The 113,588-nt window shown below is 51.0% G+C and carries 119 protein-coding genes, 2 tRNA genes and 3 pseudogenes (2 of these 124 running past the window's edge); 53 read left to right on the top strand and 71 right to left on the bottom strand.

Annotated features, from left to right (window positions below):
• Positions 1-604 carry the 5' portion of an IS1595 family transposase gene (locus ACX9GT_RS10040; protein ID WP_473190930.1) on the bottom strand. It extends 350 nt beyond the left edge of the window, so the window shows 604 of its 954 coding nt (coding positions 1-604); the start codon lies at positions 602-604; its stop codon lies beyond the left edge, outside the window.
• A 124-nt stretch (positions 605-728) separates the two neighbouring features.
• Between ACX9GT_RS10040 and ACX9GT_RS10035 the strand changes: the two genes are divergently transcribed.
• Positions 729-980 (top strand): hypothetical protein, encoded by a 252-nt coding sequence (locus tag ACX9GT_RS10035; RefSeq protein WP_473190929.1) that lies wholly within the window; start codon positions 729-731, stop codon positions 978-980.
• A 67-nt stretch (positions 981-1,047) separates the two neighbouring features.
• Positions 1,048-1,371 (top strand): hypothetical protein, encoded by a 324-nt coding sequence (locus tag ACX9GT_RS10030; RefSeq protein WP_473190928.1) that lies wholly within the window; start codon positions 1,048-1,050, stop codon positions 1,369-1,371.
• Here the strand turns inward: ACX9GT_RS10030 and ACX9GT_RS10025 are convergent.
• The 5 genes from ACX9GT_RS10025 to ACX9GT_RS10005 form a co-directional block, all read right to left on the bottom strand.
• The gene (locus ACX9GT_RS10025; RefSeq protein ID WP_473190927.1) at positions 1,340-1,657 is read right to left on the bottom strand and encodes a hypothetical protein; all 318 of its coding nucleotides are present in this window, start codon (positions 1,655-1,657) and stop codon (positions 1,340-1,342) included. The two genes, ACX9GT_RS10030 and ACX9GT_RS10025, sit on opposite strands and share 32 nt — an antisense overlap.
• Positions 1,658-1,679: 22 nt before the next feature.
• The gene (locus ACX9GT_RS10020) at positions 1,680-1,916 is read right to left on the bottom strand and encodes a lysozyme inhibitor LprI family protein (RefSeq protein ID WP_473191554.1); all 237 of its coding nucleotides are present in this window, start codon (positions 1,914-1,916) and stop codon (positions 1,680-1,682) included.
• Positions 1,917-1,954: 38 nt separating this feature from the next.
• Positions 1,955-2,986: an IS630 family transposase gene (locus ACX9GT_RS10015; RefSeq protein WP_473187389.1), complete on the bottom strand. Its 1,032-nt coding sequence runs from the start codon at positions 2,984-2,986 to the stop codon at positions 1,955-1,957.
• Between the two features lie 33 nt (positions 2,987-3,019).
• Positions 3,020-3,208 (bottom strand): hypothetical protein, encoded by a 189-nt coding sequence (locus tag ACX9GT_RS10010; protein ID WP_473190926.1) that lies wholly within the window; start codon positions 3,206-3,208, stop codon positions 3,020-3,022.
• 225 nt (positions 3,209-3,433) lie between these two features.
• The gene (locus tag ACX9GT_RS10005; RefSeq protein WP_473191553.1) at positions 3,434-3,709 is read right to left on the bottom strand and encodes a hypothetical protein; all 276 of its coding nucleotides are present in this window, start codon (positions 3,707-3,709) and stop codon (positions 3,434-3,436) included.
• A gap of 249 nt (positions 3,710-3,958) precedes the next feature.
• Between ACX9GT_RS10005 and ACX9GT_RS10000 the strand changes: the two genes are divergently transcribed.
• On the top strand, positions 3,959-4,195 hold the full coding sequence (locus tag ACX9GT_RS10000) for a hypothetical protein (protein WP_473190925.1): 237 nt from the start codon (positions 3,959-3,961) through the stop codon (positions 4,193-4,195).
• Positions 4,196-4,469: 274 nt separating this feature from the next.
• On the top strand, positions 4,470-5,462 hold the full coding sequence (locus ACX9GT_RS09995) for a DUF4760 domain-containing protein (RefSeq protein ID WP_473190924.1): 993 nt from the start codon (positions 4,470-4,472) through the stop codon (positions 5,460-5,462).
• 15 nt (positions 5,463-5,477) lie between these two features.
• On the opposite strand, the gene ACX9GT_RS09990 is transcribed toward ACX9GT_RS09995, so the two are convergent.
• The 4 genes from ACX9GT_RS09990 to ACX9GT_RS09975 form a co-directional block, all read right to left on the bottom strand.
• Positions 5,478-6,023, bottom strand: coding sequence for a hypothetical protein (locus ACX9GT_RS09990; protein WP_473190923.1), 546 nt, complete (start codon positions 6,021-6,023; stop codon positions 5,478-5,480).
• Positions 6,024-6,977: 954 nt separating this feature from the next.
• The gene (locus ACX9GT_RS09985) at positions 6,978-8,639 is read right to left on the bottom strand and encodes a DUF927 domain-containing protein (RefSeq protein WP_473190922.1); all 1,662 of its coding nucleotides are present in this window, start codon (positions 8,637-8,639) and stop codon (positions 6,978-6,980) included.
• Positions 8,640-8,913: 274 nt separating this feature from the next.
• Positions 8,914-9,705 carry a hypothetical protein gene (locus ACX9GT_RS09980; RefSeq protein WP_473190921.1) on the bottom strand — a complete coding sequence of 264 codons (792 nt, stop codon included), beginning with the start codon at positions 9,703-9,705 and terminating at the stop codon, positions 8,914-8,916.
• A 1-nt stretch (position 9,706) separates the two neighbouring features.
• Positions 9,707-9,907 (bottom strand): helix-turn-helix transcriptional regulator, encoded by a 201-nt coding sequence (locus tag ACX9GT_RS09975; protein ID WP_473190920.1) that lies wholly within the window; start codon positions 9,905-9,907, stop codon positions 9,707-9,709.
• A 207-nt stretch (positions 9,908-10,114) separates the two neighbouring features.
• Here ACX9GT_RS09975 and ACX9GT_RS09970 point away from each other — a divergent pair, with 207 nt between their 5' ends.
• From ACX9GT_RS09970 to ACX9GT_RS09960, 3 genes are all read left to right on the top strand, one after another.
• Positions 10,115-10,630, top strand: a complete 516-nt coding sequence (locus ACX9GT_RS09970) for a hypothetical protein (protein ID WP_473190919.1) — start codon at positions 10,115-10,117, stop codon at positions 10,628-10,630.
• A 370-nt stretch (positions 10,631-11,000) separates the two neighbouring features.
• Positions 11,001-11,270 (top strand): hypothetical protein, encoded by a 270-nt coding sequence (locus tag ACX9GT_RS09965; protein ID WP_473190918.1) that lies wholly within the window; start codon positions 11,001-11,003, stop codon positions 11,268-11,270.
• Positions 11,230-12,036, top strand: coding sequence for a hypothetical protein (locus ACX9GT_RS09960; RefSeq protein WP_473190917.1), 807 nt, complete (start codon positions 11,230-11,232; stop codon positions 12,034-12,036). The genes ACX9GT_RS09965 and ACX9GT_RS09960 overlap by 41 nt, the downstream gene beginning before the upstream one ends.
• Before the next feature lie 102 nt (positions 12,037-12,138).
• On the opposite strand, the gene radC is transcribed toward ACX9GT_RS09960, so the two are convergent.
• The 4 genes from radC to ACX9GT_RS09940 form a co-directional block, all read right to left on the bottom strand.
• A complete protein-coding gene (gene radC / locus ACX9GT_RS09955; RefSeq protein WP_473190916.1) occupies positions 12,139-12,594 on the bottom strand; it encodes a RadC family protein in 456 nt (151 codons plus the stop codon).
• 1 nt (position 12,595) lies between these two features.
• Positions 12,596-13,132: a hypothetical protein gene (locus ACX9GT_RS09950; RefSeq protein ID WP_473190915.1), complete on the bottom strand. Its 537-nt coding sequence runs from the start codon at positions 13,130-13,132 to the stop codon at positions 12,596-12,598.
• Positions 13,133-13,149: 17 nt separating this feature from the next.
• Positions 13,150-13,578 (bottom strand): DUF2787 family protein, encoded by a 429-nt coding sequence (locus ACX9GT_RS09945; protein WP_473190914.1) that lies wholly within the window; start codon positions 13,576-13,578, stop codon positions 13,150-13,152.
• A 225-nt stretch (positions 13,579-13,803) separates the two neighbouring features.
• Positions 13,804-14,292: a hypothetical protein gene (locus tag ACX9GT_RS09940; RefSeq protein WP_473190913.1), complete on the bottom strand. Its 489-nt coding sequence runs from the start codon at positions 14,290-14,292 to the stop codon at positions 13,804-13,806.
• 121 nt (positions 14,293-14,413) lie between these two features.
• Between ACX9GT_RS09940 and ACX9GT_RS09935 the strand changes: the two genes are divergently transcribed.
• The 7 genes from ACX9GT_RS09935 to ACX9GT_RS09905 all read left to right on the top strand — a co-directional run bounded on the left by ACX9GT_RS09935 (position 14,414) and on the right by ACX9GT_RS09905 (position 17,144).
• Entirely contained in the window at positions 14,414-14,692 is a 279-nt protein-coding gene (locus ACX9GT_RS09935; protein ID WP_473190912.1) for a helix-turn-helix domain-containing protein, read from the top strand.
• Positions 14,693-14,694: 2 nt separating this feature from the next.
• The gene (locus ACX9GT_RS09930; RefSeq protein WP_473190911.1) at positions 14,695-15,222 is read left to right on the top strand and encodes a hypothetical protein; all 528 of its coding nucleotides are present in this window, start codon (positions 14,695-14,697) and stop codon (positions 15,220-15,222) included.
• Positions 15,223-15,234: 12 nt separating this feature from the next.
• Positions 15,235-15,606, top strand: coding sequence for a hypothetical protein (locus ACX9GT_RS09925; RefSeq protein ID WP_473190910.1), 372 nt, complete (start codon positions 15,235-15,237; stop codon positions 15,604-15,606).
• A gap of 62 nt (positions 15,607-15,668) precedes the next feature.
• Positions 15,669-15,848, top strand: a complete 180-nt coding sequence (locus ACX9GT_RS09920) for a DNA translocase FtsK (RefSeq protein WP_473190909.1) — start codon at positions 15,669-15,671, stop codon at positions 15,846-15,848.
• A complete protein-coding gene (locus ACX9GT_RS09915) occupies positions 15,848-16,222 on the top strand; it encodes a hypothetical protein (protein WP_473190908.1) in 375 nt (124 codons plus the stop codon). Before ACX9GT_RS09920 ends, ACX9GT_RS09915 begins: the two co-directional genes overlap by 1 nt.
• Positions 16,219-16,572, top strand: a complete 354-nt coding sequence (locus ACX9GT_RS09910; RefSeq protein WP_473190907.1) for a hypothetical protein — start codon at positions 16,219-16,221, stop codon at positions 16,570-16,572. Before ACX9GT_RS09915 ends, ACX9GT_RS09910 begins: the two co-directional genes overlap by 4 nt.
• A 107-nt stretch (positions 16,573-16,679) precedes the next feature.
• Positions 16,680-17,144 carry a hypothetical protein gene (locus ACX9GT_RS09905; RefSeq protein WP_473190906.1) on the top strand — a complete coding sequence of 155 codons (465 nt, stop codon included), beginning with the start codon at positions 16,680-16,682 and terminating at the stop codon, positions 17,142-17,144.
• A 269-nt stretch (positions 17,145-17,413) separates the two neighbouring features.
• Here ACX9GT_RS09905 and ACX9GT_RS09900 read toward each other — a convergent pair whose 3' ends face one another.
• From ACX9GT_RS09900 to ygeW, 8 genes are all read right to left on the bottom strand, one after another.
• Positions 17,414-18,013 (bottom strand): hypothetical protein, encoded by a 600-nt coding sequence (locus ACX9GT_RS09900; protein ID WP_473190905.1) that lies wholly within the window; start codon positions 18,011-18,013, stop codon positions 17,414-17,416.
• Between the two features lie 410 nt (positions 18,014-18,423).
• A complete protein-coding gene (locus ACX9GT_RS09895) occupies positions 18,424-18,906 on the bottom strand; it encodes a RidA family protein (protein WP_473190904.1) in 483 nt (160 codons plus the stop codon).
• Between the two features lie 136 nt (positions 18,907-19,042).
• Positions 19,043-19,627, bottom strand: a complete 585-nt coding sequence (locus ACX9GT_RS09890) for a DUF2913 family protein (protein WP_473190903.1) — start codon at positions 19,625-19,627, stop codon at positions 19,043-19,045.
• A 570-nt stretch (positions 19,628-20,197) separates the two neighbouring features.
• Complete coding sequence (arcC, locus tag ACX9GT_RS09885) at positions 20,198-21,130, bottom strand: carbamate kinase (protein ID WP_473190902.1); 933 nt, start codon at positions 21,128-21,130, stop codon at positions 20,198-20,200.
• 74 nt (positions 21,131-21,204) lie between these two features.
• Complete coding sequence (hydA, locus tag ACX9GT_RS09880; protein ID WP_473190901.1) at positions 21,205-22,608, bottom strand: dihydropyrimidinase; 1,404 nt, start codon at positions 22,606-22,608, stop codon at positions 21,205-21,207.
• Between the two features lie 434 nt (positions 22,609-23,042).
• Complete coding sequence (locus ACX9GT_RS09875) at positions 23,043-24,260, bottom strand: YgeY family selenium metabolism-linked hydrolase (RefSeq protein ID WP_473190900.1); 1,218 nt, start codon at positions 24,258-24,260, stop codon at positions 23,043-23,045.
• 167 nt (positions 24,261-24,427) lie between these two features.
• Entirely contained in the window at positions 24,428-25,621 is a 1,194-nt protein-coding gene (dpaL, locus tag ACX9GT_RS09870) for a diaminopropionate ammonia-lyase (RefSeq protein WP_473190899.1), read from the bottom strand.
• A gap of 75 nt (positions 25,622-25,696) precedes the next feature.
• Positions 25,697-26,884, bottom strand: coding sequence for a knotted carbamoyltransferase YgeW (gene ygeW / locus ACX9GT_RS09865; protein ID WP_473190898.1), 1,188 nt, complete (start codon positions 26,882-26,884; stop codon positions 25,697-25,699).
• Between the two features lie 427 nt (positions 26,885-27,311).
• Between ygeW and ACX9GT_RS09860 the strand changes: the two genes are divergently transcribed.
• Positions 27,312-29,090 (top strand): sigma 54-interacting transcriptional regulator, encoded by a 1,779-nt coding sequence (locus ACX9GT_RS09860; protein ID WP_473191552.1) that lies wholly within the window; start codon positions 27,312-27,314, stop codon positions 29,088-29,090.
• Positions 29,091-29,158: 68 nt separating this feature from the next.
• Here ACX9GT_RS09860 and lpxA read toward each other — a convergent pair whose 3' ends face one another.
• The 14 genes from lpxA to flhD all read right to left on the bottom strand — a co-directional run bounded on the left by lpxA (position 29,159) and on the right by flhD (position 42,559).
• Positions 29,159-29,950, bottom strand: coding sequence for an acyl-ACP--UDP-N-acetylglucosamine O-acyltransferase (gene lpxA / locus ACX9GT_RS09855; RefSeq protein WP_473190897.1), 792 nt, complete (start codon positions 29,948-29,950; stop codon positions 29,159-29,161).
• Positions 29,951-30,250: 300 nt separating this feature from the next.
• Positions 30,251-30,655, bottom strand: a complete 405-nt coding sequence (locus tag ACX9GT_RS09850; RefSeq protein WP_473190896.1) for a flagellar protein FlhE — start codon at positions 30,653-30,655, stop codon at positions 30,251-30,253.
• The gene (gene flhA / locus ACX9GT_RS09845; RefSeq protein WP_473191551.1) at positions 30,652-32,733 is read right to left on the bottom strand and encodes a flagellar biosynthesis protein FlhA; all 2,082 of its coding nucleotides are present in this window, start codon (positions 32,731-32,733) and stop codon (positions 30,652-30,654) included. Before flhA ends, ACX9GT_RS09850 begins: the two co-directional genes overlap by 4 nt.
• Positions 32,733-33,869 (bottom strand): flagellar biosynthesis protein FlhB, encoded by a 1,137-nt coding sequence (gene flhB, locus ACX9GT_RS09840; RefSeq protein WP_473190895.1) that lies wholly within the window; start codon positions 33,867-33,869, stop codon positions 32,733-32,735. The genes flhA and flhB overlap by 1 nt, the downstream gene beginning before the upstream one ends.
• 168 nt (positions 33,870-34,037) lie before the next feature.
• Positions 34,038-34,682 carry a protein phosphatase CheZ gene (gene cheZ, locus ACX9GT_RS09835; protein ID WP_473190894.1) on the bottom strand — a complete coding sequence of 215 codons (645 nt, stop codon included), beginning with the start codon at positions 34,680-34,682 and terminating at the stop codon, positions 34,038-34,040.
• Between the two features lie 12 nt (positions 34,683-34,694).
• Positions 34,695-35,084 (bottom strand): chemotaxis response regulator CheY, encoded by a 390-nt coding sequence (gene cheY / locus ACX9GT_RS09830; RefSeq protein WP_473190893.1) that lies wholly within the window; start codon positions 35,082-35,084, stop codon positions 34,695-34,697.
• 32 nt (positions 35,085-35,116) lie between these two features.
• The gene (locus ACX9GT_RS09825; protein WP_473190892.1) at positions 35,117-36,166 is read right to left on the bottom strand and encodes a protein-glutamate methylesterase/protein-glutamine glutaminase; all 1,050 of its coding nucleotides are present in this window, start codon (positions 36,164-36,166) and stop codon (positions 35,117-35,119) included.
• A complete protein-coding gene (gene cheR, locus ACX9GT_RS09820; RefSeq protein ID WP_473190891.1) occupies positions 36,166-37,038 on the bottom strand; it encodes a protein-glutamate O-methyltransferase CheR in 873 nt (290 codons plus the stop codon). The genes ACX9GT_RS09825 and cheR overlap by 1 nt, the downstream gene beginning before the upstream one ends.
• Positions 37,039-37,100: 62 nt before the next feature.
• Positions 37,101-37,601, bottom strand: a complete 501-nt coding sequence (cheW, locus tag ACX9GT_RS09815) for a chemotaxis protein CheW (protein ID WP_473190890.1) — start codon at positions 37,599-37,601, stop codon at positions 37,101-37,103.
• Between the two features lie 30 nt (positions 37,602-37,631).
• Positions 37,632-39,593: a chemotaxis protein CheA gene (gene cheA / locus ACX9GT_RS09810; RefSeq protein ID WP_473190889.1), complete on the bottom strand. Its 1,962-nt coding sequence runs from the start codon at positions 39,591-39,593 to the stop codon at positions 37,632-37,634.
• A gap of 4 nt (positions 39,594-39,597) precedes the next feature.
• Positions 39,598-40,599, bottom strand: coding sequence for a flagellar motor protein MotB (gene motB, locus ACX9GT_RS09805; protein ID WP_473190888.1), 1,002 nt, complete (start codon positions 40,597-40,599; stop codon positions 39,598-39,600).
• Positions 40,596-41,486 (bottom strand): flagellar motor stator protein MotA, encoded by an 891-nt coding sequence (motA, locus tag ACX9GT_RS09800; RefSeq protein ID WP_473190887.1) that lies wholly within the window; start codon positions 41,484-41,486, stop codon positions 40,596-40,598. The genes motB and motA overlap by 4 nt, the downstream gene beginning before the upstream one ends.
• 138 nt (positions 41,487-41,624) lie before the next feature.
• Positions 41,625-42,206: a flagellar transcriptional regulator FlhC gene (gene flhC, locus ACX9GT_RS09795; protein ID WP_473190886.1), complete on the bottom strand. Its 582-nt coding sequence runs from the start codon at positions 42,204-42,206 to the stop codon at positions 41,625-41,627.
• Positions 42,207-42,208: 2 nt separating this feature from the next.
• Positions 42,209-42,559, bottom strand: coding sequence for a flagellar transcriptional regulator FlhD (gene flhD, locus ACX9GT_RS09790; RefSeq protein ID WP_473190885.1), 351 nt, complete (start codon positions 42,557-42,559; stop codon positions 42,209-42,211).
• A gap of 1,571 nt (positions 42,560-44,130) precedes the next feature.
• Between flhD and ydgT the strand changes: the two genes are divergently transcribed.
• From ydgT to ACX9GT_RS09775, 3 genes are all read left to right on the top strand, one after another.
• Positions 44,131-44,346 (top strand): transcription modulator YdgT, encoded by a 216-nt coding sequence (ydgT, locus tag ACX9GT_RS09785; protein ID WP_473191550.1) that lies wholly within the window; start codon positions 44,131-44,133, stop codon positions 44,344-44,346.
• Between the two features lie 151 nt (positions 44,347-44,497).
• Positions 44,498-44,917: a universal stress protein UspC gene (uspC, locus tag ACX9GT_RS09780; RefSeq protein WP_473190884.1), complete on the top strand. Its 420-nt coding sequence runs from the start codon at positions 44,498-44,500 to the stop codon at positions 44,915-44,917.
• A gap of 374 nt (positions 44,918-45,291) precedes the next feature.
• A complete protein-coding gene (locus tag ACX9GT_RS09775; RefSeq protein ID WP_473190883.1) occupies positions 45,292-46,326 on the top strand; it encodes an NADP-dependent oxidoreductase in 1,035 nt (344 codons plus the stop codon).
• Between the two features lie 56 nt (positions 46,327-46,382).
• Here ACX9GT_RS09775 and sbmC read toward each other — a convergent pair whose 3' ends face one another.
• Together sbmC and kynA are read right to left on the bottom strand one after the other, a co-directional pair.
• Positions 46,383-46,850: a DNA gyrase inhibitor SbmC gene (sbmC, locus tag ACX9GT_RS09770; protein WP_473190882.1), complete on the bottom strand. Its 468-nt coding sequence runs from the start codon at positions 46,848-46,850 to the stop codon at positions 46,383-46,385.
• A 25-nt stretch (positions 46,851-46,875) separates the two neighbouring features.
• Entirely contained in the window at positions 46,876-47,718 is an 843-nt protein-coding gene (gene kynA / locus ACX9GT_RS09765) for a tryptophan 2,3-dioxygenase (protein ID WP_473190881.1), read from the bottom strand.
• A 402-nt stretch (positions 47,719-48,120) separates the two neighbouring features.
• On the opposite strand from kynA, the gene ACX9GT_RS09760 reads away from it, so the two are divergent.
• Both ACX9GT_RS09760 and ACX9GT_RS09755 read left to right on the top strand, forming a co-directional pair.
• A complete protein-coding gene (locus tag ACX9GT_RS09760; protein WP_473190880.1) occupies positions 48,121-48,717 on the top strand; it encodes a hypothetical protein in 597 nt (198 codons plus the stop codon).
• A 2-nt stretch (positions 48,718-48,719) separates the two neighbouring features.
• Positions 48,720-49,493, top strand: coding sequence for a DUF3307 domain-containing protein (locus ACX9GT_RS09755; RefSeq protein WP_473191549.1), 774 nt, complete (start codon positions 48,720-48,722; stop codon positions 49,491-49,493).
• Here the strand turns inward: ACX9GT_RS09755 and mgtA are convergent.
• The 3 genes from mgtA to ACX9GT_RS09740 form a co-directional block, all read right to left on the bottom strand.
• Positions 49,488-52,187: a magnesium-translocating P-type ATPase gene (gene mgtA, locus ACX9GT_RS09750; RefSeq protein ID WP_473190879.1), complete on the bottom strand. Its 2,700-nt coding sequence runs from the start codon at positions 52,185-52,187 to the stop codon at positions 49,488-49,490. The two genes, ACX9GT_RS09755 and mgtA, sit on opposite strands and share 6 nt — an antisense overlap.
• Positions 52,188-52,383: 196 nt before the next feature.
• Positions 52,384-53,082, bottom strand: coding sequence for an MgtC family protein (locus ACX9GT_RS09745; protein WP_459399010.1), 699 nt, complete (start codon positions 53,080-53,082; stop codon positions 52,384-52,386).
• A gap of 455 nt (positions 53,083-53,537) precedes the next feature.
• On the bottom strand, positions 53,538-54,410 hold the full coding sequence (locus ACX9GT_RS09740) for a LysR substrate-binding domain-containing protein (protein WP_473190878.1): 873 nt from the start codon (positions 54,408-54,410) through the stop codon (positions 53,538-53,540).
• A gap of 106 nt (positions 54,411-54,516) precedes the next feature.
• Here ACX9GT_RS09740 and ACX9GT_RS09735 point away from each other — a divergent pair, with 106 nt between their 5' ends.
• A complete protein-coding gene (locus tag ACX9GT_RS09735; protein ID WP_473190877.1) occupies positions 54,517-55,932 on the top strand; it encodes a pyridoxal phosphate-dependent decarboxylase family protein in 1,416 nt (471 codons plus the stop codon).
• Between the two features lie 754 nt (positions 55,933-56,686).
• Positions 56,687-57,316 carry a transcriptional regulator RcsA gene (gene rcsA, locus ACX9GT_RS09730; protein ID WP_473190876.1) on the top strand — a complete coding sequence of 210 codons (630 nt, stop codon included), beginning with the start codon at positions 56,687-56,689 and terminating at the stop codon, positions 57,314-57,316.
• Positions 57,317-57,499: 183 nt separating this feature from the next.
• Here rcsA and dsrB read toward each other — a convergent pair whose 3' ends face one another.
• The 3 genes from dsrB to ACX9GT_RS09715 all read right to left on the bottom strand — a co-directional run bounded on the left by dsrB (position 57,500) and on the right by ACX9GT_RS09715 (position 58,514).
• Positions 57,500-57,700 carry a protein DsrB gene (dsrB, locus tag ACX9GT_RS09725; RefSeq protein ID WP_473190875.1) on the bottom strand — a complete coding sequence of 67 codons (201 nt, stop codon included), beginning with the start codon at positions 57,698-57,700 and terminating at the stop codon, positions 57,500-57,502.
• A 194-nt stretch (positions 57,701-57,894) separates the two neighbouring features.
• Positions 57,895-58,107, bottom strand: a complete 213-nt coding sequence (gene cspE / locus ACX9GT_RS09720) for a transcription antiterminator/RNA stability regulator CspE (RefSeq protein ID WP_004946278.1) — start codon at positions 58,105-58,107, stop codon at positions 57,895-57,897.
• Positions 58,108-58,241: 134 nt separating this feature from the next.
• Entirely contained in the window at positions 58,242-58,514 is a 273-nt protein-coding gene (locus tag ACX9GT_RS09715) for a hypothetical protein (protein WP_473190874.1), read from the bottom strand.
• Between the two features lie 100 nt (positions 58,515-58,614).
• On the opposite strand from ACX9GT_RS09715, the gene ACX9GT_RS09710 reads away from it, so the two are divergent.
• Positions 58,615-58,824, top strand: coding sequence for a hypothetical protein (locus ACX9GT_RS09710; protein WP_473190873.1), 210 nt, complete (start codon positions 58,615-58,617; stop codon positions 58,822-58,824).
• A gap of 146 nt (positions 58,825-58,970) precedes the next feature.
• The gene (locus tag ACX9GT_RS09705) at positions 58,971-59,978 is read left to right on the top strand and encodes an NAD(P)H-quinone oxidoreductase (protein ID WP_473190872.1); all 1,008 of its coding nucleotides are present in this window, start codon (positions 58,971-58,973) and stop codon (positions 59,976-59,978) included.
• Between the two features lie 64 nt (positions 59,979-60,042).
• Here the strand turns inward: ACX9GT_RS09705 and ACX9GT_RS09700 are convergent, their stop codons facing one another.
• Positions 60,043-60,291: a GlsB/YeaQ/YmgE family stress response membrane protein gene (locus tag ACX9GT_RS09700; protein WP_473190871.1), complete on the bottom strand. Its 249-nt coding sequence runs from the start codon at positions 60,289-60,291 to the stop codon at positions 60,043-60,045.
• 539 nt (positions 60,292-60,830) lie between these two features.
• A complete protein-coding gene (gene paaZ / locus ACX9GT_RS09695) occupies positions 60,831-62,897 on the bottom strand; it encodes a phenylacetic acid degradation bifunctional protein PaaZ (RefSeq protein WP_473190870.1) in 2,067 nt (688 codons plus the stop codon).
• Between the two features lie 319 nt (positions 62,898-63,216).
• Between paaZ and paaA the strand changes: the two genes are divergently transcribed.
• From paaA to paaY, 13 genes and pseudogenes are all read left to right on the top strand, one after another.
• Positions 63,217-64,155, top strand: coding sequence for a 1,2-phenylacetyl-CoA epoxidase subunit PaaA (gene paaA / locus ACX9GT_RS09690; RefSeq protein ID WP_473190869.1), 939 nt, complete (start codon positions 63,217-63,219; stop codon positions 64,153-64,155).
• A gap of 14 nt (positions 64,156-64,169) precedes the next feature.
• Positions 64,170-64,457, top strand: a complete 288-nt coding sequence (paaB, locus tag ACX9GT_RS09685; protein ID WP_473190868.1) for a 1,2-phenylacetyl-CoA epoxidase subunit PaaB — start codon at positions 64,170-64,172, stop codon at positions 64,455-64,457.
• A gap of 9 nt (positions 64,458-64,466) precedes the next feature.
• The gene (gene paaC / locus ACX9GT_RS09680) at positions 64,467-65,228 is read left to right on the top strand and encodes a 1,2-phenylacetyl-CoA epoxidase subunit PaaC (RefSeq protein WP_473190867.1); all 762 of its coding nucleotides are present in this window, start codon (positions 64,467-64,469) and stop codon (positions 65,226-65,228) included.
• An 8-nt stretch (positions 65,229-65,236) separates the two neighbouring features.
• Positions 65,237-65,734: a 1,2-phenylacetyl-CoA epoxidase subunit PaaD gene (gene paaD / locus ACX9GT_RS09675; protein ID WP_473190866.1), complete on the top strand. Its 498-nt coding sequence runs from the start codon at positions 65,237-65,239 to the stop codon at positions 65,732-65,734.
• Between the two features lie 8 nt (positions 65,735-65,742).
• Positions 65,743-66,801: a 1,2-phenylacetyl-CoA epoxidase subunit PaaE gene (paaE, locus tag ACX9GT_RS09670; protein ID WP_473190865.1), complete on the top strand. Its 1,059-nt coding sequence runs from the start codon at positions 65,743-65,745 to the stop codon at positions 66,799-66,801.
• An 8-nt stretch (positions 66,802-66,809) separates the two neighbouring features.
• Complete coding sequence (gene paaF / locus ACX9GT_RS09665; RefSeq protein ID WP_473190864.1) at positions 66,810-67,583, top strand: 2,3-dehydroadipyl-CoA hydratase PaaF; 774 nt, start codon at positions 66,810-66,812, stop codon at positions 67,581-67,583.
• A 3-nt stretch (positions 67,584-67,586) separates the two neighbouring features.
• Positions 67,587-68,378, top strand: a complete 792-nt coding sequence (paaG, locus tag ACX9GT_RS09660; RefSeq protein WP_473190863.1) for a 2-(1,2-epoxy-1,2-dihydrophenyl)acetyl-CoA isomerase PaaG — start codon at positions 67,587-67,589, stop codon at positions 68,376-68,378.
• Positions 68,379-68,380: 2 nt separating this feature from the next.
• The gene (locus tag ACX9GT_RS09655; RefSeq protein ID WP_473190862.1) at positions 68,381-69,898 is read left to right on the top strand and encodes a 3-hydroxyacyl-CoA dehydrogenase; all 1,518 of its coding nucleotides are present in this window, start codon (positions 68,381-68,383) and stop codon (positions 69,896-69,898) included.
• Positions 69,898-70,338 carry a hydroxyphenylacetyl-CoA thioesterase PaaI gene (paaI, locus tag ACX9GT_RS09650; protein ID WP_473190861.1) on the top strand — a complete coding sequence of 147 codons (441 nt, stop codon included), beginning with the start codon at positions 69,898-69,900 and terminating at the stop codon, positions 70,336-70,338. The genes ACX9GT_RS09655 and paaI overlap by 1 nt, the downstream gene beginning before the upstream one ends.
• An 18-nt stretch (positions 70,339-70,356) precedes the next feature.
• Positions 70,357-70,467: pseudogene (locus tag ACX9GT_RS09645) on the top strand (hypothetical protein); the annotation flags it as partial.
• A gap of 17 nt (positions 70,468-70,484) precedes the next feature.
• Positions 70,485-71,792: a phenylacetate--CoA ligase PaaK gene (gene paaK / locus ACX9GT_RS09640; RefSeq protein WP_473190860.1), complete on the top strand. Its 1,308-nt coding sequence runs from the start codon at positions 70,485-70,487 to the stop codon at positions 71,790-71,792.
• A gap of 102 nt (positions 71,793-71,894) precedes the next feature.
• Entirely contained in the window at positions 71,895-72,836 is a 942-nt protein-coding gene (gene paaX, locus ACX9GT_RS09635; RefSeq protein WP_473190859.1) for a phenylacetic acid degradation operon negative regulatory protein PaaX, read from the top strand.
• Between the two features lie 12 nt (positions 72,837-72,848).
• Positions 72,849-73,445 carry a phenylacetic acid degradation protein PaaY gene (gene paaY / locus ACX9GT_RS09630; protein ID WP_473190858.1) on the top strand — a complete coding sequence of 199 codons (597 nt, stop codon included), beginning with the start codon at positions 72,849-72,851 and terminating at the stop codon, positions 73,443-73,445.
• Positions 73,446-73,487: 42 nt separating this feature from the next.
• Here paaY and ACX9GT_RS09625 read toward each other — a convergent pair whose 3' ends face one another.
• The 5 genes from ACX9GT_RS09625 to ACX9GT_RS09605 form a co-directional block, all read right to left on the bottom strand.
• Complete coding sequence (locus ACX9GT_RS09625) at positions 73,488-74,891, bottom strand: amino acid permease (protein WP_473190857.1); 1,404 nt, start codon at positions 74,889-74,891, stop codon at positions 73,488-73,490.
• Between the two features lie 15 nt (positions 74,892-74,906).
• Entirely contained in the window at positions 74,907-76,103 is a 1,197-nt protein-coding gene (locus ACX9GT_RS09620; protein WP_473190856.1) for an amino acid aminotransferase, read from the bottom strand.
• 108 nt (positions 76,104-76,211) lie between these two features.
• Positions 76,212-76,583 carry a RidA family protein gene (locus ACX9GT_RS09615; protein WP_473190855.1) on the bottom strand — a complete coding sequence of 124 codons (372 nt, stop codon included), beginning with the start codon at positions 76,581-76,583 and terminating at the stop codon, positions 76,212-76,214.
• A complete protein-coding gene (locus ACX9GT_RS09610) occupies positions 76,567-77,382 on the bottom strand; it encodes an alpha/beta hydrolase (RefSeq protein WP_473190854.1) in 816 nt (271 codons plus the stop codon). Before ACX9GT_RS09610 ends, ACX9GT_RS09615 begins: the two co-directional genes overlap by 17 nt.
• A 190-nt stretch (positions 77,383-77,572) precedes the next feature.
• On the bottom strand, positions 77,573-78,478 hold the full coding sequence (locus ACX9GT_RS09605) for a LysR family transcriptional regulator (protein WP_473190853.1): 906 nt from the start codon (positions 78,476-78,478) through the stop codon (positions 77,573-77,575).
• 99 nt (positions 78,479-78,577) lie between these two features.
• Between ACX9GT_RS09605 and ACX9GT_RS09600 the strand changes: the two genes are divergently transcribed.
• The 5 genes from ACX9GT_RS09600 (at position 78,578) to ACX9GT_RS09580 (ending at position 81,932) form a co-directional block, all read left to right on the top strand.
• Positions 78,578-79,210: a glutathione S-transferase family protein gene (locus ACX9GT_RS09600; RefSeq protein WP_473190852.1), complete on the top strand. Its 633-nt coding sequence runs from the start codon at positions 78,578-78,580 to the stop codon at positions 79,208-79,210.
• Positions 79,207-80,136, top strand: a complete 930-nt coding sequence (locus ACX9GT_RS09595) for a pyridoxamine 5'-phosphate oxidase family protein (protein WP_473190851.1) — start codon at positions 79,207-79,209, stop codon at positions 80,134-80,136. Before ACX9GT_RS09600 ends, ACX9GT_RS09595 begins: the two co-directional genes overlap by 4 nt.
• Positions 80,137-80,463: 327 nt before the next feature.
• Entirely contained in the window at positions 80,464-80,685 is a 222-nt protein-coding gene (locus ACX9GT_RS09590; RefSeq protein WP_076941391.1) for an HP1242/YdcH family protein, read from the top strand.
• A 289-nt stretch (positions 80,686-80,974) separates the two neighbouring features.
• Positions 80,975-81,763 carry a DgsA anti-repressor MtfA gene (gene mtfA / locus ACX9GT_RS09585; protein ID WP_473190850.1) on the top strand — a complete coding sequence of 263 codons (789 nt, stop codon included), beginning with the start codon at positions 80,975-80,977 and terminating at the stop codon, positions 81,761-81,763.
• A 93-nt stretch (positions 81,764-81,856) separates the two neighbouring features.
• Positions 81,857-81,932: transfer RNA gene (locus ACX9GT_RS09580), tRNA-Asn, on the top strand.
• Between the two features lie 161 nt (positions 81,933-82,093).
• On the opposite strand, the gene alkB is transcribed toward ACX9GT_RS09580, so the two are convergent.
• From alkB to agp, 3 genes are all read right to left on the bottom strand, one after another.
• On the bottom strand, positions 82,094-82,741 hold the full coding sequence (gene alkB / locus ACX9GT_RS09575) for a DNA oxidative demethylase AlkB (RefSeq protein WP_473190849.1): 648 nt from the start codon (positions 82,739-82,741) through the stop codon (positions 82,094-82,096).
• Between the two features lie 89 nt (positions 82,742-82,830).
• Positions 82,831-83,526, bottom strand: coding sequence for a 4'-phosphopantetheinyl transferase family protein (locus ACX9GT_RS09570; RefSeq protein ID WP_473190848.1), 696 nt, complete (start codon positions 83,524-83,526; stop codon positions 82,831-82,833).
• 99 nt (positions 83,527-83,625) lie between these two features.
• Positions 83,626-84,855 carry a bifunctional glucose-1-phosphatase/inositol phosphatase gene (gene agp / locus ACX9GT_RS09565; RefSeq protein WP_473190847.1) on the bottom strand — a complete coding sequence of 410 codons (1,230 nt, stop codon included), beginning with the start codon at positions 84,853-84,855 and terminating at the stop codon, positions 83,626-83,628.
• A 240-nt stretch (positions 84,856-85,095) separates the two neighbouring features.
• Here agp and ACX9GT_RS09560 point away from each other — a divergent pair.
• Together ACX9GT_RS09560 and ACX9GT_RS09555 are read left to right on the top strand one after the other, a co-directional pair.
• Positions 85,096-85,185: pseudogene (locus tag ACX9GT_RS09560) on the top strand (response regulator); the annotation flags it as partial.
• Between the two features lie 187 nt (positions 85,186-85,372).
• Positions 85,373-85,448 (top strand) — tRNA-Asn (locus ACX9GT_RS09555).
• A gap of 153 nt (positions 85,449-85,601) precedes the next feature.
• Here the strand turns inward: ACX9GT_RS09555 and ACX9GT_RS09550 are convergent.
• The 3 genes from ACX9GT_RS09550 to ACX9GT_RS09540 all read right to left on the bottom strand — a co-directional run bounded on the left by ACX9GT_RS09550 (position 85,602) and on the right by ACX9GT_RS09540 (position 88,024).
• Positions 85,602-86,276, bottom strand: coding sequence for a DUF4405 domain-containing protein (locus ACX9GT_RS09550; protein WP_473190846.1), 675 nt, complete (start codon positions 86,274-86,276; stop codon positions 85,602-85,604).
• A 14-nt stretch (positions 86,277-86,290) separates the two neighbouring features.
• On the bottom strand, positions 86,291-86,956 hold the full coding sequence (locus ACX9GT_RS09545; RefSeq protein ID WP_473190845.1) for a flavodoxin: 666 nt from the start codon (positions 86,954-86,956) through the stop codon (positions 86,291-86,293).
• Between the two features lie 78 nt (positions 86,957-87,034).
• Complete coding sequence (locus ACX9GT_RS09540; RefSeq protein WP_473190844.1) at positions 87,035-88,024, bottom strand: alpha/beta hydrolase; 990 nt, start codon at positions 88,022-88,024, stop codon at positions 87,035-87,037.
• Between the two features lie 273 nt (positions 88,025-88,297).
• Here ACX9GT_RS09540 and ACX9GT_RS09535 point away from each other — a divergent pair, with 273 nt between their 5' ends.
• The 6 genes from ACX9GT_RS09535 to ACX9GT_RS09510 all read left to right on the top strand — a co-directional run bounded on the left by ACX9GT_RS09535 (position 88,298) and on the right by ACX9GT_RS09510 (position 93,986).
• Positions 88,298-88,990, top strand: coding sequence for a heavy metal response regulator transcription factor (locus tag ACX9GT_RS09535; RefSeq protein ID WP_473190843.1), 693 nt, complete (start codon positions 88,298-88,300; stop codon positions 88,988-88,990).
• A gap of 11 nt (positions 88,991-89,001) precedes the next feature.
• A complete protein-coding gene (locus ACX9GT_RS09530) occupies positions 89,002-90,396 on the top strand; it encodes a heavy metal sensor histidine kinase (RefSeq protein ID WP_473190842.1) in 1,395 nt (464 codons plus the stop codon).
• Positions 90,397-90,578: 182 nt separating this feature from the next.
• On the top strand, positions 90,579-91,721 hold the full coding sequence (locus ACX9GT_RS09525; RefSeq protein WP_473187570.1) for an IS4 family transposase: 1,143 nt from the start codon (positions 90,579-90,581) through the stop codon (positions 91,719-91,721).
• 114 nt (positions 91,722-91,835) lie between these two features.
• Entirely contained in the window at positions 91,836-92,249 is a 414-nt protein-coding gene (locus ACX9GT_RS09520) for a carboxymuconolactone decarboxylase family protein (RefSeq protein ID WP_473191548.1), read from the top strand.
• 54 nt (positions 92,250-92,303) lie between these two features.
• Positions 92,304-92,774, top strand: coding sequence for a (R)-mandelonitrile lyase (locus ACX9GT_RS09515; protein ID WP_473190841.1), 471 nt, complete (start codon positions 92,304-92,306; stop codon positions 92,772-92,774).
• Between the two features lie 138 nt (positions 92,775-92,912).
• On the top strand, positions 92,913-93,986 hold the full coding sequence (locus tag ACX9GT_RS09510; RefSeq protein WP_473190840.1) for an alpha/beta hydrolase: 1,074 nt from the start codon (positions 92,913-92,915) through the stop codon (positions 93,984-93,986).
• Positions 93,987-94,018: 32 nt separating this feature from the next.
• On the opposite strand, the gene ACX9GT_RS09505 is transcribed toward ACX9GT_RS09510, so the two are convergent.
• Positions 94,019-94,906 carry a LysR family transcriptional regulator gene (locus tag ACX9GT_RS09505; protein WP_473190839.1) on the bottom strand — a complete coding sequence of 296 codons (888 nt, stop codon included), beginning with the start codon at positions 94,904-94,906 and terminating at the stop codon, positions 94,019-94,021.
• Positions 94,907-95,014: 108 nt separating this feature from the next.
• Between ACX9GT_RS09505 and ACX9GT_RS09500 the strand changes: the two genes are divergently transcribed.
• Both ACX9GT_RS09500 and ACX9GT_RS09495 read left to right on the top strand, forming a co-directional pair.
• Positions 95,015-95,866: an aldo/keto reductase gene (locus tag ACX9GT_RS09500; protein WP_473190838.1), complete on the top strand. Its 852-nt coding sequence runs from the start codon at positions 95,015-95,017 to the stop codon at positions 95,864-95,866.
• 106 nt (positions 95,867-95,972) lie between these two features.
• Positions 95,973-96,152, top strand: a pseudogene (locus tag ACX9GT_RS09495) (aldo/keto reductase); the annotation flags it as partial.
• Positions 96,153-96,222: 70 nt separating this feature from the next.
• Here ACX9GT_RS09495 and ACX9GT_RS09490 read toward each other — a convergent pair.
• From ACX9GT_RS09490 to tssB, 12 genes are all read right to left on the bottom strand, one after another.
• On the bottom strand, positions 96,223-97,137 hold the full coding sequence (locus tag ACX9GT_RS09490; RefSeq protein WP_473190837.1) for a hypothetical protein: 915 nt from the start codon (positions 97,135-97,137) through the stop codon (positions 96,223-96,225).
• A 243-nt stretch (positions 97,138-97,380) separates the two neighbouring features.
• Entirely contained in the window at positions 97,381-98,790 is a 1,410-nt protein-coding gene (locus tag ACX9GT_RS09485) for a VasL domain-containing protein (protein WP_473190836.1), read from the bottom strand.
• A 9-nt stretch (positions 98,791-98,799) separates the two neighbouring features.
• Positions 98,800-99,234: a type VI secretion system baseplate subunit TssE gene (gene tssE, locus ACX9GT_RS09480; RefSeq protein ID WP_473190835.1), complete on the bottom strand. Its 435-nt coding sequence runs from the start codon at positions 99,232-99,234 to the stop codon at positions 98,800-98,802.
• 3 nt (positions 99,235-99,237) lie between these two features.
• Positions 99,238-99,771, bottom strand: a complete 534-nt coding sequence (gene tssJ / locus ACX9GT_RS09475; RefSeq protein ID WP_473190834.1) for a type VI secretion system lipoprotein TssJ — start codon at positions 99,769-99,771, stop codon at positions 99,238-99,240.
• Between the two features lie 83 nt (positions 99,772-99,854).
• Complete coding sequence (gene tssA, locus ACX9GT_RS09470) at positions 99,855-101,447, bottom strand: type VI secretion system protein TssA (protein ID WP_473191547.1); 1,593 nt, start codon at positions 101,445-101,447, stop codon at positions 99,855-99,857.
• A 141-nt stretch (positions 101,448-101,588) separates the two neighbouring features.
• Positions 101,589-104,255: a type VI secretion system ATPase TssH gene (gene tssH, locus ACX9GT_RS09465; RefSeq protein WP_473190833.1), complete on the bottom strand. Its 2,667-nt coding sequence runs from the start codon at positions 104,253-104,255 to the stop codon at positions 101,589-101,591.
• A gap of 172 nt (positions 104,256-104,427) precedes the next feature.
• On the bottom strand, positions 104,428-104,919 hold the full coding sequence (locus ACX9GT_RS09460; protein ID WP_037396711.1) for an Hcp family type VI secretion system effector: 492 nt from the start codon (positions 104,917-104,919) through the stop codon (positions 104,428-104,430).
• A 2-nt stretch (positions 104,920-104,921) separates the two neighbouring features.
• Entirely contained in the window at positions 104,922-106,682 is a 1,761-nt protein-coding gene (locus tag ACX9GT_RS09455; RefSeq protein ID WP_473190832.1) for an OmpA family protein, read from the bottom strand.
• A complete protein-coding gene (gene tssL, locus ACX9GT_RS09450) occupies positions 106,679-107,347 on the bottom strand; it encodes a type VI secretion system protein TssL, short form (RefSeq protein WP_473190831.1) in 669 nt (222 codons plus the stop codon). The genes ACX9GT_RS09455 and tssL overlap by 4 nt, the downstream gene beginning before the upstream one ends.
• Positions 107,344-108,693 (bottom strand): type VI secretion system baseplate subunit TssK, encoded by a 1,350-nt coding sequence (gene tssK, locus ACX9GT_RS09445; RefSeq protein ID WP_473190830.1) that lies wholly within the window; start codon positions 108,691-108,693, stop codon positions 107,344-107,346. Before tssK ends, tssL begins: the two co-directional genes overlap by 4 nt.
• 24 nt (positions 108,694-108,717) lie before the next feature.
• Entirely contained in the window at positions 108,718-110,265 is a 1,548-nt protein-coding gene (tssC, locus tag ACX9GT_RS09440) for a type VI secretion system contractile sheath large subunit (protein ID WP_459399049.1), read from the bottom strand.
• Positions 110,266-110,291: 26 nt separating this feature from the next.
• Positions 110,292-110,792 carry a type VI secretion system contractile sheath small subunit gene (gene tssB, locus ACX9GT_RS09435; protein ID WP_459399050.1) on the bottom strand — a complete coding sequence of 167 codons (501 nt, stop codon included), beginning with the start codon at positions 110,790-110,792 and terminating at the stop codon, positions 110,292-110,294.
• 798 nt (positions 110,793-111,590) lie between these two features.
• On the opposite strand from tssB, the gene ACX9GT_RS09430 reads away from it, so the two are divergent.
• Positions 111,591-113,048: an AMP nucleosidase gene (locus ACX9GT_RS09430; RefSeq protein ID WP_473190829.1), complete on the top strand. Its 1,458-nt coding sequence runs from the start codon at positions 111,591-111,593 to the stop codon at positions 113,046-113,048.
• 152 nt (positions 113,049-113,200) lie between these two features.
• On the opposite strand, the gene ACX9GT_RS09425 is transcribed toward ACX9GT_RS09430, so the two are convergent.
• Positions 113,201-113,588, bottom strand: partial view of an FKBP-type peptidyl-prolyl cis-trans isomerase N-terminal domain-containing protein gene (locus ACX9GT_RS09425; RefSeq protein ID WP_473190828.1) — the 3' end only. Its footprint extends 3,233 nt past the window's final position; the window shows 388 of its 3,621 coding nt (coding positions 3,234-3,621); its start codon lies off the right edge, out of view — the gene reads right to left on this strand; it ends in the stop codon at positions 113,201-113,203.

Raw genomic sequence — 113,588 nt, 5'->3', positions numbered from 1 at the left:
TTTCTTTTTCTTCTTCTGATTTAATAACAAAAGTACGAGTTTGTTGAGTTTTTTGTCTAATAACGAGGACACAGCATTTATCTTTGGGTTGATTTTCTTTTAAGCGTCTATCAACACGCTCTTCTTTTTTGTTTTTAGGACGTAAAGTAGTATGCATATATGCACCGTCGATATGTACCTCACCTTTCAGTAGTGAGTTATCTTTTTTATTATTAATGGATTCTCTAAGTTTGTGAGCAAGTACAAAAGCGGTTTTGTAGTGAACGCCTAAATCTCTGGAGAGTTGTAATGCAGAGATACCTTTAACGGCATTGACGAAGAGTACAATAGCGACGAGGTATACTTTGAGTGGTAGTTTGTGGTTTGAGAAGATAGTACCGGAGGTTACGGAGAAGGTGTAGTCACAGTGTTTGCATCTCCATTGTTTACGGGAAGAGATATTAAAAGGTTTATGGATTACGCCACAGCGAGGGCATGTAATTTCTTGGGTATCGCCCCAGCGTAGTGATTTGAAGAGGTTAAAAGCGTCGGTATCGCTCAGAGCCATAACTTGCATCAGTGACAATGTTTTAGCTTTCGAGGATAACAAGAAGTGCTGAGACATATGATCTTCCTTATGATGTATGGTTGAACAACCTTCACTACAGAGTTAAGATAACACACAAATTAGTGTGCATCAACAGCATTGCACACTAAAAAATGTGTTTTTAACACTTATTGGTGAAGCTATGGATTATGAAGAGTTTAAACGCCAACTTGGTAAAGCCGGGTTATCAGGAAGAGAGTTTGCAGATCTGTTGCAACTGAATCGCAATAGTATTTCGAACTTAGCAGGGAAAGAAAAAGTACCGGATCATTTAGCAATAATTGCATCATTGATGGGGGAGATGGCGGAACATAAGATTGATTTTAGATCTGTGATCGAACGTATAGATCTAAAGAAAAATGAACCAAGAGGGAAAAACTTTAACAGTAACTAATACTGTTACTTTGACTAAGTATATGTTATCAATACGCTTACTATTAATTTAATTAAAGGTAAGCGTTATGACTTTAACAGATGAACAAATGGCAATGTTATATATATTACATATAGCACAAGATAGAAATCCTAGTGGTCAAAGAACAGTATCTGCACCAGAATGTGATTTTTTATTAACTAATGTATATAAAAATAGTCAAGATGCTTTTGAAAATGATATTTTTGCATTAGAAAAGATAGGTTACATAGTTATTATTGGCAAGCCTATACCTATTTTAAATGACATTCAATATTCATGTACAGATATAGTTATTAGTTCATATGGGATGGAATATAGCATTGCTAATAAAAAAATTGTCACCACGGCCTATCGGCTGTTTGTGAATTAAATAATATCGTAAAATTATTATAGATTAGCTCTTCAGGTATATTATCTCTAGTTGGGATTATTTCGGATATAACATTAATATACATTCGATATGTAATCCCATTCTTTAGCTTGTAACAACCACCTAAAGAACCAACAGGATATAATGGAACTATTTTTGCATATCCGTTTTTTTCACCTAAGAATAAGTAAAATATTTCCTCAGTATTTGTTTCAAACTGAATTAAAAGGTCTTTATTTACCACCATTGAAAAAATCTTAATACTATTATCTGGAATCCTTTCCATATAATACTCCTTGTTGTTTATGTTAATCTTCAGCCGGAGCTGAAGGATCACTACTAATTCGTAGTTTATGTAACTCTATAGCCTTGTTTTTTGTTATAAGCATCTTGTTTTCAGTACTAACAATTTGCCAGTATGAACCACGTTCATTATCGTAAAATTTAGTAATAGCATCCAAAGATAAATCTTTATACTTGATCCAAGCAAGCTGAGATCTTTTTAGACTATCTTTGAATTCTTTACTTAATTCAGTATCAGATATTAGTAACTTGTATTCAGCATTAAGTAGTTTATACCCGATTAACTTGAAGACGCTTGCTTTAGCACCTGAAAATTGTCATTCAGCCGGGACGATAATGAACCCGCCATCTCAGGGAGCGTTGTCGTAAAAAAGTTAAATATAGCCGTTCGGAAATCAGGCTTACTGGCAAAGTAACGGTTGTTCCTTGCACATTCGTGCATCAGCTTCCATAACCGTTCTATGGGATTCAAGTTGGGGCTGTAAGGTGGCAGGGAATGCAATTTTATATTGCAGACAAATGCCCAATCTTTGACCAGGTTTGTTTTGTTATACCCCGCGCCATCCAGAATAATATGAATTGGCTGCTTATAGTCGGGATAACATGTTCTTATCTCATTGAAAAATTGACAGATAGTGTATTCATTAATCGTTTCGTAATCATGAATGACTGGATGGGCAGCATCATTCAGATCCAGCGCGCCCAGAATGTTCATCCGAGTACGGCTTCCTGTTGTTTCAACAGTCTTTTTTTCCCCTTTTTTTATCCAGCCGAAGCTCAGTTTTGTCGCCTGAGTCGGATGCACTGCATCCAGAAAAAGGATCGGTTCACCTCTCGTGGCAACTTTTAATTCTTCATAATATTCAATGAACTGTTGCTGTTTCTCTTCACTGAATTTATGGGGTACGCCTGAGGGTTTCTTATAGCTGAAGCCATGCCGGTGCAGCCATTTGTTCATTCCTGGGACGCTGTATATGACACCCCATTTTTGTGCCACGTAGGCCACAATCTGGACAGTATGATGGAATAAATGTTGAGTTAAGTGGCTGATAAGCTGTTCGGTTTTTTCTGTGCTGAGCATGCCATCAGAGCCACCATTTTCGGGTTTCAACTTCCCTTTATTCAGATATTCGCTGATATGGTGGTCAACAGTGGTCTGATGCAGGCGCAGAGCCTGAGCAATCATGACCGAACTCCAACCTTCGGAGGCGAGAAGTACGGCTTTAATACGATCGCAAACGTGTTTGTCCCGGCTGGAATCATGCCGGCGTTCGAGTTCGATTTTTTGCTCAGCGGTGATAAATATCTTCATGGGATGAAAGCATGATCCTCTTCATCAACAAAATCAAGCATCTTCAATGATCACGGGTATATCCCATGATTTAGTAGCAACTTCATAACAATCAGCTATTGCCATATCAGATACATTCACAGGGTTACTTCTACATTGTGCTAATTCTTTATCTATTACTGATTCTTTCGATAATGTACTACTACTGAATAATATTAGTAGTATAGGTAATAACTTTTTCATAGCTATACCTTATTTATGGTCTGAAATTTTAATAAAATAAATGTTATACAGATCTTTTAACGTGATACCTAATGTATCTATTGAGGATTTATAACAATCTACTATTGCTATATCAGAATTGGTTACGCATTCAATAGTAGATTGACTAACAAAAAATATACTACTAAAAAGTACTATTAATGCAACAAATGCGATATTCATAGTTATATCCTTATTTGAGGTAGATCAGGAGTAGTTTTCTTTGTTCCTAAATATGTAATGAAGTAACCAAACGAATACCCATAAACCACCAGTAATTATTGTCATAATTAAATGTGCGATATGAGGAAACCGTTTACTACCTGATGAACCTTGATTGTTGTTATTATTGTTGTTGTTACTCACTACTATGTTGGATTTGTCCCTATTCGCGTTCTCACGCTTTAAAGACTCTATCTCTCGTAGTTGTGGATCTAAGATCTCTCCACAGTGCTTACACTTCTTAGCCTTGGATGAAATCATCTCATCACAGTAACTGCATCTTGTTTCTAACTGATTAATAACCATTTTTTAGTGCTCCTTGCAAGTTTTCATCTAATGATGATAACCCGATTGAGTACTAAATTTCAAGAAATTGATCGCTAACAACGATCGATAAACTTATTATGATAGCCTATGACTATCAATTAATGCCAATCGATCTGTGAAAGCAATGATAGAAAATGATATCAAATACAGTTGGTTACATCTAAAACCATGAGGAAACCATTTATGAATGAAGAAGATAACTATCTTGAACGAAGAAAATACATGTCAGAATCTGACCGCCGAGCTGAACAGTTGTCTCGGTTTATACAAAATAAAACACGAGCCATAAGAGGGGAAAAACAAATACCATACCCTGATGTTCCTTTCTTCACGCCTGAATATATTGCTAAAGAAATGAGTGATGATAGTCCTTGGTGGATATTCTGTAAGGAAAGAGGGTATTTGGATAATGATGAATAGTAAGAAATTTATAAATATTGATATGATATTAAAAAATATTTTAAGAAGTTGTATAGAGATATTGTATAGCTAACCATTTATCTCGTTTGAGTTATTTTTTCAATCGTATAACTTGACTAAACACTAAAAGTGTTGTATATATAAAGAGGCTTTAATGTAACAGGAGGCAAAAAAATGACTATCAAATACGAATCAGGTTGCAACGAATGATGTGACTTGATACTTATTTAAACAGAGCTTCTTCAAGCTCTGTTTTTTTATCTTAGGTGATTACATGGCTGAAAAAAAGATTTCATCAGAAGACTCCATATTACTTTCAATATTATCAATCGGTTTAGCAAGTGGTGTATTGTTGATTCTTCTTATTGTTTCCATGATTATAAATATAGAAATTATAAAAACTAAAACCTTTGAATTTTTCTCTGACAAGTCCACACTCATAAACTTTGGTATTTTTCTAACATTAGCATTTCTCATCACGGACATAACACGTCTTGTACTTTCAAAAAAATACCCGGAAATCAAGAAAACACTTAGGATAATATCTAGCATATTTTTTGTATTATTAGTTACTGTTTTTATGGTCTTAACTTCTGATAGTGGTAAAAATTATCAAACTTCATTAACTGTACTGATAAGTTCTATTGTCTTAGGAACAGGATGGTGGATTCAAGCAACTATTAATGCAGCTTCTTCACGAAAATCACATACTATTAATACTATAATGAACCAACGACATAGTGTGCATTATTTCAAAAAATTAGATAATGTTTACCAATCTTTTGGCCTTTCGCAAACAATCTCACCTGAGATAGCAGAACAATATTATTGTGGACTTAAAGATGGTAAAGAGATAAAAAAAGAACTTATAGATGCATGTCGTGATGCTAGCTATATATTGAACTACTACGAATTTATTTCTGCTGGTGTAATTCGTGGGGATTTCGATGAGAACTTAGTAAAAGAATGCTTTTATGAACCTATTAGGATATTTGAGAAAAGAGCTTTTTATCTCATTGCGATTTTCAGAAGAGAATCAGAAGGTAATATATCTATTTTTTCCAACATGATTACTTTGCTTGACAGGTGGTTGCCAGAAAAGTCACTCACTACTCGTAAGAAAAATAACGAAAGCACCCCTCTTTATAAAGTATCTCATACAATAGAAAACATGTATATTGATGAAGATGATATTATAAGTAATGACGATTCTAATAAGTCTAATGTAGAAAATCTAAACTCAATGCAAAATAATAAACACTTATGATTCATACAAAATCAGTTAGTCGTAGTTGCTGCAACTAACTGATTTTAAATGAATTGTGCGACAAGTGCATAATGCCGGTTTATTGAAGATGTTGGTCAAGTGAGTCAGGCGGTCAGTCCGGCGGAGATACTTGGCACGATCTCGGGTGAATAAGCTGTGCAGGAACCTCTTAGATACCGCGAATTCCCTGCATTTACTCTCGGGAATATAGTCGATGATCTTGATTAACCCGGCTTTCTCAATCAATTCCAGAGCGCGAATATGCGGCAAGTCTTTTGATTGTTTAAACACGCGAGGAAGCTTAGGTTTACCGAGACTCTCTGCTGGCAAAGGCACAGAATACGTCCATTTCTTATTACCTTTGAAGCGAGCCCTTTTACGGGTATTCCGGCTGACTGTGCCACAACAAATAAGATGCTCAAGGAATCTGGCGATATCAAGGTAAAAGGGTCGCCGTAAATTTTTTGGCCCATCAAAAGGAATACTGAATACTGCCATCATAAATACCATGAGTGTGTATTCTGTCACCAGAATATTATTGTGTGTAAGATATGCTTTCATATATTTTCTTGTCTGCCTGTCTGCCTGTCTGCCTGTTTTTTGTGATTAAGCGATCCGCAGTTAAGCGGTTAACATGTGGGTATGACCTAGCCCCACTTATTTACAGTTGTAATTACGCAGGCAGGCAAAAAAATATATAGGATGATGGTTGGTAGTTAATGGTAATAACGAAGATGATGATGATAGCAGGTAGTTAACAATAATGATGATAGTTGTTGGTAGTTAATAATAATAATAATAATAATAATAATAATAATAATAATAATGGTGATGATGAGGTAAGTAACATGCAGGAAGCTAGCCTCCTGCACCAGGTAAGACAGAGATAGAGCTATGTTGGAACACTGGCTATAGTATGGGGAAGCCATATATCCCATATATAGATTTACATACATATAACTACTATATAACCTGCTATATAGAGCATAGACATACAGATAAACCTCATATAAAGACATATACCAGATTAATAACAGCTAGCCAATAGTGGGACTAGGTACTACCTCCTTATAATGTCTGTTAATAGGCACATCTACAGCAGAGACAGATAGTATAAGCCGTTAATAATAGCCACGAACATACTTAATTATCTGACGTTTCACTGAGAGTTATTCTCTATTTATCTCAAAACAGAGAATTAACGTGTTTACAGAGGGTGTTCTGATTATGGGGTGGAAAAATGTTGATCTCCGGTTTCCCCCCTACCAATGTACGAGAGTCAGATTTGCCTTCAAAATACAGGCGATTTAAGCGGTCTAACAGGCGAGTTAATGCTGTTAACCCGGCGATTTAACCTGCTAAATTGAGGTTTATTTTTCAGGTACAGCTTTGTATTGATTTCTGAGTGGGTATGCATGCGAGTTCGACTTGTAATCATGTCGCCTGTTCAGCGGCCTAACAGGCGATTTATAGCGATTACAGCGGCCCCCCAACAGTGCAAGAGCCACAGAGTTTTTAGCCCGCTAACCACGCATCAAATTTGTCTTTAATCAGACAGTGACGTCGTGTTAATGATGCTCTGTTGTAAGGGATTGCCCGAGTATTTTTACCTTTACTGTCAGTCAGTAACATTCCTTCTCCGTATAAATACTCAAGAACATCTTTCGATTTCACTTTACCGGTAATATTTTTCTCAAAGTATTCGGTCTTTACTGCGTACACCTCTATTTTATTCATTTTTGTTAATAGGATCGGCTTTCTATCTAGTTTTTCTGTGGTATAGGTTTTCTTCTTTTGTAAATCTGGTAATTTTGACTCAAGAGCTGCTTTAAACTTGCTGGAGAAATTAAACCCCTTCACTGGATCACCAATGGCTGCACTATAACAGCTCGAAATCCCCTCCATGATTTCTTCTTCGGTGAGTGGCAAAATACCGTATTCACTGGCAAGAACACCACCGGCATAAGCCAGGGCAAACCGCTTACTTATACGTACCGCGATGCCATTATCTTCATCAATGTCATGATGCTTGAGGAAGTGGTTAATATACGTGTCTATCTTCTTCTTGACTGATTTACGGCCTTCTTTCAGCATTTTTGTAATGAAGTCAGGGCCAGCAGTACCGTGATATGAGCTACAGCGGAGCTGGATACGTTCGGCAAAGCGGCGAGATGTGAGTTCCTCGGGCACTATATCGAAGATGCCAAAATCAGCGCTGGCATCAGCAGGCACATCAACTACGCGCACCTTTTCGCCATCCATTCGGCTTAGGCTACCATCACTAGCATGTTGCCCCAGACTAAACTCACCGGTACTCAACATTACCAGTCGCCAGCGGGCTACCGTTTTTTGGTAGCCCGTGTGCCGCTGTTTTCCTTCGCCTGATCCCAGTACATAGATACGGCTTTGCGCCAGAGAGGCTGTTTCACCTTTTTTAGATCCTAACAGTTTCAGTTCATCCAGCAAAAGGATGCCATCATTACGCGCTTCCGCCGCCTGTTCGAACGCGGCATCTGTCATATTCCACTTTTTGACAAATCGGTTGTTGCCAAAGACAGAAGCCGCCATCAGCATCAGGGTACTCTTGCCTTGGGAACTCGGCGCGTAGAAGTGAAATCCCCCACTTTCAATATCCGTCAGGTGGATACAAGGGCCAGAAAATGCGCTGGATAAAGCCAGTATCAAGCGGGAGTTCCCTTGCGCCAACGACGCCACTCTCTTTTGCCAACCGCTCAGCTCACCTTTAGCCTGTTCATCATGGAAGAAGGTTTGGGCTTCAGGATAAGGCAGCGGCCCAAAACCCTCTTTATCGCCAAGGATCACACCACTGGCAGTTAAGTAATTGTCACTCTCGGTGAATCCGGGCCGGAGGCACAACTGGACACGCTCATCAACTGATTGACGAAGATCATTATAAATGGAGTCTTTCGTAAGATCGTCTAAATTCAGATCTATCCCTTCAGCAAAGAGTCTGTTAAGGATGAGTCGTTGATCTGCGATATCTGTAGCGGCAAACAGGCGGCGTACCCTTTTCTTGCTATTTTGATTGTAGAACTCCACATAGCGGTACGCTTTTTCGTTATCACCGTCCATCGTCGATAGCGCCAGTAATGTGACATCCGGTTTTTCTTTTTTCTTGTTTAATGCGATACGCGGTTTTACTTTTTTCTCGGTCATGATCTTCCCTTGTTAAAAATCACCTAATCACCCAAATCACCGCCAGCATGGCAACTTTTTCAACCCCAGAATCGAAATTGCCATCGAGCGAAAATCACCTAATCACCTAAATCACCTCACCCAATACCTCTCAATATAGCCTCCAGAAAGATAACCCAGAATGCTGATCAGTGTTACCGTCAACGTTTGCTCAAACTTCACTTTTGAACCATCTAATCGCACTTTTGATGCATCGGCGAGGCCATCCTTGGCATCTAGCCGTAATTTTCCGATCTTACTTGTGGACATTCATCGTGAGAGTAAGCTGAGAATCGGTTAGGCGATCCAGCTTCACCAGTGATTTCGCAAACACCGGATCTTTGAGGCGACACTTGCTGCGTTTCTTCAGTTTACCCTCCGCATTCACGAACCGGGGGAGTTCCTGCCACATAGTTTTGAAGCAGTAAGTTAGGGCATGTACTACATCCACCACCGGATCCTCACGCATAGGTCGATTAACCTTCCCCTTACGGCGGTGCAAGTTCTTGGCCCGAAGCATATAGCGGCGGAGCTGCTTGAGCTTAGTCGGATCGTTGGGAAGCAGCAGATGGAAATGGGGCATCCAACGGCTTTCACCCGGTTGTTGGGTATGTCGGTGGTAATCCATCTCAAAACCGCCCAAGATAGGGCGGTCGAACCCAATTCGTTCCAACTGCTTGCGGAGTCGCTGTTTAAGGCGATTCAAGTCCCAACCGAGCAACAACTTGTTCGGGAACATCTCGTCATAGAAAATGAGTGTTACCATCACGTAATCTGGGTGCGTCTGGAAGAAATCCAACCATTTGTTGACCAAACGCAGGCGACGCTGACGGGAGCAGCGGGAACACGCCATACTGCCGCAAGGATGGCCCTTAATGCAGCCTTCCAGACGGTCAGCCAACTCAAGGCAAACCGGTTCATCCAGCTTGTTACCGACACGGCGCAAAATAGTGATACGAGTGCGGTTCTCAGCGTTTGCCTCGGCCAGTGTTTCGAACTTAGCCATCTCCTTGCGGATCACTTGGGCAATGTGGGGGAGATTCTTCACTTTATTCCCCCACCGGCATACGGCTATCAATCCAGGCGTCGATATCAGACTCCAGCCAGCCAACTGCCTTACCTTTCTTGCCTGCCCCTTTCAGGCTCCGCTGTTGGGGAAACGCCCCTTCGTCGATCCAGCGGTACATTGTGCTACGTGACATACCACAGCGTTGCAGAACTTCGGGTTGACGCAAGATACGATTTTTCATGTTTTTGTCATCTCATATGGTTAAATGAGATGCCCATTTACAACCTTGAAAAAACGTTATATTTCAATCTGATAAAAACCGTGTTTTTGCCAAAAAATACACAAATTGATGACCGTCATATGGAGCATATAGATGACTGTCATCATTTGACTTTCATGACCGTCATCGTTACAAGATTGGTTTGACGGTCATAACGGATAGCGAGACATGGCGATGGCAACGAAAAAAACAGTTAAGAAATCGGTGAAGAAACCAGCAGCAACGAAAATGGCTGAGGTGAAGGCTTGCAGCCGTAAGAACATGCAAGAAAAGTTCGGACAGCCGATGGAAATCCACATGCGGGATGTGACCAAGGCTCGACTAAAAGAAATCTGTAAGCTGCTCGGTCACGACAACATTGACTCGATGATACGTGGTACTGGACGTATATACAGCCAGACGTTGGACGAACTGATTAACATGTTCTATCTTGATAAGTTGCTGCCTGTGCTTAAGCAGCCGAAGGCTAGGCAGCTATTCGATCTCTATAATGAATTTTACAAACTCAAGCTTTGGGAGGGTAAAACGACCGAAGAGATCGTAGCCTACATGACCAAGCATAAACGAGGTAGGCCGAGTGATTTGGATGATACGGAATGGAAAGCAATAGATGTGAAACGGCTGTCGTCAGCAAGGAAGGTTGTCGATAACGTCTTGAAGCATGAAAAGGCCTCTGGAGGTTAGAGTGTGGGGCAGTCGGTCCTGATGATTGGCCTGATTAACAGTGATCCCTTGTCCCCCAAGGGCTGCCGAGGCACTTGTTGATTTTTGGCAAGTTGAACACTGTGGTTACCCCGTAGCCGCTTTTTCTGAGGTAGCCTTTGCACAGGCCGCAGCCATACTGGTGTTGCGGGATTTTGGTGGTGTAAACAGGCAAGTTTGCTAGTAACAACGCATTCATTGTTGGCTACGCTGATAGGCAGACTCAGGGCTGAAAAACTCAAGAAAAACACTTGTCAACGAGATTAATTGGTTGAAAAAGGTATAAGTGAAATGGTATAACCGTTTATATTCGAGGTAGAACATAGATAATTACAAAAAGGAAGTAAATATAATGTCAATCAACTACTCAAGCTTGATACGTGGATTCATAGAGCATTATGATCTTGCAGATGAAATTAGCACAGATGAGATTAATGAGATACTTGTAACAATTCATCGAGATGGCGTATCAAATAAAGAAGAAATTGATATAATCGTTGCCAAAGCTTTAGAAAAAAAATCAAGAAAGGCATTTGAAAGTATTGACACTGCGGGCACTGCAGCCGTAGCAGCACAACTATATGCAGCAGCCGAAGAATATGCAAAGTCTCAGGGAAAGTGAATCTATAGTAATTGTTATTAAATCGAGCTTTGATGCTAAGTCTCGAGAAATTTTGGCTGCGTTAACTGATGGTGAGTCTAAAAATAGAGTCACTGTTTTGTACAATGAATTATCTGTATTATTTTCAAATTATATAACGACATTCGAGAGTTTTGTGGCTAACGCCGCTGAAACTGGCAATTGCAAATCTAAAGTGGATATTAATGATGTTTTGACAAGTATAGAGAACATTCTTGATTCAAGTGCAGATATGGCAATAGCGATTAGGGCTATTGCAAAAGCTTTAGGGCTAAAAACACCCTATGAATCTGGAAACTTTCTCTCAACATCTCAATCTGTTTTGAAAACACATAGAAAGAAGAGAGCATGTGTAATAGAGGAAAAATATCGTTTAAACAACCTTCCAATAATAGGGTTTGAGAGTCGATATAAAATGTCTTTAAATAAAATAAAGTGGGATTTTGAGCGAACAATAACACTTCTACTAGGCCTTTTTTGCGTTATCTATTTTATTTATGAATATAAGGCCGGCAACATAACTGATGGTGTTGCTTGGTTCAACTATAGATTGTTTATCCCGACAGGACTAGGGTTTGTCATATATTCTCTTGTACCAGGGTCATTTAAGATTAGAATTGTATCAGCCGGGTTGTCAGCTGCCGGAATTATCGCTTTTATTATATTTTTCTATTCCGTAAACCCTGGGAGTGTTCCAGAGTTCAATAACCAGCCACATGTGGAGGTGAAAATTGCAGAGGGAAAATAATTTTTATACACTATAACTATTTCAAAGAGATTTTACATTATAAAAAATATTCATCTAATTTGAAATTTAATACGACTAAAAAACTTTCCGTGCATTTCTTTCTCAAACTAACCCACGCTCCGCCATTGATACAGTTTGCGTACCCGCAACAATGAAGTGGTCGATAACCCGCACATCAACCAACTCAAGTGCGGTTTTCAGTCTTTCGGTAATGGCCAAGTCAGCTTGGCTGGGTTCCGGTGAGCCGCTGGGGTGATTATGGACGAGGATCAGCGCTGCTGCGTTATGCGCGAGGCTTAACTTCACTACTTCGCGCGGGTAGACGTTAACGCCGTTGATAGTGCCCCTGAACAGTTGTTGGTATGAGAGAACGTGTTGCTGGTTGTCCAACAGTATGCAGCCGAACACTTCATGCTCTAGCGGGGCCAGCGTAAACATCAGGTAATCGCGTACCTCTTGCACTGATAGCAGACGCTGCCCCCGGATATAGCGATTTTCGATGATGGTTTGTGCCTGTTGAATTATCAGATCTTCATTGCAGCGGTCAATCTGAGTCATGTCAGAACTCCCGTTCAACAAAGTAAATGCTGTCGGGTAACAGTTGGTGTGCCGTATCAGCGTTGAGTGACCAACTTTTGCGCGTTAATTTTTGCCACCCGCTGCTATCAAAAAAGTAGAGGTATTGCTCATCAATACGCGTGATGACTGACCAATGGCGCTGGTCGCTAATCAGGATAAGGCGGGAGAAGTCAGGGCGGTCAAGGTATTCGGTCATTTCGGTGAGTATGCGCTTCGTGGTCAATCTCTTGCGCTCTCGGAAGGGATGGCTGATTTGGATGGGGAAGTGCTTCTGGTAGTAGCCTTGCCGTAGCACCCGGTCAATCAGGTAATCCATTCGGGGTTGGTCGAGGCCGTGAGCGAACCAGTCTTCGAGTGACCATTCACAATGATATTCCCGCAACAATGTGCGCACCAGTGGCACCCTCCTGACTTTGCCATCAAACAGGTAGCTCATCATATTCACCACGCTATAAACACCGCATAGGCAGTCTAATTCGCCTTGTATGGCCGGACGAACATCACGCTCTTGACTCACAATACTTCCCCTGATGGTTAGATTTCCCAAAGAAACTGAACGGTATAAACGCCCTGGTGGTAATACTGAATAAAGTTGGATTGCCACAGGGTAAATAATTCACACGCGGCCCGGTGTCCGAGGTCACTGCCTAATCCGGCATGGAATGCGTAACGTTGTGACCAGCAGAAATCAATTTCCTTTTCCAATTCAGGATAAACCCGGCCCATATAGGCAAAGTCAGTCACGTAATCAAAAAACCAGTGTTCGTCTTTTCTGACCAGTCGGATTTCTACGGGGTGATAACCGCCGGTTTCCGCATTATAACTGTTGTCTCTGAATATCAATGAGGCGGCTTTCAATGCTTGTTTCATGGGTGGCATATTACCCAGCTCTTTATATAACAGGTCAATCAATTGTTGATTAACGGGAAGCCGATAGCCTTCCTGATGGATGATATTAGTCACGATATTCCTTTTGAATTAAATACGGATAAGCCGTTGGCCGATTTTTAAATACAGTGCTTCCTCCCGTTAAGGATTAATTAAATTGCGTTTGGGTTGATTGGCTAAATATAGTCACTTTGCCACAATGACATTTTATCAAATAATATAATACATGGCAAATAGTTTCACTGAGAAACTATTAATTAAATAATGATTGGATGTGGGTCTGAAATAACTATTCAGACCCTATTGGCTGGCGTGTGAAAGGGTATCGAGAAGTTGTTGGCGTTGTGCTGCTGAAAGTGTCATCAACTGACGGGCCAACATCATCACTTCTGGCTCTACGCTGCTGGTTAACATCAGGTCATCGGCGACTTGCTCCAATGCCTGTTTTAACAACCTGTCGCGTGAACTTGGCTTCATGGTTTTGAACAGTTGCACCCAGAGGTTCAGTTGTTCATCCGACCCATAGGGCGAGGCTGGCTGCGTTTTCCGCTCCTGCTGTTCCACACGTTCACTCTTCAATTGCATCCCCGCCGCGCGGATATGGTACTCAAAGCCCTTATGTCCCGTTCTCTTCCTTTTGATGTCAGGGTGCATGGCCGCCAGCTTTTCCAGACGTAAACGGCAGCCTTTTGCCGTGCTCGGCATCCCCGGCTTACCGACAAACGCTTGTGCCGAGAGCCATTGCTCATCATCCCGCAGGCTGGTTTCTTGCGTCAAACTGTCGTTCATAAACTTTATTCCAGATATCAATGCGTTAACAAGAGGCGGCAAGATAACTCAAAAAGAGAACTTGATTAGTTCGCTTTGTTCGCATTTAATGGTGTTGTACTGATACAAAGGAGTTAACATCATGAATAACCACGTAGCATCGCAAAAAAAGCCCCCCAAGGGAAGTCTGGTCGATTGGCACCGGGCTGACATTGTGGCGGCCCTACACAAGCGGGGAGTGAGTCTGGCGCAGTTGTCTCGTGACCAGGGACTTGGCCCCCGAACCCTCAATAATGCGTTCAGTCAGCACTATCCCAAGGCAGAGCGCCTGATTGCAGAGGTGTTGGGCATGACACCGGAACAGTTGTGGCCGAGCCGTTATCTCAATAAACCCCCGTCTATTCATGACAAAAAGAGATAATCATGGCGACCACCATTACATCCGTAACAGAAAGCTTTGAATACTTCTTCCACTCACTGTACCGACCGGAGTTTGTGAAAACCCTGCGGTTGAATGAACACTGTGAAAGAGAACTCCTTCCGTTGGTGCGTTGCTACCTATTAGGGTGCTTTGCTGATGCGGTGGCACCCGAAGTCCAGGGCAAGCTGCCGGGAACCCTAACGGGGAATGGCTACATTGATTTTGTGATTGATGACGTGGCGGTCGAGTTTGCAGTACGCAAGCCCACCGCCGCGAAATCCACCGTCTCCGCGACCGTCAACAGCACGGAAATGAAGAAGCTGATGAAGTACGACGGTAAAGCCTTGCTGGTCTTGTTCGACTTCTCAACCACGCCCTATTCAGAAGCCCAGATAGAGGCTTTCCGCGACTGGCCTTCACTGGGGAAAGGCAACCATAAGAAATCGGCGTTCAATGTGGCTTACTTTTATGTGGAAAAGCGCAGGCCGCTGACGCTGGGGAAATTCGTTAAAAACATCCGTATCAACTGACAGGGAGCCACAATGAAACACATTTATATCGCATTACTGGCGGGATTGGTTTGCCATGCAGCCACAGCCGCTAAAATGGAAGGAAAGACCTTTGTTTATCAGAAATCCGAGGGGGAAATCCGGCTATCGGCAGTGCCGGGGAATGACCAGCAAGCAAAATTCGCTATCAATACCAATGTAGAGGCGCACGTTTGTGAAATGGAAGGTATTGCCAACGGCATTGCCGATACGCCGCAACACACCACCTTGCAATGGCGAGACAACGCCCACTGTGTGATGACCCTGACGTGGGGCCAGGGCCGCGTTAATGTCAGCGCCACTGAGGAATGCAATAGCTATTGTGGCATGAATGCCGGGAACTCACTGTCTGGCGTCTACAAATAAAAAATTGGATGGCTGTTTGTAATTCATTACGTACAGACTCAAATTTATTGATAAGAGCCATCATGTCAACTGAATTAAATAAAGGCCCGCTTTATGACCAAACACTTAACCTGATTATCAACCATGAATTAAATAACGACATTAAAGCCGTTCAGCATCATTTCAGGATTGGTTATAACCGGGCAGCTAATCTGGTTGTTCAAATCAGACAAGATAACATTTCATTAAATAAGGATAAATAATGTCTTTTATCAACAAGCTTAAAACAGCACACGCAAATGGCCAGAAATCACAAAAAGAAGGAATGAGTCAACTACTGAATGGCGACCTTGGATTGGCAAAAACATTCTGGCTATATTGGTTTCTTTGCAATGCAGTAATCAGCATTTTTTATTCATTCACAGAGAGAAACTTCTCACTGTTACTTTTGGATGCGGCCTCTGTTTATGTGAGTGTGACGGCTTTTATTGCGATTAAGCATGTGGTCACTGAAAGCAAGAAATGGCGGATAGCTGCGTTAACCGTTATGGTTATTTCAACGCTGTTTACTTCACTCGCCTTGCTTCTCAATCTGTTTCATAAGCCCGTTAACGCGTATCTGGAGTCAATAGCATGAAAGGGAGAGTGTTTGTCGCCTGTGTGGCAATGTGGGTGCTGTCTGGTTGTGACGCCAGTACCCCGACATGTAACAGTGATGAAGCCAAAAACCTGGTGGTGGATATTGCCGGAAAACCTTATATAGCAGCCAGTAAAAGAGAGTCTGACTATGATATGCCCGCAATCACTGTTAATAATGTGAGGACACAACAGCATAACGCCAAGCTGGATATTTACCTGTGTGAAGCGGAGGTGAGTTTTAAATACGCGAAATACACTGCGCTTAATTTATCCAAACCGATAACCTACCGTATTCAAAAGACCGATGACAATAACGGTCAGTTTTATATTAACGTTTACGGTTTATAACCTCTAGGCGGCTGTCCATTGGATGGCCGTCAGTTTATTGATGCCCGCCTGTCTGTCTGCCTGTATTTCACTTTACTTTCCATTCTATTTAACTTGAGAGCAATCATATGCAAACCTATTATGTAGAAGGTAATGTTTTCTATTTGGATTTTTCAGTGCCTCTGTCATTAAAGATGCCAGCGTTCGAGCTTGAAGTGAATATATTCACCAATAACCCGGAAATGATAGATGAAAGTCAGTTACCCGGTTTCGAACGTGATATTTTCTATAATAAGATATCTTCCGCAGAAGAGTATGAGCTTCATGGTCACTACGTGGATTTAAATATCATCATCATAGACAGCCAGGAAAGTGAACGGTTGTTTGAGATTGCCAGCGCATCGAAAACCATCAACTTTATTCTGGTGCATCCAGACTATCATTTAACGCGAGATATTCCAGACGCGCATTTCATCCCCTGTTGGGATAATCCATCGCGTGTATTGTATCATGCGGTCTGCGCTGCATTTTATACCGGTGTGCTTTGTAACCCTTCCAATACTGATTTCGGTGATACACCATGCTCCCAATAAAAACCAAACTCATTGCCGTAGTTATCATCGTCATTATTACCATTACTTCCTTATGGCTATTGCAATCAGAAGATAATGCCCCCGAAATCCCCCCTACAAGCAATAACACCTTTTACGTTCAATCGAACTCACCGGGGGAATGCCGGGCAATCATTACCCCGATATTGGATGGCACAACATCGGCATCCAGTGAAATCCCGTGCAAAGTGCAATTGAGAGCAAAGAAGTAAGCGAACCTATACTCCTGATAAAAATACAATCATAGATGCTTATCGGGAGTAAACTTTGAAAGCAATCCCTGAACCTTCATACTTTCTTATATAATACTCATTCATTTCATTCGGTAAGAGAGTAAAATTATCATGAGTGCTTATTGCTATAATTTCCTTATTTTTCTTGTAAAAAGAAATGCCGTCATCATCTCCTGTCATATAAGGGATCTTTGTGTTACTTATTTGATTATCAGGATTTATACTGAAAAGTAAAGCCATCCCACCTCGTTCGCTACGAAACTCAACTATTATTGACTTATCATCAATCTTATATGTATCAATACTGATAACACCATCTATAGGCACACAGCTATAAGCACTACGTTTAGCTTTTAATTCATTATATTGAAATTCAACAAAACAGTTTTTCGAAGTCCAATCATCACTGTCATCCGATTTTTTAACAGGCTCCGAAACTAATCTCCATTGCACATTGTTATTGTTGTGATTAGGATAAACAATAAGCAGTTCATCTGACTTTTCATCAATATTTAACCGTTGCAATTCTTTGCCAAATGATGGATGTGTCGTTGCATACCCATAAATAGGCAGAATACAAGCACCGATTAACATAAGTTGACGGTATAGATTTTTCATATAATACTCCAATAACATTAAAGATATACTGATGGTCGTAAGTTTATAAAGCTTATTATCATTATTTAATCAATGATCTGGCTAAACTTAGCGGACACTGTTCAAACGAAAAGATTAGCATTCGAGTTCATGCACGTTCAAGGCTTGTTCAAGTAAGGATGATGTGGCGCTACCAATTGCAGGATTAGGTGCATACTGTATTACTCAGACATTTCAACCAATCACTTTTTGCCCATAGCCAAACCTATCATCATACGCAGCCCACACGCAGCCGAGTAGTGTTGATCTGCATTGCGTTGCCAGTTGCATACGTTGGCAGGTTTAACGCGTCTAACTGGCTTACAAGCACTATCTCGGCCCGATCTCTGCTAAAACCTCGTTAACAAGTCATATTCCGATTCTGAGTTAGATCATAGAAGTTCTAGCTCAGCTTCAATCTCTACAGGGACATTCCATGGTAGACCCGCTACACCAATCGCAATTCGCGAATGAGAGCCTATTTCCACCCCGAAAACATCTTCAATGAGTTGAGATGCAGGGTTGATTACTTTTGGAAAATCAACAAAGCCTTGTGACGAATTCACCATACCAGAAACCCTGATCCAAGCGGCGATACGGTCCAAGTCACCTAACTCTCTTTGCAGGCTGGCAAATATGGACAGCATGGTTAAATGAGCTGCCGTTTGTGCTTCTTCGATTGAAACAGCGTCACCGACCTTACCAAATGGCCCAACAATTTGCCCCTGTTGATCAATCGGTACATGACCAGATACGAGAACTCTCCGGCGGTGCACACGTACAAACACCGCAGGGATCTTAACCCCAGGGGGTAAAGTCCAAGGCAGCGGCAGTTCAATATTGAGTTGTGACAAACGCTCTTTGATACTCATCATGTTCCCTCATAGAAAGAGTGGTAGTGCTACGCGTTATCTAATATCACATCAATCAGCAGGTTTAACACACCTAACTGGCTTACAAGCGCTATCAAAGCCCGATCTCTGCTAAAACTTCGTTGATAGATAACCAACGTTAAGGCGTGAGTGTCACCACATCCCCTGAACCGCTGGCGGTTAGACTATTGGCGGTCAATGCATCAACAACGATCTGCGTATCACCAGCCGCGACCTTAAATGCAAGTGGTGTAATCAGACGCCCTTCACTGGTGAAAGCTGATTGTAATGCAGTCTTGAGCACAAACAGCGTAGGCCCAGCAGCAGTTTCTTCCAGCGCCCCAGAATCCCATTCAGCAGGCGTTACCAACTCGTTACGCCAACCCAACGTTTTAAGGCCCTCAAGTGTGTAAGTCAGCCTAAAGAGGTCACTTTGTTGCCGTAGATCGCCGCTACATGAGCGCCAGACGTATGCAAGATGAGATTTAAGCTTAACGTCTATGCCTTGTTTACGGCCCTTATCCAAAAGCAGTTGAATATCAATCGCCACGGTTTTGGGGAAACGCTTCTGCTTTTGAGCAGTAGCCAGCCAACGGACGATAAAAAGATGCTCTGCCATTGGGGAAGTCATAGCACCGTCCTGAACAGCGGTCTGTAATGCAACGAGAGCACAAAAAGCGAGGTGAGCAAGGTCGTGAGTAGTTTGGTCTGGAGGTGTTGCCATTGATGCCACTAAGCGGGTTAAAATTGATGCTGATGGTATCTAGGCTTGGTGGCAGTGGCAACCTCAAATGAGTGAGGGTAAGCTAGGTGCATCTGCTGGTAGGTGCTAAACTTATGCTATTGCTAACTATCTGAAAATCAGACACTTAAATAAATATAGGTCATAATTCAACTTTTCATAAAACAGTCTAAAAAATACATATAAATCATAGATGTCATGCTTTTGAGCAAGACACCGTTGCCAGGGGCAACCGGCCATGGATGGCCGGTTGAGGCGATATGAACAGGGACGTGAATTGAGCCGACCCGTCCGGCAACGGGGGTGCAGCGAAGGCACCCGCGCAGCGGGCAGGCCATGTTAAGCGTTGGCGCGGGTGCAGGGCCCCGCCTTGGGCCCTGCAATTGCCGTATTCTGGTGTTTCATGAAATTGCATTCTATTTACGGCAATTCTCATTACACCAATCTTACATAGACAAAAGTGCTATGTATTAAGAAACAGTCCCGAAGAAGAAGTTGGTTAGCACTACCACCCAGCTATCAGTTCCCCTCCAATAGCCAAAGTTATAACCATTACTGGCTAATCACCGTTCCCGTCTTCCCTTCAATACCCAGTTGCGCCTTGCTCAGTACGGTGATTAACGCCTGACGCCCCGGCTTGGATGCGGCAAACGCCACCGCCGCTTCGACCTTCGGCAGCATCGAGCCTTTGGCGAAGTGCCCTTGCTCGATAAAGCGCTGAGCATCAGCCACGCTCAACTGCTCCAGCCACTGCTGCTCCGGCTTGCCAAAATTAATCGCCACCTTTTCCACGGCGGTGAGAATGATCAGCATATCGGCATCGATCATCTCCGCCAGTTTAGCGCTGGCCCAGTCTTTATCGATCACCGCACTGGCCCCTTTCAAATGGTTGCCTTCGCGTATTACCGGAATGCCACCACCGCCGACGGTGATCACCACCTGCCCGGCGGCCATCATGGCGCGTACCGTCTCTTTCTCAACGATATCCACCGGCTGGGGCGATGCCACGACGCGGCGATAGCCACGCCCGGCATCTTCTTGCATGTTGTAGCCGTTTTGCCTCAGCAGGCGGGCTTCGGCTGCGCTAAAGAAGGAGCCAATCGGCTTGGTGGGGTTCTTGAACGCCGGATCGTTGCCGTCGACAATCACCTGGGTAATCAGCGTAGCGACCGGTTTATCGATATGGCGATCGAGCAGTTCTTCACGCAGAGCGTTTTGCAGATCGTAACCGATATAGCCTTGGCTTAGCGCGACACACACCGACATCGGCAGCATCGGAGTATGGGCTTCAGTTTTTGCCGCCGCTTCAAACGCCAGATTGATCATGCCCACCTGCGGGCCGTTACCGTGGGTGACCACCACCTGATGACCGTGCTCAATTAAATCGACGATCGCCCGCGCGGTGGTTTTTACCGCCTGCATCTGTTCCGCCAGTCCTTCGCCCAAGGCGTTGCCACCCAATGCCAGTACTATTTTCTTTTTCATGCTGAGCCTCATTTTTACCACGATGTTTGATTCCCCCCTCACCCTAGCCCTCTCCCCAAGGGAGAGGGAATCGGTCAGTGGATTACATCAGTTACAGTTACTGCATCAAAAGGCCGACGGCGTAAGAACTGCCCATAGCCCTGCTGCCCGGTAAACTCACCGTTGCGGGCCACCATCTCGCCCCGGCACAGCGTCAGTACCAGCGCGCCTTGGCAGCGGAAACCTTCATAAGGGGAATAATCGACATTGTCATGCAGTTGGCGATGGCTGATCGTCGTGGATTGGCGCGGATCGATAATCACCACGTCGGCATCCGCACCGAGGCTAAGGTTGCCCTTGCGCGGCCACAGGCCAAACAGCCGGGCCGGGTTGCCGCTGGTGAGCGCCACAAAACGTGAAGGGGAAATCCGCCCGCTCATCACGCCATGAGAAAACAGCAGCAGCATGCGGTTTTCTACCCCCGGCAGGCCGTTCGGGCAGCGGGTAAAATCCCCCGCCGCCATTGCCTGACGCTGGTGATACGGGAAGGTGCAGTGATCGGTCGCCACCGTGTCAATCGAGCCATCGGCAATCCCTAACCACAGGCGATCCAACTCCTGCTGGTTGCGCAGCGGCGGGCTGAGAATGTATTTCGCGCCATCATCACGCAGGTAGCACTGCTCATTGAGCAACAGATACTGCGGGCAGGTTTCCACCCACACCGGCTGCTGCTGTTTGCGCGCCAGGCGCAAATAGTCCAGCCCCAAGCCATTGGATAAATGGACAATATACAGCGGTGCATTGCCGGCCAAGCGGGCCAGATTGATCACCCGGCCTATTGCTTCGGCCTCACACTCCAGCGGGCGGCTTAACGCATGGTGAATCGGTGCCGTTTTCCCGGCTGCCACCAGCGCGGCGCGGCGAAAGGCAATGGCTGCATCGTTTTCCGGATGCACCGTGGTCAACGCCCCCACCCGCCGCAGCTGCCATAAGGCGCGCAGCGCCTCGGCATCGCTCACTTTATAGTGATAGGTCAGGTACAGCTTGAAACTGCTGATCCCTTCGTCATGCACCATGCCCGCCATTTCTTCGAGAATACCGTCATTAATGTGCTGGATTACGCCATGGAAACCGTAATCAATCACCGCGTTACCGGCTGCGTATTGATGATAAAGATTAAGCTGATGGTGGAGATTGCAGCCCGCCGGGCCGAAACCCATATGATCGATAATAGTGGTGGTGCCACCGCAGGCAGCGGCGCGGGTGCCGGTGAAAAAGTCATCGCAGCTGCGGGCGATGCCGACATCGATATTGAAATGGGTATGCACATCGATGCCGCCGGGCATCACATAGCAGCCGGTCGCATCAATCATCTCGCAGTCACCGCCAGGTTCGATACCGACAGCACGCTGGCAAATGATCCCATTTTCGATCAGCAGATCCTGAGAATACTGCCCGTCGCTATCCACCAGAATGCCGTTCTTAATCAGCCGCTTCATGTTGGCACCCCTGAAAAAATCGCAGCAATAGGTGAGAAAATATCCCCTCTCCTCATAGGGAAAAACCAGGAGAGAGGCTTTAGCTCGGTGCTCTGGGTTCCCCCCTCACCCTAACCCTCTCCCCGAGGGAGAGGGAACTGGTTCGCCGCACGGGTTAGCTGGGCATCACCCTCCCCATAATCCTAAACCGTGCGCCCCCTCTCCCTCGGGGAGAGGGCCGGGGTGAGGGGCTTTAAATCGGTGTTTCTTATTTCCCCCTAACCCTCTCCCCGAGGGAGAGGGAACTGGTTCACCGCACGGGTTAGCTGGGCATCACCCTCCCCATAATCCTGAACAGTACGCCCCCTCTCCCTGTGGGAGAGGGCCGGGGTGAGGGGCTTTGACTCGGTGCTCTGAGTTCCCCCTACCCCTCCCCAGGGGTTAGGATTAGCTTCTTATTTTTCCAACTCTTCCAAGTAGGCCAACGGCACGGCGGCGTACATGGCGGCACAGGTCACCAAATGTTCTTTCCAGGTTTTCTCATTCGGCGCGTGGGCTTCCGGCTCTTTGCCGGGGCCAAAACCGACCACCGGAATACCATGACGGCCCATAATCGACACACCGTTGGTAGAGAACGTCCACTTGTCCACCACCGGTTTTTTCTTGAACAGCCCTTGATAGGCTTTGCTCAGAGTTTTCACCGTGATGTGATCTTCTTCCACTTTCCAGGTCGGGAAATAGCATTCGGTCGGGTAAACCAGGCCGGTGTACGACGGGCGCTCGTAGTCATACATCGACACCACCGCTTTGGCGGCCTGCACCGCAGGCAAGGCGCGGATCTCTTCCAGCGCCCCCTCCCAGGTTTCGCCCCAGGTCAGGCGGCGGTCAATCGATACCGCACAGCTATCGGCCACCGCACAGCGGCTCGGCGAGGTGAAGAAAATCTCGGAAACGGTGAGCGTGCCTTTACCCAGAAAGTCGTCGTTACCCAACTTGCCGGACAACTGTTGCAGTTCGTTGAGGATCGGCCCCATTTTGAAGATGGCGTTATCACCGCGCTCCGGTGCCGAGCCGTGGCAACTGATGCCTTGTACGTCGATGCGGATCTCCATGCGGCCCCGCTGGCCACGGTAGATCTGGCAGTCGGTAGGTTCGGTACTGATGACAAACTCTGGGCAAATCTTCGACTGTTCGATAATGTACTGCCAGCACAGGCCATCGCAGTCCTCTTCCTGCACGGTGCCGGTCACCAGCAGCGTATATTGATCCTCGAGCCCCAGATCCTTGATGATTTTGCCCGCATAGACCATTGAGGCCATACCGCCTTCCTGATCCGAAGCGCCACGGCCGCCGATAATCTCGTCATTTTCCATGCCCTGATAAGGATCAAAATTCCAGTTTTTGATATTGCCAATGCCGACGGTATCAATATGCGCGTCCATCGCAATCAGGTGTGGGCCATGGCCGATATAGCCGAGGATGTTGCCCATCGGGTCAATTTCCACCCTGTCGAAACCCACCTTTTCCATTTCCTGCTTGATACATAACACCACCAATTTTTCATCACAGCTTTCACTCGGGATCGCAATCATGTCCCGCAGGAAACGCGTCATTTCATCTTTGTATTGGTAGGCTTTCTCTAACACCAGTTCAAAAGGAATTTGCTTTGCCATTGTGTTCTGTTCTCCACTCTTGTATTACTTCTCACCTGCACGAGAGACCGGATAATCTGAGAATTTCGCGTTGCAGCTAGGCACCCAGCTCGCTCAGCCCCAGGAGCTTACTCAAGGGTGAGCGAGTGCAGGTAACAACGCTGCGGCTTGAAAGACAGCGGGTATTTTCAGACCGAATATTTCCCTTCCCATACCACTTCGCGATAATGCTTAACGTCGGTATCGCCTTCCGAACTGATCAGCAGCACCACCGACTGGCTACTCAAGCCGAGTTTTTTCATCAGTTGTGCGCGTTGCGGGTGATAATGCACGGCGGCCAGCACGCCAAGGCCGACCGCCCCGGACTCACCGGAGATAATGCGCGGATCGTTACCCAGCGGATTGCCCAGCACCCGCATGCCCAATGCCGCCACGCTGTCCTGGCAGGAGATAAACTGCGTGGCGCAGTTGCGCAGCAGCGGCCAACCCAGCGGGTTTGGTTCGCCGCAGGCCAGGCCCGCCATGATGGTGGCCATCTCACCGCCCACGTTGACGATTTCGCCTTTCTTGCCGGAGCGATAAACGCAGTCCGCCAGTTCCGGCTCCACGATCGCTGAATGCAGTTGGCTGGCACCAAACACCTCGGCCAAGTAACCCAGCACCCCGCCCGCCATCGCCCCCACTCCCGCCTGCAACAGCACATGGGTTGGGCGCGCAATCTGCATTTGTTGCATCTGCTCAACGGCTTCATCCGCCAGCGTGGCGTAGCCTTGCATAATCCAGGTCGGGATCTTGGTGTAGCCTTCCCAGGCGGTGTCCTGCACCACTTCCCAGCCGCGCTCCTGCGCCGTTTTCATCGTCAGGCGCACGGTATCGTCGTAGTTCATGTCGGTGACGATGCACTCGGCCCCCAGATTGAGGATGTGATCCACCCGCTCCTGCGCCGAGCCTTTGGGCATGTACACCACCGCATGTTGCCCCAACTGCTGCGCCGCCCAGGCGACACCCCGGCCATGGTTGCCATCGGTGGTGGTGGCAAAGGTCATTTTCCCGCTCAGCGTGGATTTAAATTTTTCGAAGGAAAACGCATTAATATCGATCTGATATTTTTCGCACAGTAACCGGGCGATGGCATAAGCGCCGCCAAGCATTTTGAAGGCATTTAAGCCAAAGCGTTTGGACTCGTCTTTGACCAGGATTTTCTTTACGCCAAACAGGTGCGCGAGATCGTCCAACGCACATAATGGCGTTGGCTGATAGCCCGTAATTTTTTGATGAAACGCCCGCGCTTTGCGCGCTTCTGCCTGAGAGAATAGCGGCGAGGTTTCACCGTTAAAATAACGGTTATCCTCAATATCCACTTTCAATGAAAAAACCGACATTGCTGTTACCTCCTCGGGTCGCATTAACCTTGCACTGCGCGGGAACAGCCAAAGGCGTTCCCGGCCAGAGAGGGTTTATTTAATGCGTCTTTCTGCTTCTTGCAGTAATTGCTCCAACGTCAGACCTGGGTTGGAGAATTTGCGCGCCATAATCATGGCGGCGATGATATAAGGCTTCCAACTGGCTTCCTTATAGGTGGCAATGCGGTATTTCTCAAACACGCTGGCGCTGACTTCGCCTTCGCTACACGACACGTCGGTGATATCCGCTGGCAGGCAGTGCATATACAGCGCTTCGCCGCCCTTGGTCAGCTTCATCATCTCTTCGGTGCAGTGCCAGTTCTTGTAATGGGCGTTCTGCGCCAGACACTGCTGCTCCAGGGTTTTCAAGCCCGCGTAATCGTTGGCGCGCAGCAGATCGGTGCGTTGCTCCATCACCTTGTACGGTGCCCAGGACTTCGGATAAACGATGTCCGCGCCCTGGAAAGCCTCGGCCATGGAGGTCACCTGCTGGAAACTGCCGCCGGAAGCCGCCGCGTTGTTTTTCGCTACCTCAATCACATCCGGGATCAGGTCGTAACCTTCCGGGTGTGCCAAAGTGACTTTCATCCCAAAGCGCGTCATCAGGCCGATAATGCCCTGCGGCACCGACAGCGGTTTGCCGTAGCTCGGGGAATAGGCCCAGGTCATGGCGATTTTTTTGCCCTTCAGCTTGTCCAGGCTACCGAAGTGCTCCTGCAACCAGGCCAGATCGGCCATCGCCTGCGTCGGGTGATCGATATCGCATTGCAGGTTAACCAGCGCTGGCCGCTGCGGCAGCACTCCTTTCTGGAAGCCTTCATCCAGCGCCGCGCCGACTTCGCGCATGTAGGCGTTACCCGCCCCCAGGAACATGTCGTCACGAATGCCGATGGCATCGGCGCAGAATGAAATCATGTTCGCCGTTTCACGCACCGTTTCCCCATGGGCGATCTGCGATTTGCCTTCGTCCAGATCCTGCTGCGCCAAGCCCAGCAGGTTCAACGCCGATGCATAAGAAAAACGGGTGCGCGTGGAATTATCGCGGAAAATAGAGATCCCTAAGCCACTGTTGAAAACCTTGGTTGCGATATTTTCTGAACGCATGGTTTTCAGCGCTTCAGCCAATTTAAGCACCAGTTCCAGCTCTTCGCGGCTCTGTTCCCAAGTCAGTAAAAAGTCCTTCTGATGTAAATTGGACTTTAACGCTTTTATGTCCTTAATTAACTGATTAACTGTTCTCATCTTTGCCCCTAAATAACCGACGTTTAACCTCAGAATGACCAATACGCATTTTCAGCGCCTGTTATCAGGCAATCAATAAGCATGCCAAGAGGCAAAAATCCTTGGATATGGGGCGCGAAACACACAGACAATATGATGTCGATCACATAATTCACGGTTTTCAGCGGGGTTAATTGGGAGGGATTCAGAAAACACGCTCATCTAAAACGATCACGCCAACATTCTATAGCAGGCTATTTATAATTATCAGCCGCTATTGCAACCCAAAATGATAGCAATTACCGCAGAGTATCATTTTGATAATAAAATGTGACGCTAACTGCACAATCTATTTCTAAAGGATTAGCTTGATGACAATCAAATTACCGCAGGCATTAATGTATTATCGTTTCTTTTTTCGATGATGAAAAAAGAGAGACTCGTAATGATAGCACTGGCAAATACCCAGTCTGCGCTGATGCAGATCCAGCCGACAATTTTGCGCTTTACCAAAATGCTCTCCAGCGTGTTGCTGTTAGAGGTAGAGATTGTTGACGCCAATCTGGTGCGAGTGGCAGGAACCGGCCCCTATGGCAAAAACTTTGGCAGAAAGCTCGGCAGTAATTCCGGGTTATTGAAACATGTGATTGATACACAAAAGGAAAAAATAGTCACCCACTCGCGTTTTGATCCGGTCTGTGACGGGTGCAGCAGCAAAGAAGAGTGCCAGGAGAAAGCATTTCTCGGTATTCCGATCCTGTTTCAACACACCTGCATCGGCGTGATCAGCCTGGTGGCCTTCAATCTGGAGCAGCAGCAACGATTACGCGACAATCTGCAAGAGTTCTCCGATTACGTACGGAATATATCTAACGTTTTCGTTTCCAACTTATTAGAGACGCAGAGCAACAGCGGTGGGTTAAATAAAGTGCTGTTCAGCCTGATTGAAAATATGGATCAGGGCGTATTAATTCTCAATGAAAGAAATCAGGTTAAATTCGCCAACGCCATGGCCTTGAAAGAATTTAATTTACCGCAAGAAGAGATTATTGGAAAAACCTTTACTATTCACGCGCTGACCTTCCATCAGAATTACACCAGCGGGCATTTACAGCATATTATCTCCTTCGATGATCGCCAGGAGATCATGATTGGTCAGTTGCACCAGATTCAGGATCATCAACTGTTTTTAATGGCTTTTCACCAGTCACACTCATCATTTAACAACCCGATGAGCCATGAAGATCCGCGTATTGAGCACTTGGCCGGGGAAAGTAAGCCAATGCGCCTGCTAAAGAAGTTGATTACCCGCATCGCCCCCAGCCCTTCCAGCGTGTTAGTAGTGGGGGAAAGCGGCACCGGCAAAGAGGTGGTAGCACGCGCCATACACCGGCTGAGCAACCGCAGCGATAAGCCTTTTATCGCCATTAACTGCGCGGCGATCCCGGATCAACTGCTGGAAAGTGAACTCTTTGGCTACCTGAAAGGCGCATTTACCGGGGCTTCGGCCAATGGCAAGGTGGGGCTTATCCAGGCCGCCAATCAGGGCACGCTATTCTTGGATGAGATTGGCGATATGCCATTAATGTTGCAGGCAAAATTACTGCGTACGGTAGAATCTCGCGAGGTGCTGCCGATTGGCTCCAGCAAACCGATTCCGGTGGATATCCGCATTATCTCCGCCACCAACCAAAATCTGGAACAATATATCGCCGAAGGGAAGTTCCGTGAGGATCTCTATTATCGCCTGAACGTGATTCCCCTCTCGTTGCCGCCGTTGCGCGAACGTGAGGGAGATATTGAACTGTTGGTCCACTATTTCCTCAGTTTACATACCAAAAGAATCGGCATTATTTACCCGGGGATTTCAGCGGAGGTGCTTAAAATATTGCGCCAGTATCGCTGGCCGGGCAACGTGCGTGAACTGAGTAATTTAATCGAGTATCTGGTCAACGTGGTGCCCAGCGGTGAAATCATTGATACCTATCTGCTGCCGCCCAATTTAACCCGTGGTCAATACCTGCATCAGCCCCAAAATACCTCGGCAAGCAAGGCCACAGAAATCTGTACCAACCAGGATACGCTGGGGTTGGAGAATATGGAAAAAATGATGATTGAAGAAGCACTCAGCCATCACGCCAACAAGAAACTGGTAGCAGAAAAATTAGGCATCGGGATCGCAACGCTGTATCGCAAAATAAAGAAGTACGAACTGTCGTCAAATTGACTGGGCCGATGACCTAGCCGTATCCCAGCTCGGCGCTCACGGCCAATAGTGGGATACCGCCTCAATGTTCAGCGAATAATGCCGCGCGTTGAGCGTGAGAAGAAGTGGTTAAAGAAAGTGGCTAAAGGATATTGAGTGGCCAAACGCTCGGCTTCTTTTTTTGCCTCGTCAATCGGTATCGCCAGATGATAGATCCTGTCATACAGAGTACGAATAACTTGTTGCTGGTGAGTATCCGCCGCAAGAAAAACGTCCGCCAATAGATTAAATCCGGTGGGTAAGGCATGGTTTCCACTGGCACAGACAAACGGCGGCACATCCTGCACTACACCAGACCGATCGGCGATCCGCGCATAGGCACCCAGAATGCAGAACTGATGAATGGCACACATAACACCGATGTGTACCGCATCGTCGAGTTCAACATGCCCAGCCAGGCCGCTGTTGCTGCCCAGAAACGTGTCATTGCCAACCACGCAGTCGTGGCCAATATGAACGCTGTCTGAAATATGATTGTCATTGCCGATCGTAGTACAACTCCGGCCTTGCAGGGTGCCACGGTGGATCGTGACTTTATCCCCGATCTGATTTCTGTCGCCGATCACCACCTCGGTAGCTTCACCGGCATATTTCAAATCCTGGTTCACTTCGCCGATCGACGAATAACGCCCGATGCGATTGTCGCGCCCGATGCGGGTCAGGCCGTTAATCACCACATGCGAGGCAACCACCGTTCCCTCACCGATCTCAACACCGGCAGCAATCACACAAAAAGGGCCGATGCATACATGCGCACCGATAATCGCACCCGGTTCAATCACGCTACCGTTGGCGATTCGGGCAGAGGAAGAAATTAACATCAAGTTATCCTGACGATGGCACGCGGTGTTTCGGTCACGTGGGCTCATCATCGGTTAATAATTAAGCCAGCGTCTGGATTAATCAGAAAATAAAGTGGCAAATGAACGGCGTAAACAGCGCCGCTCGGAGTGTCTCTAGACGAGAAAAGACGGGAACATGAGTACAACAAACACAGAGCATAAAGAATCTACGGCAAAATAACGCTATCTATATTTTTATTATTTTATGAACCTTTCGAATAAATCGCGCACTGTAGCCGTTTAGGGGGCGATGCAGGCTCCCAAACAACGCACAAACGCTCACTCATAATTTACAATGATCTGATTACCCATCACCCGCAGCGGTGGGTTTAACGCCCCGCGCGCCTGTACGTAATAGACAAAACGAAACGCACTGTCAGCCGGATCGCCGTTCAGCGCCTCACTGCGCCCATTGCCTGTATCGAGAGCGATACAGCGGGCAGCAGTGCATAGCTGCACCTTTAATCCGGCCGGTTCAGCGGATAATAGCTGATAGCGCCAACTGACGCTGGTGATCCGGGCAGAGTTACTTGGCAAGGCATTTAGCGGGCGTAGCGGTTGCGACTCAGCACGCATCTGGCCATGACCCAACGTTACACCATCATTACTCGCCACCCAGGAGCCAGACACCGCCTGTGCGGCTAAAGGTAGCAGTAAGAGAAAGGTGGCTAAACAGGTTTTCATCCGGCAGATCCAATCGTCGAGGTCATACGGATTTGGCGATCGTCATTGATTTCCAGGTTCGACAGCACCACCAACTGTGGCAAGGTGCGGAGTAGGAAGCGCGCCAGCAGCGCACGCAACGCATGGTTCACCAGCAGCACCGGCGGTGCGCTGAGTATTTCTTGCCGCTGCAAGGCCTGTTGGGCCTGATCGAGCAGCCGATCCGCCAGCCCCGGTTCAAGGCCGCCGCCCCCTTGCAACGCTTGCAACAATAAGCGCTCAAGCGGCGTATCCAGGCCGATAACCTGAATTTCACCGTTGCCAGGGAACCATTGCTGGGTGATGGCGCGCCCCAGCGCAACACGCACCACGCTGGTCAATTCATAAGGATCGCTCTGAATCGGCGCATGTTCCGCCAATGTTTCGATAATGGTGCGCATATCGCGGATAGAAACCCGCTCGGCCAGCAGGTTCTGCAACACTTTATGCAAAATGGTTAGCGAGACCACGCCCGGTATGAAATCTTCGGTCAGTTTCGGCATTTCCTGCGTAACGCGATCCAATAATTGCTGGGTTTCCTGGCGGCCAAACAGCTCGCTGGCGAACTGGCCAAGCAGATGATTGAGATGGGTGGCCACCACGGTGCTAGCTTCAACCACGGTAAAGCCCTGGATTTGTGCCTGCTCTCGCAATGCGCTATCGATCCATACCGCGGCCAAACCGAATGCCGGATCGACGGTGCTCTCCCCTGCCAGTTCCCCCAGCGCATTACCCGGATTGATCGCCAGCCAACGGCCCGGGTGCGCTTCTCCGCTGCCGATTTCTACCCCTTTCATCAGAATACGGTAGCTGGCCGGGGGCAGTTCGAGGTTGTCCCGGATGTGTACTACCGGCGGTAAATAACCCATCTCCTGAGCGAATTTCTTGCGGATCCCACGGATACGCCCCAACAGTTCACCGTTTTGCTGAAAATCCACCATTGGGATCAGGCGATAACCCACTTCCATACCCAACGGATCTTCTAACTGCACGTCGGACCAACTGGCTTCAACCGCCTGCGGGCTCTCTGGCGCGATTACTGGAACGTTGATTGACGGCGCTTGCTGTTCGCGCCCGCGTAGCCACCAGGCCAGCGCCAGCAAGCCAGCGGTAAACAGCAGAAATACCAGGTTTGGCATGCCGGGCACCAGCCCCAGCAACCCTAGCACCCCGGCGCTCAGCAGCATCACGCGCGGATTATTGAACAGTTGGCCCACCATCTGCTCGCCAACGTCCTGATCGGTGGCAACACGGGTGACGATCACGCCCGCTGCGGTAGAAATCACCAGCGCCGGGATCTGCGCCACCAGACCGTCGCCAATGGTCAGCAAGGTATAGCTTTCTGCCGCCGCCCCCAAGGGCATGCCGTGCTGGATCACGCCAACCAGCAACCCACCGACCACGTTCAGCACCATGATCATCAGCCCTGCGACCGCGTCACCGCGCACAAACTTGCTGGCACCGTCCATCGAACCGTAGAAATCTGCTTCTTGCGTCACTTCGGTACGGCGCTTTTTGGCTTCGTCTTCGCCAATCAAACCCGCGTTGAGATCGGCGTCGATCGCCATCTGTTTGCCAGGCATCCCGTCGAGCACAAAGCGCGCGCCCACTTCGGCAATGCGCCCGGCGCCTTTGGTGATCACCATAAAGTTAATCAGCACCAGAATAATGAACACCACGATGCCGATGGCAAAGTTACCGCCAACCAAAAAGTGGCCGAACGCTTCAATCACGCGCCCCGCTGCCGCCGAGCCGGTATGCCCTTCCAGCAGAATAATGCGCGTCGATGCCACGTTCAGCGACAGGCGCAATAGGGTGGAAAACAGCAGAATGGTCGGGAAAGCGGCGAACTCCAGCGTGCGCTGGGTGAACATCGCCACCAGCAACACCATGATCGACAGGGCAATATTGAAGGTAAACAGCAGGTCGAGGACAAACGCCGGTAATGGCAGCACCATCATCGACAAAATCATCAGGATCAGTATCGGGCCCGCCAGCACCTGCCACTGTGTATCTTTAACATTAGCCGGTAAACGAAGTAGGGAGGCTAAATTCGCCATCATGGTGACTCTCTCAGGCCAAAATCCAGAGCTTCCGGCACCGGTAGACGTTCAGGTTTTTTCGGGATCAGCCCACCTTCGCGCTGCCAACGGCGCAGTTGGTAAACCCAGGCCAATACCTCGGCCACGGCGGCGTACAGAGTGGCGGGGATCTGTTGCCCAATCTCGCTGTGGCGAAATAGCGCACGGGCCAATGGCGGTGCTTCCAGCAGCGGAATACGGTGTTGATTGCCCAGTTCGCGGATACGCAGGGCAATGTCCCCCGCGCCTTTCGCCAATACTTTGGGGGCACTCATTTTTTTATCGTTGTACTGCAAAGCCACCGCGTAATGAGTGGGATTGGTGACGATCACATCGGCCTGCGGCACATCGGCCATCATGCGGCGGCGCGCCATCGCCCGCTGTTGCTGACGGATGCGCCCTTTTACCTGCGGATCGCCCTCCTGCTGTTTGTGCTCGTCGCGGATCTCCTGTTTGCTCATCTTCAATTTCTTAAAATGACTCCAGATCTGATAAAACACATCGAACGCTACCATCGGCACCAGCCCGAGCACGATCAGCATGCCGCACATGATCACCATCCGCAGCGCATTGCCCAGCGCCTCCAGCGGCGGTTGTGTTACCAGATGCAGCATCGCCGCCCAGTTGTGCCACAGATAAAGACCGGCTACCCAGCCGACCAGCACGGCCTTCAGGATCGCTTTCAGCAATTCCGCCAACACCTGGGTAGAAAACAGGCGCTTAAACCCGGCCAGCGGGTTCATACGTTTCATATCAAACTTGACGCTGAAGGCTACCCCGCCCAATAACATCGGCGCGGCCAGTGCCACCAGTACCAGCCCGGCCAGGATCGGCAGCAGTGCCCACAGCGCCTGACGCAGCAACATGGTAAACTGGTGCAACATCTGTTGATCGTTGCTGACCATGTTATGGTCAAAATGCAGCCCTTCGCTCAGCATACCTGCCAGTTGTTGGGCAATATGGCTGCCTGCAACCCATAAAATGGACAGCCCGGCGATCAGCATCAGTATTGAGGTCAGTTCGCGCGAACGCGCAATCTGGCCCTCCTCACGGGCTTTCTCCAAGCGGTGAGGCGTGGGCGCCTCGCTTTTTTCCACATCGCTGTCTTCAGCCAAGGAAGCGGTTCCTGTTGAGCGGAAAGAATAGAATTGCCATCAGCATGGCAAAAAAATGCGGGTTTCATTGCGGGAATAACGGGGGAAAAGGCGGGTTATTTGCGGCATGAGGAGTGAGCCTTGGCCGTAAGGGCACCGTTGCTGCACCCTTCAGCCAAGGTTATGGCATCAGAACCCGAGGCTGTCGAGCAGATCGTCCACCTGTGCCTGATTGGCGATCACCCCAACTCCCTGCCGATCGAGCTGTGGGCCATTGAGCAGATTGCTATTCGGCCTTTGCTCTTTGGCTGGCTGCTCAGGGATATTTTCCATCAGCACCATCAATAGCTGTTTTTCGATCTCCTGCACCACGTCCATCATGCGTTTGATCACCTGGCCGGTCAGATCCTGAAAATCCTGTGCCATCATAATTTCCAGCAATTGGGCGTTGGTGAAGGCAGTATGCTCCGGCACCCGCTCCAGATACTGGCGCGTGTCGCTGACCAGTGAACGGGCATCTGCCAGTTCAATCGGATCGGCAAACCACGCATCCCAGCGGCCTTTCAGCGCTTTGGCCCCTGACTCCAGCGCTGCCTGGCGCGGCTGGGCCGCTTCTACGCAGTTGAGCGCACGCTCCGCCGCCTGCGCCGTCATGGTGACAACGTAATCAAGCCGGTCACGGGCATCCGGGATCGCTTCCGCCGCTTGGGCGATCGCCTGATCGAGCCCCAGTTCACGCATGCTGTCACGCAGCAGGCGGGTCAGTTGGGCGATACGAAAGATGATCTCACCCGCTGTCGCTGCATCGCTGGTAGGCATTGAAATGTCTCTCATCGCCCTCTCCTTTTATATGCCCAGTTTTTCGAAAATCTTGTTGAGCTTTTCTTCCAGCGTCGCCGCCGTAAAGGGCTTCACCACATAACCACTGGCACCCGCCTGAGCCGCAGCAATAATGTTCTCTTTCTTGGCTTCTGCCGTCACCATCAGTACCGGCATCGACGCCAATACGCCGTCGGCGCGAATGGTTTGCAGCAGTTCAAGGCCGTCCATGTTCGGCATGTTCCAGTCCGAGACCACGAAGTCGAAACCGCCAGCACGGAGTTTATTCAACGCATCGGCCCCGTCTTCCGCTTCTTCCACATTGTTAAAACCCAGCTCTTTCAGCAAATTTCTGACGATGCGACGCATCGTGGAAAAATCGTCCACCACCAGAAATCTGAGATTTTTGTCTGCCATGCTCACTCCTTATCATTGATTACTCAGCCGCATCAGATGCGCAGCGCCTGGCCACCGGCGATCTGCGCCAGCATGCGTTGGCTGATGCGATCCAGTTCCACCACCTCGCTGACGCCCCCGCTGGCGATCGCCTCACGCGGCATACCAAACACCACGCAGCTGGCTTCGCTTTGCGCCAAGGTATAGGCTCCGGCGCGGTGCATTGCCAGCATCCCTGCTGCTCCGTCATTGCCCATACCGGTGAGGATCACCCCCAGCGCATTACGCCCGGCAAACTGCGCCACCGAGTGGAACAGCACATCCACCGAAGGACGATGACGGTTGACCGGCGGGCCATCGTGCAATTTGATCTGATAGTTGGCCCCGCTACGCGCCAACTCCAGATGGCGATCGCCTGGTGCGATATAGGCATGGCCCGGCAACACCCGTTCACCGTTTTCGGCCTCTTTCACCGTAATCTGGCACAGCTTGTTGAGCCGCTCGGCAAACGAGCGGGTAAAGCCCGGCGGCATATGTTGGGTGATCAGCAATGCCGGGCTGTTGGCCGGTAACGGCTGCAACACCTGGCGAATGGCTTCGGTGCCGCCGGTTGAGGCACCAATCGCCATCAGTTTTTCACTGCTCAGCAAGGGGGTATGGCTGAGGATCTCCGGTACCGGAGCGTTGGAACGCAACGGCAAGCGGGCCTTGGCCGCCGTGCGGATCTTCTCGGCGATCAATTCACTGTAAGCCAGCATGCCTTCGCGGATCCCCAACTGGGGTTTGGTGACAAAATCAATCGCCCCCAGTTCTAGCGCGCGCAGGGTAATCTCCGAGCCTTTACCGGTCAGCGATGACACCATCACCACCGGCATCGGGCGCAAACGCATCAGTTTTTCGAGAAACTCCAACCCGTCCATACGCGGCATTTCGACGTCCAGCGTCAGCACCTGCGGGTTGAATTTTTTGATCAGATCGCGCGCTACCAGCGGATCCGGTGCGGTCGCTACCATCTCCATATCGGTATGGCTGTTGACAATTTCGGTCATGAGCTGCCGCATCAAGGCCGAGTCGTCTACGCTTAATACGCTGATTTTATTCATTACCTCTCCTTGGTCAGGCCATACACGGTCTGCCCGCGCAGGTAGAAATCCCGGCTAAGCTGGCTGAAGTTCTCGGAATGCCCGGCAAACAGCAGCCCTCCCGGTTTCAGCAGCGGCACAAAGCGGCGCAGAATGCGCTCCTGTGTGGCTTTATCGAAATAGATCATAACGTTGCGGCAAAAAATGGCGTCGAACGGCCCCGGTAGTTCCCATTCTACGGCCAGCAGGTTGAGCGGCTGGAAATGTACCTGCGCCACCAGTTCTGGCCGTGCTCGCACCAGCCCATGATGCGGCCCGGTGCCGCGCAGGAAATAGCGCTGCCGCTGTTCCGGCGTCAGGGTGCGCAGATCTTCCTGGCGGTAAACCCCGGCTTCAGCCTTTTCCAACACATGGGTATCAATATCGCTGGCCCACACCAGCGTGCCGGTGGTACGTCGCCCCAGCACTTCATTTAAGGTCATGGCGATCGAATAAGGTTCTTCTCCGGTCGAGGCGGCGGTACTCCACACGCTGTAACCGTTTGGCCGTGAACGCGCATGTTCTGCCAAGATCGGGAAATGGTGCGCCTCGCGGAAGAAAGCCGTCAGGTTGGTGGTCAGGGCATTGATAAAAGCCTGCCATTCGGCGCTGTTAGTGTCGCTTTCCAGCAACGCCAGGTAATCGCCAAAGCCTTGCAGATCGAGCATCCGCAGGCGGCGAACCAGGCGGTTGTAAACCATCTCGCGTTTGTGCTCCGCCAGCACGATACCCGCGCGCTGGTAGATCAACTGGCTGAGGCGCCGGAAATGCACGTCCGACAGCGGCATCCGTTGTACCATCTGCGCCAGTATCGAGGTGGGCTCCCGGTTTGGCACTGAAACTGTATTTTTCATACCCTATCACCTGGGGAATTCATGCGGTTTATGCGGATATACCCTTCATACCTCAATGGCATTTAGGCGCTTTTCGCCACGCTATCCATCAGTGACATTTCTTCGCTGCTCAACAGCTTTTCGATATCCACCAGAATCAGCATACGCTCACCCAATGAGCCCAAACCGGTGAGGTATTCGGTGGCCAGCGTCACCGCAAACTCCGGGGCCGGGCGGATCTGCTCGGTGGTCAGCGACAGCACGTCGGAAACGCCATCAACCACGATCCCCACCACGCGCTGGCCAAAATTCAGCACGATCACCACGGTGTTTTCATCATAAGACACCCCTTGCTGGGCGAACTTGACGCGCAGATCGATAATCGGCACGATCACGCCGCGCAAATTGGTGACGCCTTTGATAAACGCCGGGGTATTGGCGATGCGGGTGACCTGATCGTAACCGCGGATCTCCTGCACCTTGAGGATATCAATGCCGTACTCTTCATTACCCAAGGTAAAAATCAGGAACTCCTGACCTACCGTTTCGCCCGCCAGTTTGCTGACCACTGCCAATCCTGCCATCTGGATCCCCTTAATAAGCTCAGTTAATCGTTATGCGGCCACGTCCGTCAGACGCTGTTCACGGTTCAACGTTTGTAACGCCGAGACATCCACAATCAACGCGACGCTACCGTCCCCCAAGATAGTTGCGGCGGAGATCCCAGGGATTTTGCGGTAATTGCTTTCCAGGTTTTTCACCACCACCTGATGTTGGCCGATCAACTGATCCACCAGCAGCGCATAGCGGCGACCGGCGCTTTGCAGGATCACCACAATCCCCTGCGTGGCCTCGCTTTTTGCTCCGGCCACGTCAAATATTCGGTACAGCTCCACCAGCGGCAGATATTCACCGCGCACCTGTAGCACGCGTTCCCCTCCGGCCAGCGGATGTAAATCCTCTGCCTGTGGCTGGAGCGATTCCATCACCGCATTCAGCGGCAGAATAAAGACCTCTTCATTCACCTTGACCGACATGCCGTCGAGGATCGCCAGCGTCAACGGCAGCAGGATACGGATTGCCGTGCCCTTGCCCGCCTGCGAATGAATCTCAACGTGGCCGCCCATTTCCTGAATGTTTCTTTTCACTACGTCCATGCCGACACCGCGGCCAGAAACATCGGTCACCAACTCGGCGGTGGAGAAGCCTGGGGCGAAGATCAGCATGCCCACCTCGTCATCCGTCATGCTGTCGCTCACCGGCAGGCCTTGCGCAGCGGCTTTCGCCAGGATTTTCTGGCGATTCAGACCTGCACCATCGTCGGTAACCTCAATGCAGATATTTCCCCCTTGATGTTCAGCCGACAGGATCAGGTTGCCCACTGCGGGTTTGCCTGCCGCCACGCGTGCCGCCGGTTCTTCAATGCCGTGATCCAGACTGTTGCGCACCAGGTGCGTTAAAGGATCGATAATGCGTTCGATCAGGCTCTTATCCAGTTCAGTGGAACTGCCCCGCAGCGTCAGTTCCACCTGTTTATCCAGCTTGCTGGCCAGATCGCGTACCAGGCGCGGGAAACGGCTGAACACGTACTCCATCGGCATCATGCGGATCGACATCACCGACTCCTGCAAATCGCGGGCATTGCGTTCCAACTGGCTCATGCTGTTGAGCAGGTCACCATGGTTAACCGGATCCAGCGAGCCAGAGCGCTGCGCCAGCATTGACTGGGTGATCACCAATTCGCCCACCAGATTGATCAGTTGATCAACTTTTTCTACCGCCACGCGGATGCTGCTGGATTCGCTGGCTTTGGCGCGCGCTTTCGGCGTTTCTGCCGCCGGGGAGAGTTGGGCCACTGCGGCAGGTAGCACTTCCGGCTCTGGTTCGCTGGCGGGTATGACCGCCTGTGCTGGCTTGGTGAACGCGATCTGTTCCGGCTCCAGCACAAAACACAGCACCGCGCTGATCGCCTCTTCGCTGGCGGAAGTCAACAGCGTTACTTCCAAACTATTTTCGCTCTGCTGTGGGTTCTGTACTTCCCCCAGATTGCCCAGTTCTTCCAGCATCAGCGGAATTTCGTTCGGCTTCAGACTGCTCAAGCAGATACGCACACCCTCTTCGATCGCCGCGGGCACGAAGGTTGCGGTTTCTACGGCCAGTTCCGCTGCGGGCGCGCCCTGCTGTTGTGCTTCCAAAGCCAGTTGCCGCAGTGCCTGACAGATAGTTTCAAAACTTTTGCTATCAGGCTGTTGCGAGGTTTTATAGGCATCCAGTTGTTCCTGCATAATGTCTTTGGTTTCCAGAAACAGGTTGATAATCTCGGTGCTCAAACGCATTTCCTGACGCCGGGCACCGTCCAGCAAATTCTCCAGCAGGTGGGTGGTTTCCTGCAGGATGGAGAAACCGAACGTGGCTGCACCGCCTTTAATCGAGTGCGCGGCGCGAAAGATCGCATTCAGCGGCTCAATATCCGGGGCCGATGGATCCAACTCCAGCAGGTGCTGTTCCATATCGGCCAACAGTTCGTCTGCTTCATCGAAAAAGGTCTGATAAAAAGCGCTAATGTCCATGCTCACGGGGTCACCTCGGCGGTAAGTCACGGTTAGTCGGTAAAGTGGCGGCAGGTGCGGCCGGGATCGCCGTTGTCGGCCCAGCAGCGCTGGCAACGGGAGCCGCAGGCTCCGGCGTTGTCACGACATCTTCTGGCAGCAGTGACTGTATGCCTTCGGGCTGACTGATTTCCGTCGCATTGCTCTCCGCATTTTCCTGCTCTATGTTCTGCTGGCTCTCTTTGTTCAGCACCAGGATCGTGATACGCCGGTTGATAGCATCATCAGCACCGTGCGCTTTCAGGCTCATGGTCGATGCCATGCCAATCACGCGCAGTACTTTTCCTTCGGCCAGACCACCGCCAATCAACTCACGCCGTGAGGCATTGGCGCGATCGGCTGAAAGCTCCCAGTTGCTGTAATAGCGCTCACCGGTGGCATAGGGCAGATCGTCGGTATGGCCCGCCAGGCTGATGCTGTTCGGCAAATCGTTCAGCATCGGGGCAATGGCGCGCAGGATATCGCGCATATAGCTTTCCACCTGGGCGCTGCCGGTCTTGAACATTGGTCGGTTCTGGCTGTCGATAATCTGAATGCGCAACCCTTCGTTCATCATGTTGATTAGCAAATGCGGGCGCAGCGTTTTCAGGCGTGGATCGGACTCAATCAATTCGTTCAGCTTTTCGCGCAGCTTGTTTAACCGCAGTTTCTCTGCCTGTATTTCAGGTGAATCCACCTGCTTTTTCACCAACCCTTGCTGCTGGGTAGGATCGTCGCCCCCTCCGGGGATCGGGCTGCTCTCGGCGCTGCTTTTGTTGCCACCGCTCAAGGCCACTTTCAGCGGCGTGCGGAAATATTCGGCGATCTGCGTCAACTCCTGCGGGCTGGCAATCGCCAACAGCCACATCACCAGAAAAAACGCCATCATCGCCGTCATAAAATCGGCGTAGGCAATTTTCCAGGAACCACCATGATGGGCGGCATGCTGGGTTTTACGCTTTCTGACCAGAACAACCGGGTGATTTTGCTTCATGCGTCCTGCTCTTCCGTCTCTTGCGGCGCTGGCGCTTTCACCCGGCGCACATGCTCTTCCAGTTCAACGAAGGAAGGACGCTCGCTGGTGTACAGCGTTTTACGACCAAATTCGACCGCGATCTGCGGGGCATAACCGTTCAGGCTCGACAACAACGTCACTTTGATGCACTGCATCATTTTGGTGGTTTCTGCGCTTTTCTGGCGCAGCAGCGAAGCCAACGGAGAGACAAACCCATAGGCCAGCAGAATGCCGAGGAACGTCCCTACCATGGCGTTGGCGATCAAGGCACCCAACTCGGCGGCCGGGCGATCGGCCGAGGCCAGCGCATGCACCACCCCCATCACAGCGGCAACAATGCCGAAGGCCGGTAACGAGTCGCCGACCATCGCCAGGCTGCCCGCAGGCACTTCGCTTTCCTGCTCAAAGGTTTCGATCTCTTCATCCATCAACGCTTCTATTTCAAATGCGTTCATGTTGCCACTCACCATCAGCCGTAAATAGTCGGTAATAAATTCCACCAAATGGTTATCGGCAAGGATGCGTGGATAATTAGAGAAGATTTCACTTTCCTGCGGATTATCGATATCGAACTCGAGGGATAACATGCCCTGTTGGCGGGATTTGGCCAGTAAGCGATACAGCAATGCCATCAGATCCATATACAGATCTTTGCTGTATTTTGAGCGGCGCATCAGTGTGGGAATGGCACGCAGCGTGGATTTAATCGCTTTACCGTTGTTGCCGACGATAAACGCACCCAGGCCTGCCCCACCGATAATCAGGAACTCTGCCGGTTGATAGAGCGCGCCAAGATGGCCGCCGACAATCATATAGCCGCCAAATACCGCCGCCAGCACCACGAGATAACCCAAGATCACTAACACACATATTCCTTAAATTCACAGAATGGAAGCTGAGGTCAGCATGGAGGAATGACACAGTCGCAGCACGGGCCATTCCATGGCCCCGGTGTGCCGGGCTCCTGCGTTTCACTGCTGTTTTTTGGTTTCAGCAAGTCTGCATCAGACCGCGCGTTTAACCTGCTCGCCCAGCAGTTGAGGAGTAATATCGGCCAGTTGCGGAGAAAGTTTACGTCTTTTTACTGCGCGGGAAGGAGGTTGGCATAAACTGCAGACAAAGCTGTTAAGTGGTTGGTAGGCATGGGTGATGAAGGTGCCGCTACAGCAATTACAGGCGGAGAGTTGTAACATGCCGCTGTCGACAAAGCGCACCAGCGTCCAGGCGCGGGTCAAAGCCAGCAGTGGCGCTTCACCCGGTTGCTGCGGGCACTGCTCCAGATACAGGCGGTAGGCTTTGATAACCGCGTCCACCCCCCGACATTGCCCACTTTTCAGCAGGAATCGATAAGCGTTGTAAAACATTGATGAATGAATGTTTTGTTCCCAGATCATAAACCAGTCGGTTGAGAACGGCAGCATGCCTTTAGGTGGCGGGCTGCCACGTAACTCCTTATAAAGTTTTATCAACCGCCCGCGACTGAGTTGCGTTTCGCTTTCCAGCATCTGCAACCGCGCGCCCAAAGTGATTAACTCCATGGCGAGTTGAATGTCTTTAGCTTCTTGAACAATACTTTTATCGCTCATAATCAGGCTCTTTTCTTCGTCGAGCTACCGCTTTTAGCCGATAACCCTTGCAGTAGATGGCTTGATAGCAAAATACCCGTGTGGATTTGTTGCAGGTCGTCCACTCGGGACTCTTTGGTCAGGCGTTCAATAGTATTGTGATCGTTGAAACGGAAATGGCAGACCAATTGATTGGTTTCTGCCAATTTGACCATTTGTGGCAACGTGAGTTGCGACAATGCATCGGCCATGGTTTCATCGATCCCCAGGCGGAACATGGCAGACGCCTTCTCATCATTTATTAGACGTTGCGCTAAAAGTAAATAGGATAAGTTGATATCATAAATATGTTTAAGTAGTTCCGACGTGCCCATATTTTCCATCCCGACAGACTATGTTTAAAAACATACGCTGGGTGATAAATTTATCGCCCGTGACTTGGGTTTATTCCCTAAGTTGGCAAACAGATCTCTTCATGCCAACCATGGCAGCTCTGAAGCCTTACTCCATTAGGGCTTTTACTCAGTACTCGATATGTATATAAATCAGAATGTCTAGATAGACAGCCACTGAGTTTCATAGTGTTTCTGCCATGAAACTATTTTACAAATTGATGAGATTATTTCCGGGTGAAATATCACTCTACCTCTGAACCTTTAGCATACACAATGTGGACTACCGGTCATTTTAAAAAAAATGCCAGACATATCACAAAAATAAAAAATATTTGAACCTGACATCAATAGTCAGGATGTTTTTTGATCTATTTTAGTTCAAAAAGTAACCATTGGTAAAAAAGATCTTAAAAACTACGTTTATTCGCTAAAAAACACTCTTTTTTAGATTAATTCGAACAAAATATTTACCAAAGCCAAATGGCAGAACAAAAACCCTAAAATAGAGGATAAGTTATTTAATAACAAAAGGTTAAATAATAAAAAGGCATCAGAAAAAGAAGATAATGCTTGTAAACTGTAGGGCTTATAACCCCTGAGTTGCATTCGAAACGGAAAGAACCCATGCTGCTTCAATTTTTCAGAGAGTTATCATTTATAAGCGGTAGTATTTTTTTCTTTGGACAAGAAAACAAACGTAACTAATTATTTCAATGAAAGGAAAAGTACCATTAAAAGATAAGAATAATCACAGGCAAAAAAGACTAAAAACGGTTACCGTGAAAATAGTGTAAAATTTCACTTTTTTTTATTATTTTCATAATAATTCTATTTTTTAATTAATACTCATATGATTTCACTTTTTCTTAAAAAAACAAATAGTGCAATTTTAATTGCATTTCATTCTATCTTTTTTATCTAATGACTTCTCTCATGTTTTACTTGCATGCATCAAATAATTTGAATGAATTATCTGATGGATTATAAAATGCGAATCATTTCCACTCGGCTAATAAGCTGACTTATCGTTATCGGTATGTGATCCTGCCATTCCAATAGTAGTGTTTCTCGTCTGAAACCATTATCCAAGGGAAAAATGACACGTGAGCCTAACAAACCTCGTTGGCAGTGGTTATCAAACCAGAAACCCGTCGCAATAAATATCACTGCACTGGCAGTTTAAACCAGAATCGCAGCAGAGCAAGGCTCTGCGTCGTTTAGCTTAGCCGCCCTCAGTGGTGTTTAGAGGCAGAATCCTCGCTTAGACGCAAGCCAGATGCAGAATGGCCAACAAAAACCCTGTTTGGATTGTGACTAAGATAATCCCTAATTAATGTTTTATGCACTCAGGAATATTGCCGACATGACCATCACATATTATCATTCTTTGTGCGCTCACGAAGCTATGAAGGATATTTCGTTGCAGCGCGATCCGTTTGTTCATTTTTCTTTGTTTGTGTCTGGCGGCGCATCTCTGCTCACGGTTATCCCGTAAGCAGGTGATGTTTTTCTTTACCGGCTTAAAACAATTTACAGGCTATATTTCAACCATGACTCATACCATCGATTATCTGATGACATTTCGTAAATGTTCCAGTTTGGACAGCCTAGAAAAAGTCTATGACAAGTTAAATTACTCCATAACCAATGATAGTGAAATGAGTAGCATGTATCGCGCAGCCGATCATCGCCGCGCAGAATTGGTCTCAGGTAAGCTGTTCGACTTAGGAAAAGTACCGAAATCACTGTGGGCACAGGTTCTTTAATTTCCCGCTATTACGCGCGCTTCTTTTTTGTCTTTTATGGCGAATTTTCTTGCCTGGCTCAAGATTTGCTGTCGCGCGTGATACGAAACACATTTATTGGACTGCCAAAGCTCTACCCTTTTAGCACGTAATCGAGCTATAGGAGTCGAACATGGGATACCAGAACGTGTTGGTAGCGGTAGCAGTGGCTGCAGACAGTCACCGGCTGGTAGAGAAGGCTGTTTCTATCGTGCGCCCTTATAATGGGCAAATCACGCTGGTGAGCATGATCGCCAATCCCGAGATCTATAACAACTTCGCGGGCCCGATGCTTGGCGACCTGCGTGCGTTGATGGAGGAAGAGACGCTGCTGTTTATGGAGGAGCTACGGCTGCGTACTGATTACCCCATCCACAATACCCGGATTATTCACGGCGAACTGGGTGACTGCCTGACTTATGCTAACCAGCGGCAACCTTTTGATCTGGTAATTTGTGGCAACCACAGCGACAGCATGCTGAACAAAGTCACCTGTTCTGCCGCGCGCTTTATTAATACCAGCAGCATTGATGTGTTGATCATTCCACTGTAGCGGATTGGCAATCGCTGTATCATTTCCCAGCGCCTCTCGTTGATAATCGCCAAGCCATTCTTTGGTTATGCTTATTTTACGATATAAATTAAGCGGACCTGGATGATTAAAATCCAGACCAACATCGCAAATAAGTAATCGCTAACAGCAATTATCACACAAGAGGTATTAATTTTTTATGGTGCAATTCTAACTCACGACAGTAAATGGCGATAAGGTAAAGCTCGTTAAGTGGTAAAACGAATTCGCATCCGTTATTTCTCTTTAGAACGAAAGTTCCCTGCTGGCAATAAGCCTATGAGCACATATCGTAATTCCCCATTACTGCATATTGGTTAGACTGAGAATCCTACTCTGTCGCCAAGGAGCACCCGATGTCTCAGCAACAGCACCAGAATCGCCGCTTCGTTTTAGCCTCTCGCCCGCACGGCGAACCGCACGCAGAAAATTTCCGTCTGGAAACTAGCGAAATACCACAGCCCGCAGCAGGCCAATTATTGCTACGCACCGTCTACCTTTCGCTCGATCCTTATATGCGTGGCCGTATGAGTGATGCCCCCTCCTATGCGCAACCGGTGCAAATCGGGCAGGTGATGGTCGGCGGCACAGTATCCCGCGTCGTCTCATCACAGCACCCTGATTTCAAAACCGGAGATTGGGTATTAGGTTACGATGGCTGGCAAGACTATGCGCTGTCGGAAGGGCTCGGGCTGCGTAACCTGGGTGCCAAGCTCGATCACCCTTCCCGCCTGCTTGGCGTGCTGGGTATGCCGGGGTTTACTGCTTACATGGGGCTGTTGGACATCGGCCAGCCGCAGGTGGGGGAAACGGTGGTGGTTGCCGCTGCCAGCGGTGCCGTAGGTTCAGTCGTGGGCCAGATTGCCAAATTGAAAGGCTGCCACGTGGTCGGTGTTGCCGGTGGTGAAGAGAAATGCCGCTATGTTGTCGATGAACTGGGTTTCGATGCCTGTCTCGATCATCGCTCCCCCCATTTTGCAGAGCAACTGGCCACGGCTTGCCCACAAGGTATCGACGTTTACTATGAAAACGTCGGTGGTGCAGTATTCGATGCGGTTATCCCCTTACTTAACGCTAAAGCACGCATCCCGGTCTGTGGCGTAATCGCCCAATACAATGCCACCGGGTTACCCGATGGCCCGGATCGGTTACCGCTGCTGCAAGGCCTGATTCTGCGCAAACGTATCAAAATGCAGGGCTTTATTATCTTCGACGACTATGCCCCACGCTTTGGTGAGTTCTTGCAGCAAATGGAGGAGTGGGTCAGCCAGGGCAAAATCAAATTCCGTGAAGATGTGGTAGAAGGATTGGAGAACGCCCCTCAAGCCTTCTTTGGCCTGCTACAGGGGAAAAACTTCGGCAAGCTGGTGATCCGCGTGGGTAAAGAGTAAAGGCATGATCAGGGCGCTCTTGCGCCCTGATACAACCCATCGGATATCACCGTTGATCAGGCTTTCTTCACCGTCTGATAAATATCCAGGTCAAAATAGCCATCGGCTTCGTTGTCGTTGAGATAATGTTCGTAACAAACGCCGTCTATCGGTTGATAACCACTGGCAGGCAATTCCTTCTGATAGAAATTGCCCCATGCCGCCTCAAAATCACCGTCAGTGATCCGCACGTGGTAGATCGCATACTCCCCGGCCGGTAAAGTTTGTATAGACAGCGCTTCACTGCCCGCTGGTAACGTAAAATCTTCTGCGACGGTAAATACCACATCGGCACGCAGCCTTTCTGGGGCGACTTCAGCAGGATCGTCCCAGTACAGCACCAACCATTTCCCCGCAGGGATCCCATGCTGTTTTTGCCAAGCCATCAGGCGCTGGCATCCTGGTGGAATAGATTGCGCATAAGGCCCGACAACCCGTAACCCCACCACTTTTTCTGCTGCCTTCTGTTCAATTCTTATGGCCATCACCCTCTCCTTTTGTCATTAGTGGTCAGGAACCAATTTCGGTACGCACGTCCAACAGTTCTGGGAAAAAGGTCAGCTCCAAGGCTTTTTTCAGAAAACTGACGCCGCTGGAACCCCCGGTGCCTGATTTAAAACCGATGATTCGTTCCACCGTTTTCATATGGCGGAAACGCCATAGATGGAAACTCTCTTCAATATCCACCAGCTTTTCCGCCATTTCATAGGCTTCCCAATAAGTTTGTGGATGATCGTAGATCTGTTTGAACACGGGTAACAAGTCTGGATTACGCTGATAAGGCTGCGTCCAGTCACGTTCAATACACGCCTGCGGAATGGGTAAACCCTGGCGGGAAAGGTAAAGCAGGTATTCATCGTACAAGCTGGGCGCTTCCAGCAGCGTTTTTAACGCAGCATGTTTTTCTGCATCAGCGCTGAATACCGCCAGCATCGCCGCATTCTTGTTACCGAGCAAAAACTCAATTGAACGATACTGATGAGACTGAAAACCCGAGGAGTTGCCAAGTACCCCACGGAACTCGACATACTCTGATGGCGTCAAGGTTTCCAATACCGCCCACTGCTCAAACAACAGCCGCTGGATCTGCTTCACCCTGGCCAGGATTTTAAAACAATGACTGAGCTTGTCCTGCTGAACCAGAAGTCGCGCTGCCTGTAGTTCGTGAAGCATCAGTTTCATCCATAATTCAGAGGTTTGATGCTGCACGATAAACAGCATCTCGTCGTGATGCTGAGGGTTGGAAAGAGGTTGTTGGCAGACCAGTAACTGATCCAGGCACAGGTAATCGCCATAGCTCATGCGCTTGGAAAAATCGGTGACAATGGTGCCTTCTATTTCCCGCTGATTCATCTGTTCTCTCCCTGCGCTCCGCTCTGGGGAAACGCGCTGCTGGTTGGCAAAACGAGAGAAAACAATAGTCCATTTCTGTAACACACGCGTAACAATCAACCAAAGATGCCTTGCAGATCACATGCCGGTTTATCCCAGCCAGCTAAACACATTGGATCCTTTACTTTTTACCCGGCATCATTCTGATAAGGGTGTTATCCAGCATAATGTAGTGGTGAAACAGCGCGCCGATCGCATGAATACCAACAATAAAGTATCCAACATTTTTTATAGCAGCCACCTGTATTAATTCGCCTCCAGGTACAAATTACTCTAGAATTCGTATCTGGAGGCGAATACTTGACAAATTCGCCTCTGGATGCGAACTTACAATGACTATTTCCTCTCTTACTGGCCGATAAAATGAAGGCAAAAATCAGCGTAATCACCGGCGATTTGGTGAATTCTCAGCAGGTTGATACAGCGAGTTACATCGCCCATCTCGATGGTTTGCTCTCAGAACTGCAACAGGCCAAGCACCTGCAACAATACGACATCTTTCGCGGTGACAGTTTCCAGATAGTCTCGAAACCAGATCGGGGTTTATTCCTGGCAGTCTATATCCGTATAGCACTGCGAGCAGTAGATGCCGTTCATTGGGATGCCCGGCTAGCGATCGGTCTGGGCACCCGGCAGGCGAAAAACGCCGGTTATGGCAGCGCATTCCTCAATTCCGGCAACTCTCTGGATGACATGGCAAAAAATTGCTATCTGGCTCTGAAAACCGACAATGAAAAAATCAACGTTATTGTCAGCGATCTTCTGCCGATGTTAGATCATGTCATTGGTCGCTTGTCACAAACTGAAGCTAAAATTGTTCAGACCCGAATGTTTACCGAAACCAATAAAGGCGTAGCTGCGGCGTTACAGAAAGCCACCTCGACGATATCGGCCACCTTGAAACGAGCAGCCTTCGAAGAGATCATGCGATTTATCACGGCGATAAACAGGATAACCTAATGATGGATTTAACCTACGCATCACTGTTGATCTGGCTGCTGGTCGTGCATCTGGTTGCCGACTTTCCCCTGCAGCCACTCAGTTGGGTCAAGGATAAAGCCCTGAATCGTAGCCGTTCACGTTCCCTCCTGTTACATGCCCTGTTGCATGGCGCACTGGCAGCCTTTGTCATCGCCGTATTTGGATTGCTACAGGGCGGGTTATCATTGCCAGACGTGTTGAGCACTCTACTGCTCATCAGCATCAGCCATTACCTGATCGACTTGATGAAAGTCACTTGGCTCACCCGTATGAGCCCGGTAGGCAGTCTTTTACTCGACCAAAGTTTGCATCTGGCCGTGATCCTGTGCCTGTGGCTGTATCTCAGCCCTAATGCAGGCCAATTGCTGCATGCCGCATGGCAACAGATTTCTGGCTGGCAACTTAGCCTGATGGTATTGGCCTATCTGCTGATTTATACGCCAATGGGCATTCTGATCGGGCAGCTATTGGCGCGCTGGGTGCCGCAAATGCCGCTCAGTGCCAAAGCTGATGATGATTCGCTGCTGCGCGCCGGTAAACAAATAGGTTATCTGGAAAGGACGTTGATCCTAACGTTTGTCCTGATCGGCCAGATACCGGCTATCGGTTTTCTACTGGCAGCCAAGTCTATTTTTCGCTTTGGCGATCTGCGGCAAACCGGTGACAAAATGCGTACCGAATATGTGCTACTCGGTACGCTGTTTTCTTTTACGCTGACTATTATGTTGGGTCTACTGGTGAAGAAACTGTTATAGCCACTCCCCGAAGCGGCGGATGTAGAAACGCTTCATCAACTGGGCTACCACACAGTAGCTGACCAGCGTTGCCGCCAACCAAGGGAAGTATTCCCAAGGCAGCGGTTGCAGCCCAACCCAAGCGCCGAGCGGTGAGAACGGAATATAGATACCGAGCGCCATAATCAGCCCAGTAGTCAATAACACGGGCAATGCTGCCGTGCTCTGGATGAACGGGATCTTCTGGGTACGTAACATATGCACCACCAGCGTTTGTGATAACAACCCTTCAATAAACCAGCCAGACTGGAACAGTGCCTGATGTTCTACGCTATTGGCGGCAAACACGAACCACATCAGGGCATAGGTGGTGATATCGAAAATAGACGACGTTGGCCCGATCCACAGCATGAAGCGGCCAATGTTCTTGGCATCCCACTTGCGGGGCTTGCGCAGGAACTCTTTATCCATCTTGTCCCACGGCAGCGACAGTTGGGAAATGTCATACATCAGGTTCTGCAACAGCAAGTGGATCGCCAGCATCGGCAGGAAAGGAATAAATGCACTGGCTACCAGGACCGAAAACACGTTGCCAAAGTTGGAGCTGGCGGTCATGTTCAGGTATTTGATGATATTACCGAAGGTTTCACGCCCTTTGATCACCCCTTCTTCCAGCACCATCAGGTTCTTTTCCAGCAGGATAATATCGGCCGATTCTTTAGCAATGTCAGTGCCGGTATCAACGGAAATCCCCACATCAGCATCGCGCAGCGCTGGAGCATCGTTGATGCCATCCCCCAGGAAACCGACGGTATGGCCGTTGGCCTGCAACATCTTCAGCACGCGTGATTTCTGCAACGGCGTCAGTTTGGTAAATACCGTGCGCTGTTCTACTTCACGCGCCAGCCGAACATCATCCATCTGTTCGATTTCCAAGCCAGAAAGCGGCTCCCCCGGTTCCAGCCCGACATCACGGCAAATCTTGCAGGTGATCACCGGGTTGTCGCCGGTCAACACTTTCACTGCCACCCCATTTTCCTGCAATGCCGCGATCGCTTCCTGTGCGCTTTCTTTTGGCGGATCGAGGAACGTCAACAGCCCTTCAATCACCAGATCGCGCTCGTCCGCTACGCTGAGTGGCAGCGTGCAACCTTCCGGCCCCAGATCGCGCGTGGCCAGCACCAGCACGCGGAAACCATCTTCGTTGTACTGGCAGGCCAGCGCCTGCAAAGCAGCACGGCGCGCATCATCAATCTCCAGCACCTGCTGCCCTTCGCGCAGGTGGGTGGCGATTTCCAGCATCTCTTCCACCGCACCCTTGCAGATCAGCAACTGACGCTGTTCTTCATCCTGTACCACAATCGACAGGCGGCGGCGCACAAAGTCAAACGGCAGTTCATCCACCTTGCTGTAGCGCCCGAGCGCTTCGACGCCCGGCTTACCACGCCCGAAGCGGATCACCGCCTGATCCATCAGGTTTTTCATACCGCTTTGATGGAAGCTGTTCAGCCAGGCCAAATGCAGCACATGATGATCTTTGTTGCCGTTCACATCCAGATGATGTTCAAGGATGATACGATCCTGCGTCAATGTGCCGGTTTTATCGGTACAGAGTACGTCCATCGCGCCAAAGTTCTGAATGGCATTCAGGCGCTTGACCACCACCTTGCGGCGCGCCATGGCAATAGCGCCTTTCGCCAGGTTGGAACTGACGATCATCGGCAGCATTTCTGGCGTCAGGCCAACGGCAACCGCCAACGCAAACAACGCGGCTTCCGACCAGTCGCCTTTGGTGAACCCATTGATCAGCAAGACAATAGGCACCATCACCAGCATAAAGCGGATCAACAGCCAACTGACGCTGTTCACCCCTCGATCAAACGCGGTTTGCGAGCGGGAACCGACGATCGACTTCGCCAGAGAGCCGAAATAGGTGCGGCCACCGGTTGCTACCACCACTGCCGATGCGGTACCGCTGGCCACGTTGGTTCCCATCAGGCAAATGTTCGACAGTTCGAGCAACTCACTTTCGCTGGAAGCATCGATTTCGGTCGATTTCTGGCTGACGTTACCCAGTGCGTCATATTTCTCGATCGGGATCGCTTCCCCGGTCAAAATAGCCTGGCTGATAAACAGATCGCGGGAACTGAGCAAACGCACATCCGCTGGCACCATATCCCCAGCGGAAAGCTGGATAATGTCGCCCGGTACCAGTTCACGGATGGGGATTTCCACCGCCAGCGCCTGAGCGCTGAAACTGCTGCGGCGCAGCACCGTGGCGGTAGTGCGCACCATCGACTTCAGTGATTCGGCAGCTTTGTTGGTGCGATATTCCTGCCAGAAACGCAGCAAACCGCTCAGCGTCACCATCACCAGAATAATGATCACGCCGGTAAGCTCAGTTTCTTCACCGTGCCGGGCCGGTAGCCAATAGTCGGTAAAGAAACTGATCCCCGCCAGCACCATCAAGACAAAAATAAACGGGTTATTAAACGCGCTAACTAATTGCACCAACGCATGGGGAGCTTTCTCATGAGCCACCTGATTGGTGCCAAAGTGTTGCAAACGCTCTTGTGCATCTTCCTGGGTTAATCCAATGCGGCTACAGTTCAAATTTGCCAGCGTCTGATCGAGGCTGTTCTTTGCCTCAAGCGCGATGGCATAAGGTTCGCGGCTTTTATCACGGCGGCGTATTTTTTCTTTAATATAGGTCATAACACTATTCTCTTATTTTACTCTGCGCACAGGGTGACCTCACCCGTATTAACAGGTGAATATACGCAGAGTGGAATTTATTGAATTAGCGCTGTTAACGTCATTATTATTGCGTTAACAACGCAGAATAATAAAAGCTCCGGGGTGATCGTCCATTACAACTCCTTATCACCTTACAGGTGAGTGTTGGTAATAATTAAACAGGCAATTCAGAAGCGACACGCCAATGCACCGCACTGACGCTTCTTTCCAGACTGACGCGGCAGACAATACTTTCAATATCTTTTTGCGCGACCGGATTAGCGATAATTTCCGCACACACCTCTAGCTGGCCGGGAATCGCAATATCGGCACTGCGTAGCGATTGTAATCGTAATGCCACACCGTTCAACGCCTGCAGAATTAACGTACGCACCAGGATTTCATCCTGTTCGCCACAGGTCACCAGAATGCGGTAGCGCAATTCCAGATCGACCGCCTGTTGCTGCGGTTGCAGATTAATGCGCTGCGCCGCTTCCCGCAGCAGAATATTGGCACATAGGATAACCAGCGTTGCCAGTACGGCTTCCCAGTGTTGGCCCAAACCACACAGCACGCCGATCGCCGCAGAGCACCACAGGGTAGCGGCCGTATTCAGCCCACGGATATTGAGGCCTTCACGCATAATGACACCGGCACCGAGAAAACCGATCCCAGAGACAATTTGTGCGGCAATACGCCCGGCGCTGGAAGGCTCCGTGGTGACCGAGCTCAGGATAAATACTGCCGCACCGGTCGCCACCAACGCATTGGTACGCAAACCAGCCATTCGTTGGCGCCATTGCCGTTCGGCGCCAATAATTGCGCCCAGGCTCATCGCCAGTAATAAATTCAAGACAAAAGGAGTCATAGCCATGATCTTCCCCTTAATAAACAGCAGGAGGGTGAATCATGTGCTTTTAAGCACACGCGAAATTGCGCTGAAAATAAATCAGCGGATTAGCGTTTTAGTGCCTGGAGGGAAAAGGCTGTGGCGATGAAATACCATAATAATGTCCGAATCAAATCTCCCGAAGCGATTTAGCTTCAGGTACAACAATGATGTTCGGGTTGGCACAACTCGGAATAACATGAGAGGGGTGCTGCCCGCCGTGTTCGGCAAGCAACAAATCAGAAAGAGATCGGTCAGCTTGCCTTAATTATTTCGCTGCTACTACAACTGTCCAATTGATTTTCTCCACTGAAATTTTGCAGGGAGTATAGTTACGTAAGGTGATGATGTAAAGAATAGTTTATTAAACGAATATTAAACTGCATATTCTCTTTATTTCATTATATCTATTGTAGGCAACATACAATATATGACGCCTCTCACCCCAATTGCTGCTGTAACCAATGCAACAAGGCTTCAACCGCGGGCGTCAGGCCAGTCGCATGCGGCCACACCAGATAAATATCGTTATTCCCCAAGTGCTGCGCCGCCGCCAACGGCACCAAACGGCCCGCAGCAATCGAATCACCCGCCAGCACCGTTTTCACCAGGGCAATACCAAATCCCTGTTCAGCGGCGCGGATCAACAGACCTGCATCGTTGAACAGTGCCACTTGCTGGCCACCGCCTGCGTATCCCTGCGCCTGAAACCAGACGCGCCAAGGCATCGCATCATGTTCAAGCAATGGAGCCTGTGCCCCAACAACGCTAGAAAAAGACTCCTGCCACTGCAAAGCTAATTCTGGGGTGGCAACGGGCACAACTTCACCTGTAGCAATACGCTGCGCCTGCACGCCTGACCACGCACCATCCCCCATGCGGATCGCAGCATCAAAACCCTTGCGTGATAAATCCTGTACCGCCAGTGATGCATCAATATCCAGTGTGATCCCGGAACAACCGCGATGAAACGCCGCCAGCCGAGGCAATAACCAATAATGAGCAAAAGAGGGTAACACGCTGATGCGCAGCGTCTGGCTTGCCGCAATCCGTCTGACACGATTGACACCTTGCTGCAAAGCTGACAATGCCGGTTCGGCAACGGCCAGCAGTTCGCGCCCGGCAGCATTCAACCGCACTCCGCGTCCGCTGCGTTCGAACAGCGGGCAGCCGATCGCTTGTTCAAGTTGTTGAATTTGCTGGCTGACTGCGCCATGAGTCAAATGTACCTGTTGCGCTGCCGCGCGCAAATTTTCTAACCGAGCGGCAATGATAAAGGTCGGTAAAAAATGAATCGGCAAACGATCGTTCATAGCTGGTTAGCCTTACTATCACAAAAGGCTATTTTTCATCGATATCAGCACCAATGCAAACTCTCTATGGTATAGCCCTACACATTATCTATACCAAGGAAAAGACATGCACCCTCGTTTACAACAAGATCTTGACGATTTTCCCCATATACTCGACCACACCAACCAACTGGCACAAAGATTTCTCGCCGGACTGGAACAGCGCCCAGTATGCCCACCACTGGCTGCGCAGCAGCTTAGAACCGGGGATGATATCCTGTTGGAAGAGGGCTCTGGCGCTCTAGCGGCCCTAGAAAATTTCTGGCAGCACTATGCCGCTGGGTTCTCCGGCAGCGCCGGGCCACGCTACTTTGGTTTTGTCACCGGCGGTGGTACTCCGGCAGCTTTAGCGGCCGACTGGCTGGTTAGTGCAACCGACCAGAACAGCCTGCTTAGCCATGACACCCTTGCCGCAACCCTTGAATTAGCCACGATTGAACAACTGAAATCCTTGCTGCATCTGCCTGCTGATTTCAGCGGCAGTTTTGTCAGCGGTGCCACCATGGCAAACTTTGTCGGTATCGCCATCGGCCGCCAATGGCTTGGGCAACGGCACGGGGTTGACGTATCACAGCAGGGGCTGGCAGCCCTTGGCCCTATTCAGGTGCTTTCAGCCAATGCCCACTCCAGCAGCGCAAAAGCCCTCAGCATGCTCGGGATCGGGCGTGATGCGCTGAAAAGCATCGCTCGGCAGGCTGACTCGGAAGCAATCGACATCGCAGCATTAGAGCAACACCTTGCCGCAACGCCAGGCAAACCTACTATCGTATTAGCCAGCGCCGGGACGGTGAATACCGCCACCTTCGACGATTTACCTGGCCTGCTGGCACTGCGCGAGCGCTATCCATTTTGGCTGCACGTTGATGCCGCATTCGGCGGCGTAGCCGCTTGCTCCCCTCGTTATGCGCATCTGCTGCAAGGCTGGCAACAGGCCGATTCGATCACCGTGGACGCTCACAAATGGATGAACGTACCCTATGACAGCGCCATTCAGTTCACCCGCCATCTGGCGCTGCAAATGCAGGTATTCCAGAACCATTCGACTTATCTCGAGGCGCCAACCCTGCGGCCGGATAACTATCTGCACCTGACACCGGAGAACTCGCGGCGTTTTCGTGCCCTGCCGTTGTGGATGGCATTGAAAGCCTATGGCCGCAGCGGCATGCAGGAGATCGTTGAACGTAATATCACGCTGGCGCACCGTTTGGGGAATAGATTAGCGGCCAGTGAAGGCTTTCGCCTGCTGGCACCCGTAAATCTGAACATAGTGTGCTTTGCACTAACGGAAGTTGAAGGTGATGCAGAAATCGCGCGCGATCGCTTTCTTGCACGTTTAGACCAGCATGGCGTGGTACGTTGTACCCCCACTCACTATAATGGCCAGCCGGGTATTCGCGCTGCACTGGTAAACTGGATGACCGAAGAGCGGGACATCACTCTGGCGCTAGAATCAATGCAAATCTGTCGGCCAGAAGCCGGTTAATCATTAGTAAAGACAGCGTTGTGTTACTGCAACGCTGTGCTGCTCAAAGCTGCACCGTTGCCAACGGGCTCCTGTTTTTCGACGTAGGAGCCCCCGTTTTACCAACATCACGCTGCCAGTGCCTGCCTAAGCTCACAACAATAAGCAAATACTGTTATCTTAACACTGCGTGATAGTTTATAAAAATCAATGTGCTGTATAACTAAATCACGGTTAAGGCACAAAAAACCACGCTATTCAATGTGAATTTTTCTCTTTTCACCGCTTAAAAATCGACTTCAATGCTACAAATAGGAAGAGTTATCATTATCAATTCAATAAATTCATTGATATAATGAATTTAATTTCAATGTTAAATCTAAATTTATGATGCCTTGAGAATGCTCCATGCGCTCAAAAAAACAGCAGAAATTAAGCAAAAGTTAAAATGTGAATTTTTTTAATAATTATCTTACTAACGTAGAAATAACCCTCATGAGATACTGAATAAATTTAATGAGGTTAATCTTATCGCTGAGTGACACTCAAGGCTATTGTGAGCAGATATTCAATCATTCGCTATAATAAGGCGACTTAAGCTAAACTGATGGATTAATGGGATTAAAAAATTTAGTCCGAAAAGACATTGAGTAGTGTCTGTTTTATTGATAGAACTTTACGTCCATAAAATGCAATTTTTTTGTACCTTTTTAGCCTTAAAACTCAGGCTTTTCTTATTACTACCGCAGTAGAACAGGTTTAAGTGAGGTGCTATATGCCAACAATTATCATGGATTCATGCAGTTACACCAGATTAGGACTTACTGACTATCTGACTTCACAGGGTGTGAAAAAGCGTCATATCAACACTGCTGCCGGTATCGATTGCCTGGACGAAAAATGTACCAGGATTAAGCCTAACCTGGTTTTTTTGAACGAAGATTGCTTCATACATGAAGCCGATGCGACAGAAAGAATAAAACAGGTGATTTCTCGGCACCCCGATACGTTATTCTTTATTTTTATGGCAATTACTAATGTACATTTCGACGATTATTTATACGTGCGCAAAAACGTTATCATCTCGTCAAAATCCATCAAACCAGAAACCATGAGCCGGTTACTCAACCACTATCTTGAGAAAAGAATCACCCGCCTTGAAAAAAACTCGCTCGACCAGACACCGGTGACGCTCAGCCAGACCGAATCCAATATGCTACGCATGTGGATGTCCGGCCAGGGAACCATTCAGATCTCCGATCAGATGCAGATCAAAGCGAAAACGGTCTCTTCCCATAAGGGAAACATCAAGAGAAAGATCAAAACGCACAACAAACAGATTATCTATCACGTTGTTCGTTTAACCGACACATTGACTAATGGCATATTCGTTAACAATCGTTGATACAGGTAATACCACGACTTTAAAGCCGTGCAGACGCCCTACTGGACGCGTTCTCCAGCAAAACTGAAATACCTGTTCGCACCGGCACGTTCTGTCGCGACGGGTATTCTCGTTTGAGAATTAACTCCGATATCATGCAGCAATATTAACCTCTAGAAAAAACCAGATACAGCAAGGTAGGGTTTACTCGTTTTCTGCTGAACGCAGTTCAACAAAAGTGCCATCGCGACTGTCAATCTCATTGAAGAACCATATACCGGCAGGGTAGTCTTCCAATGCCACCAGATACATCGTCCCTTCATTAAATACTTCCACTGTTAGCACAACCCCTTCACGACGTGGACCACCGTCGGTTTTCACCGTCACCAGATCGTTAACTTTCATGGTTTACCTCATCATTGGTCATGGCTGCAAATCACACCGCTGCGATACTTTGCCCTGACTACATCGTTAAAGCTTAGCAGAACACGGTAACGGTTTTATTCGCCCCGCAAAGCTACAGGCTTTTGCCTTACTGCCAAACTGCAGAGACAAAAAAACCCGCCTTGGCGGGTTTTTGTTAATCAGCAAGAGGCCGATTAGATAGCGGTAACGTTAGCCGCTGACGGACCTTTAGCACCGTTCTCGATAGAGAACTGTACGTTCTGGCCTTCAGCCAGGGTCTTGAAACCTTGATCCTGAATTGCAGAGAAGTGTACGAATACATCTTTGCTGCCGTCTGCAGGAGTAATGAAACCAAAACCTTTAGATTCGTTGAACCACTTCACTTGACCTTTGATCATGTTAGACATGTCTAATTCCTTCAATATTAAATTTAAGCCGCCATGGGCATGTTATAGCCGGTCATCAGTTACTTATGGAGGCACTAGAAAGGAAATTCGTCAGAGAAGAGCTATCAAGGATAACGCTTTAAATTTGAACTACTTTACTCAAAATGTCGTGCATAAATAGGTCTGTACCACAGGCCGGGAATCATTAACTCATGCCCGGCGTTGAATAGCAACTCTTTTTGCCTAAGGAGAGCAGAAACGGGACCAATCGCACAGTATTCAACCCCTTCCGGCGAAATTATCAGCGTTATCTCGCTGGCGTTATCGGTATTTAGCTCAATGACATACTGCATAATGACTTCGATTTCAGCGTAGCGCCACTCACCATAGCATGAAGCACGTCTTTTCCCCAACATGCGCCAGCCCACAGTTTAGCTCCCTGTCATTCTTTCATCACAAAAACGTCACAATACCACCATAAGATAATCAGCGATTACCCGCTCTCGGTTGATACCAAGGATTTAGCTTATGACCATGGTTAAAGCTGTAAATCATCAGGAAGCAGAAACGCTGATCCGTTCAGGAACCGCTAAAAAAATCGAGCTGGCCTATGACATCGACAGTGACGATTTCTTCCAGCTCGCCAGCTTATGGTGTGAGAAAGGTGCCAAAATTTCCAAAGGGAAAGAACACTTTATTGTCTCATTGAAAGGTTTTCGCATTCCGCCGAACGATTAATTCTATGCCGCCCTTGCGGCGGCTCTGTTCTTCTTTCTGCCACACCGCCCCATTTCCTTAATGACGACGCTGTTATTTCTATAAGATGAGCCGCAGGTGTTCCCTGAATCGGGCATATACCCGATTTGCCAGCTAAGGAAAACAGCATGTCAGCCAATGTACAACTCCCTAATACCATGAAAGTTGTTGAAATCAGCCAGCCTGGTGAACCGGAGGTTCTGAGGCTTGTAGAACGCCCAATCCCTACGCTGGCACCCGGTGAAATACTGGTAAAGGTTGCCGCTTCCGGGGTTAACCGCCCAGATGTCATGCAGCGCCGTGGGCAGTATGCCCCACCACCGGGGGCTTCGGATATTCCGGGGTTGGAGATCGCAGGAGAAGTGGTTGCGGTGGGCGCTGGCGTGCAACGCTATGCACCAGGCGATCGGGTTTGTGCGCTAATCGCCGGTGGCGGCTACGCGCAATATTGCCAGGTGCATGAAAGCAACGCGTTGCCGGTGCCGAAGGGCTTCAGTATGGTCGAGGCCGCCGCCATTCCAGAAACCTTCTTCACCGTTTGGGTGAACGTATTTCAGCGCGGCCATCTGCAAGCCGGGGAAACGGTACTGATTCATGGTGGAACTTCCGGTATCGGCACAGTGGCAACCATGCTGGCGAAAGCGTTCTGCGCCCGCGTTATTACTACCGTGGGCTCAGAAGAGAAACGCCTGGCCAGTTTGGCGTTGGGGGCCGACGTGGCCATTAACTACCGCAGCGAAGATTTTGTCGAACAGACCAAACGTGCCACCCACGGTAAAGGCGCGGATGTGATTGTCGATCTGATCGCCGGTGACTACGTGGCCAAAAATTATCAGGCTGCCGCCATGGATGGTCGTATCGTGCAGATTGGCACGCAGCACGGCATGGCCAAAGAACTGAACCTGATGCCTTTGTTGCTTAAACGCCTCACCCACACCGGCTCTACGCTGCGGGCGCGCAGCGTGGAAAACAAAGCACAGATCGCCACAGAGTTGGAGCTGAAAGTGTGGCCGCTATTGGAACGCGGCACGCTGAAACCGCAGATTTTCAAGACATTCCCACTGGAACAGGTAGCACAGGCCCATACGCTGATGGAATCCAGCGCCCATATTGGCAAGATTGTATTGACGCACTAAATTCCGTTTGCGGGGCGTACAAAAGAACAGGGCCGCCGCAGCGGCCCTGTTAAGCGAGACTCGATCAGCTTCTGACTTTTCTGTAGATAACCAGCACCACCAAAGCACCGACTACCGCCACAACAAAGCTGCCCAGGTTGAAGCCATCGACTTGACCCATACCGAAAAAGGTACTGATATAGCCGCCGACAACTGCACCCACAACCCCCAGGATGACGGTCATGATAAAACCGCCGCCATCTTTGCCTGGCATAATCCACTTAGCCAGAACACCGGCGATTAAACCAAAAATGATCCAGGAAATGATGCCCATTTTTACTCTCCCGATTTATTTTCTGACTAAAAGAAAACCAACGACCAAGCCAACAACAGCACCGACGCCACCCCATGGTTATCTTTCACTCCGTTCCCCGATCAATACCACCTCCAAGCGGCCTATAAAGCGGGGCTATCTGCAATAATTCGTATCTGCATGTTATTACTATAGTAAAAAACCAGCCGTTTACCCATTCACCAGCAACAGATTTTAGTTGTACGATATTTGTGCTAATGTCATTTTGCTGTCATTTTTATCTGCTATAACAAGCTATACTTGGTCTATGCGCAACAAACTCCACGATGAGGATCGCGCCATGAGCAACACATCTTTCATGCTGTTTCTGGTTTTGGTCTATGCACTGGCCGCAGTGTGGGATGGTTCAGCCACATTGCTGTTTATGTGACCATATTCAGATGTGACCTTTGTTCCCGGTGAACTTTCGCCGAGCTTTTTTACGCCTCTGATTTTTCACGGTATGTCATGATAAACCTGCCGGGAACATGCAACGGCCCCAGAAAGGGCCGTGCATTAGTTCAGACCGGGAAATCCCCTTCCTGCCGCGCCACCAGCGTCAAAATGCTGTATAGCGCCACCGCCTGCTGATGCTGATTGAACACCTGCACATCCCACACCACCACGCCATGCGGGCGGTCTTCCACTGTTTTCTGTGGCTTACGGATTTTCTTCTTGCAGGTTAGCCGCACCTGAATAGTGTCACCTATTTTCACCGGTTCGATAAAACGCAGGTTTTCCATGCCGTAGTTGGCAATGACCGGCCCGACGCCGGGATCAACAAACAACCCTGCCGCCGCCGATACCACAAAATAGCCATGCGCTACCCGTTCGCCAAACAACGACTCCGCCGCGCCAATCTTATCCATATGCGCATAGAAGTGATCGCCACTCAGGCAGGCAAAATTAACGATATCGGCTTCGGTAATGGTGCGGCGTGCGGTCAGCAGGCTTTCGCCAATCTGCAACTGTTCGAAGTATTTACGGAACGGATGCACCTGTTCCTCAACCACCTTGGCACCGCGCACCCATTCACGGCCAATCGCCGCCAGCATCGCTGGGCTGCCTTGGATCGCCGTGCGTTGCATATAATGCTTCACCGCACGCAGCCCGCCCAACTCCTCGCCACCACCGGCACGCCCTGGGCCACCGTGCACCAACAGCGGCAGCGGTGAACCATGGCCGGTAGATTCTGCCGCAGCATGGCGATCCAGCACCAGCATGCGGCCATGGGCGCAGGCGGTGGCGCGGATAACGCGCGTCGCCAACGCTTCATCGGCGGTAATCAGGGATCCGGCCAGGCTGCCTTGCCCCAATAGCGCCAATTCAATGGCCTGTTGGGTACTCTGATAAGGCATCAGCGTCGCCACCGGGCCAAACGCCTCGGTGCCATGCACCGCCTGATGACTAAAGGGATCGGCGCAATACAACAATGTGATCGGGTAAAACGCCCCTTCCTGCGCGCGCTCACCGGCAATCGCCAGCTTATCCAACGCCGCACCACACAAAGCCTCACAGCCGTTTTGCAGCAGGAAGGCCACCTTTTGCTGCACATCGTCACGCTGCTCCTGGTTGACCAGCGCCCCCATGCGCACCGGCTCCAGTTGCGGATCGCCAATCTGCACGCCCGCCAAACGCTGCAATAGCGCCTGTTGCACCTCGGCAATACGCGCGGCGGGCACGATAATGCGCCGGATAGCCGTACACTTCTGCCCGGCTTTGCTGGTCATTTCGCGGCAAACTTCTTTGATAAACAGCGCAAACTCCGGCATATCTGGCGTGACATCCTCCCCCAGCACACAGCAGTTGAGCGAATCGGCCTCCATGGTGAATGCAATGGATTTTTCTAGCAAGCGCGGGTGAGAACGCAGCTTTTGCCCGGTTTGTGCCGAACCGGTGAAAGTCACCGCGTCCTGATAATCGAGATGATCGAACATATCGCCAACGCCGCCGCAGATCAGCTGTAACGATCCTTGCGGCACCAGCCCGCTGTCGATAATCAGCTTCACCATCGCCTGGGTCAGCTGCGCCGTCGCGGTGGCGGGCTTGATGATCGCTGGCATGCCTGCCAGCCAAGTAGGGGCCAATTTTTCCAGCATTCCCCAGCAGGGGAAGTTAAACGCATTGATATGCAGCGCTACGCCGGGGCGCGAAGTCAGCACGTGCCGCGCGGCAAACTGCGCCTGTTTGGAAAGTGGGATCAGTTCATCTTCCGGCCACAGTGTGTCATCCGGTAATTCTCGCCCGGCCAATCCCGCATAGGAGAACAGCGTCGCGATCCCCCCTTCAATATCGACCCAGCTATCGTTACGCGTGGCACCGGTCTGATAGGAAATATCATACAGCGCCTCTTTGTGCACCAGCAGGTGCTTAGCTACCGCCTTCATCATCTGCGCACGCTGCTGGAAGGTCATTTGCGCCAGCGCCTTGCCCCCCTTCAACCGCGCATAATCCAGGCTGGCCGCCAGCGGCAGCCCGTCGGAGCACACCTGATACAGCGGCTCTCCGGTGACAGCATGGTGGATCTCGCGGGGTTTTCCCTGGCCGTACACCCACTCGCCAGAGAGATAACTGTATAGCTGCTGCATTGGCTCCTCCAAAATTCATAAATAGACACTATAAATATTAATTACGTATCACATATTTTTCACTCCTCGCCAAGTTAAAATTTAACAAAAATTAAACACCATCGAGCAAAGCCACCCCCTTTCACGTCAAAATGCCGTAATAACTGAATTTAAATATCATTTAAAAACAATATATTAATAACAAACCCTGTGATGGGCATCGCAAAAACATACCTATGCCATTTGATCTTATTGTTATCAACTTGTAACTTCATGGTTATGTAAAATGATTCACATTTTTATGATTAAGTTGAAAAATACGAATCACCAAGAGGCAAGCATGATAATCGAAGCACAACACCAGCAGCATTTTGACGACAAGATTGCCGCAGATACCTCCATTGAAGCCAAAGACTGGATGCCAGATGCCTATCGCCAGAACCTGATCCGGCAAATCGGCCAGCACGCCCATTCCGAGGTGGTCGGTATGCTGCCGGAAGCCAACTGGCTGACCCGCGCGCCCACTCTGCGCCGCAAGGCAGTTTTATTGGCGAAGGTGCAGGATGAGGCCGGGCATGGTCTTTATCTGTACAGCGCGGCCGAAACCCTCGGTTGCTCGCGCCAGGATATCTACCAAAAAATGCTCGCTGGGCAGATGAAATACTCCTCCATCTTTAACTACCCGACGCTGAACTGGGCGGATATTGGCGTTATCGGCTGGCTGGTCGACGGTGCCGCCATCGTCAACCAGGTCGCCCTGTGCCGCGCTTCTTACGGCCCTTATGCCAGAGCCATGGTGAAAATCTGCAAAGAAGAGAGCTTCCACCAGCGCCAAGGCTACGAAGCCGTGATGGCGATGGCACAAGGCAACGCTGAACAAAGAGCCATGCTGCAAGATGCCATCAACCGCTTCTGGTGGCCGGTGTTGATGATGTTTGGCCCGAGCGATGCCGACTCCCCCCACAGTGCGCAGAGCATGGCCTGGAAGATCAAGCGCCACAGCAACGACGAACTACGGCAGAAATTTATTGATAACACCGTGTCACAGCTAGAAGCGCTGGGGATGACTGCGCCGGATCCCGATCTCGCCTGGGATGAAGCTACGGGCCATTACCGCTGCGGCGAGATCGACTGGAGCGAGTTGTACGACGTGATCAAAGGGCGTGGGCAGTGTAACCACGAACGCTTACAGGCCAAACGCCGTGCCTGGGATGAAGGCAGTTGGGTACGAGATGGCGCCACGGCCCATGCCGTTAAACATGCGGCAGATGCTGCTTAACCGAGGAGAGAGAAATGACTCACGCTGAATGGCCGCTGTATGAAGTGTTTATCCGCAGCAAACAGGGTTTGGCACATCGGCACGTGGGCAGCCTGCATGCCGCAGACGATCGGATGGCGTTGGAAAACGCCCGCGACGCCTACACCCGCCGCAATGAAGGCTGCTCGATCTGGGTGGTACAGTCCTGCCACCTGGTAGCCTCACAGCCGGAAGACCGCGAGGCGTTCTTCGATCCGTCCGACGACAAGATTTACCGTCATCCGACGTTTTACACCATCCCCGACGGCATCAAGAACATGTAGAGGCAGGCAATGAAAACGATCACCGATGCCAAAATTACCTATGTCCTGCGCCAGGGCGACACACCGCTGATCCTGGCTCAACGCCTGTGCGGCTGGTGTGGCCATGCGCCAGAGTTGGAGATCGATCTGGCGCTGGCCAATATCGGCCTGGATCTGTTGGGGCAGGCGCGCAACTTTTTGAACTATGCGGCAGAATTGGCCGGGCCGGGCTACAGCGAAGATCGTCTGGCGTTTGGCCGTGACGAACGCGAATTCCGTAACCTGCTGCTGGCCGAGCAACCCAACGGCGGTTTCAACGACACTTTGGTGCGCCAATTCCTGCTGGATACCTATCACGTGCTGTTGCACCGTGAATTAAGCCACAGCAAAGATAGCCAACTGGCCGCCATTGCCGCCAAATCGCTGAAAGAAGCCGACTACCACCTGCGCTTCAGCCGCGGCTGGATGATCCGCCTGGGCGATGGCAATGAGATCAGCCACCATAAAATCCAGCAGTCATTAAACGATCTGTGGCGCTTCACCGCCGAGCTGTTTCACGCCGATGAAATTGAGCTTGAACTGGCCGAACTGGGCATTGCCGTCGATCCGCGCCAGTTGCAGGCACCGTGGCAAGAGATAGTCAGCAGCACCTTGCAGCAGGCCACGCTAACCCTGCCTAGCGAGCACGCCTTTCGTCACGGCGGCAAGCAGGGGCAACACAGCGAGCATCTCGGCTTGATGCTGGCAGAAATGCAGTTCCTGCAACGCGCTTACCCAAACTGTCACTGGTAGAGGCAAATATGCATATCACCCGGCTACAGCACGCAGAAATTCCGCAGATTTGGCATTGCTTGCAGCAGATTAGCGATCCAGAACTGCCAGTGCTGTCGATTACCGATCTCGGTATGGTGCGCAATGTAGAACGTGACGGTGAAGGTTGGCGCATCACCTTTACCCCCACCTATTCCGGCTGCCCGGCGACCGAATTTTTGCTCAATGCTATTGAACAGACGCTGATCGCAGCCGGTTTCAGTCCGGTGAAAATCGTGATCAGCCTCAGCCCGGCCTGGACCACCGACTGGATGAATGCCGAGGCGCGCCTGCGGCTGCGGGAATACGGCGTTGCGCCGCCACAGGGGCAAAGCTGTGAAAAACCGTTGGTTCACGGCCCGGTGCAGTGCCCGCGCTGTGGTAGCACCACGACAGAAAAAATCAGTGAGTTCGGTTCCACCGCCTGCAAAGCGCTGTATCGCTGCTGCGCCTGCCGGGAACCGTTCGACTACTTCAAATGTATTTAGGAGCAACCATGACGGTCTTTCATCGCCTGAATGTCGCAGCCATCGAACGCGAAACGCCGGATGCCGTGGCCATCACGCTGCGCGTGCCGGACGAATTAAAGTCTCACTACTGCTATAAACCCGGTCAACACCTGACGCTGAAAGCCAAGGTTAACGGCGAAGAGTTGCGCCGCTGTTATTCCATCTGTAGCGCCCCGCAGGAAGGCCTGTTGCAGATTGGGGTGAAAGCCATTCATCAGGGACGTTTCTCTTCTTTTATCAACCAAACGCTGCAAGTGGGTGATGAACTGGACGTGATGGTGCCGCAAGGCCGATTCGGTTATCAGCCACAGCCCCAAACCCAGGGCCACTATCTGGCGATCGCCGCCGGTTCGGGCATTACCCCGATGCTGTCGATCATCAAGGCCACTCTGCAACAGGAGCCGAATAGCCGCTTCACGCTGATTTACGGCAACCGCACCAGCCGCGCGGTGATGTTCAAAGAAGCGCTGTCGGATCTGAAAAACCGCTATCCGCAACGTTTTCAGCCTTTGTACCTGTTCAGCCAGGAAAGCCTCGACAGCCCACTGCTGAGCGGCCGCATCGATCGTGAACACCTGAGCGCCATCGGCAAGACGCTGCTGGATTTCAACGACTTCGACCATGCCTTTATCTGTGGCCCAGAAGTGATGATGGACGAAGCGCACACCGTGCTGGAGCTGGCGGGGATGCCTGCCGAACGTATTCATAGCGAACGCTTCAACACCAGCGGCATCACTGCCCGCCCGGCCCATAGCGGCAACCGCAATGCCACTCAAGTGGAGATCCAGCTTGATGGCCGCCGCCTGAAGATCGAAGTCGGCACCGAAGATGACAGCATTCTTGATGCCGCACTGCGCCAAGGGGCCGACCTACCCTACGCCTGCAAAGGCGGCGTCTGCGCCACCTGCAAATGCAAGCTGAAAGCCGGTGAAGTGGATATGGCGATCAACTACAGCCTGGAGCCGGATCAGTTGGCGGCAGGCTACGTCTTGAGCTGCCAGTCCTGGCCACGCGGTGAAGGCGTGGTGCTGGACTTTGACGTTTAGGAGCTGCCATGGAAACCCCTTGGATTTTACGTGAGCAGCACCAGCGCGTGGTCACGCTGCGGCTGCATCGCCCCGAAGCCCGCAATGCCTTGAGCACCCCATGCCTGGAGCAGTTGGTTTACCTGCTGGAACAGGCCGATGCCGACGCTGAAATAGGTGCCGTGGTGATCACCGGTGCCGCGCGCTTCTTTGCCGCCGGGGCCGATTTGCGTGAGCTGCAACAGCAGGATGTCGCCGCCGCCCAGCTCGATCATCGCCCTGTGCTTTGGCAACGCTTAACGCAATTCAGTAAACCGCTGCTGGCGGCAGTGAATGGCTATGCACTCGGTGCTGGCTGTGAACTGGCGCTGGCCTGCGACATCGTGATCTGTGGCGAAAGCGCCCGCTTCGGCCTGCCGGAAATCACCCTGGGCCTAATCCCCGGTGCGGGCGGCACACAACGGCTGATCCGCTGCGTGGGTAAATCCCGCGCCTATCAAATGGTGCTGACCGGCGAGGCAATCGACGCCCGCAGCGCGCAGCAGACCGGGCTGGTGAGCGAAGTCTGCGTCGATGCACTGACGCTGGAACGCACCCAGCAGATCGCCCAGCGTATCAGCCAGCAGGCACCGCTGGCCCTGCGTGCCGCGAAACAGGCACTGAAGCAGGCGCAGGAAATCGGCCTTAGCCAGGGCTTGCAGATGGAGCGCCAGCAGTTTGTCACGCTGGCCGCCACCGACGATCGCCGTGAAGGTATTGCTGCCTTCTTCGAAAAACGCACACCGCATTACACAGGGCGCTGATTTATGGAAAACGCATTAATTCTCAGCCACATCGAAGCCGGGGTGCTAACCATCACCCTGAATCGGCCGGATCGGCTCAACAGTTTTAACGATGAGATGCACCACCAGCTCAGTGAAGCACTAACCCTGGCCGAACGTGACGATAGCGTGCGCTGCGTGCTGATCACCGGTGCCGGGCGCGGTTTCTGCGCCGGGCAAGATTTGAACGATCGCAACGTTAGCGTTGAGCAGGCTGCGCCGGATCTTGGTCTGTCGGTGGAACGTTTTTACAACCCGCTGATCCGCCGCCTGACCGCGCTACCGAAGCCGGTGGTGTGTGCGGTCAATGGCGTGGCGGCCGGGGCAGGTGCGGCATTGGCGCTGGCCTGCGATATCGTGGTGGCGGCCGACAATGCCAGCTTTATCCAGTCCTTTTGCAAACTGGGGCTGGTACCGGATTCCGGCGGCAGTTGGTTCCTGCCGCGTTTAGCCGGGCACGCGCGTGCCATGGGCATGGCGATGTTGGGCGACAAAATCAGCGCCCAGCAGGCGTTGGCCTGGGGCATGATCTGGCAGATAGTGCCCGCCGCAGAACTGGCTGAACATACGCAAAGCATGGCCAAACAGCTGGCAACACAGCCCACTTACGGCTTGGGGTTGATCAAGAAAGCGCTCTACAGCTCGGCCAGCAACACGCTCGACCAGCAGTTGGATTTAGAACGCGATTTGCAGCGCCTGGGTGGCCGCAGTGCCGACTATCGCGAAGGCGTCAGCGCCTTCTTCGCCAAACGCCCACCGAATTTCAGCGGGAAATAACCATGAATATCACGGGAATTTCAGTGGCGGTGATCGGCGCAGGCACCATGGGGATCGGCATTGCCCAGGTGGCCGCAGCGGCAGGGCACCAGGTCAAGCTGTTCGATATCGCCCTACCCGCTGCCACTCGCGCACTTGAGCTGCTCGGGCAACGGCTGCGTAAACGGGTTGAGGCGGGTAAAGCCGATGCCCGCAATACCGAAGCTCTGCTGGCCAATATCCAGTTAGCCCACTCATTGAGTGAGTTGGCCGATAGCAACCTGGTGATAGAAGCGGTGGCGGAAAAGCTGGCGATCAAGCAGAGCCTGTTCCGCGATCTGGAAGCAGTGTGTTCTCCTACTGCGCTGTTTGCCAGCAACACCTCATCGCTATCGATCACCGCCATCGCCAGCGCGTTACAACACCCAGAGCGTATGGCCGGGTTGCACTTCTTCAATCCGGCACCGCTGATGAAGCTGGTAGAGATCGTCAGCGGGTTGGAAACCAGCCCAAGCACCTTAGCTACGCTGCAAACTTTGGCGCAGCATTGGGGCAAACACAGCGTCCATTGCCGCTCCACGCCGGGCTTTATCGTCAACCGCGTCGCTCGGCCATTCTATGGTGAAACCCTGCGGGCGCTGGAAGAACAGGTTGCCGATCCGGCCACGCTGGATGCGGTGCTGCGTGACGCCGGGGGCTTTGCCATGGGGCCACTGCAACTGACAGATTTAATTGGCCAAGACATTAACTATGCGGTCACCGAATCGATCTACCACGCGTTCTATCAGGACGGGCGCTTTACCCCTTCGCTGATGCAGCAGGAACGGGTAGCGGCCGGGCATCTGGGCCGCAAAAGTGGGCGCGGCTTTTATCGCTATGGCGGCGATCATGCTGCACCACAACCGACCTTTGCCGCAGCGGAAACGGGGGAATTGCCACAATCGATTACGCTGCACGGCGACTGGTCAGCAATGGCCGAGTTTGCCCAGTTATTAGCCGGAAATGCGGCTGCGATCAAACATCCTGGCCAGACCAGCCCGACAGCGCACATCGATGATGTTACATTTATGTTAACTAACGGCAAGGCAGCCAGCCAAATCGCCGCAGAAATCGGAGCGCCCGTGGTGTTGTTCGACCTGTCCGTCAACTATCAGCACGCCCCGGTCATCGCTATCAGCAGCGCGGTGCAGAACAGCGCGCCGCAAACCGCCAAAGTGATCCGCCTGCTGCAATCGCTGGGTAAGCAGGTGATCCACTTGCCAGACTACCCAGGCCTGCTGGTGATGCGCACCGTCGCCATGCTGAGCAATGAGGCGCTCGACGTGGTGAACAAAGGCGTCGCCAGCGCTGCCGACACCGATAACGCCCTGCGCTTTGGCGTTAACTATCCACAAGGGCCACTGGCCTGGGGCGAAAAGCTCGGCTGGTCACACATCCTCGCCACGCTGGAAAACCTGCAACGCTATTACGCCGAGCCACGTTATCGCCCCATGCCGCTGTTGCGCCGCTATGCTGCAAATTATTCAGGAGCCGAATGCTGATGAATGCCAGTACTCCCCGCGCGCTGGCCCAGCGCTGCGCTGAACAGATGTTTAAGCAAGATACCTGCGCACAGGCGATGGGTATGCAAGTGGACGCCGTGGATGCCGGTTTCGCCAAAGTCAGCATGATCGTCGGCCCACAGATGCTCAACGGCCACCAAACCTGCCACGGTGGCCAGCTTTTCAGCCTGGCGGATACCGCGTTTGCCTATGCCTGCAACAGCCAAGGGCTGGCAGCGGTGGCATCCGGTTGCACCATCGATTTCATCCGCCCGGCACTGGCTGGCGATCGCCTCACCGCCAGTGCAGAAGTGCGCCATCAGGGCAAAACCACCGGTTTATATGACGTCGAAATCGTCAATCAACTGGGCAAAACCGTCGCCTGGTTCCGTGGCCGTGCCCATCGCCTGGGCCACAGCATTTTAGGAGATCAACCATGAACCCGGCCTTTATCGGCGATGGCGCTGGCCGCGTCGTTTGAACTGGAACGGCGAGCCGATCGCTACGCCCTGTGCACGATGTGCATCGGCGCTGACCAAGGCATCGCCATGATTATTGAACGTGTCTAATTTCTGAGGCTAAAAAGATGACCACAAATCCACGGCCACTCGACGCGATTGAATTTGCTTCCCGCGACGAAATAGAAGCATTACAACTGGAACGCCTGCAATGGACCCTACACCATGCCTATAACAACGTGCCGATGTACCAACGCAAGTTCGATCAGGCCGGTGTTCACCCTAACGATCTCAAACAACTGAGCGATCTGGCGCTGTTTCCCTACACCACTAAACAGGATCTGCGCGATAACTATCCGTTCGATACCTTCGCCGTGCCAATGGAACAGGTGGTGCGTATTCATGCCTCTTCCGGCACTACCGGCCGACCCACGGTGGTGGGCTATACCCAGCGCGATATCGACAACTGGGCGGATATCGTTGCCCGTTGCCTGCGCTCTGCCGGAGCCACCGCCAAAGATAAAATCCACGTTGCTTACGGCTACGGCCTGTTTACCGGCGGGCTAGGAGCGCACTATGGCGCGGAACGGCTTGGGGCAACGGTGATCCCGATGTCCGGCGGCCAAACGGAGAAACAGGTGCAGTTAATCCTGGATTTCAAACCCGACGTGATCATGGTCACCCCCTCTTACTGCCTGACGCTGATCGATGAACTGGAACGCAAAATGGGCGGCGACGCACGCAACTGTTCGCTGCGCCTGGGGGTGTTCGGGGCCGAGCCCTGGACCGAAGCTCTGCGCCATGAGATCGAGTCACGTATGGGGATTAAAGCGCTGGATATTTACGGCCTCTCCGAAGTGATGGGGCCAGGCGTGGCAATGGAGTGCGCGGAAAGCGGCGGCGGCCCGACTATCTGGGAAGATCATTTCCTACCGGAGATCATTAACCCGGACAATGGTATGGCGCTGCCGGATGGTGAACGCGGCGAACTGGTTTTCACCACGCTGACCAAGGAGGCGCTGCCGGTGATCCGCTATCGCACGCGGGATCTCACCCGTTTGCTGCCTGGGGACGCGCGCAATATGCGCCGCATGGGCAAAATCACCGGCCGCTCCGACGATATGCTGATCATCCGTGGCGTGAACGTGTTCCCGTCGCAGGTGGAAGAGCAGATTATGCAGTTTGAGCACCTGTCGCCGCATTACCAGTTGCAGGTGAGCCGCGCCGGGCATTTGGATACGCTGTCGGTGCGGGTGGAATTGAAAGAGTCGGCGCTCACGCTCAGCCACCAGCAGCGTTGCGATATCTGCCACCAACTGCGCCACCATATTAAATCGATTGTCGGCGTCAGTACCGACGTCAGCATTGCCAACTGCGGTGATATTCCGCGTTCAGAAGGCAAGGCCCAGCGGGTGATCGATCTGCGGCCACGTTAGATTTTCCCCCTCACTCGGTTTGACGTGAGGGGTTCAGCTTTACGGCATCACAACCTTTTATGCTAATGTTGTGCTTCAGCCAAGGCTAACCTATGGGAAAATATGGAACATAAACTGGATGAGTTTATCCGCCATGCTTTAGACGCACAGCCCATCAGTGGCACTTCGTTGATCATTTCATTATACGGCGATGCATTGAGCCATCGCGGTGGTGAGATTTGGCTCGGTAGCCTGAGTGCGCTGCTTGAAGCGCTGGGGTTCGGCGACCGCTTTGTGCGTACCTCGGTATTCCGCCTACAAAAAGAAGGCTGGTTGGACGTAGAAAAAATTGGCCGCCGCAGCTATTACCGCGTCACCGATCAGGGTATGCGCCAGTTCCGCCATGCTGAATCTAAAATCTACCTCAGCGAGCAACCGGCTTGGGATGGTAAATGGGATTTACTGCTGTTGGAAAACGCTGAAAAAACCGAGCGTGCGCGGCTGAAAAAAGAGTTGGGCTGGCTGGGTTTTGGCCAGATCGCCAACAACCTTATGGCCGCCCCTACCCATGCGCAAACCGATGTGGCGGCGCTGCTCGGGGAACTTAATGCCAGCGAGCAGGTGATCTATTTCCGCGCCGATTATCCCTATAACCGTTCCGAACAAACGCTACGGCAGATGGTCGCCAACTGCTGGTCGCTGAGCGAAGTGGCTGGCTACTACCATGAATTTATCATTTCTTTCCGTCCGTTAATGACGCTGCTGCGCGAGGCTGACGACAGCGTGCTGACGCCTAAGCGCTGTTTCCAGATCAAGCTATTATTGATCCACTTTTTCCGCCGCGTGGTGCTGAAAGATCCCCTACTGCCCGATGCCCTGCTGCCCGCCCAATGGGAAGGGCAGATTGCGCGCAATCTGTGCATCAACCTCTATCAGCGGGTGGATCGCGCGGCGACGGACTATGTCAACGCGTTGGCAGAAACCACCATCGGTGCCCTACCTGCCCCTGGTGCCGGATATTACCGGCGCTTTGGCGGTCTACCGCGCGATCGCGCTACATTTTGAGGAATTTAGACTATGCCTGTGTATCAGATTGACGGCCTGACGCCGGTGGTGGACCCCAGCAGCTTTGTTCACCCAACGGCGGTGCTGATTGGTGATGTGATTATCGGCAAAAACGTGTATATCGGCCCGAATGCCAGCCTGCGCGGTGACTTTGGTCGCCTAGTGGTAGAAGACGGTGCCAACGTGCAGGACAACTGCGTGATGCACGGCTTCCCACAACAGGATACGGTGGTTGAGCAGGACGGGCATATCGGCCACAGCGCCATCCTGCATGGCTGCCGGGTGCGCCGCAACGCGATGATCGGCATGAATGCGGTGATTATGGACGGTGCCGATATCGGCGAAAACACCATCGTTGGCGCCGGAGCCTTTGTGAAAGCGGCTGCGCAGATCGCCGCCAATAAACTGGTGATCGGTAGCCCGGCACGCGTTATCCGCGATCTGACCGAACAGGAGTTGGCGTGGAAACGCGTTGGTACCAGGCAGTATCAGGAACTGGTAGAACGCTGTAAAAACAGCCTGAAAGAAGTTGAACCGCTTAGCGCCGAAGAACCTGGCCGCCAGCGCCTGAGCTTTGGCGAGCAGATCATTCCCAAGAGCCAGCTTTAATCGCCAAGCCGAAGGCCCTTCGGCCTCCGGCTCAGCGTTGGCTTACTCCATGCCCGGCGTCGGCACCTTGGCCACAACGGCGGCCTGCGCTTGGCGGCTGTAGAAATAGATCGCCACCAGCAGCAAGGTGAAGGGAACACCAAACAGCAGCGTCATTCTGAAGAAATCAGTAAACAGCGTGGTGATCATCAACGCAGCCATCAGGATCGCCCCCAACAGGGTGAAATAGGGGTAACCCCACATGCGAAACTTCAGCACCGTGTCCTTATGCTGGCGGCGGAAAAACAGATGAGTGACAAAAATCATCAGCCAGGTAAAACACGCGCCGTATACCGAGATCGACATCATCACCGCAAACGATTTTTCCGGGTAGACAATACTCAACACGATGGAAACCACGATACCGACGCAGGATATCGCCAGCGCATTCACCGGGATCCCGCGTTGGCTGATCTTACCCAGCCCCACCGGTGCCTGCCCGGCACGCGATAGTGAGAACATCATCCGCGTGGTGATATATAACTGGCTGTTCATGGCCGACAGCGCGGCAACCAGCACGATAAAGTTAAAGATCCCGGCGGCGGCGGGTAAGTGGATCACATTCATCGCCACCAGGAACGGGCTTTCCCCGGTGCCAGACTCACGCCACGGCACAATCGCCAGCATCAGGGCGATCGACAGCATGTAAAAAATAAACAACCTGAGAATGGTGCCTTTAAAGGCTTTCTTGACCGCAACTACCGGGTTTTTGGCCTCCCCGGCGGCCACCGCGATCATCTCAATACTCAAATAGCTGAATATCGATACGATCACCGCAAACCACATGCCTTTCACCCCGAAAGGGAAGAAGCCGCCGTTGGCGGTAAAGTTGCGGATACCGAAGGTGGGGTTGGAGGAGAACACCAAAATGCCGATGCCAATAGCGATAAACGCCGAAATGGCCACCACCTTGATGGTAGAAAGCGCATATTCTACCTGGCCGAACGATTTAACCCCCACTACGTTGATGATAATGACCGCAGCAGAGAACAGCAGCACCCACGGCCAGATCGGCGTACTGGGGAACCAGAACTGCATGTACATCCCGATGGCGGTTACCTCGGTGCCTACCGCCAGCACCACGCAAGACCAATAGGAATAACGCACCAGAAAACCAAACAGCGGGCTGAGATAAAACTCGGCGTAATCACCAAAGGAGCCCGGCGTTGGGTGCTCAGAAGTCATCTCGGCCAGGCAACCCATCAGCAGCAACGCAATTACGCCACCAATGAAATAACTCAGCAATACGCTCGGCCCTGCCATCTGGATCGCATAAGCACTGCCCAGAAACAGGCCGGTGCCTATCGCCCCACCGATCGCCAACATCGACATTTGCCCGGCGGTAAGTTGCTTTTTCAGCCCCCCTTGCCGCTGAGCGATCTCGTCAAAACGTTTCGAATCTTTCATGATTGTTCACCTCTTTCACGCCGGAAGGGTAACGTCCAGGATGGCGGCGATCACATAATCCACGTTGTGCTGATTCAATCCGGGCAAGCACATCCTGCCGGGCGCAACCAGATAAATGGAATATTGATGCCGTAACTGACTGAGTTGCTGCTCATTCAGGCCGGTGTAGCTGAACATGCCCTTTTGATCGCGGATGCGGCGATAATCCAATGTGGTGCCCCCCTGCTCTAACCCGGCAGCCAGGCTGATACGCATTTGCTTGATACGCTGGCGCATGCTCGCCAGTTCGCTCGCCCACAGTTGGCGCAGGTGATCGTCGGCCAATAAGGTTTCCACAATCTGGCTGCCGTGCGTTGGCGGGCAGGAGTAGCTGCGGCGGATCAGCGTCTTCAATGCGCCTTTCACGTTCGCTGCCGTTTCCGCCGTGCCGCAGCACACCGAAAGCCCACCCAACCGTTGGCCATATAAAGCCACGTTCTTGGAGAAAGAGTTGCTGACCAGAAAATCCAGATCGGTTTTCAGCGTTTCGCGCAGCGCAAAACAGTCTTCATCCAGCCCGTCACCAAACCCCTGATAGGCGATATCAAAGAACGGCAGCAAGCGGCGCTGCTTCAATACATCAATCACGGCTCGCCATTGCGCCTGGCTGAGATCGGTGCCGGTCGGGTTATGGCAGCAAGGATGTAACAGCACCACCGCGCCTTGCGGCAAGGCGGAAAGCGTGTCGAGCATCGCGTCAAAACGCAGTTCGCCGCTGGCATCATCAAAGTACGGATAGGTATTCACCTTGAGGCCCGCGCCTTCGAATATGGCCCAATGGTTGGCCCAGGTTGGATCAGAAACCCAGATTTCGCGCTGTGACAGGTAGTGGCAAAGAAAATCTGCCCCCAGTCTTAACGCCCCCGAACCCCCGACGGTTTGTACCGTCGCGATATGGCGGGAAGATGGAAGAGTCGACTCGCCAAACAGCAACGCTTGAACCTGGCGGGCGAACAACGCCGAACCTTCAATTGGTGGATAGGTATGCGGGCGCTGTTGTTCCAGCAAACGCTGTTCGGCAATATGCACCGCACGCATTAAGGGAATATTGCCCTGATGGTCGTAATACAGCCCAATACCCAGATTCACTTTTTGCGGATGTGGGTCCTGCATATACGCTTCCATCAGCGACATAATAGGATCGGGTGCTGAAGGTTTAATATGATTAAACATACGATGTCCTTAATTCATTTTTAAATGAACTTGCAGGTGAATATTATTTTTGTGATATACCCAACGAGTTTCAAACAAGACTGCTTGAAAAATGCAGGGGGAAAACGATTAAGCGATTGCACTCACCGTTATTTCTATTTTCATGCCAGGAACAACCAGTTTTTCAACAATGACGGTTGAACGATTGGGGTACGGATAATTAAAATAATTTTTATATATCTGATCGAGTAACTTAACATCATTAATATCGGTAAGATAAACAATAACCTGTAATACATTATCACTGTGGCTATTGGCTGCCCGCAGCGTTTGGGCCAGATTATCAAACGTCAGAGCGATCTGCTTTTCCGGGCTGCCGGTTTCAATGGTGCCATCCGCTTTCACCGGGCCGTGGGCAGTAAATAACATCCCGCCACCTTGGGTCGCCCAGGAAAAGGGCTGCCCGATCTCAGGCAGGCCGGTATCAATAATTTTGCGCATCGGGTGTTTCTCCTTGCTTAAGCAATTGGCGGCTCAGAGCCCCATCGGCAGCAAAAAGCGCGTCCAGAACGTTAAAATGGTTGGCTCCTGCCACCGCATGGCGGCTGACCGGTAGCCCTTTTTCTTTCAGTGCCGCGTAATAGTAAAGTGACTGACCCATCAGCTCTGGTAACTCTGCGGCCCCATAAAACAGCACCATCGGCGTAAGCTGCTGAGGAATATTGCGCACCGGGCTCAGTGCTGTAACTTGCTGTGCGGTCAGTTGTAGTTGTTGGTTAACGTAAGTGTTCAACAAGGGTTCAAGTTCAAAAATACCGCTAATGGGGAAAACCGCCTGAATGCCTGGGTGATGCTGCCAATACGCCGCCAGATGCCCCCCGGCAGAATGGCCGCAGAGATAAATCGGCTGATTACCACGCTGCTTTTCACGTGCCGCAATGGCATCCAACGCGATACCAATTTGCTGGCAAATATCATCCAAAGTAGCAACCGGTGCCAGCGTATATTCCACCAGCACCACATCAAAACCTAATGATAAAGGTGCTTCGGCAATAAAAGCAAAATCATCTTTATTACAAAACTGCCAATAACCGCCATGCAGAAATATGACGACACCTTTATGTTCCTCGGCGGAATATAGCCAATCAAAAACCTCCCGCGATGTATTGCCATAGGGAATATTACGCTCACCGCGCACCTGTTGATAAACCTGCTGACTGCGGGATTGAAAAGACGTCAGAATCGCCTTTTCATCATCCACCGCCGCACCATTATCGTAATCCCCTACGAGAAGTTTCATATATTAAACTGTGTTTATTATTTAAGATGTGCGTTAACTATTAGCAATCAGAAAAATTATTGTCAAGGCGGGTGCAACAGCAATGCGTGATCGCCGATATAAAATTAAAATTTCCGGCAATAAGTTTTACCAGTGAAACTTATTACCTTTATTTTTCGTTTCATCCATGAAACAAGAAAATAAACTCTGATTAAAAATGCTGTGGTCGAAGTTGCGTTAATTGACTGAGGTGCTGGTAGGCATAATCCCAAAAGGTACGAACCTTCAACGGCATCCATTGCACGTTATTCGCCACCAGTTGTACCGGCATCGGTGCCGGTTCGTATGCCGCCAGTAACCGTACCAGCGTGCCAGCCGCCAGATCGTCCGCTACCTGATAAGACAATAGCCGGGCAATTCCCTTACCTGCCCGCACCGCCAATAACTGTGTTTCGACTTCGTTTAACAGTAGCCGTGGCGTCAGCCGCACTCGTTCACTGTTTTCCCGTAGCCCAAAACGCCATTCACGCAGTGAAGTGTGCAAGGTGCCCACGATAGTGTCATGATCCACCAACTCCGCAGGCACCTGGGGTTCTCCACGTTGTGCCAAATACGCCGGGCTAGCCACCGTCACACGCGTTACTTCACCCAACTTGCGCGCAACTTTGCTGGAGTCTTGCAAATAACCAATGCGCACCGCCACATCCAACCCTTCATCCACCAAGTCCAGATTACGGTCGTTAAGCTGCATTTCGATCTGGATCTGCGGGTAACGATCAAGAAACGCCATCACGACCGGCGCAACATGCTTACGCCCGAACTGCACCGGAGCGGTGATACGTAGCAAACCGGTCAACTGAGCTTCTGCGGTACCGATCAGCGCATCCTGATAATCCTGCAACAATATGCGAGCACGCTCCACCAGCCTTAACCCCGCCTCGGTCGGTGCCAGACGCCGAGTCGTACGCTCCACCAATCGCGCCCCAAAGCGCTGCTCCAATGAAGCAATCGCCCTGGTGATCGCCGGTGCGGAACGGTGCAACTTGCGAGCCGCCCCGGCCAAACTGCCGTGCTGGATCACGGCCACAAAGATTGCCAACTCATCCAAACGGTCCATGAATTATTCCAATATGTGAAATTATCAATTTCCATCTTCCCGGATTCTCTTCAGGTAGCGCAAGAGTATTCTGGTTGTACATCAAACAGGAGAGATATCATGCAAGAACTGAAGTTGTACGGCCTACCCATATCTGGCCATTGCCACCGCGTAGAACTGTTGCTGCGTATGCTCGATCTGCCTTACGAATATTGTCAGGCTCCCGCAGAGATCCGCTCTAGCGATGCTTTTCTCCGCCTCAATCCTTTTGGCCAGATCCCGGTATTGCTTGATGGCGATAAAGTGCTGACCGACAGTAACGCCATATTGGTTTATCTGGTAAAGCGTTATGCACCCGGCAGCCATTGGTTGCCGGAGGAGCCTTGGGCGGCAGCTCAGGTGCAACTCTGGCTTGCCAAAGCCGCAGGCGAAGTGCGTTACGGCCCCGCATCCTGCCGAATGGTGAAACAGTTCTCTGTCGCAGAGGATTACCAGAGCGCACTCACCATTAGCGAACGCTTTTTGCCACAGTTGGAACAGCACCTTGCCCACAGCGAGTTTTTGGCCACCCATCAACCCACTATCGCCGATCTGGCTTGTTACAGCTATGTGGCGGTAGCGCCGGAAGGCGGCATCTCTCTGCAACCTTACCCCGCGATCCAACGCTGGATACGACAGATTGCCGGGTTACCAAAGTTCTTCCCAATGCCGACATTACCTTTGCCAGAACCGGCTAGCAGACCAAGCAAATGACGCAATCTCTCTTTCACGCCGGTGAATTACGGGCACAGGCGCTGGCGGGCTTTGACGCTGTCAGTGGCAGCATTTACTCAGCAATGCCCGCTCAACATCGTGAGTTCTTTTCTCAACTGCCTTATCTGTTTGTTGCCACGCTGGATGAACACCATTGGCCAGTTGCAACCGTGTTTAGCGGCTTTGCCGGGTTCCTGCGAACGCCTGATGATACACATCTGCGTATTATCTCGCCGCGCCGGTTAGATGACCCGGCGCAAGCCGCGCTGCAAGTGGGCCATCCCGTAGGAGCATTGGGGCTCGATTTCAGTAACCGACGGCGTAACCGCGTTAACGGTATCATCAGCCGTATGGACAAAAATCGCGTTGAGATTGAAGTGCATCAAAGCTTTGGTAACTGCCCGCAATACATTCAGCGGCGTGAACTGTTCCCGGTGCCCCCTGGCCCGTCGCCGATGAATATCCTCAGCGAATTGGATCATCAGGCGCGCAAAATGATCCAGCAGGCTGATACCTGTTTTGTTGCCAGCTATGCACAGAACGATTCACCACAAGGTGGAGCGGATATTTCGCACCGCGGTGGCAAACCGGGATTTATCCATCTTGATGGTGAAACCCTGTGGATACCGGATTTTCGTGGCAATCGTTATATGAATACGCTGGGAAATTTGCTGGTACAACCGCGTGCAGCACTGCTGTTTATCGACTTCGAGCAGGGGGATATTTTGCACCTGCAAGGAGAAACCCAGATCCTATGGCAGCCGGGGAAGATAGGTGTGGAAGGGGCCGAGCGTTACTGGCGTTTTGATGTGGCCCGTGCGTGGCGATTTCAGCAAGCCCTCGCCTGGCATGGCCAGAATGTGGAGTTTTCTCCAGCAACCTTACGAACCGGAACCTGGCAAGGAAATCATTCCCATCTGAGGTAAACTAAAAAAAGGTTAATTTCGCTATATTGATTATAAATTTATCCCTATAACAGAATTTAATGCTGGTTTTTAGTGGTGATTTCTTTTTCGAAAAGTAAGATGCCCTTGAGGGTTACAAAGGTTATCTATCAATAACTCGATGATAATTAATAATAAGCATCACCCCTTGACGCTGAAGATAGGCAATGCGCGGAGAATCGGCGCCTTCAGAATAAAAACCATACAATAGCCTTTTGCTCAGTAATGCCATTCCAAAAAAATCTGGAGTGCGTTAAGGTAAAAGCGGAGAAACCTCCAGTGTACAGTTCTACTCAAAGGAGCTTGAGTATGTTTCCTGAATACCGTGAATTAATATCGCAACTCAAATCAAGCCATCCCCGCTTCCAGTCGTTGTTTGAAAAACACAATCAGCTTGACCATGAAATCTCCAGATTAGAAGGGCCTTCTGGCACTGGATACTGTGATGAAGTCGTCCGGCTGAAAAAGGAAAAACTGCATATCAAGGATGAGATACATAAAATTCTGAAAGCAGAGAATACAACGAAGTAGCGCATGCCGATCCCCGCCCTGCTGCGGGGATCCCCATACCTCTTGCCACCCATTCACCGCGGCTGTTACGCACGCCAATCAGAGTCAGCCCAGCATTTGTCTTGTGCGCCCAGGTTTTGAACTGCGTTCTTCGGGACGTTGGTCACAGACAAACTTGATTGTAAGTGATTGAATAATGGTGGGGAGCTCCTGTATCTCTCCGTACAGTGCTTGCTATCGTGCCCCTGTTTGCGGCACTCTGGCAGTGTCAGCCCCAGCCTAAGTTCCAGTGACTTTTACGAGCAATGCGATGATTAAATGGCCGTGGAAAGCGCATCAACCGCAAGCGGAAACATTTGCCCAGTGGCAGGAAGCACTGGATATTCCCCTGCTCTCCCCTTTAGATGAAGACGAGCAGCGGCGCTTAGTTGCCGTTGCTAACCAGATCTTGCAAAACAAGCGTGTCGTGCCGTTACAAGGGCTGGAACTAACGCCTTTGATGCAGGCGCGCATTGCCTTGCTGTTTGCTTTGCCAGTGATGGAACTGGGGGCTGAATGCCTGGACGGTTTCAATGAGATCCTGCTTTATCCCACCCCTTTTATCGTGGAGGATGAGTGGCAGGATGACCTAGGTCTGGTGCATTCCGGCCCGGTGGTGCAATCGGGGCAGAGTTGGGAACAGGGGCCTATCGTTCTGAACTGGTTGGACGTGCAGGACTCCTTCGATCTTTCTGGTTTCAACCTGATTATTCATGAAGCCGCGCATAAACTGGATATGCGTAATGGTGGCACCACAACGGGCATCCCCCCCATTCCTCTGCGGGATATTGCAGCTTGGGAATATGACCTGCATACGGCCATGGAAAATCTGCAAGATGAGATAGATATGGTTGGCGAAGAAGCCGCCAGCATGGATGCCTATGCTGCCAGCGATCCGGCGGAGTGTTTTGCGGTGCTGTCTGAGTATTTCTTTAGCGCACCAGAACTGCTGGCAAACCGTTTTCCGGCCATCTATGACCACTTCCGCCGCTTTTATAAGCAAGATACGCTGGCACGTTTGCAACGCGGATATACCGATAGCGAGATCCACCCCAACTAAGTTTGCTCAGATGATGAGCAGTCGCACCGTTACGATCAATTTAGCGTTGACACACCCTGAGTGGCTGGATATGATGCGCCCCGTTCACACGATTCCTCTGTAGTTCAGTCGGTAGAACGGCGGACTGTTAATCCGTATGTCACTGGTTCGAGTCCAGTCAGAGGAGCCAAATTCAACGCCATGGATTTCTTACGAAGTCCGTGGCGTTTTTAATTTCAATACATTAAGCCAGCAACAAACGGTTATCACACCATCCAAAGCAACTTCTGTGCCTTATTGATATGACACAGAAGTTGCAATGCGAAACAGCAACCTGTAGCGATTTGCTCGTTACCGCGCCTTGCGCAGGGTGATATTGATGCGCTGCGACCCCACCAGCGAGTGATAACCTTCTTTCACCTGCATAATACCGTGGAAACACAGGCGCGACGAGCCACCCCAGACCACTACGTCACCGTGTGCCAATGGAATACGCTGCGTTTTATCGCTGCGCTGCAAGCCACCAAACTGGAATACCGCCGGTAGCACCAGAGATACCGAAACGATCGGCGCACTGAAATCGTGCTCATCTTTGTCCTGATGCAGTGACATTTTACTGCCCGGATCATAACGGTTAATCAGACAGGCATCCGGCACGTAGTGGCCAAACCCAGCTTGCTGTGCGGCCTCGTCGGCTAACGCCATCAGGATTGCCGGGATCGGCGGCCAGCGCTTGCCGCTGCCAGGATCGCGTGCGGAATAGCGGTAACCCCGGCTATCGCTGGTCCAGCCGTTGCCACACCAGCTCATCGCCACCGACATCACAAAACCGCCGGGCGTGGTCATATGCCGCCATGGCACCTGTGCTACCACGGTGTGAACCGCGGCCAGCAATTCCGGGCCATGGTCACGCACAAAGCCATGCAGCACTACCGCACCTGGTGCGATTTCTTCACGCCACGGCGGCGGTAATGCATCTTCAAAGAGATCGAGCGTCATGATGAATACCTGTACAAATACACAGGTACATTTTAACCACTCAACGCCACTTGTCCAGTCGCTGGCAACCGCGTCACCATAAGTTTGAGTTAACAGTGAATCAATGTTGTTACGGTGTCACCTTGCAGCAAGAAATGCCCATTGAATCGGCGACCGGCATAGTATTGTGGCGTTAGCGTTTTCAGCAACTCCAGTTCAAAGGTCTGTTGCTGCACGTCCAGTTGGGTGAAATGCGCATCGAGGAAGTCAAAATAGCGGCGCACCTGCGGATAAAGCGCTTTGAACAGACTTTCTTTGGCGGAAAACACCAGCGTCAGCAGTTGCTCAAAAGCCTGTGGCTGTTGGCGTAACCGCTCATATTCCAGTTCACTGATAATCCCGCTCCATAAATCTTCGGCACGTTTGGCGGGCATGAGTGTTTCCACATCAATACCGATGCCCCCTTGGCCGTTTTCATGGTGGGCCGCGCACAGCGCCGTATCGACATTATGGCTGATTGCTCCGGCAATCCCCTGCGGCCACAGCGGCGCACGGTCTTCACCGCGCAAGAGCGTAAAATCATGATGCCCTAGTTTTGCCAGCACCTGCCGTGCCAGATAGCGCCCAGCCAGATATTCTGCCCGGCGTTTTGCCACAGCAGGGGTTAAATGCTTAGGGAAACCGATCCCGGCCAGCAGGAACATATCATCGCGATAAGCCGCTACAGAAAAACGGCAACGGGCAATCAGCCCTGGATAATCGGCGATCGCCAGCCATTCAATATGGGTAATAAAGGAAGAGAACACGCTTCATCCGTGATAAAAGTGCAGATGAGGCAGTTTAACGCCACCTTCTGGTGGTACAAACTCTTTCTTCTCCCTCCGCAGAGGGAGAAGAAACTCAGGCTACAGAATCCCCTTCATGGTTTTTTCAAAATCGCTCCAGGCACAGAAACCCTCTTGATCCAGCGGGCAACCTTCCAGCGCCAGGGTGACACGCTGCGGGGGATTCTGCAGCGTCAGCGGCGTGGCATTACGCAACTGCTCAGTCGACTGATAAACATATTCAATCTTCAGCAGATCGCGATCGCCCTTAGCATCGTGCCAACGTTGAAACACCAGTTTGCCGCCAATCGGGGTTTTCTCGTATTGATGTGGCAGTTGATAAGGCTTGAATTGCATGGCAGAAAGCAGTGAAGCAATGTTGGAATCATGCCCCACCAGCACGGTCAGCTTCGGTGAACCCGCTTTACGTTCGCTAATCAGCGCCGAATTAATATAGGTCAGCAGCGGTTTAGCCACGTTTTGCGCCACCACCGTTGAGGTAAACAACGAGTCCTGATAGCCGTCTTTCAACTGCGCCAGTTGCTGCCACTGATGCGGCGTCACGATCTTGCCCCAGGCGACGTTCTTCATCGGGAAGCCTTCGTAATACTGCAACATAAAGGCATCCACCAGCGAGTTACCCACCTTCAACGGGCCAGAAACCCCCGGCTCTTTCCCTGGCACTGCGCTCATTTTGCTGGGTTCGGCGGTCAGATCGCACTGTTTGTCAGTTTTGCAGGCGGCAGAGTCCTTGTAATCAATAATCTGTGCCAGTTGCTTGTAAGAAGCATCCAGCTTCAGCGAAGCCAGCTCGGCATTCATCGCGCTCAACGCCTGCTGGTTAAAGGCATCGCTATTATCGGTGATGATCGGGTTAAACGTCGGATCCATTTCCCCCATTTTGTCCTGATGATGGACGCTGATATCGCAGCCAGGAAACGCGCCGTTGCTAAAGAACTGAGCGGTCGCCACGGTCCGCTGCAAACTGTTGGCATAGACATACACGCTGCCATCGGCAGGGCATCCTTCTTGCGGCAACAGGCCAGTCTGCTTCAGCCACGCATTGAAATAGTGGCCCATATACACTTCCAGCACCCCACCTTTAGTGGTCAGAAACCCGCCCGGAGTATCCCATTGTGGCCAGTCTTTCGGCGTTGATTGAGCCAATACGCTACCGTTATTCGCCAATGGCGCACGCAGGTTATGGCGGCTCATCACCAGCACCTGTTGCAGCTGATAATCTTGGGTTTCAGCGATGGCAGATCCGGTAAACAGCAGTGGCAGGCAAAGTAACAACGTTGATTTTTTCATCCGCAGAGGCTCCTGAAAAATGATTATTTTTAATAGGTTAACGATCAACGAACTATGATGGAGAAACTAGGCATTAAAGTATGTGAGGAGTATCACGGGGAGGGAGTGCAACAGCGGGCACCTATCGATGGCCGCTGGTTAGCTTCGCTGGCACGCATCAGTGCGCTTTCCAGCAGAGCGCGCAAGACACAATCCAGCGCCCCTTTATCGTCGACAATCACCTGTACCGGCGGCACACCATATCGGATCACCCCCTTGGCCTACGATCGGTTGGCGCAGACTTTGCTACGTTTCAGCCAACGACGCCAGGCATTGAAGGATAAAGAACGCGGCTGACAGCACGCAGGCAAAATACGCGAAAATCTCCGCCTTGGCGGCGTTTAAAATATGCGGTAATAAGCTAAATCTGCCAAAACCTCAACACGTTGCGCATTCTGTAAGCAAACAGTCACAGAATGCGTAATCCGCCTTTGACTTCCCTCTGGCCCCCCGTTATGATTCCGCTCGTTCACACGATTCCTCTGTAGTTCAGTCGGTAGAACGGCGGACTGTTAATCCGTATGTCACTGGTTCGAGTCCAGTCAGAGGAGCCAAATTAAAAAATCCCGCTTAGTTACCTAAGCGGGATTTTTGCGTTTCAGTACCATGCTAACAATTCAAAACGCTGGTATCTCTGACCTGCCCCCATTGATGCGCTGAGCAATGGTTATTCAACTATTTTTTGGGCGAGTTTTTATCCCAAATCATTAGCCTTGCCAATGTGAATAAATAGCCCCTGTCAAGCGTGCCAGAGAAGCAAAGAGAATGGTGATAGCGAAAAAATCAAAATAGAAAAAAACCTTAGACTCTTCAAAGTCAAAAAAGGCAAAATCGACTTGAATAAGCAAATAAGGCAGTAAATTGCGATAAATAAAAGCATACAACCCATACGCTGCAATACTGAAGAAAACGGTGGGCATCAATCGTGTAGTGAGAAACGAGATGGGTGAAATATTCCAAACTTTACAAAAAAAGTTGGCCAGCATTTTCCAGTGCATACCCAAATGGACTGCAACAATAATTTGCCCCCAATGAACACTGGTCATGTGGATCTTTCTCACCAGATCAGAAGAACTATGAATCGCTAAATCAGGCAATAGATATTTTGACAGCATTACCCCACTGATAATGGCCATTGAAAATAGCAGCACCAGTAACAGATTTACGGTGACTTGCATGAACCTGAAGGCGGAAAACTCCCCCTGAGCCAGTTTTCTAAGCCAGTGAATGTTCAAGCCATTGTGGAGCAGGATGATCATTAAAAAAGCCATGCCTAACCACTCATGGATATTTTCTCCCCACAGATGAAAACCCATTAGCGATAACAGGATAATCACCATTATCAGATCCTGGATCACCTGGAATTTATATTTTGCTTTCATTCACTGGCCTGCTATTACGGCATGTTCGGTAATTTTTTTAACCAGTTGAGTATTTCCGTTGGCGTATCATCATCCGTCACATCATCTCTTGAGATGGCGAAACCCTGGGTGACCAGCTGTGCATTGGGCTGAAGGCGTTTGATTTCACGCAGAGAGTCAGAAAAACGACTGCCGCCGTGGGTGGTAAAAGGAATCAGGGTTTTGCCACTAAAATCATGCTGTTCAAAAAAGCTGTACATCACCATCGGCATTTTGTACCACCAGATGGGATAGCCAACGAATACCTGATCATAATCGGCAAGGTTGGGTACTTTTTCTTTCAATTCAGGCCGAACCCCGTCTTTCACTTCTTGTTCTGCATACTTCAACAAGGGTTCATGCTGACGCGGATAAGGTTTAACCGTTTCAATGCGGAATAAATCGCCGCCGGTTTCCTTCTGGATAATCTGTGCCACATATTGGGTACTTCCCAGAATGACACCGTTTTTTTGCAAAATACTCGCACCTGAAACACCATCAACCCCGTCTAACTTCACTTCTTCTGGTTGAGAAAAATAGACAATCAGGATCTTTTGAGCCTGCTGATCGGCTGGCTTGGCTAGAGCGCTTAAGCTGCAAACAGCAATCGCCAGAAAGATCATTATATTTTTAGCCACTGTGTTTGACCGTAATTTTTTCATACATCTCACCGATATAGGGTCTTTTATGCGTGATGATGGTGCCACAGCAATCACGGTGACACCGAGACAGACGGCTTCTTATAAGTTCTTCCCGTAGAACTGTTCTAATTTCCCCATTGCCTGATTGACATACTCCGGTTTCCAATAAGTCTCAATATGGGTTGCTCCCTCAATCAGGAATAACTCTTTATTTTTGGCCTGGGTTGCGCCTTTAAAGGCTTTTTCACTCATATACAGGGAGTCCGCTTTGCTGCCTGCCATCATCAGCAACGGCTTATTGATTAAATCCATATTGCTGGCAGCATCAAAGCTCATTAAGTCGAGCAGACTGCTGGCGGTGTATCTGAAGGTTGAGTTGGGGTGGGCGTGAGTCTTGCCATAGTACTCAAACCCCTGGCGATAAAGATCAAACGGTAGCTTGGCAATTTGCTCATCCGTCAGTTTGGCATCCCCGATATAGGTCACTGCCCCGCCCGCCGCTTCTTTTGCCTGGGCATCAGAGGCCTGTTTTAAGCGTTCCTGTATTGTGGAGATTTGCGAATCCTGATAACCGTTGCGTCTGACCAAACCAGAGTCAAACATGCTCAATGTGGCAATGGCGCTAAAGCGTTTATCGGTCTGTCCTGCCTTTAAGGAGTAGCCACCGCCGCCGCAAATGCCCAGCAGGCCTAAACGAACCGTGTCCACCCCAGGATATTGGGTGATGAAGTCGGCCATGCCGTGAATGTCTTCAATACGGTAAGCGGGTTTGTCGACATTGCGGGGCAAACCGCCGCTGGCCCCCTGATACGCCGCATCCGCAGTAATGGTGATGTAGCCTTGTTCAGCCAGACGCTGGGCATATAGGCCAGCAACCTGCTCTTTCACACCACCATTGGGATGCGCCACCACCACTGCCGGGTATTTTTTAGCGGGATCATAATTCGCCGGGGTATACACGTTGGCGGAAATATCCAAACCATTCAGCTTGTAAGTCACCGGATGAATATTGACTTTGCCTTTCACGTTTTCGGTAATTGCGCCGTCATAGGCCAACGTAAACGGGTTTAATTGATAATCGGCTGCCATGGTACCCCCTGATGAAAGACTAATCACTGCCGCTAATAACGTTGTTTTGAAAAGGTTGTATTTCATTGAAAGAATCCTCCAGATATCCCAAATAACCCACGTATTGCTTTTGAGAGGGAGTTTAAGGGGGGCTGGCTGACACCAGCATGACGGCCAGATAACATTTCTGTCAGCTAGATAAATACTTTCCTGACAAAAATGTCAGGGAAATGTCAGCTTGGTGTTGGTCATGAACGGTTAAGATGGGTGGAACGGGGAAAAGGAGGGGCGAACATGCGGCTACTGTTGGTAGAAGATGAGGAAAAAACGTCTTCGTATATCAATCGCGCGCTTAGCGAATTGGGTTTTACCGTCGACGTCGCAGCCAACGGTACGGATGGCCTGTATCTGGCTCTTGAGTATGATTACGATACGATTGTGCTGGATGTCATGTTACCCGGCATCGACGGTTATGCGGTGCTGCAAGGTCTGCGAGCCAGTAAGCAAACTCCGGTGCTGATGCTGTCCGCCCGCGGCTCGGTTGATGAGCGCGTCAAAGGGTTGCGTCACGGTGCAGATGATTATCTGCCCAAACCGTTTTCGCTGATTGAACTGGTGGCCCGCATCCAGGCGCTGCTGCGGCGTCGCCCCAGCGATGGCGTAGATGTCACCCAATTGCACATTAACGATCTGCACCTCGATCTGCTGGCGAGACGTGTCACGCGAGCCGGTGAGCGTCTTGAACTCACCGCCAAAGAATTTGCCCTGTTAAGCCTGCTGGCGCGGCATCAGGGTGAGATCCTATCCAAAATGATGATTGCGGAGCAGGTCTGGGACATGAATTTTGACAGCGATGCCAACGTGGTTGAAGTGGCGATAAAACGCCTCCGGGCGAAAATTGATACCCCCTACCCGGTCAAGCTGCTGCATACGGTGCGGGGCATGGGGTATGTCCTTGAAACCCGCCCCGAGCAGCAGGCAAAATAGCGAGAACTGTCATGATTAAACGTTCTATCTCAGGACGGCTGGCGCTGATGTTTGCTGTGGTCTCAGTCTTGATTGTGTCAATCTTCGGCATTGTGCTGAGAAGCTCCCTGCATGACTCATTGCAAAAACAGATGCATAACGAACTGCTGTTCAGGGAATCACTGATGGAACCCTGGATCCTTTCCCGTACCACGCTGGATGGCTGGCAAACGCTGGCAACCAAATTCACCGATTTGGCCACGGCTGAAGGTGGCCGGGTGCAATATTGGCTGCTCAGTGATGATCCTCAACTGCAAATAGGCGGCCTGCCACCCAGCGGCGTAAATTGGGCTTCGCTGAGCAATGGCTTCAGCAAAGTGCCCGGCGCAACAGAAAAGTCATGCTCCCTGTTTCTGCTGATGTCAAAAATCCCTGCTCAGGGTGAGCGCCCCGCTCTGCGCTATGTGGTAGCCATCGACTCCACCCCCTATATGGGAACGCTGAACGAATTTACCCGCACGCTGATCGTCATAACCGCCATGGGCGTGCTACTGGTGGCGCTGCTGGGGTTTGTGATTGCCCGAATCGGTATGCGGCCACTGAACAAACTCAGCGATCAGGCGCATCACCTGGCTCCGGGGAATCACGGGCAGCGTCTGGATACCGCTATTCTGCCGGATGAACTGCAAAAGCTGGCCGTTGCCTTCAACGGCGTGCTCGAACGGCAGGAAATCGCCTGGCGACAGCTCGAAAGTTTTAATGCCGATGTGGCACATGAACTGAGAACCCCACTGACCAACCTGATGGGGCAAACGCAGCTGGGCCTGTCACGTCAACGCGAAACGCACGAACTCGAGGAGCTACTGGAGTCCAATCTGGAAGAACTTGAGCGCATGACCTCGATCGTCAACGACATGCTATTCCTCTCCCATGCTCAGGCCGGGGAACATGCCACCCAGTTAACCGCAGTGTCTCTGCGTGAAGAAACCTACAAAACAGCGGAATACGTTGAGCCTTCATTTGCCGAAAAAAACCTGTCTATTGAGGTGAACGGCGATCTCACCGCCCGTATTGATCGGCGGCTGTTCCACCGTTCGCTGGCGAATCTGTTGGAAAACAGCGCTCGCCATGCTCCACCTGCCAGCACCGTAACGGTGACGATCAGCAAAGAAAATAATCTGGCCTCAATAGCGGTCGCTAACCTCGGCGAACCTATTACGGCTGCACATCTGCAACGTTTGTTTGAGCGTTTTTATCGCGCTGATTCCTCCCGCACGCGCAGCGATACACACCATGGGCTTGGGCTTTCCATCGTCAGGGCGGTGGCGATCATGCATCGAGGCGATGTGTTTGCCAGCAGCCAGAATGGAATTAATACCTTTGGTTTGACCCTGGCAATAAGCAGCGATTCTGCCGGAGCAGATTAAAATCGAAAGTGCTTAATATTATTGATAACAAAAATATATTTCCTTTAATAAAAATACAGTTAACGGCAATTCTGACAAATATGTCAGTCCGCTTAGCTATCCCCTCATATGAGTGAGGCATGGTACGGCTTCTGAGGTATGATCTCCGTTATTGACCCGCTAATAACGAGCAGACAATCTCCATGCTTAACCACGAAATAATCCTTAACCACATTGATGACATATTCGGGCAGGACATGCATGCCAAGCGTGTATTGTCGCTCGCCAATGCAACCCACGGGGTGATTGAGTCGGGCTCATTGGCCATCCATGCAATTGGCAATGGGCTCTCTTTGGCAAGCGGCCTTGAGCGAAAGCACGCCGTCAAGCAGGTTGATAGACTGCTCACCAACACTAAACTAAACGTCTGGAGCCTGTTTGATGACTGGGTTCCCTATGTGGTGGCTGAACGTACTGACATCGTCGTCTCCATGGATTGGACTGAGTTTGATACTGATGACCACAGCACCCTGGTTATCAGCTTGCAAACCAACCATGGACGCAACACGCCGCTCCTGTGGAAAACCCACCAGAAATCCTTGCTCAAAGGGCAACGCAACGCTCATGAAAAGGCGCTGTTAACCAAGCTCAGGAAGACCTTGCCGCAAGGGGTTTTTGTCACCGTCGTGGCGGACCGTGGCTTCGGTTATATGGCGTTGTTTGAACGTCTTGAACAAGAGTTGGGTTTTGCCTATATCATTCGTTTTAAAAGCAATATTCTCGTTGGCTACCCAGGTATGGCTCAGGTGCCGGCGACTGAATGGCTTACCCCGACCGGGCGAACTCGCACGCTCAAAGAGGTGGAGCTTACCGGGCAACGACAGCGGGTCGAGCGGGTCTATTGCTGTCACAAGAGCGGTATGAAAGAGCCGTGGTTTCTGGCGAGTAATCGCGTCGATTTGAGCGCTGCCAAGGCCTTGAGTCTGTATGGTCAGCGCTGGGGTATCGAGAGCAGTTTTCGGGACATCAAGGACTACAGATTTGGCATGGGAATGGGTCAGGTTCGTGTCAAAAATCCGGCACGACGCGACCGATTATTTCTGTTCAGTGCGCTGGCGATAGTCCTGTTGACGCTGCTGGGCAAGGCGGGTGACAGCGTGGGTCTGGAACGAACGATCAAGGTCAATACCAGCAAAAGCCGAACGTATTCATTTTTCCGACAGGGTGTCATCTACTATCAGTTGCTGCCTAAAATGAAAGAAGCCTACGCGACGTTGTTGATGGAGAAGTTTACTTATTACCTGAGGCAGCATCGGTTATATACCCGCACACTTGGAATTATTTGAGTCTCTAAAAATGAGGGGATCATTAAGGTCAGTCCGCTGTCAGCCTGACGACATGAAGCCTCCGGTAAACTTAATTCATCTTCTTTTCAACATTGCCAATAACAAAGGAAATGAATAATGAAAAAAATGCTCCAGCATTGTCTGTTTTGTACCTCGCTCTTATTTGCCGCTTCAATAACCTCTCTCGCCCATGCGCAAGATGTGGCCGAAAAGAAACCATCGCGGGCGCAGCAGTTGATGGGGGATATCGCCCCCAAGCTGGCGCAACTCACTGACGATGTTCTGTATGCCGATATCTGGGAGCGGCCACAGCTTTCAAAGCGTGATCGGAGCCTGATAACGGTCAGCGCCCTGGTAGCGATGGATCGCCCCGATCAGTTGCGCTCCCATCTGCGTCTGGCGCGCCAGAACGGTTTGACCGAAGAACAGTTGGTTGAAACCATCACCCAACTTGCCTTCTATTCCGGCTGGCCAACGGCCGTAACGGCCATATCCATCGCAAAAGAGGTATTTAAAGAAGGGAAATAGTTTTTATCTTCGAGGGATTAATTGGATTTTTTTACGTTAATGGATTGAATTGATATGAAAATTTTCCTTATCACACTGGCCGCACTCTTACTGCCTGGTACGCAGGCCATCGCCGCAATGCAGGAAGCGGTAACGATCAGCCGTGCAGGCTCACAACCTACGACTATTGGCGCGCCGGAGAACTTTACCGGTACGGCAAAAGTTGACTCACGATTCAAAGGCAGCGCCCCTGCCCGAATCTCCGGAGGTACCGTGTCATTTGCAGCCGCAGCACGAACGGCTTGGCACACGCATCCCCTCGGGCAGACCCTGATCGTCTCTTCCGGTACTGGCTGGGTACAGGAATGGGAAGGCACGCCCCAGCAAATCAAAACCGGTGATGTGGTATGGATCCCGCCCAATGTAAAACACTGGCATGGCGCATCCGCAAAAGAGCCGATGGTACATGTTGCTGTTTCAGAATCACTGGACGGTAACACCGTGACGTGGATGGAAAAAGTCACGGACGAGCAGTACCCACAGTGATGAAACCACGGTTTAGCGCAATACATGGTGCTCAAACATATATTAGCCCAGCTTATTAACGCATGCGTTTTAACCGCATAGTCATGCGTGAAAATCTCTCTATGATTCAAGCATCCGCAATCACATGAGGAAAAGACCTTGAAAACCTTACTGAAAACACTCACCGCCTGTATGTTGGTTGGCGGATTAATTTCTCAATCTACACTTGCTGAACCCACAAAACCCTTGGTTATCCAGTCTCAGGGGAGTTTTGCTGCCGGTGGAACGGCTATGACCACACCCGGCCAGTTTGATCCTAAAAAACCATTGGATCCTGCGGGCCAGACCTACCATGGCGATCACGCCGCTGTGTTTTATCAGATCCCGGTGAACCCGCACAAATATCCCATTGTGATGTTGCACGGTGCTGGGCAGTCTTCCCGCACATGGGAAAGCACACCGGACGGTCGCGAGGGTTTTCAGAACATTTTCCTGCGCCGTGGCTTCTCGACCTATCTGGTCGATCAACCGCGCCGGGGTAACGCCGGGCGCAGCATGCTGGAAGGAACCGTCAAACCTGTTGCAGACGAGCAATTATGGTTTAACCAGTTTCGCCTGGGTGTCTGGCCTGATTTCTTCGAGGGCGTACAGTTCTCCCACGATAAAGAGGTGTTAAACCAGTACTATCGGCAGATGACGCCCAATACCGGCCCCTTTGATATCAATGTGATTTCCGATGCCATGTCAGCCGTAGTGGATAAATCTGGCCCCGCGATCCTGTTTACGCATTCCCAAGGTGGCGGCCCTGGCTGGTTCACCGCGATAAAGAACCCCAAGGTAAAAGGGATCGTCGCGTTTGAACCTGGCAGCAGCTTTGTCTTTCCAGAAGGTGAAGTTCCACCGCCAACGAAGAACGCTTTTGATACCGTCAAAGGGGAATCCGTGCCGCTGGCCCAATTTATGGCGCTGACTAAAATCCCGGTCCTGATTATCTACGGCGATAATATCCCAGATAAACCGACGGCGCTGCCCGCACAGGATAGCTGGCGGGCCAGACTGGCTGTGGCGCGCCAATGGCGGGATGTGGTGAATAAACATGGCGGAGACGTAACGGTTATCCATCTGCCGGAAATGGGCATCAAGGGGAACACGCACTTCCCGTTCTCCGATCTGAATAACCTTGAAATTGCCGGTCTGGTCGCAAAATTCCTGAAAGAGAAAAACCTTCAGTAAATAATCCAATAAGGGAGCAGCCAACGGCTCCCTTACTCTGTATAGCGCAGCGCATTGACCATCAGCATAAAGGCCGGAGCAGGATGTCGACGATTCGGATAATACAGATGATATCCAGCAAAATAGGGACACCACGCCTCCAAGACGCGGATTAAACGCCCGTCCTCAATAAACTGCTGCACAATATCTTGCGGCATATAGGCCAGCCCCTGCCCAGCCAGTGCTGAATTGAGCCTCAATGCCACGGTGTTAAAAACGCACTGCCCATCAACCCGAACTTTTAACTCTTTTCCCTCCTTTTCAAACTCCCACGGGAAAATGCCGCCATAGGTCGGTAACCTGATACCAATACAGTTATGGTGAGTTAACTCCTGAGGATGCTGCGGCACCGGATGCTTTGAAAAGTAATCCGGCGAACCGACCACGGCCATGCGAATATCCGGGCTAATGCGCACGGCGATCATATCCTTGGCTATTTGCTCCCCCAGCCGGATACCGGCATCGTAGCGCTCCGCCACAATGTCTGACAGGCCGTAATCCACAATCAGTTCGACACGAATATCAGGATATTCGGCCAGAAACGCTGCTAGCGCGGGTTGCACAATATAAACCGCAGGATGCTCCCCCGCCGTAATGCGCAAGGTGCCTGCCGGGCGCTCTTTCTGTGCTTTTAGCCGCGCAATTTCGGTTTCGATTTCCTCCAGCCGTGGCGCAAGCAGGTTAAGAATCTGTTCGCCAACTTCTGTGGGCGAAACGCTGCGCGTTGTGCGGGTTAACAGCCGCAAACCCAGTTTCTCTTCCAGCACCCTGATGGTTTGACTCAGCGCTGACTGAGACACCCCCAGCTTCGCGGCCGCCCGGGTGAAGCTACGCTCTTTGGCGACCAACGCGAACGCGGCGAGATCGTTGTAATTCTCCATTCTATTTATTAGCCCCACTAATAAAGTCATGCGGATTATAGCACCTAATCTTATTACAGCGTCTGCGCTATTCTGCTTGCAACCAAGACATGCTTATAGGACAACACCATGCAAACCGTCACATTAAATAACGGTATTCAGATGCCTTTACTGGGGTTTGGCGTTTATCAGATGACCGATCCAACCGAATGCGAACGGGCGGTGATTGATGCCATTGAGAGCGGATACCGCCTCATCGACACCGCAGCCTCTTATCAGAATGAAGCCCAGGTAGGGAATGCGCTGCAACAAAGCGGCATTGCGCGCCATGAACTCTTCGTCACCACCAAGCTCTGGTTGCAGGACACCCATTATGAAGGCGCAAAAGCCCAGTTTGAGCGCTCGCTTAACCGTCTACAGCTTGATTACGTTGATTTGTACCTGATTCATCAGCCCTACGGTGATGTTCACGGCGCGTGGCGCGCGATGGAAGAGTTGCACCGGGCGGGCAAAATCCGGGCGATTGGCGTCAGTAATTTCCATCCCGATCGCCTGGCGGATCTGATGGCGTTTAACCCGATCGTTCCTGCGGTCAATCAGATCGAGGTCAACCCGTTTAACCAGCAACTTCATGCCGTGCCGTGGATGAACAGCCGTGCCATCCAGCCAGAAGCCTGGGCTCCTTTTGCTGAAGGCCGCAATGGCCTGTTTCAGAACCCACTCTTGTCAGAGATTGGCAAGAAATACGCTAAGAGTGTCGGCCAAGTGGTCCTGCGCTGGATCTATCAACGTGGCATTGTTTCGCTGGCGAAATCCGTTCGTAAAGAACGCATGATAGAGAACCTCAACGTACTGGATTTTGAACTCAGCAACGCGGAAATGACGCAGATAGCGGCAATGGATACGGCCACCAGTGCCTTCTTCTCTCATCGCGATCCGGCGATGGTTGAGTGGCTGACCAAGCGTAAACTGGATGTTTAATCACCCACATACTCCGTGCAATAGGAAGGATTCGTCACATGCAAAAACGTACTCTTGGCAATTCGGGGTTGGAAGTTTCAGCATTAGGATTGGGATGTCTGGGGCTAAGCCACGGATCGTACCGATCCCTGCAACCACCAAACTCCACCGCCTGGAAGAAAACCTGGGTGCGGCTGAGATCATACTGAATAACCTTTAGCTTCAAAGCATTACCACCACGCTAGAAACGGTTCACGTTCAGGGGAAACGTTACCCTGCGGCATTACAGGCGCGGGTTGGGCGTTAGCCGTGCCTTGGCATTCGTTATTGGTCTGAAACGGACATTGCCCTCAGTTCCTGGGGTGAACTGCTCTCCCTCAACTTCCCTCTGGGGGACGGTTGTCTTTAATCAGTAATTTCTGCCCAGGGAAATCGATAAGGACTACGAAGTTTTTGAAGAAATTATTACCAATTAAACCATCCGTTTCCATATGCTCAAATGCACCGTCTAGCAGTACCGCATTCAACTTGATATTTTCTGTGCCCATCCCGTCAAGTTTGAACTCAGTTGCCTCGCACCCTTTATTGTCCATTTCTGGCATCAGGGTCTGGCAAGAGAGGCGAGTAAACGAAGATTTAAGCCTATCTTTCCAAAAAACCGATACCGTTGCGCCGGTATCCAACACCATGTTGTAGCGCTGCAAACGCTGCGAAACATTGACCACAAGGCCTTCTTGCGTAAGCTGTAGCGGCAAGGCAAGCCAACCGTCTGATACGTTGACGTTCAATGCTTGTACATCATCAGCCACTGACAAATTCTGGCCTTTATAATCAATCAGTACCACCTTTCCCTTGAATAAGTTCAGGCCAATAACCATTGACGTAGGGATATGCCCATTGGGAATTAAAACCATCCCCCAAGGGGTTAACGACACCCCTTTAACGTCCTTAAATAGCATACCGTTGAGCGAAAGCTGTGGAATGTGGAATCGGTCATTGAGAAAGATTTTGCCTGTCAGATCTGTAGTGCGCTCTTTTTCAGGATCGATGACCAACCCAGAAAGTTGCGCCATGACGGCTTTCGATAAATGCAGAGCGATGGATGATCCCGTATCGATCGAAAACGTCTGGCGCTTCCCGTCGATGTCAACCTGGGTCACCGGGAGAGAGGTGTCATCCAACTGAAAAGGCATCTGCATAACCTTTTCAGCGGCGGTGGCCACTAATGAGATCGCTGAAAATAAGAGGACGACTATCATCGCCGTAATGTGCCTATCCAGTAAAACATGCATACGTGTTTTCCAATTCAGAGTGTTTGCTGAGATCGAAGTCCCTAATTCACTATAGCGGTCATTGTCAGACCCTGAGCGGCAAAAGCTCTGGCAGCCATTAAAAATGGTGATGCTATCAGGCACAACCTATGAAACTGGCGGATGGTCAGTGAATGGAATTAAACACGCAGACTGGATGATAGAGCCGGGGAATATAAGACGCGCACCCCTTCCGCTTGAAAGGGGTGGCCTACGGGAAAGTATTTATTTAGCGGGTGCCGTCAACAAAGCATAACGGTTCAACAACTGCGTCAGCCTGCTGTCGATCTGGGTTTGCAATCCAGGTGAAACCTTACCCGCACGCTGTTGTTCTTCGAGCTGACGCAAGAGTTCCTCCAACGGCGGCGTGCGATTCATTGGCTGTTGCACGGCGAATACGACCGACTTCAGTTCTGAAACCGTCATGTAACGGCCACGCTGCTCGTCCAGCGAATTCAGCTTATCGGCCAACTGTTGCAGGCGGGTTTGCGCCTGATGCCAATCTTCCATCGCGGCTTTTGGCAACGCTTGTGCTTCGCGCTGCTGTTGCCACTGTTCCGCTAACTGTTTTACCTGCGGGCTCACCGGCCAAAGTGCGTGCAACTGTTGCACCAAGACGTTGCCGTAGTTCAGTGCCCAAAGCGGAGACAGTGCATCCAGCCGCAGCAGTTGTTCACCACTGGTTTGAGCCATCGTATCTTCAAGTCTGGCCAATTCAGCACGATGATCCGCTTGCTGAAGCTTCGCCAGTTGCCCCGGCTCCAACAACACGGGCAATGGCCTGACCATATTCCGCAATACCTGCTCAGTGCCAGACAGCCGAAGAGAAGCAATCCCCCACCAGGTAACGGCTCCGACCAGCACACTGATGATCACCCCCGCCAAAAAACCGTGCCACATCTTCCAGCGAGCGGGAGCGGGGGTAGGTTCAGGCTCCGGTTCGGGAGCAGGCAATGGCGCAGGAATTGGGGTAGGTGCTGGGGGTGGCACAGGCGCTGACTCCTTGATGATATACACCAACGGCGGCGATGCTGCACTTTCCTGTTGGAACGCCCCTTCCGGCTCAATCCGAATTTCAGTCGCCTGTGACGTTGCAGTGGCGGCCGACTCCAGGCTTTCCAGCCGCAATGCGGCATGGTGCATCTGATTGCGCAGGTTATCCAGCTTGCTGAGGTGCTTCAGATCCAGGCGTTGCAACACGTAGCACACATGCTCCAGCACTTTCTCAATACGGTAAATCTGCGCCAGATCGCCATATTGGAACTCCTGCGTGCGCAACACCTGCTGCAAGCGAGCGACCAACCAGGCCAGAATCTCTACCCTGGCGTGCGTTTGCTGCGGCCAAAAGACCGGCCACTGGTGCGTGAGCAACCCATCGATCAGTTGCAGCCCTTCATGAATGCCAGACAAACCAGAACGTTGCGTGCGTGCCAGCGTAAACCACGCGACCGTTTGCAGTTCCACGCCATTCTGCCGGAACAATGTCATACAGAGTTGTTCAACCTTGCCCCAGTGTACATCCGGGCGCGCCGGGTGACTCAGCTTGGCGATTTCCTCTTTCAGCGTGGCGAACTCTGCCAGAGTACGTGGATCGCCACCGGTTTTGATGCTGTTTCCTGATGATAATGCGCTCATTCAGTTACCTTATTCCATACGCTGTTGTTTTTTTAGATGCCGAACCAATACTCGCCCTTCCGGCACAAACTCAGTGCCGTAACGCACCAGCCCTACCCCTTTCAATTCGGCATCAATGGCATAGTTCAAATGCCCTGGCTGAGTTTCGGGCAGCAGAATAACCCTGATGCTTTTCAGTCGCGGCTCATATTTCAGCAAAGTATGCGAAAGCGTGGTCATCAGCGTATGCGCCGTGCCGGGCATCCCCTGCAATATTTTGCTCATATCCGGCAAACCATAATCAGTCAGATGGCTAAGCGTGCCCGCCCGACAGTTAAGAATGCGCTGCATGTTATCGAGTACCGAGAGGATCACCTGGTCCTCTTCACTGACCTGGTGCAGGCCCAGCTCACCAGAGAAATTGCCGGTGAGCATTTCATACAGGGAAGGATTCAATGAGGTCATGGGTTAATCCTTCAGGGGGAGCAGCGTTAAGCCTTTGCTCAGCGCTAACGTGCGGGGTCTATCTGGATCAAGCTCTTCGCGCGGGATCACATAGCGCCAGTCATTTTTGGTCAGATCCGGGGCGCGGAACAGCCCCACCACTGCAACAAAATTCGCCTCTTTTTCCAGGGGCATATCCAGGCTGGCAGAACCACCGGGCTTAACCACCACTTCACGGCTGGCCAACAGATCGGCGTTGAGTACATCATCGCCCCTCAGCAGCAGGCTTTGATAGTCCGCTTTGTCAAAGGCTTTGCGGTCGCGTAGCTGATAAATACGCACCACCGTCGGTAATGATGTGCCGTCATCCCCAGCCGTGTTAAGCGCGGCGCGACTAGCAAAATCAAGATGCAATGTTTTGATCTGTTTATAAAATATTGAACTGGCAACAGACTTGGTGCCTTCCGCAACCTTTTGCGTCAGGCCACAGCCCGTCAACATCAATACCAGAATCACGCCTGACACTAATGGCGCGGATTTAATAGCGATATTTGACATCGGAATCTCTCTACTGCGGTATTCGGGGCAAGTCATGCCCCTGAAAACACCAGCACCTCTGTTGCTCTTTCTGCCACGTTTCACTAACCACACAATACGGCAGCACGTGCCGGATCGATGGCCACCAGTCCACTCAGCAGCAGTTCCATCTGGCGAGCCAGTTCGGCTTTATCTGCGTCACCGCGCTGGGCTTTCATGCGCAGCAATTTCAGCCGCCGGGCCTTCACTTCAAACATCAGTGCAGGCTCCCACTGGCTTAGCGTAAAGAGTTCCACCGGGCCATCCAGTTCACTCAGCAAATGCAGCGCCATCTCATTCTTGCCGTATTGCTCGGCGACGCGCGCCATCAACAGCCGCAGCAACCAGCGTTGACGATGCGTGTGGATCCCTGGGCGGCCAGCCAGCCAGCCCAATGCGGCCTCAATACCATCACTGTCTGCCTGGGCAAGCGCTTCCGGTTCCAATGCCAGGATATCGCTATCTTCGCCCGCAACCGCTGTGGCATTCTCTGGCAGCCAGGCGGAGGAACTCCCCTGCACCTGCTGCTCAATCCACGCCATCGTGACTTCATCGGCGAAAGGTGTGCCATCGGCATAGGCCAGCTTTTGCAGGCCCGGTAAACGCTCCAGCAGCATTGCCAGATCGTTTTTGATAATGTCTGCCCACAGATCATAGGGATGACCATGCTTGCTCAACCCTTGATAGGTGTACCACTGCAAATCAAGCCAGAAATGATTCACCCCTTCGGCAAACATGCTTTCCGTCCGCTCCAGCAATTCGCCCCAACTTTGTTGCAGGTAGAGGCGCTTTAGCTGGGCGCGGTATTCGGTACGCGGTGCCACCAGCCGGGTCAGGCCAGCGCTGTCTTGCGGAGGGAGCTGATGCACGGTGTCCCAACGGACGCTTTTCATCAATCTTGAGCCAGAAAGCCACCCTTGTGGCTGCTCGCGCAGATAACGTGCCAACTCTTTCGCCTGATCCAGCAGATCGCGCCCGGATTGCACCTGACGCAGGCTGGGTAAGTCCTGCTGCCGAACCTGCGTAGGCGTGCTTTCTTGTGCCCCGCTATTTTGTGGCACCAGCGCATCCATGCCGCCCGACTGGGCCAACCGGTTATCCAACGCGCTGTAGAGCCCGGCAAATGAAGGCCGATCCTGTTCCGGCCAACGGCTAAAAGCATGATCAAGCAATGCCAGCGCGGCTACGGCGCGTTCGAAATCGGCTTTTTCGATTTCCGGGTAACGCATCAGGCTATCTTGTACCTTGCCGCCTGCCAGCCATTCCAACGCCACTTTCCGGCTGTTGGCGCGCGGGGGTAACAAGGCTTCGCCATATTGTTCAACCAGCCCTGCCAACAGCGTTAGCCCATCCGCCAGCCCTGCTTCGCCATCACGGTGCAAACGCGCCCACAGGTAATAAGTGACCACCCGCACATCTTTGCAACTGGTGGTCAGCAGCTTCTCGGCCAATTGGCAAATCAGATCGGTGTCTGCACCTGAGAGCTTGTTCACCTCTTCGCGCATACGCTGAAAATCGTCGTCATAACCCGGATCGTCGCCAACCGGTGCATCTGCTGCGATAGGTTCCAGCCAGCGCTGCCATAATACGGCTGCCTGTTTGGCTTCATCCAACACATCACGATCTTTAAAACACGCGGCGATAAGCTGTGTCAGCATCATTCCACCTCCGCAGTGAGGCCATCAATGGTCGGGGCTGCCGGTGTATTACCACTGACATCGAATATCTTGGTCGGCAAAGTAAAACCTCGTCGTTTCAATAGCACCAGTAACACAGAAAAGAGTGAGTCATCTTGGGCATCACGCTGTCTGCGCAATGTTCGGATCGTCAAACGCCAGCGTAATGCCCTCTTCATCGTTATACCCCAACAGCAGGTGTTGCGGTTTCTGATGCTGTGCCAACTGTTGCAGCAATTGCTGACTCAATACCGGCAGGATCTGCTGATTCAGCAGGCTGTCAATGTTGCGCGCACCGCTGTCTGGCAGCAGGCAGGCAGCAACCAGCGTATCGTACAGGCTTTCTTCGATAGTGCAGTTCAACCCATAGTGACGTTGCAGGCGCTGAGCAACCTGTTCGAGTTTAATTTCCACGATATTGCGCAATGCCGAAGCGGCCAGAGGGCGATAAATCACCGTTTGGAAACGGGCCAGTAAGGCGGGTTGGAAATGCTCGCGCAGGATTGGGCGCAACAATTCGTGCAAAGTGGCATCCGGTGCTTCGGGTTGCTCATCCAGCAGTTGCATAATGTGATCGCTGCCCATATTGGCGGTCATCAGAATCACGGTGTTGCGGAAGTCGATTTCACGGCCTTCGCCATCGCGCATAAAGCCACGATCGAACACCTGGTAGAACATGTTCAGCACATCACGGTGGGCCTTCTCGACTTCATCCAGCAACACTACGCTGTATGGGCGCTTGCGTACCGCTTCGGTGAGCACGCCGCCTTGGCCATAACCGACATAACCCGGCGGTGAACCTTTCAACTGGGAAACGGTATGCGCTTCCTGGTATTCCGACATGTTAATCGTGATGAGTGCTTTTTCGCCGCCAAACAGGCTATCTGCCAACGCCAGTGCCGTTTCGGTTTTACCCACACCGCTCGGGCCAACCAGCAGGAAGACGCCCAGCGGGCCATTCTCTGGCGTAAGGCCGGTTTTGGACGCTCGGAGGCGTTGAGCCAGTGCCAACAGCGCTGCGTCCTGGCCAACCACACGTTGACCGAGACTCTGCTCCAATTGCAGCAGGTTAGTTTGCTCGTCTTTCAGCAAGCTGCCCAACGGCACCCCGGTCCAATCGGCAATTACCGTCGCCACGGTACGGGCATCGACATCCAGTGACAGTAAACGAATGTTATTTTGCAGTTCATTCAGTTGGTGTTGCAGTTGCGCACGCTCCACCGAACGGCTGAGATCTTTGCGCAGCTCCAGTAGCTGCTGGGTTAGCGCTTTTTCCTGCTGATACTGTTTTTCCAGCTCGACCTGTTGCTTTTGCAACACTTCACGCCAATCGGTGATATCTGCCAAACGGGCCGGATCGGCATCCGAACTCAGCACCAGATCCTGTTCAATGGCCTGCTGCTCCATGTCTAGCGCCATCAGTTCGGAGCTGACCTGCATCAATGGCTGTGGCTTGGTATCCAGGCTCATGCGTACCCGCGCACTGGCGGTATCCAGCAAATCGACCGCTTTATCCGGCAGTTGACGGCCCGTCAGATAGCGGCGCGACAGCGTCACTGCGGCTTTTACCGCTTCATCGGTGATGTGTACACCATGGTGTTTGGCATAGCGATCTTTCAGGCCACGCAGCATCAGGCAGGCTTTCTCATCATCCGGTTCGTCCACTTTCACCATCTGGAAGCGGCGTTCCAATGCGGCATCACGCTCGAAATATTGCTTGTATTCCGACCAGGTGGTGGCGGCGATCGTGCGCAGCTCGCCACGCGCCAGTGCTGGTTTAAGCAGGTTGGCCGCATCGGCGCCCCCCGCCTGATTACCTGCGCCAATAATGGTATGCGCTTCATCAATAAACAGCAGGATCGGGTTCGGCGATTGCTGCACCGCGGCAATCACGTTTTTCAGGCGTTGCTCAAACTCCCCTTTTACACCGGCTCCTGCCTGCAACAGCCCCAGGTCCAACGTGCGTACGCTGACCGTTTTCAGGCTGTCCGGCACGTTACCTTCGGCAATTCTCAAGGCCAACCCTTCAACCAATGCCGTTTTACCCACCCCAGGCTCACCCACCAGAATCGGGTTGTTTTTACGACGGCGCGAAAGGATATCCACCATCTGGCGGATTTCGTTATCACGCCCGAATACCGGGTCAATTTCGTTGGCCTTGGCTTTGGCGGTGATATCCTGTGTGAACTTGTCCAACACCGCCAGCAATGCTTCATTGGGCATTGGTGAGGAAACCAAAGGATCCGCCACAGACTCTGACTCTTGCTGGGGCAAAGCAGAAGGATAACGCCCCAGTTCAGCCTGTTGCTGTAACTCCGGGCGCTCATCGGACTGGGCATCCAGCAAAGGACGCAGGCGCTTCAATTGACCTGGGCTCAGGCTCAATAGCGGCCACAGGCCATCGGTCGCCAGCTGCGAAGGCTTTGCCATCAGCGCACCCAGCAGGTGAACGCTGCGAATTTGCTGAGCATCTTCATCCAAAGATGCCGCCAGCCAAGACTGCTTGATCAGGTTCAACAAGGCGGCCGAAAGATGTGGGCGGCTACGGACCGAGCGTGGCAAAGTGTCAAGATTTGCCAACAGCGATTGCCACACACCGTCCATATCCCACTCATAACGGCGAGCCAATACGGTAATATCCCCCTCACCCAATTCCAACAGTTTGAGCAACCAGTGTTCAATGGTAATTTCCGCGTGGGCACGGGTCTGGCACAAGGTTGCCGCAGCTTCCAAGGCCTGCGCGCAATGAGAATTTAACCGGCGTAATAAAATAGCTGACTGATTTTCCATAGTTCCTATCCCTGTTTTCCCGTCATGCTCGGGCACACTACCGCCCGCAGCCGTTAACCGAGGCCCATAAGGTTATCTGATAAAAGTACGTTGTCTTTGCCTAATGCCTGCAACAGACCCTAGGAAAAAACAACCAATAAAAAGCAGACGGTAACACCGTCTGCTCCAACCTTTACGCGGTAGCGCGTTCATTCCAAGCATCGGAATGAATGATGTTGCCATCTTTGTAAGTCCAGGTGATTTTTTCGTAGCGCAGTTCCACCAGTTCCAGGTGATTGTGTTTCTCTTTGCCTGGATCTTTGATGTCGTGCATCTTCGGTGCCACTTTCACTACTTTGACGTTATCCAGTTTGGTATTGAAATACTCAACTTCCTGGCCAGCATCATCAATGCGGTACCACTTAAACTCAGCCGTTTTCAGCGTTTGGCCGGTGGTCACCGCTTTGTACAGGTATGGGCTGGACGCATCGATTTCCTTGGTAAATACGAAAGGTGTATGGATACGAGTTCCGGTCAGCTTGCCAGTGTTATTGTCAGTCGGGATGTACAGGCTATGATCCTGTGCCACCACTTCGATGCTCCCTTCGCGACTTTGTACGTCCACAGAACCTTTAATGTCCGCACCGCCATCGTCCTTCAGCCACAGATAGACTGGAATTGCCATGTTTACTCTCCTTGATTATCAAAACCGCCCGCGTGTTCCGGCGGCGTTACACTGCCCGGCCCCTGACAGGCATTCGCCTGAGGCACCAGACTAATTTCTACTCTTCGGTTTGCTGCCCGCCCTTCGTCGGTATCGTTAGAAGCGATAGGTCGGGTTGCGCCATACCCCTGCACGGCAAAGCAGGTTGGTGAAACATCACTGGTCTGCAACATCCAGTCGCGTACCGATTCTGCACGCTTGAGAGACAGCATTTGATTCGCCTTCTCATCCCCGGTGATATCGGTGTGACCTGCCACCACAATCAGCCAGCCGGGCTTGGCTTTAATATTGATTAACGCTTCCACCAGCACTTTGGTGGAACCGGTTTTAAGCTGATATTTGCCCGTATCGAATAGCGACAGGCTATCCAGCAACACGGTTTGTGGTGCTACCTGTGCAGGTGCCGCTGGTGCATCGATTTTCTTTTCTTCCACCGGCGGTATGTAACCCCTGATGGCTGCCAATACCGGTTGCCGCAAACGCTCACCAGGATATAAACCCAGGCCAAGATTAAGAGGAGTGCCCTCACGGTAATAGTCATCAAGTTGCGCAGCATCAGCCCACAGAGCTTTCACCGCCCCCGCTTTGGCTTGAGTATCCGACATGGGAATAACCCGGTAGCGTTGCAAATCATCCGTAATCTGGCGTGACAGCGTGCGGTTTTGCCATGCGGAAGCATTCAAAGCGACCACCCCGGCCAGCGTGAATGCCCCTGCGGCATAAACCACTGCGCGGCGTCGCGGGGTAAAGCCGGATTGTTGTGGCAACAGACGCAATAACGGATCGGGGAAAGGCAATGAGGCGTTTTCATCACTTTCGTTACTGCTTTCTTCGCGGTTAAGCGTGGTTTTTTCCGTCAACCACTGTTGCCAGAGATTGGAAGCTGGCAATTCAGGCACCGCCGGAAAAAACGTCAATGCCAGCGCCAAAGGTGAACAAATCGGCATAGACTGTTCACGCGTTAAGCATTGCGGCAGGATCTGTTGCGCTATCCACTGCGCCCAGCTTTCAACCTCTATTGCCCGGAAGAGCTTCTGAGTTTGCTCAACGCTTTCCCCTTGCGCCACCCACTGCGCTAAAGGTTGTGCAGAGTGCCCGTTATGCCAGACAGTGGCTGAAGGTTGGCCAGCCTTGAACTCAAACCATTCAACCTGATCGGCTGCAACATCAGATGCCGCACCCACTGGCAGATAGCTGCATAGCAGCGCGGGGACATCCGTCCCTGTTACGCGACGCATACGGGATAACTGATGGCGAAAAGTTTGTACTCGATTCGCCAATACCGCCAAGTCATTATGCTGTGATGGATTAACCAGCAACAGCGCGCTAAGTTGTGTTGCCCACTCAGGACGCAGGTTGAGCAATGCGGCTGCCGCTTCGGACAGCATCGGCAGCTCAGACACCGCCAAATAGCAGCCTTCCGGTGTTTCTCGCACCGCTACACCAGCAAACATCTGTTCCAGCCCATCGCCGCAGACCAATACGACAGGTTGACGATAGCGTTCAGCCGGAAGATGAGTTAGCCAGGCGGCGTTTATATCAGATTCAACCCGTGCGGAAACACCTGAACGCCCCCCCCAGATCAACGCAACAAGGGTAATAACAATAATCACCACGGCCCCGGTGAGTTGGCCCATTGGGGTCAGTGGTAAATAGCCCAGGCACAAGACCAAAACCAACACCCCGATCCAGAGCCATAACAATCGCCTCAGTATCACGCTCACTCAGCGCCCCCTGGTAACAAGGTCGTGAGAAATTCCTGCAAATGCATATGCAACATCCACCAACCACCTGCCAGCACTAACGAAGCCAGGAAAAGCCAGAAAACAGCCGACTGGAATAAACGGTATTGACGCCGTGGCCGGGCATCCACCAGCAGAGGCGGTTGCAGGGCGATATCGTAGGCAGCCACTTGCTCACCAAGAGCCGTCATCAATTGCTCACGCGGTTGCTGCTGCGACTGGCCGTGATAAACACCTTCGAACCCTAATCGTAATACCCGATAAAAACAGGTCAGCACGGCCGGATCCGACGCAGGTTCGCGTAACACCTGACGCATGCGCTCATACAAGAGTTCACCGGCTTGCAGCGTGTTGAAAAAATGCGTCTGTAACGGTGTCTGGATCCAGGTGGCATACCCTGCGTCCTGCTTTCCGCGCCCGAGAACGGTTTCATCCAGCAACGCGCATTGCGCATAGGTGATATGTTCAATACTTTCGGCGCTGTAACCCGCCTCAGTTAAGCGGTTTTGAGTCTCTATAACCTGCTGTAGACAACGTTGATAAAGTGCCACACCCTGCTGGGCGGGTACTCCTCGCCGCAACTCCACCACGATCAACCAGGTGTCATAGAGCAGGCTATCGATAGAAAGATCTTTGATTGGTTTCATGAGCGCAGTACCGCAAAGAGTTCAAGTTGCACATCTGGCAATGTACCCGGCACATAGAACGCACAGATTCCTGCCTCCAACATGCTTTTTGCCGCTGGATGCGTCAGATCAAAGGCGAAATACTGATTCTCCAACCGCAAAGGAATAGCCGCTGGTACATGACTCAGTGGAATCAGCGGCACGCCGTTAAGTGCGATATTGACGATATTATTGACGTCGTCTGGCGTCCCGACCTTACACAACAGCGGGAACTGACGTTGCAGCAGGTGTGCAGGCAAACTGGAGCGTACAGATAAGTAGAAGTCAGCTTCGTCTCGCAAACGGGGATCGTTGAGTGAGGCTTTCCACTGATTCTCGCGCACTTTCTCCAACGCAATCGCAATAACCCGCGATGGCAGGCTGGCCTCCAGCAAGGTGCTGATCAGGTCAAATAGCGGAGGAAAAACGCCGGTCAAGTTTTCGTGCTGATAAGCCGGGATCGCCTCCATATCATGCTCAAGTGAGAAGGTCAGCAAAGCACCGGCCAGCTTCACCAGTTCGCGATAGATAATCTCTGGATGTAGAGCGGGGTGCGCCAGGAAGTCGTTCAGGACTGGTTCCTGGGTATTCAGCGCATTGAGCAGCCAAAACAGCGACACATCCGCCACGGCAAAATCTGCCATACGCTGGTTGCTTTCACGGCGCATGCCCATAAGGCGGGTACGCTTCGCCCGTAACTGGACCAACAGGCTGTCCAGCCGATCCAACAAACCCTTATGCGCGTTAAAACTCAGCAACGGTGGGACAAACTGCGGATCAACCACCCAATTGCCCTGCCCATCCTGCATCAGTCTGGCCAGCGGGCAGGTCAGGTAATCGCCATTCTCTTCAGAATCAAAACGCAAGGTTAATGCCAGGCGCTCAACCGCGATGGATTCCGCCTCATGACCAAACAGGTCCTGAGCGGCTACCCACTCCTGACGATAACGTATCGGACGCTCTGCCCTTTCTTCCATCATCAGGCAGTTGCCGCCGTTGGCATGCAGCAACGGCAGCGCTAACAAGACCTCAACGCTACGTTGAGGCCCAGTCAGTATCTGTGTTAAATCAATTGCAGGTGGCAGGTTATCCGTCACGTCAGTGTCAATCAAACTCCCGTCCGGCAGACGCAAACGGAGGTGCTGTGCCTTCAATCGATTAAGACGCAGCGCATCTTGATCAAATTCGGCACACAGCACCCCCCAAGGATGATTCAACGACAGATGCGCCAGGCAGTCATTAACATAACTTTCCCAACGCGCCTGCTGCTGAAATTGTTGAGGGGACAAAAACGCCCCCTCCGTCCACAACGGACGTAAGATTTTCATAACCTGCTGCTCCCGTATGCCGACTTAGGCTTTCGCTTTTGGCATTTGGGAAACCAGCGACAGATTGACGTCCATCCCTTCGACCTGGAAGTGCGGCACTGCATACAGCTTCACGCGGAAGAAGCCTGGGTTATCTTCAATGTCTTCCACTTCAACTTTGGCATCGCGCAGCGGATGAGAAGCCTGCAGATCGTCGCCTGGATCGGTCATTTCGGTCACCAGCCCACGCACCCAGTTGTTCAGTTCCAACTCCAGCAGGCGACGGTCTTTTGTCGTACCGATGTTTTCACGCTGAATCAGCTTCAGATAATGGGCAATGCGCGACAGCAGGAAGATGTATGGCAGACGTGAGTTGATACGGCTGTTGGCCGTGGCATCAGCGGTGTCATACAGCGCAGGTTTCTGCGTGGAGTTGGCCGAGAAGAAGCAGGCGTAGTCACGGTTTTTGTAGTACGACAACGGAATAAAGCCCAGGTTGGCGAATTCAAACTCGCGAGTTTCCGGGATCATCACTTCCGATGGGATTTTCACCTGATTGCCCGTGCCCAGGTCATATAGGTGGATTGGCAGATCGGTTACTGCGCCGCCAGCCTGTGGCCCACGGATCTGTACACACCAGCCGTTCTTGATAAAGCTTTTCACCATGTTGGCGGCAAAAGCGAACGAAGCGTTGGTCCACAGATATTTTTCATGATCCGGGCCTTTCACTTCTTCGACATAGTTGAAGCTACGTACCGGCACCGTATCCGGGCCATACGGCAGACGACCCAGCACGCGTGGCATGGTCAGGCCGATATAGCGGGCATCGTCGGTATCACGGAAGGATTTCCACTTGATGTACTCGGCACGATCGAAGTAGTTACCGATGTCTTTGATGGCGGCGACTTCTTCCATGCTGGATTTACCAAAGAACGCCGGGCCGACCGCGCCAATAAACGGCATATGCGCAGAAGCAGACACTTTGGAGATGTTACGCAGCAGGGCAATGTCCTGTGGGCCTGCGTCGAACTCATAGTTGGAAATCACCGCACCGATCGGCTCACCACCTGGGGTGTCATATTCCTGAATGTAGGCATGGCGATACATTCCGCTCTGAATGATTTCTGGAGAATCTTCGAAATCCTGGCGCAGATCTTCCTTAGAAATATCCAGCACTTCAATTTTCACGTTCTGGCGGAAATCAGTACCGTCAACCAGTTGCTTCAGGCCACGCCAGGCAGATTCCACTTTCTGGAATTCCGGGTGGTGCATCACCACGTCCAGTTGGCGGCTGATCATCTGATCCAGTTCGGCAATGTGGTGATCCAGCAAGGTCTTATCCAGACGCTCCACTTTCTGACCAGACTGCTTCAGGCGCTCGAGGAATACCTGAACCGCTGCGGTGACACGCTCGTCAGCAGTGGTTTCGGACAGTGCAGTATTATCTTGATAGGCATCCAGATCGCCCAGTGCGGAGACTGGCGTCAGGTTGATTTTTTCAAACAAGGAAGCATAAACGCTGCCTTCCTGTGGACGTTCCAGCACGGTGGTCTGGCTTTCCTTGGTGTTTTCAGTATTTACAGACATCAGCATACTCTCGTGTTAATCCAGCTCAGGGTTTACGCTTCTTTCGGGGCAAGCGCGGCCAGTTCAGCGCGCAGGTCAGCGCTTAACGATTCGTCTTTAAGAATGGCTTCCAGCTCTTTACGGAAGGTCACGTTATCCAGGAGGTTGGATTTGAGATCGCGCAGCAGATTGCGCATGGAAAGGAGAGCACGCAGTTGCGGAATGTTGCGCGCCACCTGCTCTGGCTCGAAATCTTTCATTTCTTTGAACGTCAGGGCGATATTTTCTTCGCTCTTATCCCCTGCCAAGGTGTTTTCTACGATCAACCTGACTGAAGGGTTGAATTCCGCCAGCACGCTGTCGAAGTTATTTTTGTTGACGGAGATTTTTTCGCGCTCAGACAACGCACGATGTTCCTGCCCGTTGCTGTAATCACCCATCACCATGAGTTTGAGAGGCAGCTCAACTTTTTTCTGTGCGCCACCGGTGTGGAGGTCGAGTTTAATGTTTACGCGCGCGCGTGGTATCTCATTTTGGTAGCTGGAGGAGGCCATAACAGTCCTTATTCACTGAACGATTTAAGTAAGGACTGCCTGTTGGGGTGTTGAGCACAACGGCAATCCTTGCCAGACAAAAGCGTCAAACAGATGTTGCTATGCATTAACGACATGAACGCAGGATACTCATTCATTTCAAGAATGAATACACATAAATACATCAAGTATATTTACGAAATAGCACAAAAAAGCGTGACGAATTTAAGCCACTGCAAAACATAAGATAATCTTAAGGAGATTATTATGTCAATATCAATTTTCCCATCAGATATAAGACTAGTGAGTTTTATTTGCTAAATAATATGTCTTATTATTTAAGAAAAATCCAACCATAACACCAGAAATGCGCACTGTATAAGGATCTGATTAATCAGGTTTCCGCATTTCGCTATTGAATCATTTAAAAGCACATTCTCATCTATTTTTCCTGAAAGTGATCTACATCAAGAAATTATGCGTACGAATAACGAAAAATAGCCAAAAATAATTCACCATATGAATTATTTTCATGATTAAAATTCACAACATGAATAATTCAAGTTTCACCATAAGAACCCTATTATAAATTATGAGCGCTAATTGTTTATGGCATCCATTAATATTCCAAAAATATTCATCCCCGCCTGGTTATAATTGCAGCACGGTTTTAACTTTCCTGCCTAATTTTGCTTTTCGCCATGAAAAAAGCTTATTTGCCGAATTTTTGAACAGCGAATCATCTCACCTACTGTAGTGGCATACATTCGACACCTGCATTACGCTATGCTGACGTATCGCAAGAACCAAGGAAAAGCTATGAATAACAACCCAAATACAGCTCTAACGGCCTCACAAGCCCTCGATAAACTCGAGGCGATGTACGATGCATCGGTTTGCGCGCTACGAGGAGCCATCAAGGATTTCATCATTCATGGCACTCTACCAGACGAGAAAGCCCGCGCAGAAGGGCTGTTTTCTTACCCGGAATTGCGCGTCCGCTGGGATGGCGAGCCACCTAATAGCCCCAGAGCACGCGCCTACGGCCGATTTACCCGGCCCGGTAACTACACAACGACCATCACTCGACCACAGCTATTTCGCCATTATCTTTCGGAACAGTTGGCATTGTTAGAAAGCGAATATGCCGCAGTCATTGAAGTGGTTGCCTCTAAACAGGAAATCCCCTTCCCTTATGTGATTGATGGTTCTGATCTCACGCTGGATCGTTCGATGAGTGCGGGGATAACCAAACATTTCCCTACGACTGAATTGGCCCAGATCGGCGATGAGAATGCGGATGGCCTGTTTTCTTTTGCCACCCATTTGCCGCTTTCACATTTTGATGCACTACGTACAGATTTCTCTTTGGCACGCCTGCGGCATTATACCGGCACGTCGGTAGAACATTTCCAGCCTTTCGTGCTGTTTACCAATTATACGCGCTATGTGGATGAGTTTGTACGTTGGGCATGCCGCCAGATTGCCAATCCAGCCAGCCCTTATGTGGCGCTTTCCTGCGCGGGTGGCCACTATGTCACCGCACAAACTCCTAACCCAGAGCAGACAGTGTCAGATCTCGCCTGGAAGAACCACCAAATGCCCGCTTATCATCTGATTGCTCGTGATGGGCAAGGGATCACGCTGGTAAATATCGGCGTCGGCCCATCTAACGCCAAAACCATCTGCGATCATCTGGCCGTATTGCGCCCTCATGCCTGGCTGATGATTGGTCACTGTGGTGGTCTGCGCGAAAGCCAATCGATCGGTGACTATGTTCTGGCTCATGCTTATCTGCGTGACGACCACGTCCTCGACTCGGTACTGCCACCAGATATCCCTATCCCAAGCATCGCGGAAGTACAGCGCGCACTTTACGACGCCACCAAGACAGTCAGCGGTATGCCAGGTGAAGCGGTTAAGCAACGTTTACGCACCGGCACGGTGGTCACCACAGACGATCGCAACTGGGAACTGCGATATTCCGCCTCTGCATTGCGCTTTAACCTGAGCCGAGCCGTGGCAGTGGATATGGAGAGTGCCACCATTGCCGCTCAGGGTTACCGTTTCCGGGTTCCTTACGGCACCTTGCTGTGCGTTTCTGACAAACCGTTGCATGGCGAGATCAAACTGCCGGGCCAGGCAAACCGCTTCTATGAAGGAGCAATTTCCGAACATCTGCAAATCGGAATTTGTGCGATCGAGTTACTACGTGCCGAAGGTGAACATTTGCATTCACGCAAATTGCGCACTTTCAACGAACCGCCTTTTCGTTAAATGTCCGGCAGCCTTACTGCTTTTTACCGTACCCATGCTCTCCTGACTGCGGCAGGCTGCCATCTATCCTTCACGGCTTAACACTCTCACCAAAACTAAAAACCCCGCATGTCTCCATACGGGGTTCCGTTTTCTACTTTCGATGACTGGACTCAGTGAGCCGCAGCGGCGCTGCTAGTATTAGCTGGCATGACATCCAGGATCCGTACGTTATAAACCATGGTTGCACCCGGTGGAATATCCGGTGCCATCCCTTTATCGCCATAGGCCAGTTCCGGTGGAACCACTAACGTCATGCTGCCATGGTTTTTCAGCTTATTGATTGCCTCACGGAACAGCGGCGGATAAGCACTCAACGGTTGTGAAATAGATGTGCCTGCCAGATCCATATCTTTGATCACCTTGCCATCGGTCAGGCTTTCTTTAACCACAACGGCAACCGTATCTGTATCACTGATGGTTCCATCACCTTTATAGTCTACACGGTAGTAGAAACCCTGCGGTGATTGAACAACCCGAGCCTGTTTCTTGAATTTATCG

The organism is Serratia sp. YWN4 (assembly GCF_055790845.1).
This window is presented reverse-complemented; position numbering and strand designations above follow the sequence as displayed.

Bases quoted from the DNA above. Each gene is read 5' to 3' on its own strand.
- paaC (WP_473190867.1), top strand. From the start codon at position 64,467: ATGAAAACGATCACCGATGCCAAAATTACCTATGTCCTGCGCCAGGGC.
- flhA (WP_473191551.1), bottom strand. From the start codon at position 32,733: ATGGCGAATTTAGCCTCCCTACTTCGTTTACCGGCTAATGTTAAAGAT.
- ACX9GT_RS09595 (WP_473190851.1), top strand. From the start codon at position 79,207: ATGACGCAATCTCTCTTTCACGCCGGTGAATTACGGGCACAGGCGCTG.
- ACX9GT_RS10010 (WP_473190926.1), bottom strand. From the start codon at position 3,208: ATGAAAAAGTTATTACCTATACTACTAATATTATTCAGTAGTAGTACA.
- agp (WP_473190847.1), bottom strand. From the start codon at position 84,855: ATGAAAAAATCAACGTTGTTACTTTGCCTGCCACTGCTGTTTACCGGA.
- ACX9GT_RS09890 (WP_473190903.1), bottom strand. From the start codon at position 19,627: ATGGCAACACCTCCAGACCAAACTACTCACGACCTTGCTCACCTCGCT.
- paaF (WP_473190864.1), top strand. From the start codon at position 66,810: ATGGAAACCCCTTGGATTTTACGTGAGCAGCACCAGCGCGTGGTCACG.
- sbmC (WP_473190882.1), bottom strand. From the start codon at position 46,850: ATGGCCATAAGAATTGAACAGAAGGCAGCAGAAAAAGTGGTGGGGTTA.
- lpxA (WP_473190897.1), bottom strand. From the start codon at position 29,950: ATGTTAATTTCTTCCTCTGCCCGAATCGCCAACGGTAGCGTGATTGAA.
- ygeW (WP_473190898.1), bottom strand. From the start codon at position 26,884: ATGAGAACAGTTAATCAGTTAATTAAGGACATAAAAGCGTTAAAGTCC.
- paaK (WP_473190860.1), top strand. From the start codon at position 70,485: ATGACCACAAATCCACGGCCACTCGACGCGATTGAATTTGCTTCCCGC.
- ACX9GT_RS09625 (WP_473190857.1), bottom strand. From the start codon at position 74,891: ATGAAAGATTCGAAACGTTTTGACGAGATCGCTCAGCGGCAAGGGGGG.
- paaZ (WP_473190870.1), bottom strand. From the start codon at position 62,897: ATGCAGCAGCTATACAGTTATCTCTCTGGCGAGTGGGTGTACGGCCAG.
- radC (WP_473190916.1), bottom strand. From the start codon at position 12,594: ATGACTCAGATTGACCGCTGCAATGAAGATCTGATAATTCAACAGGCA.
- ACX9GT_RS09740 (WP_473190878.1), bottom strand. From the start codon at position 54,410: ATGAACGATCGTTTGCCGATTCATTTTTTACCGACCTTTATCATTGCC.
- ACX9GT_RS09540 (WP_473190844.1), bottom strand. From the start codon at position 88,024: ATGGCAGCCGATTATCAATTAAACCCGTTTACGTTGGCCTATGACGGC.
- ACX9GT_RS09530 (WP_473190842.1), top strand. From the start codon at position 89,002: ATGATTAAACGTTCTATCTCAGGACGGCTGGCGCTGATGTTTGCTGTG.
- paaY (WP_473190858.1), top strand. From the start codon at position 72,849: ATGCCTGTGTATCAGATTGACGGCCTGACGCCGGTGGTGGACCCCAGC.
- ACX9GT_RS09430 (WP_473190829.1), top strand. From the start codon at position 111,591: ATGAATAACAACCCAAATACAGCTCTAACGGCCTCACAAGCCCTCGAT.
- ACX9GT_RS09905 (WP_473190906.1), top strand. From the start codon at position 16,680: ATGCAAACCTATTATGTAGAAGGTAATGTTTTCTATTTGGATTTTTCA.
- ACX9GT_RS09610 (WP_473190854.1), bottom strand. From the start codon at position 77,382: ATGAAACTTCTCGTAGGGGATTACGATAATGGTGCGGCGGTGGATGAT.
- flhD (WP_473190885.1), bottom strand. From the start codon at position 42,559: ATGGGCACGTCGGAACTACTTAAACATATTTATGATATCAACTTATCC.
- ACX9GT_RS10025 (WP_473190927.1), bottom strand. From the start codon at position 1,657: ATGGAAAGGATTCCAGATAATAGTATTAAGATTTTTTCAATGGTGGTA.
- ACX9GT_RS10005 (WP_473191553.1), bottom strand. From the start codon at position 3,709: ATGATTTCATCCAAGGCTAAGAAGTGTAAGCACTGTGGAGAGATCTTA.
- ACX9GT_RS09960 (WP_473190917.1), top strand. From the start codon at position 11,230: ATGCAGCAGCCGAAGAATATGCAAAGTCTCAGGGAAAGTGAATCTATA.
- ACX9GT_RS09935 (WP_473190912.1), top strand. From the start codon at position 14,414: ATGAATAACCACGTAGCATCGCAAAAAAAGCCCCCCAAGGGAAGTCTG.
- tssC (WP_459399049.1), bottom strand. From the start codon at position 110,265: ATGCTGATGTCTGTAAATACTGAAAACACCAAGGAAAGCCAGACCACC.
- ACX9GT_RS09705 (WP_473190872.1), top strand. From the start codon at position 58,971: ATGTCAGCCAATGTACAACTCCCTAATACCATGAAAGTTGTTGAAATC.
- ACX9GT_RS09990 (WP_473190923.1), bottom strand. From the start codon at position 6,023: ATGAAAGCATATCTTACACACAATAATATTCTGGTGACAGAATACACA.
- dsrB (WP_473190875.1), bottom strand. From the start codon at position 57,700: ATGAAAGTTAACGATCTGGTGACGGTGAAAACCGACGGTGGTCCACGT.
- ACX9GT_RS09930 (WP_473190911.1), top strand. From the start codon at position 14,695: ATGGCGACCACCATTACATCCGTAACAGAAAGCTTTGAATACTTCTTC.
- tssK (WP_473190830.1), bottom strand. From the start codon at position 108,693: ATGAAAATCTTACGTCCGTTGTGGACGGAGGGGGCGTTTTTGTCCCCT.
- arcC (WP_473190902.1), bottom strand. From the start codon at position 21,130: ATGAAAAAGAAAATAGTACTGGCATTGGGTGGCAACGCCTTGGGCGAA.
- ACX9GT_RS09710 (WP_473190873.1), top strand. From the start codon at position 58,615: ATGACCATGGTTAAAGCTGTAAATCATCAGGAAGCAGAAACGCTGATC.
- paaI (WP_473190861.1), top strand. From the start codon at position 69,898: ATGAATGCCAGTACTCCCCGCGCGCTGGCCCAGCGCTGCGCTGAACAG.
- ACX9GT_RS09615 (WP_473190855.1), bottom strand. From the start codon at position 76,583: ATGCGCAAAATTATTGATACCGGCCTGCCTGAGATCGGGCAGCCCTTT.
- ACX9GT_RS09500 (WP_473190838.1), top strand. From the start codon at position 95,015: ATGCAAACCGTCACATTAAATAACGGTATTCAGATGCCTTTACTGGGG.
- tssH (WP_473190833.1), bottom strand. From the start codon at position 104,255: ATGGAAAATCAGTCAGCTATTTTATTACGCCGGTTAAATTCTCATTGC.
- ACX9GT_RS09895 (WP_473190904.1), bottom strand. From the start codon at position 18,906: ATGATGAGTATCAAAGAGCGTTTGTCACAACTCAATATTGAACTGCCG.
- ACX9GT_RS09505 (WP_473190839.1), bottom strand. From the start codon at position 94,906: ATGGAGAATTACAACGATCTCGCCGCGTTCGCGTTGGTCGCCAAAGAG.
- paaB (WP_473190868.1), top strand. From the start codon at position 64,170: ATGACTCACGCTGAATGGCCGCTGTATGAAGTGTTTATCCGCAGCAAA.
- tssB (WP_459399050.1), bottom strand. From the start codon at position 110,792: ATGGCCTCCTCCAGCTACCAAAATGAGATACCACGCGCGCGCGTAAAC.
- tssJ (WP_473190834.1), bottom strand. From the start codon at position 99,771: ATGTCAAATATCGCTATTAAATCCGCGCCATTAGTGTCAGGCGTGATT.
- tssA (WP_473191547.1), bottom strand. From the start codon at position 101,447: ATGCTGACACAGCTTATCGCCGCGTGTTTTAAAGATCGTGATGTGTTG.
- cspE (WP_004946278.1), bottom strand. From the start codon at position 58,107: ATGTCTAACATGATCAAAGGTCAAGTGAAGTGGTTCAACGAATCTAAA.
- ACX9GT_RS09900 (WP_473190905.1), bottom strand. From the start codon at position 18,013: ATGAAAAATCTATACCGTCAACTTATGTTAATCGGTGCTTGTATTCTG.
- ACX9GT_RS09525 (WP_473187570.1), top strand. From the start codon at position 90,579: ATGCTTAACCACGAAATAATCCTTAACCACATTGATGACATATTCGGG.
- motB (WP_473190888.1), bottom strand. From the start codon at position 40,599: ATGAAGCAAAATCACCCGGTTGTTCTGGTCAGAAAGCGTAAAACCCAG.
- ACX9GT_RS10000 (WP_473190925.1), top strand. From the start codon at position 3,959: ATGAATGAAGAAGATAACTATCTTGAACGAAGAAAATACATGTCAGAA.
- ACX9GT_RS09975 (WP_473190920.1), bottom strand. From the start codon at position 9,907: ATGAAAAATCGTATCTTGCGTCAACCCGAAGTTCTGCAACGCTGTGGT.
- ACX9GT_RS09590 (WP_076941391.1), top strand. From the start codon at position 80,464: ATGTTTCCTGAATACCGTGAATTAATATCGCAACTCAAATCAAGCCAT.
- rcsA (WP_473190876.1), top strand. From the start codon at position 56,687: ATGCCAACAATTATCATGGATTCATGCAGTTACACCAGATTAGGACTT.
- alkB (WP_473190849.1), bottom strand. From the start codon at position 82,741: ATGACGCTCGATCTCTTTGAAGATGCATTACCGCCGCCGTGGCGTGAA.
- ACX9GT_RS09485 (WP_473190836.1), bottom strand. From the start codon at position 98,790: ATGAGCGCATTATCATCAGGAAACAGCATCAAAACCGGTGGCGATCCA.
- paaG (WP_473190863.1), top strand. From the start codon at position 67,587: ATGGAAAACGCATTAATTCTCAGCCACATCGAAGCCGGGGTGCTAACC.
- cheR (WP_473190891.1), bottom strand. From the start codon at position 37,038: ATGAAAAATACAGTTTCAGTGCCAAACCGGGAGCCCACCTCGATACTG.
- ACX9GT_RS09460 (WP_037396711.1), bottom strand. From the start codon at position 104,919: ATGGCAATTCCAGTCTATCTGTGGCTGAAGGACGATGGCGGTGCGGAC.
- ACX9GT_RS09755 (WP_473191549.1), top strand. From the start codon at position 48,720: ATGGATTTAACCTACGCATCACTGTTGATCTGGCTGCTGGTCGTGCAT.
- cheZ (WP_473190894.1), bottom strand. From the start codon at position 34,682: ATGAGAGACATTTCAATGCCTACCAGCGATGCAGCGACAGCGGGTGAG.
- ACX9GT_RS09920 (WP_473190909.1), top strand. From the start codon at position 15,669: ATGTCAACTGAATTAAATAAAGGCCCGCTTTATGACCAAACACTTAAC.
- ACX9GT_RS09515 (WP_473190841.1), top strand. From the start codon at position 92,304: ATGAAAATTTTCCTTATCACACTGGCCGCACTCTTACTGCCTGGTACG.
- ACX9GT_RS09605 (WP_473190853.1), bottom strand. From the start codon at position 78,478: ATGGACCGTTTGGATGAGTTGGCAATCTTTGTGGCCGTGATCCAGCAC.
- ydgT (WP_473191550.1), top strand. From the start codon at position 44,131: ATGACTCATACCATCGATTATCTGATGACATTTCGTAAATGTTCCAGT.
- paaA (WP_473190869.1), top strand. From the start codon at position 63,217: ATGATAATCGAAGCACAACACCAGCAGCATTTTGACGACAAGATTGCC.
- paaX (WP_473190859.1), top strand. From the start codon at position 71,895: ATGGAACATAAACTGGATGAGTTTATCCGCCATGCTTTAGACGCACAG.
- ACX9GT_RS09490 (WP_473190837.1), bottom strand. From the start codon at position 97,137: ATGCATGTTTTACTGGATAGGCACATTACGGCGATGATAGTCGTCCTC.
- ACX9GT_RS09850 (WP_473190896.1), bottom strand. From the start codon at position 30,655: ATGAAAACCTGTTTAGCCACCTTTCTCTTACTGCTACCTTTAGCCGCA.
- ACX9GT_RS09940 (WP_473190913.1), bottom strand. From the start codon at position 14,292: ATGAACGACAGTTTGACGCAAGAAACCAGCCTGCGGGATGATGAGCAA.
- ACX9GT_RS09545 (WP_473190845.1), bottom strand. From the start codon at position 86,956: ATGAAAAAATTACGGTCAAACACAGTGGCTAAAAATATAATGATCTTT.
- ACX9GT_RS09600 (WP_473190852.1), top strand. From the start codon at position 78,578: ATGCAAGAACTGAAGTTGTACGGCCTACCCATATCTGGCCATTGCCAC.
- ACX9GT_RS09745 (WP_459399010.1), bottom strand. From the start codon at position 53,082: ATGGCTATGACTCCTTTTGTCTTGAATTTATTACTGGCGATGAGCCTG.
- paaE (WP_473190865.1), top strand. From the start codon at position 65,743: ATGACGGTCTTTCATCGCCTGAATGTCGCAGCCATCGAACGCGAAACG.
- tssL (WP_473190831.1), bottom strand. From the start codon at position 107,347: ATGAAACCAATCAAAGATCTTTCTATCGATAGCCTGCTCTATGACACC.
- ACX9GT_RS09535 (WP_473190843.1), top strand. From the start codon at position 88,298: ATGCGGCTACTGTTGGTAGAAGATGAGGAAAAAACGTCTTCGTATATC.
- ACX9GT_RS09735 (WP_473190877.1), top strand. From the start codon at position 54,517: ATGCACCCTCGTTTACAACAAGATCTTGACGATTTTCCCCATATACTC.
- ACX9GT_RS09550 (WP_473190846.1), bottom strand. From the start codon at position 86,276: ATGAAAGCAAAATATAAATTCCAGGTGATCCAGGATCTGATAATGGTG.
- cheY (WP_473190893.1), bottom strand. From the start codon at position 35,084: ATGGCAGACAAAAATCTCAGATTTCTGGTGGTGGACGATTTTTCCACG.
- ACX9GT_RS09655 (WP_473190862.1), top strand. From the start codon at position 68,381: ATGAATATCACGGGAATTTCAGTGGCGGTGATCGGCGCAGGCACCATG.
- kynA (WP_473190881.1), bottom strand. From the start codon at position 47,718: ATGAATCAGCGGGAAATAGAAGGCACCATTGTCACCGATTTTTCCAAG.
- flhC (WP_473190886.1), bottom strand. From the start codon at position 42,206: ATGAGCGATAAAAGTATTGTTCAAGAAGCTAAAGACATTCAACTCGCC.
- dpaL (WP_473190899.1), bottom strand. From the start codon at position 25,621: ATGTCGGTTTTTTCATTGAAAGTGGATATTGAGGATAACCGTTATTTT.
- mgtA (WP_473190879.1), bottom strand. From the start codon at position 52,187: ATGACCTATATTAAAGAAAAAATACGCCGCCGTGATAAAAGCCGCGAA.
- tssE (WP_473190835.1), bottom strand. From the start codon at position 99,234: ATGACCTCATTGAATCCTTCCCTGTATGAAATGCTCACCGGCAATTTC.
- ACX9GT_RS09620 (WP_473190856.1), bottom strand. From the start codon at position 76,103: ATGTTTAATCATATTAAACCTTCAGCACCCGATCCTATTATGTCGCTG.
- paaD (WP_473190866.1), top strand. From the start codon at position 65,237: ATGCATATCACCCGGCTACAGCACGCAGAAATTCCGCAGATTTGGCAT.
- ACX9GT_RS09825 (WP_473190892.1), bottom strand. From the start codon at position 36,166: ATGAATAAAATCAGCGTATTAAGCGTAGACGACTCGGCCTTGATGCGG.
- ACX9GT_RS09985 (WP_473190922.1), bottom strand. From the start codon at position 8,639: ATGACCGAGAAAAAAGTAAAACCGCGTATCGCATTAAACAAGAAAAAA.
- ACX9GT_RS09700 (WP_473190871.1), bottom strand. From the start codon at position 60,291: ATGGGCATCATTTCCTGGATCATTTTTGGTTTAATCGCCGGTGTTCTG.
- mtfA (WP_473190850.1), top strand. From the start codon at position 80,975: ATGATTAAATGGCCGTGGAAAGCGCATCAACCGCAAGCGGAAACATTT.
- ACX9GT_RS10035 (WP_473190929.1), top strand. From the start codon at position 729: ATGGATTATGAAGAGTTTAAACGCCAACTTGGTAAAGCCGGGTTATCA.
- ACX9GT_RS09915 (WP_473190908.1), top strand. From the start codon at position 15,848: ATGTCTTTTATCAACAAGCTTAAAACAGCACACGCAAATGGCCAGAAA.
- ACX9GT_RS09965 (WP_473190918.1), top strand. From the start codon at position 11,001: ATGTCAATCAACTACTCAAGCTTGATACGTGGATTCATAGAGCATTAT.
- ACX9GT_RS09775 (WP_473190883.1), top strand. From the start codon at position 45,292: ATGTCTCAGCAACAGCACCAGAATCGCCGCTTCGTTTTAGCCTCTCGC.
- ACX9GT_RS09910 (WP_473190907.1), top strand. From the start codon at position 16,219: ATGAAAGGGAGAGTGTTTGTCGCCTGTGTGGCAATGTGGGTGCTGTCT.
- ACX9GT_RS10015 (WP_473187389.1), bottom strand. From the start codon at position 2,986: ATGAAGATATTTATCACCGCTGAGCAAAAAATCGAACTCGAACGCCGG.
- ACX9GT_RS09760 (WP_473190880.1), top strand. From the start codon at position 48,121: ATGAAGGCAAAAATCAGCGTAATCACCGGCGATTTGGTGAATTCTCAG.
- uspC (WP_473190884.1), top strand. From the start codon at position 44,498: ATGGGATACCAGAACGTGTTGGTAGCGGTAGCAGTGGCTGCAGACAGT.
- ACX9GT_RS09970 (WP_473190919.1), top strand. From the start codon at position 10,115: ATGGCGATGGCAACGAAAAAAACAGTTAAGAAATCGGTGAAGAAACCA.
- ACX9GT_RS09925 (WP_473190910.1), top strand. From the start codon at position 15,235: ATGAAACACATTTATATCGCATTACTGGCGGGATTGGTTTGCCATGCA.
- ACX9GT_RS09875 (WP_473190900.1), bottom strand. From the start codon at position 24,260: ATGGCAAAGCAAATTCCTTTTGAACTGGTGTTAGAGAAAGCCTACCAA.
- ACX9GT_RS09995 (WP_473190924.1), top strand. From the start codon at position 4,470: ATGGCTGAAAAAAAGATTTCATCAGAAGACTCCATATTACTTTCAATA.
- cheW (WP_473190890.1), bottom strand. From the start codon at position 37,601: ATGGCAGGATTGGCAGTGGTCAGCAAACTGGCGGGCGAAACGGTAGGT.
- ACX9GT_RS10030 (WP_473190928.1), top strand. From the start codon at position 1,048: ATGACTTTAACAGATGAACAAATGGCAATGTTATATATATTACATATA.
- hydA (WP_473190901.1), bottom strand. From the start codon at position 22,608: ATGAAGCGGCTGATTAAGAACGGCATTCTGGTGGATAGCGACGGGCAG.